The following is a 115,343-nucleotide window of genomic DNA, read 5'->3' on the forward strand; positions in this document are numbered from 1 at the left end:
CAGCCGTATTTATACCGACTACCTGTTGCCGTTTGAGTTGGCGGCGGTATTGCTGCTGTTGGGTATGGTAGCCGCGATTGCGCTGGTTCACCGCAAAACTTTCAATCCGAAACGTATGGACCCTGCAGACCAAGTTAAAGTACGCGCCGACCAAGGCCGTATGCGTCTGGTGAAAATGGAAGCGGTCAAACCGCAAGTCGAATCTGCCGAAGAAAGCGAAGTTTCAGACGGCCTCAAGCCGGAAGGGGAGGGCAAAGCATGATTACCTTGACGCATTATTTGGTATTGGGTGCGCTCCTGTTCGGTATCAGCGCAATGGGTATCTTTATGAACCGCAAAAACGTGCTGGTATTGCTGATGTCTATCGAGCTGATGCTCTTGGCGGTGAACTTCAACTTTATCGCTTTCTCCCAATATTTGGGCGATACTGCCGGACAGATTTTCGTATTCTTCGTACTGACCGTTGCCGCTGCCGAATCCGCCATCGGTTTGGCGATTATGGTATTGGTGTACCGTAACAGAAAAACAATCAACGTTGCCGATTTGGATGAGTTGAAAGGGTAATCATGAACGACATGACTTTATATTTGGTAATTGCCCTTGTGCCTTTGGCAGGCTCGCTGATTGCGGGTTTGTTCGGTAACAAAATCGGACGTGCCGGTGCGCATACGGTTACGATACTCGGTGTGGCGGTGTCTGCCGTGCTGTCAGCTTATGTGCTGTGGGGATTCCTCAATGGCAGCCGTACCAAGTTTGACGAGAACGTTTATACCTGGTTGACAATGGGTGGCTTGGATTTCTCCGTCGGCTTCTTGGTCGATACGATGACGGCGATGATGATGGTCGTAGTAACCGGCGTGTCGTTGATGGTACATATCTACACCATCGGCTATATGCACGATGAAAAAGTCGGCTACCAACGCTTCTTCAGCTATATTTCTTTGTTTACTTTCAGCATGTTGATGCTGATTATGAGCAACAACTTCATCCAGCTCTTCTTCGGCTGGGAGGCTGTGGGCTTGGTGTCGTATCTCTTGATCGGTTTCTATTTCAAACGTCCAAGCGCAACATTTGCCAACCTGAAAGCCTTTTTGATTAACCGTGTCGGCGACTTCGGCTTTTTGCTCGGTATCGGCTTGGTGCTTGCCTATTTCGGCGGTAGCCTGCGTTATCAGGACGTATTCGCCTATCTGCCCAACGTACAAAATTCCACCATCCAGCTTTTCCCCGGCGTGGAATGGTCGTTGATTACCGTAACCTGCCTGCTCCTGTTTGTGGGCGCGATGGGTAAATCGGCGCAATTCCCGCTGCACGTCTGGCTGCCTGATTCGATGGAAGGCCCGACACCGATTTCTGCATTGATTCACGCCGCAACCATGGTTACCGCCGGTCTGTTCATGGTATCGCGTATGTCGCCGATTTATGAGATGAGCAGCACTGCGCTGTCAGTAATCATGGTGATTGGTGCGATTACCGCCCTGTTTATGGGCTTCTTAGGCGTGATTCAAAACGACATCAAACGTGTGGTTGCGTATTCCACCCTGTCGCAACTGGGCTATATGACTGTGGCTCTGGGTGCGTCTGCCTATTCCGTGGCGATGTTCCATGTGATGACCCACGCTTTCTTTAAAGCCTTGTTGTTCTTGGCCGCAGGTAGCGCGATTATCGGTATGCACCACGACCAAGACATGCGCCACATGGGCAACCTGAAAAAATACATGCCGATTACTTGGCTGACCATGCTGATCGGTAACTTGTCGCTGATCGGTACGCCGTTCTTCTCCGGCTTCTATTCCAAAGATTCGATTATCGAAGCGGCGAAATACAGCACCCTGCCGGGCAGTGGCTTTGCCTATTTTGCCGTCCTCGCCAGCGTGTTTGTTACCGCGTTTTACGCATTCCGCCAATACTTTATGGTGTTCCACGGCGAAGAGAAATGGCGCAGCCTGCCTGAACATCATGATAATCATCATGGCGAAGAGCATCACGGCTTGGGCAAAAACGACAATCCGCACGAAAGCCCGCTGGTCGTTACCCTGCCTTTGATTTTGCTTGCCATTCCGTCCGTCATCATCGGCTATGTTGCCATCGAGCCTATGCTTTACGGCGATTTTTTCAAAGACGTGATTTTCGTTAATACCGATGCGCATCCGACCATGCACATCATGAAGGAAGAGTTCCACGGCGCATTGGCAATGGTGTCGCACAGCCTGCATTCGCCTGTACTTTACCTTGCTATCGCAGGCGTGTTGAGCGCATGGCTCTTGTACGTCAAACTGCCGCACCTGCCTGCGAGAATTGCACAGGCGTTCCGTCCGGTTTACGTTTTGTTTGAAAACAAATACTACCTCGACGCCCTGTATTTCAACGTTTTCGCCAAAGGCACGCGCGCATTGGGTACCTTCTTCTGGAAAGTCGGCGATACTGCCATTATCGACAACGGTATTGTCAACGGCTCTGCCAAACTGGTCGGCACGATTGCCGCGCAAGTGCGTAAAGCCCAAACCGGCTTTATCTACACCTATGCCGCCGCTATGGTATTCGGCGTATTGGTACTGCTCGGCATGACCTTCTGGGGATTGTTCCGATAAAAGCGGGATTTCAGACGGCCTGTTCATCGCTGGTGTAGAGGTCGTCTGAAAAAGGAAACTTGAGAAAGAGGGCAGTGTTTGAGGTCATCTGAAAAGAAGGTTTCAGGCGGCAATAGATTAGAGTTTCAGACTGCATCTGACATTTCAGATAATCAGGCTGTCTGAAAAATAGAAGGGCAGATAATATGGATAAACGACTGTTTGACGGTACGGTTCGTTTTGAGCATGTAACCGGTGTCGGCACGATGCAGGTAGATTTCCAACCCAATCAGCGTGTTTATACGATGATTGGCGAGAATGGTGTGGGTAAGACTAAATTTTTGGAATGTTTGTTTACAGTTTTGCTCTTTACCAATTCATCTGCATTGGAAAAAGGTCATTACATTAATGTAAATAAATTACCTTTTAAAAAAGTGGAAAGTCTAATTTTCACTCAAAAATTTGATGAAAATGAAACTTGTCAGATCGGGCGTGAAGGAAGGACGTTTTTTTCAGGCTATACCCACGATTTGCCAATTGTTTATTTGGCTGCGCAGAATCGTGGTGGCATTAAATATACGCATTCTGCTATACCAGAATTGGAGAAGCATGAAAAGCGAATGGAAAAATATTTAGATGGGCTCTTTTATATTTTCTGGTATGACCATACTGAAGAAAATTTCAAAAATCTGAATATGAATACGAATGTTAAAGAGTGGGTTATTCAACGTGCCAACTCTGCTAACCAATTCCAAGCAAAAGAGGATAATCGTCAGATAGAGTTAGAAGTATTGGTTTCGTTATTGAACAAAATAGATAGTCGAATCGATGAAAAATTCTTAGAAAAGTCTGGTTACGAAGTATTTATCAAAGTCGAAGGTGAAAGACGGGAGCTTTCAGATTTATCTAGTGGATTTACATCTATTGTGAAGATTATTCAATCTATTATTGCGGGTTATAGCTATTTTACTAATGAAGAACAAATCGCAGAGGTTAAGGGGGTGGTTCTAATTGACGAAATAGAAAGCCATTTGCATAACGAATGGCAGATCAAAATTGTACCGCTGCTGAAAAAATTGTTTCCGAACACAACGTTTTTTATTACCACGCATTCGTCTTTAGTCATCAGTCAGTTGGAGCAGGGAGAAGCCTACCGTTTGGTACGTAGCAAGGAGGACGGTGTGGTCTATGGCGAGATGATTGACTATCCAAGTAATGCTTCTTTTGTGGATTTGCTCAACGAAGCATTCGGCGTAGATTTGAATAAGAAGAAGATAGAACGCGCCCAAGAACGTAATCAAGAACAGGCAAAAAAAGCCTTATTAAAATTGGTACGTCAGGAATTGGGCGGATTAGGGGATAAATAATGACGGTTTATCTTTTAGATACTAATTACTTGGTTTATTTGGCGGATGATGACAGTGATGAAGAAAAGCGGAAAGCCGTATTGAGCGATATGGCGGAAAAGTTGCAACAGGATGACAATCGTTTTGTGATTACCCCGCTTATCCGTTATGAAGTTTTGCGCGGTGTGGATTGGGGAAAATCTGAAAAATTGTCTCGATTGACCGATGTTTTGACACAGTTTGAATCTTTGGACATTACACAGAATGTTTCTGATTTGGCAAGTAATCTGTACCGCTTTGATAAGTTTGAAGCCGAACGTGATAATACGCCGAAGAATTTAGAAAAACGTAAATTCGATATGTTTCATTATGCGACTGCCAGTGTGAATAATTTAGAAATCTTATCCCACGATACCGATGTTAATAAGATTAAAGATTTACATGAAAGAATGAGGCTAAAAGATTCGGCAGAATTAGCTTGAGACAAATAGCAAAAGCCTGAACAAACCTTTTTCAGACGGCCTCTTAAAACGCTGTCTGAAAGACCAACCCATACAACTATATTTTTTATTTTAACCACAGGTTAACCACTATGTTTTCCAACTACCTACTCAGCTTGGCAATATGGATACCCATCGCCGCAGGTGTGCTGGTTTTGGCGACCGGTAAGGACAGCCGTGCGCCGCTGGCGCGTATGCTTGCCTTCATGGGTGCGCTTGCCGGTTTCTTGGTAACGCTGCCCCTGTTTACCGGTTTCGACCGTTTGAGCGGCGGCTATCAGTTTACCGAGTTCCACGAGTGGATTCCGCTGCTGAAAATCAACTACGCATTGGGCGTGGACGGTATTTCAGTGCTCTTTATTATCTTGAATGCGTTTATTACGCTGTTGGTGGTATTGGCCGGTTGGGAAGTCATTCAGAAACGTCCGGCGCAGTATATGGCGGCATTCCTGATGATGTCGGGTTTGATTAATGGCGCGTTTGCCGCGCAGGATGCGATTCTGTTTTATGTGTTCTTCGAGGGTATGCTGATTCCGCTGTACCTGATTATCGGTGTATGGGGCGGTCCGCGCCGCGTCTATGCGTCGGTCAAGCTGTTCCTCTATACGCTGATGGGTTCACTCTTGATGCTAGTTGCCATGGTTTACCTGTACTATCAAACAGGCAGCTTCTCTATTGTCGATTTCCAAAACATCAAACAGATTCCGTTGGGCGTACAACAGCTTTTGTTTGTGGCGTTCTTCCTGTCATTCGCCGTAAAAGTGCCGATGTTCCCCGTGCACACTTGGTTGCCGGATGCCCACGTTGAAGCGCCGACCGGCGGTTCGATGGTGTTGGCGGCAATTACGCTGAAACTGGGTGCGTATGGTTTCTTGCGCTTCATCCTGCCGATTATGCCGGATGCGGCTCGCTATTTTGCCCCCGTGATCATCGTGTTGAGCCTGATTGCCGTGATTTACATCGGTATGGTAGCTTTGGTGCAAACCGATATGAAAAAACTGGTGGCGTACTCTTCCATCAGCCATATGGGTTTTGTTACTTTGGGTATGTTCCTGTTTGTGAACGGCCAATTGAATGATTGGGCATTGAAAGGTGCAATCATTCAAATGATTTCCCACGGTTTTGTGTCTGCCGCGATGTTTATGTGTATCGGCGTGATGTACGACCGCCTGCATACCCGCAATATTGCCGATTATGGCGGCGTGGTCAATGTGATGCCTAAGTTTGCGGCGTTTATGATGTTGTTCGGTATGGCTAATGCCGGTCTGCCTGCGACTTCAGGCTTCGTGGGCGAGTTTATGGTGATTATGGGCGCGGTTAAAGTGAATTTCTGGGTAGGCGCGTTGGCTGCCATGACCCTGATTTACGGTGCGTCTTATACCCTGTGGATGTATAAACGCGTTATTTTTGGTGCGATCCACAATCCGCACGTTGCCGAAATGAAAGACATCAATTGCCGCGAATTTGCGATTTTGGCGATTTTGGCGATTGCTGTTTTGGGCATGGGTCTGTATCCGCAAGCGTTTATCGAAGTGGTACATCAAGCGGCAAACGATTTGATTGCCCATGTGGCACAAAGCAAGATTTGAGGTGTGTAAATGAACTGGTCTGATTTGAATTTAATGCCCGCCATGCCCGAAATCGTGCTGCTTGCGCTATTGGGTGTCGTATTGCTGGTAGACTTGTGGATTTGCGATAAAAACCGCTATCTGACCCATCTGATGAGTTTGGGAACGGTCATTATCGTGGCCGTCACCCAATTGGCGGTATGGGAGCAGGGCAGTGTCGATGCCTTTCACGGTATGTATATTGCAGACGGCATGTCCCGTTTGGCAAAACTGGTGCTGTATGCACTGACGTTCGGTCTGTTTATTTACAGTAAACCGTACAATCAAGACCGCCAAATTTTTAAAGGCGAGTTTTATACCCTGTCGCTGTTTGCTCTGTTGGGTATGAGCGTCATGGTCAGCTCGGCACATTTCCTGACTGCGTATATTGGTTTGGAATTGTTGTCTTTGTCGCTGTACGCCATGATTGCCCTGCGCCGCGATTCCGGCCGCTCTGCCGAGGCCGCGCTGAAATACTTCGTATTGGGCGCGTTGGCCTCCGGCTTGCTACTCTATGGTATTTCCATGGTTTACGGCGCTACCGGTTCCCTCGATTTTGCTTCCGTCTTGGCTTCTGCTTTCAATGAACAGGCCAATGAATGGTTGTTGAAATTGGGTATGGTGTTTATTGTCGTCGCCATTGCATTTAAATTGGGTGCGGTTCCATTCCATATGTGGGTACCCGATGTGTACGATGGCGCGCCGACCTCTGTTACCGCCTTTGTGGGTACGGCTCCGAAAATTGCCGCCGTTGTCTTTGCGTTCCGTATCCTTGTTACCGGTATGGGTACCATACATTCAGACTGGGCGCCGATGTTGGCCATCCTTGCCGTTGCATCTTTGGTGGTCGGTAACCTTGCCGCCATCATGCAAACCAATATCAAACGTATGCTTGCCTATTCCACCGTATCGCACATGGGCTTTATCTTGTTGGCGTTTATGGCAGGCGCAGTCGGCTTTACCGCAGGTTTGTATTACGCCATTACCTATGCTTTGATGGCGGCAGTCAGCTTCGGCGTTTTGATGGTATTGTCCACCAAAGACATTGAATGTGAAAACATCAAAGACCTCGCAGGCCTTAACCAACGCCATGCATGGTTTGCCTTCCTGATGTTGCTGTCTATGTTCTCCATGGCGGGTATTCCACCGCTGATGGGTTTTTACGCCAAATTCGGAGTGATTATGGCACTCTTGAAACAAGGCCATGTTTGGTTGTCCGTATTTGCCGTCATCATGTCGCTGATTGGCGCGTTCTACTACCTGCGCGTGGTCAAAGTCATCTACTTCGATGCGCCTGATCATGACCAGCCGGTCGGCAGTAACTATGCCGCTAAATTTGTTCTGACGGTCAATGCCTTCTTGCTGCTCCTGTGGGGTATCATGCCGCAAACCGTTATCGACTGGTGTGCCAAAGCATTGGAAAATACCCTGTAAGCTTTAAACAAAACCGACGGCGGCTGTTCCAAAGTCGCCGTTTTTGTTAGGATTCTCATTCGGATGAAATATACCCAAGTTCAGACGGTCTCGAGCCTTTGAACAATCATCAAGCAGGTATCATCAAGATATTGAATATTCCACGGATAATGATGGGTAAGAATGCCCATTTAACATGTTAAAATCACACACAGGCCGTCTGAAAACAGAAAGACCACCATGACTGCATCCATGTACATTCTTTTGCTGTTGGCACTTATCTTTGCCAACGCACCATTTATTACCACCAAATTCTTCGGCATCATCGCCCTGAAACGCAAACATATCGGCCATCACTTGATCGAATTGCTGGCAGGTTTCCTTCTTACCGCGATCCTTGCCTATATCCTCGAATCGCGCGCTGGTGCCGTACATGCTCAAGATTGGGAGTTTTACGCGACCGTTGTCTGCCTCTACCTGATTTTTGCCTTCCCATGCTTCGTATGGCGTTACTTTTGGAATGAGCGAAATAGAGAGTAGGATTTGAATTAGGAAAAGGCCGTCTGAAAGATTTTCAGACGGCCTTTATTTTGTTTGATGTTAAATATCGGTTAGAAAACAAGGCTGTTGGGGCGTAAAGCCTTGTCGTGGGGGCGGTTTAACGGTACTATTCTCGGTTAATCCTGTTTTATTCCTATGAAATTGAAAGTATAAGATGATTAATGATATTCAAAAGACAGCTGAAGGCAAAATGCAGCGTTCTCTGGAAGTGTTGAAAGAAAACTTGGCTAAAGTGCGTACCGGCCGTGCGCATACCGGCCTGCTTGACCAAGTGGAAGTGGAATACTGGGGCAGCATGGTGCCTGTGAGCCAAGTAGCAAACGTAACGCTTTTGGATGCGCGTACGATTGGTGTGAAACCGTTCGAGAGTAATATGGCTTCAAAAGTTGAGAAAGCGATCCGTGATTCCAACTTGGGCCTGAACCCTGCTTCTGTTGGCGATTTGATCCGTGTCCCTATGCCTATGTTGACTGAGGAACGCCGTAAAGATTTGATCAAAGTGGTACGCGGTGAGGCGGAAGAGGGTCGTGTGTCTATCCGTAATGTGCGTCGTGATGCAAACGACCACATCAAAAAATTGTTGAAAGACAAAGAGATTTCTGAAGATGAAGCACGCCGTGGCGAGGAAGCGGTTCAGAAGTTGACCGACAAATATATTGCTGAAGCAGACAAGCTCTTGGCTGCCAAAGAAGAAGATTTGATGGCGATTTAATCCTGTGTGCAAATCGTTCAGACGGCCTTTGGACGGTTTGCTCCCTGAAAGGCAGACATGAAAAGCAGTACGCAGACGATTTTGGAACACTCTGCCATCCCCCGACATATTGCTGTGATTATGGACGGCAACGGACGTTGGGCAAAGAAGCGTTTTCTTCCCCGTGTGATGGGGCATAAGCGCGGCTTGGATGCGCTGGAGAACATGGTGAAGCATTGTGCTGAACTGGGTGTGCGGTATTTGACCGTGTTTGCTTTTTCGACTGAAAACTGGCGACGCCCCGAGGAAGAGGTTTCTTTTCTGATGGGGCTGTTTTTGCAGGCTTTGCAAAAGCAGGTGCGCCGTTTGCACGATAACAATATGCGCTTGAGAGTCATCGGCAGCCGTGAGCGGTTTAACGCTGAAATCCTGAAGGGGATTGAGGCGGCAGAGGCATTGACGGCAAATAATACCGGTTTGACTTTGAGCATTGCCGCCGATTATGGCGGCCGCTGGGATATTTTGCAGGCGGCAAATCAGTTGATTGCCGAGGGTGCAACTGAGATTACGGAAGAGGCGTTGTCGCGCTATTTGATGTTGGGCGATGCACCCGAGCCGGATTTGTTTATCCGAACCGGCGGCGAGACGCGTATCAGCAATTTCCTTCTGTGGCAGATGGCGTACGCTGAATTGTATTTTACGGATACTCTGTGGCCTGATTTTAATGAGAAATCGCTGAATGAGGCGATTACTTCGTTCCAAAAACGGGAACGCCGCTTCGGGCGGACTTCCGAACAGCTGCCGGTTGAGCAGCAACGGGGTTGAGAACTATGTTGAAACAACGGATTTTGACGGCGCTGTGGCTTTTGCCGCTGATGCTGGGTATGCTGTTTTATGCACCTATGTGGCTGTGGGCTGCGTTTTGCGGCCTGATTGCCATGCTGACTTTGTGGGAATATGCCCGCATGAGTGGCTTGGACAAGCTGAAAATCAATCATTATTTGGCTTCAACGCTGGTGTTCGGTGTGATTGCCTATGCCGGCGGTTGGCAGTTGCCTGATTTGGTTTGGTATGTTGTATTGGCGTTTTGGCTGATTGTCATGCCTTGGTGGCTGAAGGCGAAATGGAAGTTGAACGGTGGCTGGCAGGCTTACACGGTCGGTTGGTTGTTGGTGATGCCGTTTTGGTTTGCACTGGTTTACCTGCGCCCTCAGCCTGAAGACGCGCTGTCTTTATTGGCGATTATGGGTTTGGTGTGGGTCGCCGATATTGGCGCGTATTTCTGTGGCAAATCGTTTGGCAAGCGCAAAATTGCGCCGACCATCAGCCCGGGTAAAAGCTGGGAAGGTGCGATCGGCGGTGCATTGTGCGTTGCCGTGTACATGACCATCGTATGGAAAGCCGGTTGGCTGGCTTTTGAAGCCGGTTGGTTAAAAACTATTTTGATCGGCTTGATTCTGACCGTTGTTAGCGTGTGCGGCGATTTGCTGGAAAGCTGGCTCAAACGTGCAGCCGGTATCAAAGACAGCAGCAATCTGTTGCCGGGACACGGCGGCGTGTTCGACCGTGTGGACAGCCTGATTGCCGTTATCAGCATTTATGCCGCCTTTGTATATTTGTTTTAAACCGTCTGTCTGACGTGGTTGAGGGAGCTGATTATGTCCGAACAAAAACAGATTTCATCTTTATCGATCTTGGGCGTATTGTTGGCACTGGGATTGATGGCAGCGGCGTTTATTTTGGGCGTGCAGTTTAAGAATCTGCGTCAACCCGGGACGATTACCGTAAAAGGTTTGGCGGAGAAAAACTTCCAATCCGACAGCTCGACGTGGAATACGGGCGTGAACGCGCACGGCGAAAGCTATCAGGAAGTTTTGGATTTACTGACGGCAAGACGCAAGAAGCTGTCTAAGTTTTTGGGCGAGCAAGGCTTTACGGCGGCTGAAATGAAAGTGGGCCTGCCCGAAGTGTCGCGCGTTTTCAATGAAACCCGAGACGAACTGGGCAACGTAACCCGTACGCCCAACGGCTACGATGGCGATCTCAATATTGTGGTCAACACCAAAAAACTGGACAAAATCCAAGCCGCCCAGCGTGCTATTTTGAATTTCCGTGCGCAAAACGAATTTATCCGCTTCGACAATCCGCAATATTTGTTGGGCAATTTGGAAACCATCAAACGCGATTTGATTACGCAGGCGACTGAGGATGCGCAGAAACGCGCGGCTGAGTTTGCCAAAACCGGCGGCGGCAAAGTGGGTGCCATGCGTTCTGCTTCGCAAGGCTCGTTCAACATCTATGCCGACACCGGCAGCAGCGAGGATGACGAATACGGCGGTTCTTACGATAAAAGCACCGTCGGTAAACAAGTCCGACTGGTTGTTACCATCGAATACGGCATTGAGTAATTCTTTCAGACGGCCTTTCAGCCGGGAGGCAAAAGGCCGTCTGAAAATTGGAAACGGCAAAGAAATCTATTTCAAACACAATGAATACCGTTTGCACAGCACACAAAGAACACACCATGACACAACAAGTTCTGACCATATTAGGCAGTACCGGCAGCATAGGCGAAAGCACCTTAGACGTTGTTTCCCGCCATCCCGAAAAATTCCACGTGTTCGCGCTGGCAGGGCATAGGCAGGTGGACAAGCTGGCGGCGCAATGCAAACAGTTCCGCCCAGAATATGCCGTTGTCGGCGATGCCGGTCATGCGGCAGAGCTGGAAAAGAAACTCAAACAAGAAGGTATCAGTACGCAGGTCTTATGTGGTTCTCAAGCCTTGATTGATGTCGCCTCTGCCGATGAAGTCAGCGGCGTGATGTGTGCCATTGTCGGCGCGGCCGGTTTGCCGTCGGCTTTGGCCGCCGCTCAAAAAGGCAAAACCATTTATCTGGCAAACAAAGAAACACTGGTGGTTTCCGGCGCATTGTTTATGGAAACCGCCCGTCAAAACGGCGCCACCGTCTTGCCGATTGACAGCGAACACAACGCCATCTTCCAAGTATTGCCAAGGGATTACACAGGCCGTCTGAATGAGCACGGTATCAATTCGATTATTCTGACCGCATCGGGCGGCCCCTTCCTTAACACCGATTTAAGTACATTTGACAGCATTACGCCCGAGCAGGCGGTCAAGCATCCGAATTGGAGCATGGGGCGCAAAATTTCCGTCGATTCCGCATCAATGATGAATAAGGGCTTGGAGTTGATTGAGGCGCATTGGCTGTTTAACTGTCCGCCGGAAAAACTGGAAGTCGTCATCCATCCGCAATCCGTGATACACAGCATGGTGCGTTATCGCGATGGTTCAGTATTGGCGCAGTTGGGTAATCCCGATATGCGTACGCCGATTGCTTATTGCTTGGGCCTGCCCGAACGTATCGATTCCGGCGTGGGCGAGCTGGATTTCGGCGCATTGTCCGCATTGACCTTCCAAAAGCCTGACTTTGACCGGTTCCCATGTTTGAAACTTGCCTATCAGGCCATGAATGCAGGCGGTGCCGCGCCTTGCGTGTTGAACGCTGCCAACGAAGTTGCCGTGGCCGCTTTTTTAGATAAACGCATCAAGTTTACCGATATTGCCAAAGTCGTTGCCCACTGCCTTGCACAAGATTTTTCAGACGGCCGTCACGATATCGAAGGCCTGCTGGCGCAAGACGCGCAAACACGCAGACAGGCAGAAGCCTTTATCGACAAACATAAAGCTTCAATGACAGGCCGTCTGAAACGTCAACCGCTTGGCATTTAGGCAGACAAAATGGAACAACTGCCTTTATAATCGGTTTTCAGACGGCCTTATCCGTTGATTATCACATTCCATTCAGGGGATTTTTTTGCAAACCTTTTTAGCCTTTATCGTCGCCATTCTGATTTTGGTCAGCCTGCATGAGTTCGGACACTATATTGTTGCCCGCTGGTGCGGCGTTAAAGTCGTGCGCTTTTCCGTCGGCTTCGGTAAGCCCTTTTTCACCCGAAAACGCGGCGATACCGAGTGGTGTTTTGCCCCGATTCCGCTGGGCGGTTACGTTAAAATGGTCGATACGCGCGAAGGCGAGGTGGCAGAAGCAGATTTGCCCTACGCCTTTGACAAACAGCATCCGGCCAAGCGCATCGCCATTGTCGCCGCCGGCCCTTTGACCAATTTGATTTTGGCCGTTTTGCTTTACGGTTTGAGCTTTTCCTTCGGCGTAACCGAGTTGCGCCCCTATGTTGGCATGGTCGAGCCTGCCAGTATTGCCGCCAAAGCAGGTTTTCAGGCAGGCGATAAAATTGTATCGGTCAACGGAATTGCCGTAAAAGACTGGAGCGATGCGCAAACCGAGATGGTGTTGAACCTTGAAGCCGGTCCTGTAAAAGTCGCCGTTCAGACGGCCTCAAATACCCAAGCCATCCGCATAATTGATGCCGCCGGCACGCCTGAAGCAGGTAAAGTTGCGAAAAACCAAGGCAACATCGGCCTTTTGCCTTTTAGAATTACTAACCGCGTCGGCAAAGTCTTGGCCAACAGTCCGGCCGAAAAAGCAGGCTTGAAGGAAAACGACAAACTGCTGACCGCCGATGGGAAGCCCATCGAGAGCTGGCAGGCATGGACGGAACTCTTCCGCGCCAGCCCCGGTAAACGAATCGAGCTGACTTACGAACGCGACGGTAAAATACTGGCGACCGCTATCCGGCCGGACAGCGTTGAGCAGTCGGCAGGCGTGCTGGTGGGTAGAGCAGGGCTTGCCGCCCAGGCGGATAAAGAGTGGGATAAGACCATCCGCTACCGTTATACGCCTTCCGTTGCCCAAGCCTTTGAATTGGGTTGGAACAAAACCGTCAACTATTCGTGGACGACCCTCAAATTTTTCGGAAAACTGGTTACAGGCAATGCCTCTTTGAACCATATTTCCGGTCCCCTGACCATTGCCGATGTCGCCGGACAATCCGCCAAACTCGGATTGCAGAGCTACCTCGAATTTCTGGCCTTGGTCAGCATCAGCTTAGGCGTGTTGAACCTTTTGCCCGTGCCCGTTTTGGACGGCGGACATTTGGTTTTCTACACCGCCGAATGGATACGCGGAAAGCCTTTGAGCGAGCGCATACAGGCAGTCGGCTTGCGCTTCGGACTGGCAGCCATGCTTTTGATGATGGCTGTGGCTTTCTTTAATGACATCAACCGTTTGTTTGGATAATTTATGAAACTGAACCAGATTGCTTCCGCTTTAATGGTATTGAGCCTGTCTCCACTGGCATTGGCTGACTTTACCATTCAGGACATCCGCGTCGAAGGCCTGCAACGCACCGAGCCGAGTACCGTCTTCAACTACCTGCCCGTTAAAGTCGGTGATAATTTCAATGATGCGCGCAGTGAAGAAATCATCAAAAAACTCTACGCAACCGGTTTCTTTGACGACGTACGCGTCGAGACCATGGACAATCAAGTCCTGCTGACCGTGATTGAGCGTCCGACCATCAGCTCGCTCAATATTACCGGCGCGAAAATGCTGCAAAACGATGCCATCAAGAAAAACCTTGAAGCCTTCGGTTTGGCGCAATCCCAATACTTCAACCAAGCAACGCTGAACCAAGCCGTTGCCGGTTTGAAAGAAGAGTATTTGAGCCGTGGCAAACAGTCTGTCCAAATCACTCCGACTGTAACCAAACTCGCCCGTAACCGCGTATCTATCGATATTGCCATCGAAGAGGGCAAATCTACCAAGATTACCGATATTTCATTTGAAGGCAACGAAGTTTATTCCGACCGCCGCCTGCTGAAACAAATGTCCCTGAGCGAAGGCGGCATGTGGACTTGGATTACCAAGAGCAACCAGTTCAATGAGCAAAAATTTGCTCAGGACATGGAAAAAATCACCAATTACTACCAAAACAACGGTTACTTCAACTTCCGTATTTTGGATACTGACATCCAAACCAACGAAGACAAAACTAAGCAAACCATTAAAGTAACCGTCAGCGAAGGCGACCGCTTCCGTTGGGGCAATGTACGCATCGAAGGCGATACGCTGGAAGTGCCGAAAGAAGATTTGGAAAAACTGCTGACCATGAAGCCGGGCAAATGGTACGAGCGCGCGCAAATGTCCAATTCGCTCGAAGCCATCCAAAACCGCATGGGTCAGGCAGGTTACGCATTCAGCGAAATCAATGTCCAACCGATTCCAAATGCCGAAACGCATACCGTTGATTTTGTGTTGACCGTTCAACCGGGCCGCAAAATCTATGTGAACGAAATCAACATTACCGGCAACAACAAAACCCGTGATGAAGTCATCCGCCGCGAGTTGCGCCAAATGGAATCGGCGCCTTACGACTCTGCCAAACTGCAACGTTCTAAAGAGCGCGTTGAGTTGTTGGGCTACTTCGACAACGTTCAATTTGATGCAGTTCCTGTGGCCAATACGCCTGACCAAGTCGACCTGAACATGAGCCTGACCGAACGTTCTACAGGCTCGCTCGACTTGAGCGCAGGTTGGGTTCAGGATACCGGTTTGGTGATGTCTGCCGGTGTGGCTCAAGACAACCTGTTCGGTACGGGTAAATCCGTTGCACTGCGCGCTTCCCGCAGTAAAACCACAGTAAACGGCTCGTTGTCGTTTACCGACCCATACTTCACACCTGACGGCGTAAGCTTGGGCTACGACCTTTATGGTAAGACTTACGACCCGCGTAAAGCTTCTTCCAGCGCGAAACAATATAAAACCACAACTTTCGGCGGCGGTTTGCGTATCGGTATTCCGGTTACCGAATATGACCGTGTGAACTTCGGTTTGGCCGCAGAGCGTCTGACCGTGAACACCTACAAAGGCGCGCCTAAACGTTATGCCGACTTTATCAATCAATACGGTAAAGGCGACGGTAGCGGCGTGGGTAGCTTCAAAGGCTGGTTGTACAAAGGTACCATCGGCTGGGGCCGCAACAAAACCGACAATGCCTTGTGGCCGACCCGCGGTTACCTGACCGGCGTAAACGGCGAAATCGCCTTGCCGGGCAGCGACCTGCAATACTACACCCTGACCCACAACCAAACTTGGTTCTTCCCATTGAGCAAAGATTTCACGCTGATGCTGGGTGGCGAAGTCGGTTATGGCAACGGCTACGGCAAAACCAAAACCATGCCGTTCTTTGAAAACTTCTACGGCGGCGGCTTAGGTTCTGTTCGCGGCTTTGAAAGCGGTACGCTGGGCCCGAAAGTCTATGACGAATACGGCGAGAAAATCAGCTACGGCGGTAACAAAAAAGCCAACGTTTCCGCAGAGTTGCTCTTCCCGATGCCGGGCATTAAAGACTCTCGTACCGTCCGTCTGAGCCTGTTTGCCGATGCGGGCAGCGTGTGGGATGACAAAACCTACAACGACAGCAGCAGCAATTCTTATTACACCAACGGCGCGCTCCAAAACGTGTATGGCGTAGGCACAACGCACAAATCGACATTCAAAAACGAATTGCGTTACTCTGCCGGTGCTGCCGTGACTTGGCTCTCTCCGCTGGGTCCGATGAAGTTCAGTTATGCTTATCCGATTAAGAAAAAAGAAGGCGACGAAATCCAACGCTTCCAATTCCAACTCGGTACGACATTCTGATGATGTTTAGGCCGTCTGAAACCGGGTTTGTCCGTTTCAGACGGCCTCATGGCAGATTGGCGGCAAGCTTATTGCAAACTGCCCGTTTGTTTTCAAGCAAGGATTTTTATCATGAGTAAAATAGCCGACACCCTCCGTGTCCTCGCCGTAGCCCTGCCGGGTTTCGTGCTTTTGCCGCAAGCGGCGGCGGATGGCGTGCAGAAAATCGGTTTTATCAATACCGAGCGCGTTTATCAGGAATCCAAGCAGGCGCAAAGCATTCAGACGACTTTGGAAAAAGAGTTCAAAAGCCGTCAAACCGCCTTGCAAAAGCTGCAGCAGGAAGGCGAGGCTTTGGAGAAAAAACTGAGTAGCGACAAACTCAGCGACAGCCAAAGGGAAGCGGAAACCCAAAAATGGCGCAATCTGGTACAAAAATTCCGCAAGGAGCAGGCCGAGTTGGCTGAAGACTACAACCTGCGCCGCAATGAAGAATTCGCCGCGCTCCAGCAAAATGCCAACCGCGTTATCGTCGATTTGGCCAAACGCGAAGGTTACGACTTCATTTTGCAGGACGTGATTTACGTCAACGGCCGCTACGATATTACCGACAGCGTTATTAAAGCCCTAAATGCTCACTGACCCTGCTTGGCAGCGAATGTAACCATACAGACAAACCTAAGGCCGTCTGAAACCCAAACCGGCATCTTTCAGACGGCCTGACATCTTGACGGCAGATTATCATGACTTCACAAGCATACACCCTGTCCCAAATCATTTCCCAACTCGGCGGCGAATGGAAAGGCGAAGACATCGCCATTACCGCCGTCCGTCCGTTGGATCAGGCGCAGGCGGAACACATCAGCTTTTTGGCCAACCCGAAATACAAAGCCGAAGTACACGACAGCCGGGCAGGCGCAGTGATTGTGTCGCCGAAAGCCGCAGACGAATTTGCAGGCCGTAACCTGATTGTGGCTGCCGACCCTTATCTTTATTTTGCCAAAGTGGCACGATTGTTCTCGCCGATTGTCAAAGCGCAGGGCGGCGTACATCCGACTGCCGTTGTCGAGGCCAGCGCCAAAGTGCCGGCAAGCTGCGAAATCGGCGCAAATGCCTATATCGGCGCGAATGCCGTATTGGGCGAAGGCTGCCGTATTTTGGCCAATGCCGTTGTCCAACACGATTGCACGTTGGGCGATGAAGTCGTGTTGCATCCCAACGCCGTTATCTATTACGGCTGCACTTTGGGCAACCGTGTCGAAATCCACAGCGGCGCCGTCATCGGCGCGGACGGTTTCGGCTTGGCCTTCGCCGGAGATTCATGGTTTAAAATTCCGCAAACCGGCGCAGTCACGCTGGGCGATGATGTGGAAATCGGTTCGAACACCAATATCGACCGCGGCGCAATGAGCGACACGACCGTCGGCAACGGCACCAAAATCGACAACCAAGTCCAAATCGGCCACAACTGCAAAATTGGTTCGCACACCGTTATCGCCGCCAAAACCGGTATTTCCGGCAGCGTCACCATCGGCAATTATTGCATTATCGGCGGCGGCGTCGGCACGGTCGGACACATCGAAATCGCCGATAAAACCACCATCGGCGGCGGTACATCCGTTACCCACAGCATTACCGAAAGTGGCCAGCATTTGGCCGGTATTTTCCCGATGTCGGACTACAAAGACTGGGCGCGCAATGCCGTTTATATCCACCGTTTGAGCGAAATGAACAAACGCCTCAAAACGCTGGAAAAACAGCTTGCCGACAGCGACGAAGCCTAAAGGCGGCGCAAACAGTCCGCGCCCCCGCATCCGAATACGTTTAAACCCAATACAAACAAGGAAAGACGAACATCATGGACGTACAACTCCCGATCGAAGCCAAAGACATTCAAAAACTTATCCCACACCGTTATCCGTTTTTGCAACTCGACCGCATTACCGCGTTCGAACCGATGAAAACCCTGACTGCGATTAAAAACGTCACCATGAACGAGCCGCAGTTCCAAGGCCACTTTCCCGACCTGCCCGTGATGCCCGGCGTACTGATTATCGAAGCCATGGCGCAAGCGTGCGGCACACTCGCCATCCTCAGCGAAGGCGGCCGTAAAGAAAACGAATTCTTCTTCTTCGCCGGTATCGACGACGCCCGTTTTAAACGCCAAGTCATCCCCGGCGACCAACTGGTTTTTGAAGTTGAGCTGTTGACCAACAAACGCGGTATCGGCAAATTCAATGCCGTTGCCAAAGTCGACGGCCAAGTTGCCGTTGAAGCCGTGATTATGTGCGCCAAACGCGTGGTGTAAGAATGGGACAGGCCGTCTGAAAGTTCAGACGGCATCTTGCAGGCAATACCTGTATCAGACAGCAAGGAGACAGCATGACCCTTATCCATCCGACCGCCGTCATCGACCCTAAAGCCGAACTCGACTCCAGCGTCAAAGTCGGCCCATACAGCATCATCGGCCCCAATGTCCAAATCGGTGCGAATACCGAAATCGGCCCGCACGTCGTCATCAACGGTCATACGACCATCGGTGAAAACAACCGCATTTTCCAATTTGCCAGCCTCGGCGAGATTCCGCAGGACAAAAAATACCGCGACGAGCCGACCAAGCTGATTATCGGCAACGGCAACACCATTCGCGAATTTACGACGTTCAACCTCGGTACGGTTACCGGCATCGGCGAAACCCGTATCGGCGACGACAACTGGATTATGGCCTACTGCCACCTCGCCCATGACTGCGTGGTCGGCAACCATACCATCTTCGCCAACAACGCCTCACTCGCAGGCCACGTTACCATCGGTGACTACGTCGTCTTGGGCGGCTACACGCTGGTGTTCCAATTCTGCCAAATCGGTGACTACGCCATGACCGCGTTTGCCGCCGGCGTACACAAAGACGTACCGCCGTACTTTATGGCTGCAGGCTACCGCGCCGAACCGGCCGGCCTCAACAGCGAAGGTATGCGCCGCAATGGTTTCACTGCCGAGCAAATCGCCTCCGTCAAAGATGCGTATAAGACCATTTACCATCGCGGCATTCCGTTTGAAGAGGCTAAGGCAGAGATTCTGAAACGCGCCGAAACACAAAGCGAATTGGCGGTATTTAAAGACTTTTTTGCACAATCCACACGCGGCATTATCCGTTGATTGATGGATTGAAGGCCGTCTGAAACTTTTTCAGACGGCCTTTGGATTGCAAAAATCCGCGTAGTAGGGCAGGTTTCTGCCCGTTTGCTGTCGATGCCGTCTGAAAACGGGTGGGCAAATGACCGCCCCAAAATCTTTTAGCTTCCGAACCTCAACAGTATGAATTCCAATTCTTCCCCCCTTATCGCCATCAGCGTCGGCGAAGCTTCCGGCGACTTGCTTGGCGCACATTTAATCCGTGCCATTAAGGCGCGTTGCCCGAACGCGCGGTTTACCGGCATCGGCGGCGAACGCATGAAGGCGGAGGGCTTTGAGAGTTTGTACGATCAGGAAAAGCTGGCGGTGCGTGGTTTTGTTGAAGTCATCAAACGCCTGCCGCAGATTTTGAAAATCCGCAAAGGACTGGTGAACGATTTAATCCGCCTCAAGCCGGATGTGTTTATCGGCATCGATGCGCCGGACTTTAATCTCGGCGTGGCGGAAAAACTCAAGCAGGCAGGCATTCATACCATTCATTACGTCAGCCCGTCGGTTTGGGCGTGGCGGCGCGAACGGGTCAATAAAATCGTACATCAGGTCAACCGCGTGTTGTGCCTGTTTCCGATGGAGCCCCAGCTTTATATCGATGCCGGCGGCAAGGCCGAGTTTGTCGGCCATCCGATGGCGCAAACCATGCCCGTGGAAGCGGATAGGGCGGCGGCGCGGCAGAAGCTGGGCATGCCTGCGGACGTACCCGTGTTTGCCATATTGCCCGGCAGCCGCGTGAGTGAAATCGATTACATGGCGGCGGTGTTTTTTCAGACGGCCTTATTGCTGCTGAAACGTTATCCGCAGGCACAGTTTTTGCTGCCTGTAGCGACGGCCGCAACGCGCAAACGCATTAGCGAAATTTTGGCGCAGCCTGAATTTGCCGCTCTTCCCATTACGCTGACTGACAAGCAGTCGGATACGGTTTGCACCGCTGCCGACGTGGTATTGGTCACCAGCGGTACGGCGACTTTGGAAGTGGCCTTGTGTAAACGGCCTATGGTTATCAGCTACAAAATTTCGCCGCTAACTTATGCGTATGTGAAAAACAAAATCAAAGTGCCGCATGTCGGTTTGCCCAATATTCTGTTGGGTAAAGCTGCCGTTCCCGAGCTGCTGCAACACGATGCCGTCCCTGAAAAACTGGCACAGGCCGTGGCAGACTGGTATGACCGCCCTGAAGCCGTGGCCGCGTTGGAACAGGATTTTCACGCCTTGCATCTGCTGTTGAAAAAAGATACGGCGGCATTGGCTGCGGCGGCAGTATTGGAAGAAGCCGGATTTTCAGACGGCCTGAAAGACAAGTAAGGAAAATACATGAATTTATTGGGAGCATTGGCCAAGGTTGGCAGCCTGACGATGGTGTCGCGCATTTTAGGCTTTGTGCGCGATACGATTATCGCCCGTGCGTTTGGTGCAGGCATGGCGACGGATGCGTTTTTTGTCGCGTTTAAACTGCCCAACCTGCTGCGGCGAGTGTTTGCAGAGGGCGCATTTGCCCAAGCCTTCGTACCGATTTTGGCGGAATACAAAGAAACCCGCTCGCCCGAAGCCACGCAGGCGTTTGTGCGTCATGTGGCCGGCATGTTGTCGTTTGTGTTGGTCATTGTTACCGCGCTGGGCATACTTGCCGCGCCGTGGGTGATTTATGTTTCTGCACCCGGTTTTGCCAAAGAAGCTGATAAGTTTCAGCTCTCCATCGACTTGCTGCGGGTAACGTTTCCTTATATCTTTTTGATTTCCTTGTCGTCTTTTGTCGGCTCAATACTCAATTCCTATCATAAATTCGGTATTCCCGCCTTTACGCCGACTTTTTTGAACATCTCCTTTATCGTCTTTTCCCTGTTTTTCGTACCATATTTCGATCCGCCCATAATGGCTTTGGCGTGGGCGGTATTTGTCGGCGGCGTGTTGCAGCTGGTGTTCCAACTGCCTTGGTTGGCGAAACTGGGCTTCTTGAAAATGCCCAAACTCAGCTTTAAAGATGCGGCGGTCAACCGCGTAATGAAACAGATGGGGCCGGCTATTTTGGGTGTGAGCGTGGCGCAGATTTCCTTGGTTATCAACACCATTTTTGCCTCGTTTTTGCAGTCCGGCAGCGTGTCATGGATGTATTACGCCGACCGACTGATGGAATTGCCGACCGGCGTTTTGGGCGTGGCACTTGGTACAATCTTATTGCCTACTTTGTCCAAACACGCCGCCAGTCAGGATACCGAGCAGTTTTCCGGCCTGCTCGACTGGGGTTTGCGCCTGTGCATGCTGCTGACCCTGCCTGCCGCCGTCGGCCTTGCCGTGTTGTCTTTCCCTCTGGTTACGACCTTGTTCATGTACCGTGAATTTACGCTGCACGACGCGCAAATGACCCAATACGCGCTGATTGCCTATTCCTTCGGCTTGATCGGGTTGATTATGATTAAAGTGTTGGCACCCGGCTTCTACGCCCGCCAAAACATCAAAACCCCCGTTAAGGTCGCTATTTTCACGCTGATTTGCACGCAGTTGATGAACCTTGCCTTCATTTCGCCGCTCAAACACGTCGGTCTGTCCCTCGCTATTGGTTTGGGCGCGTGTCTGAATGCAGGCTTGCTGTTTTTCCTTTTGCGCAAACACGGCATCTACCGCCCCGGCAAAGGTTGGGCAGCGTTTTTAGTTAAAATGGCCATCTCTTTGGTCGTCATGGGCGGCGGTTTGTGGCTGGCGCAATATTATCTGCCGTTTGAATGGGTACACGTCGGCGGCTTTAAAAAAGCAGGCCAACTCTGTGTCCTGATTGCCTTGGGCGGCGGCCTCTACTTCGTTTCCCTCGCTGCGCTTGGCTTCCGTCCGCACCATTTCCGCAGAGTAGAAAAATAAGCAGCCGCAGAGCGTATGTGCTTAGCTTAAAGACTATTCGCTAAAAAGGCCGTCTGAAACATTTTCAGACGGCCTTTTCTTGCTTTATGTTTTAACTGTAAAGCTTCGCTCCTTTTTTGACGAACTCAATCGCTTTTTCTTCCATGCCTTGCCGTTGGGCTTTTTGCTTGTCGGCGTAATCGCGCACTTCCTGCGTGATTTTCATCGAGCAGAATTTGGGGCCGCACATTGAGCAGAAGTGGGCGATTTTCGCGCCTTCGGCGGGCAGGGTTTCGTCGTGGAAGCTCTCGGCGCGTTCGGGGTCGAGGCTTAAGCGGAATTGGTCGCGCCAGCGGAATTCGAAACGCGCTTTGCTCAGGGCGTTGTCGCGTAATTGTGCGCCCGGCCAGCCTTTGGCGAGGTCGGCGGCGTGGGCGGCGAGTTTGTAGGTAATGATGCCGGTGCGCACGTCTTCTTTGTCGGGCAGGCCGAGATGCTCTTTCGGGGTCACGTAGCAAAGCATGGCTGTGCCGTACCAGCCGATATTGGTCGCTCCTATGCCCGAGGTGATGTGGTCGTAGCCGGGGGCGATGTCGGTAACGAGCGGGCCGAGGGTGTAGAAAGGCGCTTCAAAGCAGTGTTGCAGCTCTTCGGTCATGTTTTCTTTGACGCGTTGCAACGGTACATGGCCCGGGCCTTCGATCATGACTTGTACGTCGTGTTTCCACGCTTTGGCGGTCAATTCGCCCAAGGTGTGCAGCTCGGCAAATTGGGATTCGTCGTTGGCATCGGCAATGCAGCCGGGGCGCAGGCCGTCGCCGAGGCTGAACGACACGTCATAGGCTTTCATGATTTCGCAGATTTCGTCGAAGTGCGTGTAGAGGAAGTTTTCCTGATGATGGGCGAGACACCATTTCGCCATGATGGAACCGCCGCGCGATACGATGCCTGTGAGGCGGTCGGCCGTCATCGGTACATAACGCAGCAACACGCCTGCGTGCAGGGTGAAATAGTCCACGCCTTGTTCTGCCTGCTCGATTAAGGTGTCGCGCACCAAATCCCAAGTCAGGTCTTCGGCGATGCCGCCGGTTTTTTCCAAAGCTTGGTAAATAGGCACAGTACCGATGGGGACGGGCGCGTTGCGGATAATCCATTCGCGCGTTTCGTGGATGTGCGCGCCTGTGGATAAGTCCATAATCGTGTCCGCTCCCCAACGCAGCGACCACACCATTTTTTCGACTTCTTCGGTCAGGCTGGAAGTGACGGCGGAGTTGCCCAAGTTGCCGTTGATTTTGACGCGGAAGTTGCGGCCGATAATCATCGGTTCGAGTTCGGGGTGGTTGATGTTGGCAGGGATAATCGCGCGTCCGGCGGCGATTTCTTGGCGCACAAATTCGGGCGTGATTTGGTCGGGATGGGTCGGGATATTCGCGCCAAAACTTTGCCCTGCATGTTGTTTCAAGAGCTTGGCGTATTCAGGCCGTCTGAAAAGCTCGTCCAGCTTCATGCGTTCGCGTATGGCGACAAACTCCATTTCCGGCGTGATGATGCCTTGGCGGGCGTAGTGGAGCTGGGTTACGTTGCGGCCTGCTTTGGCGCGGCGAGGGCGGGTGATTTGGTTGAAGCGCAGATGGGCGGTTTTCGGATCGTGTGCGCGTTCGGTGCCGTATTCGCTGGAAAGCTTGGGCAGGATTTCGGTATCGCCGCGTTCGTCCAGCCATGCGGTGCGGACGTGCGGCAGCCCTTGTTTCAAGTCGATGTGTGCCGCCGGATCGCCGTATGCGCCGCTGGTGTCGTACACCGGAATTGGTGGATTAGCTTCCGTACCTTGCGCCGTGTAGGTGTCGTCCTGACGGATTTCACGCAAAGGCACTCGGATGTCGGCGCGGCTGCCTGGGATATAGACGCGGTCGGAATTGGGATATTGGAAGCGGATGCCGATGTCTTCGCTCAAGTCGGAAAGACGGCGCGCATCATCGCCGGTTTTTTTAGCGGTAGTCATAAAAAATTGCTCCTGTTTCTCGGTTATGAAATGGAAACAGGAGCATTGCTTTTTTCAGACGGCCTTGTGGATATCTTCAATCAACCGTCTAAAATCACATTTGCCGAAACTCCCCACGCAGGTATTATCCTGTTCGGGTGTAAAGGGTATTTCTCAGCCGCTCGGTTTGAAAGCAGCACCCCTGTTTCTTTATTAACGAAAAATTAAACCATGCGGATGGTTTTTTGTAAAGCGGCGTTTTTCGCATTTTCTGTCAAAAACGCTTGACAGCGATTACGTCTTTCCGTATAGTTACAACTTCTGACGCGGGATGGAGCAGCATGGTAGCTCGTCGGGCTCATAACCCGAAGGTCGTAGGTTCGAATCCTGCTCCCGCAACCAAATATAAAAATCCCCTGCAATCGCAGGGGATTTTGCTTTATGCGGCATTTATTGTTGATTGGATTGATTGAAAGGCCGTCTGAACCATTAGGTTTCAGACGGCCTTTTTTATTGGCCGATGCCATCGGCGGCTAATTCGCTTTTATTTTGAGTTTGTGTTTTTCAGACGGTCTATTGTTGCTCTGGATCGGTATCGTTGCGCAGGTGTTCTTTCAGGCGTTGCAATTCTTTTTTGTCCAACCATTTATTGCGCGAACGTTGCAACAGGATCACCAAAGCGGCGATTTCGTTACGCATATTGGTGCTGAGCCAGAGGAAGCCTTGCCAGTCGTAATGCAGGCGGGCGGCCGGTTTGCTTAGTTCGGTATTGAGCGAAGTATCGATGCGGATACGGCGGGCGTAGTGGCCTTTGATGAGGCGGACGGTCAGGCGCAGCTCACGTTGGAGTTGGTTGAAATGGCGGTCGAGCAGGCGGATTTCGCTTTCGTTGAGCGTGGGCGCGCGCAGTTTGGCGGCGGTGGTCAGGAGCAGCTCGGTGGTGGTGACGATTTTGCGGTGGGCATGCTGCATGGCTTCCATCATATTGTTGCTGATGTGGCTTTCGCCGGATGTGGCGGCCAGATGGCTGCGGCTTTTGACCATGCGGGCGTTGATTTTGCGCATTTTAATCATGTTTTGTTCCAAACGCTCGCGCGTCATGCGCTTGCCGTTGCTGATTTCGGCAATCATTTTGGCGCAGTCGGTGAGGTTGTCGGCAAGCATGAAGCGCCACATGAGTGTGGAGCGCAGGGGCAGGAGTTTGGCGGCGGCAATGGCGATGGCGGCACCAATCAAAACGTTCATGGCGCGCATCAGGCCGCTGTCGAGCCAATGGTGGCTGCTGTCGCCGATGAGCATGCACATGGTCAAACCGGCAAGCATGGCGACATAGCCGTTTTTGCCGACCGCAGACCAACCGGCCACTGCGCTGGCGGCACCGATAATTAGATAGAAGAAAACGCCATCTTGCAAATAATGTTGGTTCAACCATAAAACAGCCAAACCGACGCCCAAACCGATGGCCGTGCCGAGCATGCGTTCGACTGCTTTGGAGTAAATCGCGCCTTGGAATTGCAGCATGCCGAGGACGACAAAGACGGTCATGCCGATCCACTCGCCATGTTGCAGGTGGAAGACTTTGGCCAACAGGGTGGAAAACACGATCGCCAAGCCGAGGCGGACGGCGTGGATATGGCGGCGATAGCGGTAGCGTTCGTAGGCGTTGAGCCAGCGTTCGGAAAAATGGAGGCGTTCGGATTGGGCAGGCATGTTGTGAAACGTATGGGTATGTGGGGATGTAAATTATAACTGATTGGTAAAGCAGATGAAATTTGAACCGCTCTCAAACGGCTTGTCCTATTGCAGAATTTCTCTACCACAAGCGGATATAATGGCGGCTTTGAATCAGACAGGCGGTGAAGAAATGGCGATGGTTTTAAGCGCAGGCGTGGATGAAGCGGGACGCGGCCCTTTGGTCGGCAGCGTATTTGCGGCGGCAGTGATTTTGCCGGAACATTTTGACCTGCCGGGTTTGACCGACTCAAAAAAACTGAGCGAAAAAAAGCGCGATATGTTGGCGCAGATGATTAAGGAACAGGCGGTCGCGTGGAGCATTGCCTTTGCCGACCCCGACGAAATCCTGCAACTGAACATCCTGCACGCAACCATGGCCGCGATGAAGCGCGCCATCGAGGGGCTGTCGGTTACTCCCGACAAAGTGTGGATAGACGGCAACCGCGTGCCGAAAGATTTGAATGTCCCTGCCGAAGCCGTGGTCAAAGGCGACAGCAAAATCATCGAGATTTCCGCCGCTTCGGTTTTGGCCAAAACCGCACGTGATGCGGAAATGTATGAATTGGCGAAACGCTATCCGCAATACGGGTTTGACCGCCATAAAGGCTACGGCACGGCGCAACATTTGGCCGCGTTGAAACAATACGGCGTATTGCCGGAACACCGCCGCGATTTTGCACCGGTCAAAACCTTATTGGCACAAGGCAATCTGTTTGAAGAATGAAAGCATATCAAAAGGCCGTCTGAAAGATTTCAGACGGCCTTGTTTTTTAGGAAAGTATCATTTCAACGCAGCCAAACACTCTTTAATCAACTCAGGGCCACGATAAATCAAACCGCTGTACACCTGAACCGCACTGGCGCCCAAGCGGATTTTTTCTGCCGCGTCCGCGCCGTTCATAATGCCGCCGACGCCGATAATCGGCAGCTTGCCGTCAATGCGTTCTGCCAAAAGTTTCAACACCTGATTGCTTTTCTCGCGTACGGGCAAGCCGCTCAAGCCGCCTTGTTCGCCTGCGAGCGGATGGCTGCCCAAGCTTGATTTGTCGATGGTTGTGTTGGTGGCGATGATGCCGTCCATTTCCACGGATTTGACCACATGGGCGATGTCGTCGATTTGCGCTTCGTCCAAATCCGGCGCGATTTTGACCGCCAGCGGCACATATTTGCCATGAGCGGCCGCCAGTTGCGCCTGTTTGTTTTTCAAGGCTTCCAACAATGCGCTCAACTCGTCGCCGCCTTGCAAGGCACGCAGGTTTTTCGTATTGGGGGAGGAAATGTTGACCGTGATGTAGCTTGCGTGGGCGTAGGCTTTTTCCAAGCAAATCAGATAATCGTCGGCCGCATTTTCAATCGGCGTAACGGCATTTTTACCGATGTTGATGCCCAAAATGCCTTTAAAGCGGCTGTTTTCAATGTTGCGGATCATCGCATCGATGCCGTGGTTATTGAAACCCATGCGGTTGATGATGCCTTGGTGATCGGGAACGCGGAAAAGGCGCGGCTGCGGATTGCCCGGCTGCGGCTTGGGCGTTACCGTGCCGATTTCGACAAAACCGAAACCCAAAGCGGCAAACGCATCGATACACTCGCCGTTTTTGTCCAAACCCGCCGCCAAGCCGACCGGATTGGGCAGCTGCAAACCCATCAGCTCGGTTGGCCGGGTGTGGCTGTCTACTTTGGGCAGCAGGCCGAGTTTTTCGATAGAACGCAAACTGTTGAGCGTGAAATGATGGGCCTTTTCTGCATCGAAACGGAACAGGATGGGGCGGACGAGTGAATACATGGCAGCGGCTTTCTGAACGGTTGATGAATTTGGCGTTATTTTACCTGAAACCGTCAAACTGCCCCAAATCCTACGCTATGCCTCACTCAGTAATTCTTCGGCTACTTCCTCCGCTTGTTTAATCACATAACTAACAGCTTCTTCCTGTTTATCCGGCGGGTATTTATAACGCTGTAAAGCTCGTTTCACGAGAATACGCATTTTGGCGCGAACGCCTTCTTTATATTGCCAGTCGATGGTAACTGAGCGTCTTAAAGTATCGGTAATTTCTTTGGCAAGTTTGCTCAATACTTCATCGCCCATCAGTTCACGGGCGCTTTGGTTTTGAGCGAGGGCTTCGTAGAAGGCGAGTTCTTCTTTTTTCAGCCCCAGCTTTTCACCTAAAGCTAAGCGTTCTTGGAAGTCTTGGCTCATTTTGAAGAGCTCATCCAAAATTTCTACCACGCTTAAATTGTGGTTGTGGTATTGATTTAGGGCTTCTTTCAAACGTTGCTCGAAGTCTTTTTGCAAGGTGAGGTTCGCGCCTGATTTGGCTTTGATTTCGCTTGCCAAATAACGCTCCACCGCGCTGACCCATAAATTCTTAGTCGGGCTGTTTTTGATGGTTTGTAAAAACTCTTCGGAAAGCAAACTGATTTGTGGCTGCGGTTTTTCCAGTAGGTCAAACAAATCAATCACGCCTTCGGAATAGACGGCTTGATTGACCAATTTTTTCAACAAAATCTGTCTTTCCGTTGGATTTTTCCCTGGGGAGCGTTTAGTTAATATTGCTCGCACCGCATCATAAAAAGCAATTTCTTGGATGTATGGCTCAATTTCAGCCAATGCGCCGCATAGCATATAGCCTTTTTTCACTAAGCCCGCCGCTTTTAAAAAGGCTTTTTTGCGTGGCTCGGTTTCTTTTTTATTAAACCAATGTTGCTCGTGTGCTTTGCCATCAAACGGTAATTGATCGAGGCTTAAAATATGGTTGGCGGCAAAACGAATAGCCATTAAAAGATCATTCGGATTATCTTTTTCTAAGGCCGTCTGAACATCAAAGGTTTTCCCTTCAACCGGCGTTGCAAACAGGTTGCGGATAAATTCCAAATGCTCTTTCATTTTAAAGAACACATCAATCACGTTATCAGTCAGCTTGCCCTTGCCTTGCGAATTGGTGTATTGCTGGGTCGCTTCTTTGAGTTTTTCGGCAATGCCGACATAATCCACAATCAAACCGCCATTTTCTCGGCTTTTATTGCGGAATACACGGTTTACTCGGGCGATGGCTTGCATCAGGTTATGCCCCTGCATCGGTTTGTCGATATACATCGTATTACAACAAGGCGCATCAAAGCCCGTCAGCCACATATCGCGCACAATCACCACTTTCAGCGGATCGTTCGGGTCTTTAAAGCGGCGTTCCAGCGTTTGCTTTTCCTGTTTACTGTAAACGTGTTTCTGCATTTCTGGCGCATCAGAAGCAGAACCCGTCATCACAATTTTAATTGCTCCTTCGTTAATATTGTCCGAATGCCATTCAGGGCGCAGTTTGATGATTTCATTGTACAAATCCACGCAAATCTGACGACTGGAAACCACTATCATTGCTTTACTGTCAACCACTTCATTGCGTTTGGCAAAATGTTGCACAAAATCTGCGGCCAATTCGATAAGACGTGCTTGTGAGCCTAGTAATTTTTCCTGTAAACGCAGGGAAGTCGATGGCTCCTCTTCTAGTAGAGCATCAATTTCTGCAAACAAAGCATCATGATCTTTTTTATTTAAGCGAATTTGGCGAGCATCATCATAAACAATCGGTACGGTTGCGCCATCTTCCACCGCATCTTGCAAGTCGTAAACAGATACATAACGCCCGAACACATCTTGCGTGTCTCTATCTTCTAAGCTGATTGGTGTTCCCGTGAAGCCGATAAACGAAGCATTTGGCAGCGCATCACGCAAATGACGGGCGTAGCCTGCCTGAAACTTGCCATTATGCAATTTTTGCGTAAAGCCATATTGGCTGCGGTGTGCCTCATCGCTGATCACAATAATATTGCTGCGCTCATTTAAAACAGGGAAGCGGCTTTCTTCCTCATTTAGGGCGAATTTTTGAATCGTGGTAAAAAACACGCCGCCCACTTCATTTTGCGCAAGCAGTTGGCGCAGTTGATCGCGGTCTTCTACTTGTTGCGGCGTTTGTTTGATTAAATCTTTGCCTGAAGAAAAGGTTTGGAAAAGCTGACCGTCCAAATCATTGCGGTCGGTGACCACCACAATCGTCGGATTTTTCAATTCAGGCTGCGCAAGCAGTTTGCCGGCATAAAACAACATAGAAATCGACTTGCCCGAACCTTGCGTGTGCCACATCACGCCAATGCGGCGGTCGCCTTTTTCTGAAGTCGCCCAAATGGTGGAATCTACAGCTTCATTTACGCCGTAATATTGATGGTACGCTGCGATTTTTTTAATGGTTTTACCGTTGGAATCCCGCTCAAATAAGACGAAATAGCGGATATAGTCCAATAAATCCTCAGGCTTCATCAAGCCATTGAGCAGGCTTTGTAATTCATCGTCAAAATATAAGCGCGCGCTTTTATTTTTTTCATCGACCACTTTCCACGGCGTAAAGCGTTGGAAATCTGCTGAAAGCGAACCTAAACGCGCGGCAATGCCGTCTGAAATAATCAGGGTTTGGTTGTAAACAAACAGCTCGGCAATCTCATCTTTATAGGTTTCAAACTGATTAAATGCCTGCAACAAATCCGCCGATTCACGCAGCGGATTTTTTAGCTCAAATACCACCAAGGGCAGGCCATTCACAAAGCCGATAATATCAGGAATCCGCTTGCCCCCTTTACGGCTACGGATTTCCAGCTGATTGACGGCAACAAAACGGTTGTTTTCCCAATGCTCAAAATCCACCAGGCGCGCCATCTCGATTTTTTGCTCGCCGTCAGCCTGATATTCCACCCGCACGCCATCACGTAACAGCTTATAAAACGCCTGATTTCGCACCACCAAGTCGCCAATATCGCTTTTTGTCGCAGATTTCACCACAGAATCAACCGCACTTTCAGGCAGCTGCGGATTAAGCTTACGCACCGCCTCACGCAGTTGCTCAATAAAAACTACGCCGCTCAAATCGCCACGGGCAAACTCGCCTTCATGAACAGGCAAGTCTTTACCGTAACGATATTCCCAACCGAGGGATTGCAGGCGTTGAAGGGTGAGTTGTTCGATGTCGTTTTCGTTGAGCATGATAAGCTCCTTAGTGTATTGGTTTTAAATATCCCCTTTACGAAAGAGGAAAATAGTATCGGGCTTAATTTGGATTTATATGTTTTTTATTGGCAAATTTTGCTGTTAATCTGACCGCTTGTAATCAACAAACCTTCCAAATAATCTCCCTCTTTAGCAAAGAGGGGATAGGAGAGATTTGGCAGAAGTGAAATCAGCCTTTTAATTCATACTTCAAATCAAGAGAATCATAGAAATCTAAGAATTCTTGATTTAGATTTGAGTATTCATCTTTGAATACTGGGGCATTATTTCCTTGGGTATCATCAGAAATAACATCACCTAATATTTCTGATAAATTCTTTTTAAGAATAAATTGGTCAACGATTTCTCCCCAAGAGGGATTTTGATGAATTAATTCATAATTATTTAGATCACCAATTAAATCCGATTCTTTGAATTTTTGGCTTTTTATTTCCCGTCTTTTTATTTCCCGTTTCTTAGGTATTAAAATATAAGAACAAGCTTGAGAAAATTTTGCTTTTTCAGAAGGTGGATTAAATTTGCTTGTAGAAACATCATCAGCTACTCCATTAGATTCAATATAAATGCAAGGCGTAGAGTAATTAGGTGATTTTTGAACAAAGAATTTACAGTTATCAATATCATGTTTTGATAGGATTCTTTCTACATCAGAATAAAAATCTTCTAAAAAATCCTTTAAATCTGCAATGTGTTCAGGATTTTTGATATAGCATTTCCCATTAGAAGCATGAGACTTTCTGATTTCTTCCATTCGTTTAAGAAATTTAGTTTTAGTTGAGTATGTAACGTCACGTCTTTTAAAGTAGCAGGGGATACCTTTAGCCATTTAAAATTTCTCCTTTTAATAATCTAGGTAATAACAAGTCCCTTGCTTTCTCAAGGTCTTGATTTTCTTTCGTGTGAGTTGTTATCATTTCATATATCGATTCGCATTGTTTATTAAACATAATTAATATATTTTTTTCAGGAACAATTACAGAGATTCCTCTAAATGTTGTTTTGCTAATTTCTAAAAATGTAGTTCCACTTGCTCTACTTTTTATTTCTTCTAAGTTTTCTTTACACCATTGCAACATATAGAAGTTACTTAAAGTCTTATTGCATTTTATTGCAATATACCCTTGGTTGATTGCAACAGGAATTTTAGTTAATGCCAAGTATCCAACAGGCGCGCGTGAAGATAATAAAACCGTGCCAATGGGTAATAATCCTGAACTGATTTTTTTCAAACCTAATTCAGTAATTTTTCTTTCTGCATTGATTAGAACAGGGCTTGTTGCAGAAGAGAGATCTTTTGGTGTTGTCCAAGCGATTTTTCCATTGTTCCAAAAACTTTCTTCTTTCGTTGATGGTGTAGCTCCTCCAACTGTTTCTACTTCTTCGCCAATCGTAGATAATTCCCACCCCTTCGGCACTTCAACCCCATCAACCTCCACCATCTCACACGGAAACGCTTTGGCGGTTTCGGCTAATTCGGCGTAGTGGTCAGGCTGTGTTTGTGAAAGTGCGGTCAGTTCTTCGGGTGTTTTTCCACTGATTGCCTGCATGGCTGCCAGTTCCGCTTGTTCAAGGCTTAGGCCGTCTGAAAGGGCTTGAACTTTGGCACGCATGGGATCGAAATCGACAAACCAACTTTTAAACAGGGCTTGGGCGATTTGTTCCAAGGTTTGGTTGATTTGGGTGTTGAGATCTATTTTTTGGTCAAAACTAAGCAAAATTTCCCCAACTTTTATTTTGTTGATATTTAAATCAGGAAGAGAAATAGATTTTAAAATAGTTTGATTTAAAAGAGGTTGGCCAGATCCTACACGCATGCTATTTAAATTTAAGGATTTTAAATAATAAAACCAAAAAATACTTTCTTTTAAATTCATACTTCTTGCAGATATTGCATTATCTGTTACCCAACATTTCTTATCTGAAAAATGTACACTTCCACAATATGAGCCAACTCTTCCAATAATAATTGTATTTTCATCAGAGTTATATTCAGATGAATAACCAATTATTCCGTTAGCCCCATAGACAGGATAAAAACCAGTATCAGTTCTGTTTGGTGAAGTTTTTCCATTAGAAAATTTCAGGTGTTGCCCTAAGTTACTCATACCCCAATCCCCCTAAATTCTTCTTAATTTCCGCTTCCAATTCCGCACTTTTAGCAAATTGTTCCTTTAAAAGAGCGGTCAGATTTTGCATTTTTTCTGCAAATGGTTCGCCGTCGTCTTCTTGTTCTGCGGTGCCGACGTAGCGCCCCGGTGTGAGGACGAAGTCGTTGTCTTTAATTTCTTCTAACGTAGCAGATTTACAGTAAGCGGCTTGGTCTTCATAGCCGTCTGATTGTTGCCAATCGTGGAGGGTGTCGGCGATTTTGGCGATGTCGTCAGCGGTGAAATCACGCAATACGCGGTCTTTCATATAGCCGATTTGGCGGGCGTCGATAAACAATACTTTGCCTTTGCGCTTTTTGTTGCGGTTTAAGAACCAAATACAGGCGGGGATTTGGGTGTTGGTGAAGAGTTGGCCGGGTAGGGCGACCATACATTCCACCAAGTCGGCATTGATGATGGCTTTGCGGATTTCGCCTTCGTTGTTGGTTTGGCTGCTCATAGAGCCGTTGGCAAGTAATAATGCCATTTTGCCGTTTGGCGAGAGGTGGTAAATCATGTGTTGCAGCCAAGCGAAGTTGGCGTTGCCTTTAGGCGGCGTGCCGTATGCCCAGCGCGGGTCATCGGCCAGGGATTCGCTCCACCAATCGCTGATGTTGAATGGCGGGTTTGCCATAATGAAATCCATCTTTTTGTCGATGTGTTGCGGCTGGGTGAAGCTGTCGGCGTTGTGTTTGCCGAAGTCGTAATCAATGCCGCGAATCGCCATGTTCATGGCGGCGAGTTTCCAAGTGGTTGGGTTGAATTCTTGCCCGTAGATGGAAACGTTGTTGATGTTGCCTTGATGGGCGGTGATAAAGCGTTCGGTTTGCACGAAAAAGCCGCCGCTGCCCATTGCCGGGTCATACACGCGGCCGGAGTATGGCTCGAGCATTTCGACAATCAGGGAAACGATGGATTTGGGCGTGAAATACTGTCCGCCGCGTTTGCCTTCTGCTTGGGCAAAGCGACCGAGGAAGTATTCGTAAACGTGGCCGAGAATGTCTTTTGCGCCTAAATGTACGGGCTCGCCGTTGTAAGTCGGACGGGTAAAGTTGGTATCGGAGAAGAGGATAATCAGCCCGCGCAGGGTGTCTTCGTTTACGGCATAGCCGCTGATGCGTTGGAGGACGCCTTTGAGTTTTTCGTTGTCTTTTTCAATGGCATCGAAGGCATCGTCAATGAGTTTTGCCACGCCTGAAAATTTCCCACCCCAAGGTAATTCAGCCCCAATGTTTAAGATGGAAACGGCTTTAATTTCGTCCCAACGGGCTTGCTGCGGCACCCAGAATACATTGTCGGCGGTGTAGTAGTCGCGGTTTTCCAGTTCGATGCTTAAGGCTTCTTGATATTCTTCGTCCGTATCGTAGAAAGTGCGGTCAAGATAGAGTGGATTTTCGGGGTCGCCAAGCTCTGCCTGAATTTTTTCCTGCTGATGAGTGAAGCTGTCGGAGATGTATTTAAGGAAAATTAAGCCAAGTACGATGTGTTTGTAATTGGCGGCATCAAGCTGCTGGCGCAGTTTATCGGCAGATGACCAAAGTTTTTCATCTAGGTCGTTGAGGAAGGCTTGTTCAAGCGCATGGTTTGCACCAGTCTGTCTCATATCTTAATCCTTGATATAGTTATTTTGAAAAAACAATAATTTAATTCTGATTGAAAATTTTCGTAATCTTGGGATTATAGTGGTTCTATATAGTAATGTCATTGATTGTTGTGCGGCTTTTGCGTGTAATCGGATAGTTCATTAAAATGGTAAGAGAGAGGTTTTTCAGACGGCCTGATGGATGTATCAAAAGGCCGTCTGAAAAGTTTTGATTTGATTGTTTACCTGATACAGGAAGATTTTTATGAAACAGGCGGTTGATCCTTATGCGAGTTTCCGTGAACTGACGCTGCGGGGGATGATACTCGGCGCGTTGATTACGGTGATTTTTACGGCATCTAATGTGTATTTGGGCTTGAAGGTGGGCCTGACTTTTGCGTCTTCGATTCCGGCTGCGGTAATTTCGATGGCGGTTTTGAAGTTTTTTAAAGGCAGCAATATTCTGGAAAATAATATGGTGCAGACTCAGGCTTCAGCCGCGGGTACGCTCTCCAGTATTATTTTTATTCTGCCGGGTTTGCTGATGGCCGGTTATTGGGCGGGCTTTCCGTTTTGGCAGACTACGCTGCTGTGTATGTCCGGCGGTATTTTGGGCGTGATTTTCACTGTGCCTTTGCGTTATGCGATGGTGGTGAAGAGCGATTTGCCTTATCCGGAAGGCGTGGCGGCGGCTGAGATTTTGAAGGTCGGCGACCATGATGCGGACCAGCAGGAAGGCGGCAGCGGTATCAAGGAATTGGTGTCGGGCGGCGCTCTGGCCGGTTTGATGAGCTTTTGCGCAAGCGGTTTGCGCGTGGTGGCGGACAGCGCGAGCTTTTGGTTTAAAGGCGGCGCGTCGGTGTTTCAAGTGCCGATGGGCTTTTCTTTGGCTTTGCTGGGCGCGGGCTATTTGGTCGGTCTGACCGGCGGTATCGCGATTTTGCTGGGTATTTCGATTGCCTGGGGTGTGGCCGTGCCTTATCTGTCGGCGCATATTCCGCAACCTGCCGATATGGAGATGATTCCTTTTGCGATGTCTTTGTGGAAGGAAAAAGTCCGTTTTATCGGCGCGGGTACGATCGGTATTGCGGCTATTTGGACGCTTTTGACTTTGATGAAACCGATGGTCGAGGGTATGCGCCTGTCTTTCCGCAATTTCGGCGGCGCGCAGATGACTGAGCGCACGGAACAGGATTTGTCGCCTAAGGCGATGATTGCCTGGGTGTTGGCGATGATGCTGGTGTTGGGCGTGTCCTTCTTCCACTTTATCGGCGACTCGCATATTTCCGGCGGTTTGGCTTGGCTGTTGGTGGTTGTATGTACGCTGCTGGCTTCGATTATCGGCTTTTTAGTGGCCGCGGCTTGCGGTTATATGGCCGGTTTGGTCGGTTCGTCTTCCAGCCCGATTTCGGGTGTGGGCATCGTCTCTATCGTCATTATTTCGCTGGTGTTGCTGCTGGTCGGCGAATCCGGTGGCTTGATGGCTGATGAGGCAAACCGCAAATTCTTGCTGGCGTTGACGCTGTTTTGCGGCGCGTCTGTGATTTGTGTGGCTTCGATTTCTAATGACAACTTGCAGGATTTGAAAACGGGTTATCTGGTAAAAGCGACACCTTGGAAACAGCAGGTTGCGCTGATTATCGGCTGCGTTGTCGGTGCATTGGTGATTTCGCCTGTGTTGGAGCTTTTGTATGAAGCCTACGGCTTTACCGGCGCGATGCCGCGTGAAGGCATGGATGCGGCCCAAGCACTTGCCGCGCCTCAGGCAACTTTGATGACCACCATCGCCCAAGGTATTTTCTCGCACAATCTGCAATGGGATTATATTTTCACCGGCGTGGGCATCGGCGTGGCGTTGATTGCGGTCGATTTCACATTGCGCAAATCTTCCGGCGGCAAGCGTGCTTTGCCGGTATTGGCCGTGGGCATGGGCATTTACCTGCCGCCGTCTGTGAATATGCCGATTGTGATCGGCGCGGTATTAGCGGCGGTGTTGAAATCCGTCATCGCCAGCCGTCAAGAAAACCGTGAAGGTCGTCTGAAAAATGCGGAACGTATTGGTACGCTGTTCTCCGCTGGTTTGATTGTCGGCGAGAGTCTGATCGGTGTGATTATGGCGTTTATCATTGCCTTCTCGGTAACTAACGGCGGTTCGGATGCGCCTTTGGCCCTGAACTTGGAAAACTGGGATACAGCCGCCAAATGGCTGGGCTTGGCGTTTTTTGTTTTCGGTATGTTCGTGTTTGCACGCCGCGTGTTGAAAGCAGGACGTTAAGTTTGTAGGTTGAGAAAAGGCCGTCTGAAACCCAAAAAATTGGGGTTTCAGACGGCCTTTTTAGTGGAAATTTGTTTGGAATGATTTTAGGAAGTTTGGGTATAATTATCGCGGGGCTAGGTAGTGAAACAGCCCCATGGCAGTGGGGCTGTTTTATTTGAACCTCCCTAGAAAGGAGAGTTTCAACATGAAACGAACCAAGCCGAAAGGTCGTTCATGGCTGAGACTGCGGACAGTCGTTAGGATTATCTTAACCCTGTTCCTGTTCTTAGTCAATTAAACGGCTGAAAACAAAAAACTGTTTTTCAGTTTCCGCCTGTTTGTCATGAACAGGCGGTTTTTTATTGTTTAACGCTGATTTAAACAATCTGCAATTGCTTTGGCAATTTTGGCACTGGCGCCTTGGTGTTGCGAAATGAATTGCTCGGTGTGGCTGATCAGCTGTTGGCGCAGCGTTTCGTCGTCGAGATATTGGCACGTGGTTCTGTACCAGGCTTCGGCGGTTTCGACGCGGACGGCGGCTTTGGCTTCGACTGCGCCTTTGCAGGCTTGGGCGAAGTTGTAGTTGGAGTAGCCGAAGAGGGTGGGGACGCGGCAGGAGATGGGTTCGATGATGTTTTGGCAGCCGGCATCAACGAGGCTGCCGCCGACGAAGGCAATGTCTGCGCTGAGGTAGTAGGCGGCAAGCTCGCCCATGCTGTCGCCTATCCAAACCTGTGTATCGGGGGAAACGGGTTGTCCGTCGCTACGTTTTTGCACGGCATAACCAAGCGATTTGGCGGTATCGTAGGCCGTCTGAAAGTTTTCAGGGTGGCGCGGTACGATGACCAGCAAGGCATTGCCGCGATAGCACTGCCATGCCTTGAGGAGCAGCTCGGCTTCGTCTGTGCCTTTGTACACGCGCGTGCTGGCGCAGACGACGACGGCTCGTGCGCCGATGCGTTCTTTAAAGGCGGCGGCAAGAGGGCGAGAATCGTCGGGGGGCGCGATGTCGTATTTGGTGTTGCCGCAAACGTGGACGTTGGATGCGCCGATAAGGTGCAGGCGTTCGGCATCGGTGGCGGTTTGGGCAAAGCAGCCGGAGAGGGTCTGCATGGCAGGCTCGACCAGCTTGCGGATTTTGAGGTAGCCGCGTTGGGATTTTTCGGAGAGGCGCGCGTTGGCCAAAAAGAGGGGAATGCCTGCTTCTTGGCAGCCGTGCATCAGGTTGGGCCAGATTTCGGTTTCCATCAAAATGCCGCAGATGGGGCGGTGTTCGGTTAAAAATCGGGCGACCCATTCGGATTTGTCGTAGGGCAGGTAACGACATTGCGCATCGGGGAACAGGGATTGCGCGGTGGCGCGGCCGGTCGGCGTCATTTGGGTAATCAGAAACGGCGAGTCGGGAAAATGGCGGCGCAATGCCTGCACTAAAGGTTCGGCTGCACGCGTTTCGCCGACGGATACGGCGTGTATCCAAATCGGGCGTTGTACGGGATTGGGATACGCCTGCCCGAAACGCTCGTCCCAATGCTCGAGATAGGCTGGGGATTTGAGGGCGCGGCGGCGCAGGTGGCGGCGGATCAGGAAGGGGGCGAGGTACCACAGCGTGGCGTAAAGGCGGCGTATCATGCTTACGGGTCTTGTGTCGGAATAGGCCTATTTTATCGGAAACTGAAACGGAAGATATAGCTTTGATGCGTGTTTTACGCAAAGGAAACAGGCCGTCTGAAAGGTTTCAGACGGCCTTTAATACAGGCATAAACGCGTTTACTTCACTTGCGCCATGTATTTTTTCAGACGGCCTTTGCTTTGCATGGCGCGGTTTTCCATTTCATCGACAACGGCTTGCGCTTTGGCTTTGTTCACCGGTTTGCCGACCTGAATCACGCCGCTCATGTTCATCATGCGGTGCGGCGGGCAGGTATAGACGTATACGCCTTCTTTGTCGAGTTTGAGCGTGAAGTCTTTGCCGTCTTCGGAGAGGAAGTCGGCAACGCCGTCGGGCAGGGCTTTGCTTTGCACCCAGTGGCCACTGTTAGTGGCTTTGAAGGTAACGGTATCGCCGACTTTGGCGTTGACGTAGCCGGGCTCGAACACCATGCTGCCGTCTTTGCCGTTGTCGAGCATTTTGACTTCGTGGTTGGCGGCGTATGCGCTAAGGGAAGCGGTCAGCATCAGGAGGAAGAGGGATTTTTTCATGGAGAAAGTCCTTTCTAAGGATAAAAAAATATGGGGCGGGCTGATGAGTCGGAGAGGCAAGCCTTGGGCTTACCGCCCTCTCCCTAACCCTCTCCCGCAGGAGATGGGATAAGTTGCAGGGAGTTTGCAGGCCGGATGCTCAAATCCGACATTTGCAGGAGCGGTTAAGTTACGCACTCTTCCGCATCGGGCGGATAACGGGCAGGCCTTTGCTGTCGTACAAAAGCTCGATGTCCACTTTGTACAATCTGCCGATCATGTCCGCCTGCAACACATCCTGTGGCGCGCCCTGCGCCTGTACTTTGCCTTCGCCGAGCAGAATCACGCCGTCTGAAAACTGCGCGGCGAGGCTCAAATCGTGCAACACCATCAGCGTAACCAGATTGTGTTCGTGCGTGTATCGCACCACGCGCTCCAAGAGGTTCAACTGGTGGTGCATATCCAGCGCGCTGACCGGTTCGTCCAGCATCAGGATTTCGGGACGGCGCAGCATGACTTGGGCAAACATGACGAGCTGCCGCTGTCCGCCGGAAAGCCGCATGACGTCTCGGTGCGCCAGATGGCCGATGCCCAGCTCCGCCATAATACTTGCGGCTTCGTGCAGCAGTTCGTCGCCGACGTGCATGTGCAGCGCGTCCATGCGGCCGAGCAACACGACTTCCAGCGCGGTCAGCGAGGCTTCGGCGGCGGTGTCCTGCGGCATATAGCCTATGCGTTTGCGCCAGCTTTGCAGGTGGATTTTGCTCAACACTTCGTCGCCGTAGCGGATGGTGCCTTTGTGCGCGACTTCGCCGAAAATCGTTTTCATCAGCGAGGATTTGCCCGTGCCGTTGGGGCCGAGCACGGAATAGACTTTGCCTTGTTCCAGCGTCAAATCGATATTGTCGGCGACCACATAATCGCCGCGCCGGATGTGTACGTTTTCAAGTTTCAACATTTCAGACGGCCTATCGTTTCGTTAATACAATCCAGAAGAAGAACGGCACGCCGACAAACGACGTAACAATCCCCACCGGAAACAGCGCGCCCGGGATAATCACCTTGGACAACACACTGGCGACCGACAAAAACGCCGCCCCCGCCAGCATCGCGCCGGGCAGGAAGAAACGTTGGTCTTCGCCCAAAAGAATCCGCGCCACATGCGGCGCAACCAAGCCGATAAAGCCGATTACGCCGACAAAACTGATGGCCGTCGCCGTCATTACCGCCACCAACACCAGCGTTTTCAGGCGCAAAAATTGCAGATTGATGCCCAGCCCGACGGCGCGTTCTTCGCCCAAGCGCAGCGCGGTCAGCTTCCACACGTCGCGCGAAAGCAGAAACACGCATACCGCCGTAACCGCCGCCGTAACGATGACTGTTTCCCAAGTCGCCTTGGTCAGGCTGCCGAACAGCCAAAACAGAATCTGCTGCGAAATCTCAGGCGCGGCGATAAATTGAATCAGCGACAAAATCGACTGAAACAGGAACAACAGCGCAATCCCCACCAACACCAACATCGCCGAATTGAAGCGGCGCGCTGAGGCAAACAGAAACAAGATGCCCGAAGCCAGCATGGTCATCACAAACGCGCCGATGGGAACGGCGACCGTTTCAGGCAGCCCGAAACCGCCGAACGCAATCACCGCTGACGCGCCCAAACCCGCCGCCGCCGCCAAGCCCAGCGTATAAGGGCTGGCCATCGGGTTGTTCAGGAGCGTTTGAATTTCCGCACCGCCGACACCTAAAGCCGCGCCGACCACCAAGGCCATCACCGCAATCGGCAGGCGCAAATCCATCACAATCAGGCGGTTCATTTCATCGACTTCGGGTTTGCCCAGCAAAACATTGACCACTTCGCCGACGGGCAGCGTGTCCGTCATCGCAGGGCCGGTGGCGATGTCGAATAGGAAACTGACCGCTGCGATGACTAAAAACATCAACACAATCAACCAACGCTTGCCTTCCAACTTGCGCTGGTTTTTCACAATCTCGGCGACAACCGAATCATTCATGTTTCAAACCTTTAAAAAAGAGTGTTGTGAAAGGGGAGAACAGGTTTGCCTTTTTCTTCCGCAAAAATTTCAGACGGCCTTCCGATTTAAAAGGCCGTCTGAAAATCTAAATTACCTTATTGTCCTTTCGGATAGAGGTAGAACGTACCATTTGGTACGACGGGCAGGTTTTGGCGGTAGAAGTCCAAATAGGTTTTTTCAGGGTTGAAATCCTTAAACAACTGCGGATAAATCGCTTTGGCCATAAACTGAATCGATGCGCTGTCGGACAGCGTGCGCGAGTTAGCGTGGTAGGCGGCGTAGAGGCGGTTGTTTTTAATCGCAGGCAGGTTTGCCCAGCCGGCGCGTTTGGCAAAGCCTGCCAAGCGTTTTTCTGCTTCCGCTTTCGGAATGCCCCAGCCCATGACCATGGCGGCAGGATTTTTCTTCAATTCGGTTTCGCGGCCGGTAATCACGATCACGTCGGGTTTGGCGGCGAGGACTTTTTCAGGATTGATCGGGCCGTAGAATTCGACCGAAGAAGCGGCGATATTGTTGCCGCCGACCAGTGTCGCCATCGAACCCCACATGCTCTTGCCGAAGGTAACGCTGTGTTCGGCAGGGCCTTTGTTGCCGAACTCGATATAGACTTTAGGCTTGGGCAGGTTGGCTTTTTGCACGCGCGCTTGGATGGTGTCGGCAACGCGTTTGTAGTCTGCCGCCAGTTTGTCGGCTTTTTGCTGCTGGCCGGTCAGCGTGCCGATAAGCTTGGTCGATTGAATGTGTTTGGCCACCGTTTGCGCGTTGTAGTCCAACACGACGATGGGGATGCCGGCTTTGTTGATGCGGTCGAGATCGGAACCCAAAGCCTTGTATTGCCATTCGGCCAAAACCAGCAAATCGGGTTTCAGCGCCAATACTTTCTCAATCGAGAAAGTGCCGACTTCCACTTCGCCCACGTCGGTCAGCTGATTCAGTTTAGGCACGGCTTTGCTGAAGGCCGCCCAACTTGGCGGCGCCCAGTCGGCCCAAACTGCTTTGGAGAAACCAACGACGTTGTCCAGCGCGGTTTTGCCGCCGATGGCCATGTAGTCTTGGTAGTAGAAGCCCAACACCACGCGCTTGGCAGGCAGGTCGACAGTTACCTTACGGCCGAGGATATCGGTCAGCTGAACGGGTTTGGCAAAAGCGGATACGGAGCCGACTGATAAAGCGGCGGCGGCAATCAAAGCAGAAAGTTGCGTAAATCTCATGAATCATTCCTTTAAAATATGATGATAATTACTATCTTTTTATAAATTTACAAGGTATTGAATCTTTTTTCAAGTGAATGTAGAGATAGACATATTTCGAAATAAAAAGTTTCATCATTAAAACGAAGGGATAGTGTTTATATAGGGCTTGGGTGTACTGAAGACCTAGTAAAAAGGAATGATATGGGGTACCTAAAGCCATAGTGGGCAGTAGCTGGAATGGATAGGTAAAGGGTTTTTTATTGCAAAAAAATAAAAGGTATTCGGTTGAAAACAAGGCCGTCTGAACCTTGCAATCAGGGTTCAGACGGCCTTTGGTGTGGGCATAAAAACTTTTATTTTACTTGCGCCCTATATTTTTCAGACGGCCTGTAAGCAGTGTTTGGGAAAAGTGAAAAAGGTTGGTTTTTGAAATGGCGAAATAGGGAAGAAGGGGGCTTGAGGGAGAATCGGGCATAAACTAAAAATGGGGACAAATAAAAAGGGCGTGTATCGAAACACGCCCTTTTTAGAGATTCAGACGGCCTGTGATTCCGCCTGTTCGCTTTGGTTGAGGATTTTAATCAGTTTTTCGGCTTTTTCCGGGTCTTCGCAGCGCAGGATTTTGGTGGCATCGTTTTCGAGATGGCCGGTGTGGCTGTGCAGGATGATGTTTTTAACCGAAAGCAGGTTGTTGGGGTTCATGGAGAAGCGACGCAAGCCCATGCCGAGCAACAGTCGGGTGAAGACGGTATCGCCGGCCATTTCGCCGCAGATGGACACGCCTTTTTCCATGCGGTTTGCGGTGCGGATAATGTGTTGCAGCGTTTTGAGGACGGCAGGGTGGCCGGGTTGGTAGAGGTGGCTGACGCTGTCGTCACCGCGGTCGACCGATAGGAGGTATTGAATCAGGTCGTTGGTGCCGATGGAAACGAAGTCGACGAGCTTAAGGATGCTGCCGACGGTCATGGCGGCGGACGGGATTTCAATCATGCAGCCGATGCTGACCGGGCCGAAGGTTTCGCCGCGTTCGGTCAGCTGGCGTTGGGCCGTGTCCAGATGGATAAGGCATTGGCGCACTTCGGAAATGGATGTAATCATCGGCCACATCATACGTACGGGGCCGTGGGCGGCGGAGCGGAGGATGGCGCGCATTTGGGTGCGGAACATGACGGGCTCAGCGAGGCACAGGCGGATGCCGGTTAGGCCGAGTGCGGGGTTGAGGCTGCCGTTGGGCGTGCTGTTTTGGCCGAACCAGCGCGGATTTTTATCGACACCCAAATCGACGGTGCGGATAGTGATGTTTTTACCTTTGAGTTTTTTGACGATGCCGGCATAGACTTCGTATTGTTCGTCTTCGGTCGGCATGTTGTCGCGGTTGAGGTAGAGGAATTCGCTGCGGAACAGGCCGACGCCGTCTGCGCCGAAGTTGTGCAGGGCTTTGATGTCTTCGGCGGATTCGATGTTGGCCAAAAGTTCGATGTTGATGCCGTCGGCCGTGGTGGCGGCGGTTTTTTTGATTTTGTTGAGTTCGCGCTTGTGGCTGCGGTATTCGCGGGCGAGGCGGCGGTATTCGTTGAGGACGACTTCGTCGGGATCGATGATGAGGACGCCGTTGATGCCGTCGACGATGACGATTTCGTTTTCGGTAATGAGTTTGCGGGCGTTGTGCAGGCCGATGACGGACGGGATGTCGAGGCTGCGGCCTAAGATGGCGGTGTGGCTGGTCGGGCCGCCGGCATCGGTTACGAAGGCGGTAATGTGCTGCTCTTTGAACAATACGGTATCGGCAGGCGAGAGGTCGTGCGCGATGAGGACGGTGTCGTCAAACAGGTTGCCGGCGAGGTTGATTTCGTTGCTTTGTCCGACAAGGTTGTTGTGGATGCGGCGGACGACTTGGAGCATGTCCTGTTTGCGTTCGCGCAGGTAGTCGTCGTCGATGCTGTCGAACTGGGCGGCGAGCTTGTCGCTTTGCAGTTTTAATGCCCATTCGGCGTTGATTTTCTGTTCGCGCAAAATGTCGATGGGTTCGCGCGAGAGGGTAACGTCGGTTAGCAGCATCAGGTGCAGGGAAATGAACGCGCCCAATTCGGTCGGGGCGTTTTCGGGAATCGCGCCGCGCAGCTGTTCCAGTTCTTTGCGCGTGGCTTTGATGGCGTTGTCGAAACGGGTAACTTCGGCATCGAGCTTGTCGGGATCGATGTCGTATTGGGGAACTTCCGCTGCACCGCGCGTGATGAGGTGGGCGTGGCCGATGGCGATGCCTTTGCCTGCGGCCACACCGTGTAGGACGATGCTCATTATTCGCCCTCGCCGAAGTAGTCGTTGATAAGGTCGGTCAATGCCTGCATGGCGGCGGCTTCGTCTGCGCCGTCTGTTTCCAGCTCAATCACGGTGTCTTTGGCGGCGGCCAGCATCATCAGGCCCATGATGCTTTTGCCGTTGACGCGGTTGCCGTTTTTGGTAACCCAGACTTCGCTTTGGAATTGGGAGGCGGTTTGGGTGAATTTGCTGGAGGCGCGTGCGTGCAGGCCGAGTTTGTTGATGATTTCGATTTCTTGTTTGAGCATGGATTTCCCCTAAATGTTCGTAAAGTGAATGGTTTCAGACGGCCTTAGCCGTTTTCTTTGCACACCAGGTCTTCGGGTGCGGATGTAATGGCGAAAATGCCCCGGATGGCGGCTTCTTTGACGGTTTCGGTGAAGTCGGAGAGGTTTTCAGCTTGTGATGAGTATTGGATGGCTTTAATCATCATCGGGGCGTTGAGGCCGGTCAGGATGGCGGATTTGTTTTCGCGCACCAGCCGGCGTGCGGCGTTGCACGGGGTGGCGCCGAAGATGTCGGTCATGATCAGTACGCCGCGGTTGTCGGGAAATTCCTGCAAGGCGGCGATGGCGTTGTTGATGATGTCGTTTTGGTCTTCATTGGGCTGAACGCCGAGAATACGGACGTTTTCGGGAAAGCCGTTGGGGAAGAAATGGTGGGTCAGCCCTTGGTAGGCTTCGCCTATGGTTTCGTGCGTGATGATAAGCAGGCCGATCATGATGTGTTCCTAAGTGTTGGTTTGAGGCCGTCTGAAAACCTTTCAGACGGCCTTGGTTTTATTTGTTGTTTAAGGCGTAGATTTCGCCGAGGTTGCGCCAGCAGCCGGCGGCGTCCATGCCGTAGCCGAAGACGTAGCGGTTGGGCACGTCCAAACCGATATAGTCAGCTTGGGTCGGTTTTTCTTTATCGATCAGCTTGTTGGCAAATACGGCCGCACGGCAGCTTGCCGCGCCCATTTCCAACAGTTTTTCCTGAATGGCGGCCATGGTGTGGCCTTCGTCCAGGATGTCGTCCAAAACGACGACATGACGGCCTTTGATTTGCTCGGGGTCGGGCATGCGTTTCCAGTTGAACGCGCCGCCTGCGAGTTTGTCGCCGTAGCGGGAAACGTGGACGTAGTCAAAGTCCAGAGGGAAGCGCAACAGCGGCAGCAGCTGTCCTGTAAACACCACCGCGCCACCCATGACAGGCAGCAGCAGGGGGTATTTGTCGGCCAAGTCGCGGGTAATGTCGTCGGCAACTTTTTGCAAGGCCGCGCGGCATTGTTCTTGGTCAAACAGCAAGTCGGCATTGTCCAGCATGGCTTGGGTTTCAAGGCGTTTGGTTTCTAAGTCGGTCATGATAGGTCGTGTTGGGTACGGTTAAAAACAAATTATATAGCGGATTCAATCAATTTTCGATACAGGCCGCAATGGTGCGGGGGAAGGGGAGGATTGAGGCTGAACGCATTCAGACGGCCTTTTGTCCTTCCGCTTCGTCCACCAGCAAAAATGCCGCCAAAGCCAAAGCGGTCAATATCGCCGTCAACACCATCGCCCGTCCGTAATTGTCCGCACCGGCGCGCCCGAGATAATCGTAAATCAAAGTGGTCAGCGTCTGCCATTCGGGGCGCGACAGGAACAATGTGGCTGCAAATTCGCCGATACACGTTGCCGAAGCCAAAGTCAGGCCGCGCCGCAAAGCCGGTTTCAATAAAGGTGCGGTTACATAACAGGCCGTCTGAAAACCGTTTGCGCCCATGGTGCGCGCTGCCGCCGCATAATCTTTGGGCAAACCGTCCCACGCGGCCAATACGTCTTTGGCCACAAACGGATACGCCAACAGCGCATAAGTCGCCGTCAGCAGCCACAGCGAAGCCGTCCATTGCGGATAGAGCAACAATACGCCGAACGCGATGCACACGGGCGACACCATAAACGGCAAAAACATCAGCGCGCGCAACCACGCCATTTGCCGTGCCGCCGCCGCATACAGCACGCCCAAAACCGTCGCCGCCGCCACCGCTGCCGCAGAGAAACGGATCGTGTTCCACGCAGCCGCCCACGTTTGCGCTTCCAGCAAAACCGCCCACGAAGAGCCTGCCGCTGCCGCCTTGAACCACACCGCCGCCAAAGGCAGCAGGCAGCACAGTACCAACATGGCCAATACCGTTGCCGTCAGCCATTTTTCCCAAGCCCGTACCGGCGCGCGCGGAGGCAAAGGCGAGACCGACTTATCCACCGCCACGCGCTTGCTCCAATACGCATATAAACCGCCTGCCGCCGCCGTAGCCGCCAGCACCAACCACACCAACACCGACGCACGCGCCATGTCCAACTCATACGCCACCAGCCGGTAGATTTCCACTTCCACCGTTGCAAAACGCTCGCCGCCGAGCAGCAAGGCCAGTCCGAAGCCTGAAAAGCAATATAAAAACACCAAGCACGCGCCGCCGGCAACCCACGCGCGCACCACCGGCCATTCGACCCAGACAAACCTTCTCCACGCGTCCGCGCCCAAAGATTGCGCCGACAGCAACCGTGCCTGCGGCACACGCACAAATCCCTGATACGCCGAGCGCACCAAAACCGGCAGGTTGAAAAACACATTACCGTAAATCAGCAGCCACGGCGTGTCCTGCCAACCTGCCGCCAGTATGCCGTGTGCGCCGAACAAGGCCAGCACGCCCATGCCCGCCACCAAAGTCGGCATCACAAAAGGCAGCATCAGCAGGCGCAAAACCGTGCGCCGTCCGGCAAAATCCATCCGCGCCAGCACCCACGCCGCAGGCACGCCCAAAGCCGTGACCAAGACGCAGGTCAAAACCGCCTGCGCCACCGTCCAGCCCAAACGCAGGCGCATATAGTCATCAGCCACCACTTCCGCCCAAGCGCCCTCGCCGTCGTAAAACGCCAGCGACAGCAAAGGCGCGGCCACCATGACCGCCAAGAAACCCAAAGGCAGCAGCAACAGCGCACACCGCCGAATCCAAACCTGCATCGATGCGTACCCGAGAATAAAAACGCCTATTTTAGCCCGAGTTCGGCATAGAAGGTGGTATTCCTGCCCATGTTTTCAGACGGCCTAGGCAGCCTGACGGATAAAACTGATGTTTATTCAAAATTTTCAAACATTTACGAAATGTCTTCAAAAAGGCAACATAATTGGTTGGGCATTTTTGATACAATCCGCCGCTTCAAAAAATCAAATAAATCAAAAACAAGGAAACATTATGACCACTACACGCCCCCAAACCTACGATACCGTCTCGCGCGCATTGCACTGGCTGACCGTACTCGGCTTCATCGGCATCCTGACCACCATCGCCATCTGGACCATTTATGACGGCGAAGAATGGGTCGGCGCACTCTTCGGCGTGCACAAATCCATCGGTTTCATCACGCTGCTGGTGATTATCGTGCGCATTGTTTGGGCCTTGATCAATGCGTCCAAACGTCCTGCCGCCGATAGCTTTGCCGCCAAAGCCGGCCACCTTGCCCTTTACGTCCTCATGCTTGCCGTTCCCGTTATCGGCATGATCCGCCAATACGGTAGCGGCCGCGGCCCGTTGAAAGTATTCGGCGTCCAAGTGATGCAGGGTTCGCCTGAAAAAATCGAATGGATGGCCAACCTCGGCAACATGGCGCACGGCAAACTCGGCTGGCTGCTCTTCGCGCTGGTCGCCGGCCACATCGCCATGGTCGTCGTCCACCGCATTCAAGGCCACGACGTTTTGTACCGCATGATCGGCCGTCGTTCTTAAGTATAAAACGGTAAACAGACAAGGCCGTCTGAACACAGTTTGACCAAGCAAAAACTGTTTTCAGACGGCCTTTTTGTATTTGTGTTAATCTGCAAAAGTAGAGTAGGCATTTCGCCTGACTGTTGTCTAAATACTGTAACCATACCGAGAAACACCATGACTGCTTCCATTCTCGCCATCACTTCCGGCGAACCGGCCGGCATCGGCCCCGACATCTGCCTTGATTTGGCTTTCGCCGACCTTCCTTGCCGCCCCGTTGTTTTGTGCGATAAAAATCTGTTGGCGCAAAGGGCCGGACAGCTCGGCAAATCCGTCATCCTGCGCGATTTTCAAGCCCAAGCGGCCGATCCGTTGCCCAAGGGCGAACTCGAAGTCCTGCATATTCCCTTAGATGCCGAGTGTCGGGCGGGCGAACTCAATCCTGCCAATGCCGCGTATGTCCTCCGATTGCTGGATACGGCGTATCAAGGCATTTCAGACGGCCTGTTTGCCGGTATGGTGACCGCGCCGCTGCATAAAGGCATCATCAACGATGCCCACGCAGGCAACGGATTTTTCAGCGGCCATACCGAATACCTCGCCGAAAAAAGCCATACCGAACAAGTCGTCATGATGCTGACCGGCGGCGGCCTGCGAGTTGCATTGGTGACCACTCATCTGCCGCTGAAAGACATTTCCGCCGCCATTACGAAGCCTTTAATCGAGTCGGTTGTCCGCATTCTTGAACACGACCTGCGCCATAAGTTCGGCATAGCCAAACCGGTCATCCTCGTTACCGGCCTCAATCCCCACGCGGGCGAAGGCGGCCATTTGGGACACGAAGAAATCGACACCATTATTCCGGCGCTTCATGCCTTGCAGGCCGAAGGCATAGACGCGCGCGGCCCGTATCCTGCCGATACGGTGTTCCAACCTTTTTTGCTCAAAGACGCCGACGCCGTCCTCGCCATGTATCACGACCAAGGGCTGCCGGTGCTCAAATATGCCGGTTTCGGCGAAGGCGTGAACATCACCCTCGGCTTGCCCTTTATCCGCACCTCTGTCGATCATGGCACGGCCTTGAACTTGGCAGGTACGGGCAAAGCCGATTCCGGCAGCCTGATTACTGCCGTTCAAGCCGCGCTTGATATGGCGCACAATATGCAGCAGGTCGTCTGAAGCGTGAAGGTTTAATCGTTTGTCGGCGTAATGTGTTCCTGTAACAGCATCATCAGGGAGCATCTGCCTGCCGATTTGATGAAGCCGATGGATGTTTGGACAATAATCAGCGTTTTATTTTAAAAATCATATAAAAAAGGCCGTCTGAAGCCCCATGTTTTGGGTTTCAGACGGCCTTTGGGTTTTTTGGCTTACCAAATTTCAGACAAAGTTTCTTTGACTTTGGCCTTCACTTCCGCACCGAAGCGGCGGCTGAGCATTTTGCTGAAATCGTCTTGCGGCGTGTAGTTGACCAGCTCGGGGGCTTTGACAACATCGCGGGCAACGCTGTAAATGCTGCCGAAGTCGTCAATCAGGCCGACCTGTTTGGCTTCTTTGCCGGTGTAAATACGGCCGCTGAAAACGTCGGGATACTGTTTGTCTTTCAACCTTGCGCCACGGCCGAGTTTGACGGCTTTGATAAATTCTTGGTGGATATCACCCAACATGGTTTCCCAAATTTGGGTTTGCGCCGGGGTTTCAGGTGTGAAAGGGTCACCCATGCCTTTGTTGCTGCCGGCGGTTTTCAGACGGCGTTTGACACCGGCTTTGTCCATCAGGCCGGTAAAGTCGAAACCGCCGCCGATCACGCCGATGCTGCCGACAATGCTGGAAGGGTCGGCATAAATTTTGTCGGCTGCGGCGGCAATGTAGTAGCAGCCGGAAGCGCACATGTCTTCGGCAACGAGGTAAACGGGGATGTCTTTGTGTTCAGCTTTGAGGCGGCGGACTTCGTTAAAGGCCGTGTTGGACACGACAGGTGAACCGCCGGGGCTGTTGGCACGGATGATGATGGCTTTGGCGTTGCCGTTCTCGTAGGCGGCTTCCATGCTGTCGCGCAGGATTTGGACTTGGTCGTCGATGTCGTTGCCGATTTCACCGGTCAGGTCGATAACGGCGGTGTGTTCGCTGCGGGCTTGGATGCTCGTGGTTTTTCCTTCTTCTTCCGCAAGGCCGAAGATTAGACTGAGGAAGATGAGGACGGCGACGCCGCGCCAGATATTGCGCCAAATGCGGGCGCGGCGTTGTTCTTGGTAGGCGGCGAGGAGGACTTCGCGCAGGGTATTGCGCTCCCAGTTGTCGACGGGTGTGGAGGCTGAAGAGGGTGTGTTTTGGGCATCGCCTTCACGGTGGATTCGGTATTGCATGATGTGATGTGCTTTCTTGTAGGCCGTCTGAATGTTCAGACGGCCTTATCGGTTTTAGTTGATGGAATAGCCGCGCAGGTATTGCGTACGTTCGCGGGTCATGCGGGTTTCACACTGCAGGCGCAGGTATTCTGCTTGTGCGGCGTTGTCTGCGGACGCGGCGGCTTGTTGGCAGTTGAGTTTTTTGCTTTGAATCCAGGCGCGTTGCTCGCCGAGGATTTGTTGTTTGACGTCACTGTCCATGCCGCCCCAGAGGTCGTTGATCTCGCCGTCCGCCTGACGGTTTTGCGCGCGCGCGTTGTTGAGTTCGCTTTGGCTGAGGCCGGGCGGCTCGTTGCGTTGGGTTTCATGGTCGGGGCGCAGGACTTCGTAATCTGAATCATCGTCATCATCGGTCAAACCGACGGCTTGGCTGGCGGCGTTGTTTTCAAGGATGTCTTGCGGATTGACAGTCGGCGGTTCTTCCGTGTTTTGGTTTTGCAGCAGCTTGATGGCCTGCTCTTTAGATACTGGTTTGCCATCTATCATGACGATGCTTTTCACGCCGTAGGGCAGCAGGGTGGCGGAAAGGGTTTGGGCGGTGGAACTCAGGGTGTTGTCTTCGAAAACCGGTTTGCCGTCTTTATCGGGGGTGTAGAGCAGGGTGGTGCTGAACGTGTTGTTTTCAAAGGTCAGGTTGCTGCCCATCAGTTTTTGTTCGAGCATGTCGGACAACGGGGTGCTGCCGTAAATCAGTGGGCTGTTGTCTATGGCCGTCTTGAGGATGGTGTCGGGAATGCGGATTTTGAGGTTGGCACGGCAGATGGCTTTGCCGTCGTCTTCGGTTTCTTTGGGGTCTTCAAGCAGGGTTTCTAATTCGAGGCCGGCGGCGATGATTTTGTCGGCATCGACGAATTGGCGGTTGTCATTGCGGGCAAATGAGCGCGCTTGTTGTTTGAGGGTGTCTTCGATGGTGGTACGGATGTTTTGCAGTGTGGCCGGTTGGGCGCAATCAAGCGCGGCTTTCGGCTCTTCTTTGCTGCATGCGGCAAGAAGAATCGTGCTTAAAATCAATACGGAAGCGGTTTTTTTGTACATGGGTACTCCTGAAGATGACGGCCTTTCAGACGGCCTGACGTGCTTATCATAACAAAAGCACTTGCAGCAAGTAAATGCGGCAAGTGCTTTTCTATGTCAGACGTATCAGCCTTTGATGACGCTGATGAAGCCGGAGAGGATGGCGGCGTTGAGCAAGTCAACGAAGAACGCACCGACCATAGGCACAATCAAGAAGGCTTTGTGAGACGGGCCGAAAGTTTGGGTAATGGACTGCATGTTGGCAACGGCAGTCGGGGTAGCACCCAAACCGAAACCGCAGTGACCAGCCGCCAATACGGCAGAGTCGTAATCGCGACCCATGAAGACGTAGGTAACGAAAGTGGCGTACAGAATCATCACGACGGTTTGTACGGCCAAGATGATGGTTACAGGGCCTGCCAGACCGGTCAATTCCCACAGTTTCAGGTTCAGAAGAGCCATAGACAGGAAGAGGGACAGGGAGGCGTTACCGAATACGTCGATGGCACGGTCAAACATATTGACTTTGAAAGCGGCAGTCAGGACGTTGCGGATGACCACGCCTGCAAACAGACACCATACGAATTTAGGCAGGTCGAAGAAGGCTTTGTCGTAGCCGTCGACAATTTCGGCAAAAGCCAAACATGCGGCAAACATCGCGAGCGTTTCGACAGCGGAGTCAGCCGTAATCAGGCGGGTGCGCTGTGCTTGTTCGAAGACGTCGTCGGTTTGGTCGTTGTCAACTGGTTTTTTATTTGTTTCCAGAGGTTTGCGACCCATTTTGTTGATCAGGCGACGGGCAACGGGACCGCCGATCAGGCCGCCGAATACCAGGCCGAAGGTGGCGGAAGCCATACCCAAGCCGGTTGCGCCGGTCAGGCCGAATTTGCTTTCAAAGTCAGGACCCCATGCGCCGGCTGTACCGTGACCACCGGTCAGGGTAATCGAACCGGTAATCAGGCCGATCAGCGGATCCAGACCCAATGCGCTTGCCAAGCCGACACCGACGAAGTTTTGGATGATGATGAATGCACCCACCACGGCGGTAAAGATAACCAAAGGCAGGCCGCCCGCTTTCAAACGGGAGAAGTCCGCGCTCAAACCGATGGATGTAAAGAAGATGAGCATGAACGCATCTTGCAGCGGTTTTTCAAATTTGAAGCTGACGCCGTAGGCTTCGTGCAGGGCGAACAGGACGATAGCGGCAACCAAACCGCCGGCGACCGGCTCGGGAATATTGAAGTCTCGTAAGAATTTGATTTTTTGAACCAGAAATTTACCAACCAGCAACACGAGTGTGGCGGCAATCAGTGTGTAATAACTGTTGAATTCCCATTCCATGTTGTTTCACCTCCTAGAAATGTTTTTCCGAGCATCCGTTTTTGTTCCGGATGTAGTGTGTTTCAACGCTTGGCGTTATCCGCCGGGCGCCATGGTATTGATGCGCGGGCAAGGTGTTTTCAGAAAGAAATGAAAACAATGACGTGTCCGTGAAAAATAACTGGCAAATATTAGGGGAATAGTTAAAGATTGTCAAAAAATGCGAGTGTAAATATTTTCAGACTGCCTTTTGACCGATGGCATGGTGCGCTTCGCGGCGCCATTGTTCTAATAGGGATGTTAATGATTCGGCCGAAGTGTGGCCGTTGCTGATGGCGGCTTGCAGCCAGTAGCAGGCGGTCGGAACATGACAGCCGACACCTTGCCCGTGATAGTAAAAACAGGCGAGGTGGTATTGGGCGGAAGGGTGGTTTTGTTCGGCAGCGATGGCGTACCAGTGGGCGGCCGCCCGAGGGTCTTGCGACGTACCGAGACCGTAATGGTAGATGCGGCCTAAGGCTGCCGCCGCGTTTTTATGGTGGAACTCGGCAGCTTCCATGTAATTCTTGCGCGCGGCATTGTAGTCGGCGGGACGGCCGATGGCGTGGGCTTGTGCTTCCGCCAAACGGTAGATGGTTTCGGTTTGTTGTTGTTGCAGGGCAGCAGTTTTGATTTGTTCGTATTGTTGCGGATGGTACAGTGCGGCGTCGCTGATGAGTTTTTGTGCTGCGGTGGCAGAACCCAGCGCGGCGGCACGGTGGTAGTAATCATGCGCGATATGGTTGTCGGCTTTAATGCCGAGGCCGTAGCGGTAGAGGTCGCCCATGATTTTCAGCGCTTCGGGATGGTCTTTCTCGGCGGCGGCTTTGGCATATCGTGCCGCTTGGAACGGATCGCGTTCGGAAAGTTCGCCGGTTAGGGCATATTGGGCCAGCTTGGCCTGTGCTTCCGCTTGCTCCTTATCGGCGGCACGACGATACCATTCTAAGGCTTCGGGTTTGCGTTGGGCGGCAAGAAGGTCAGCCAGCAAGGTTTGTGCGGCGATGTGGCCGGCTTGCGCGGCTTGTTCGAGATAGTGTTCGGCTTGTGCGTGATTGGGGTTGACACCTGTACCGTAGAAGTAGATTTGACCGAGTTGCCAGCAGGCGGCAGTCACGCCGAGCGCGGCCGCTTTTTCGTATTGTTCGATGGCTGTTTCAACGTCGCCTTGGCGTTGATGATGACGTGCCAGATGGTAATACGCAGGCGCAGCATATCGGGCGACGGCAAGCTCCGCCCAGTAGAGGGATTGTGGATCGTTGCGTTGCGCGTGGTAACGCATGAGGATTAATTGGGCTTCGAGGTGACCTTGCTCACCCAGCCAGGCGTAGTCGTTAAGAAGCTGTCCGGTCGGGGTGCCGTTGTGTTCGCGTTGTTGCAGCAGGGTAAAGAGTGCCTTGGGGTGGCGTTGGGCCGCGGCGGCTTCCAACCATGGAAGTGCCTGCTCCGGATGACCGTTTTGCAGCAGATAGTTACCCAATACAAAAGCAGCTTCCGTATATCCCTGCTCTGCGGCCTGTTGCAGCAGGGGCAGGGCTTGGGCGGTATTGGATTGTTCCAAAAGGGCGGCGGCTTGCCGGTAGAGGATATCAGGAGCGGCGGTCATGGTTTGGGGCGGATATAAAGTGGAAGACGGATGCTGCGGCATATGGGCGGCGATACCGGCTGAGGGCTTTGTAAAAATATTGCTTGGCACTGTTTTGTAGAGTGTGTTGCCTTGCTGGCTTATCTTTAGGATGCTTGGCTTGTTATATTGTTTTGCCTAGGGATACATCCATATTTTTTGTGTTACAAAGGGCTCAGGTTGAGTCGGTATGCGCTCATGACAGCTCGGTCATTATACTGTTTTTGTAATTTATTGTTAATGATAAATGCAGGTTTTTGTGTTTGATTTACATGGAAGTAGCCAATGTATTGATTGTTTTAGGCCGTCTGAAATGTTTTCAGACGGCCTGAACTTTTCTTTCGCTAAGTCAGGTTGTCGGTGTAGAAGAGTCGGAGGTGCTTTTGTTGGGGAAAAACACCTGACTATAGAAGTTGCCGTTAATTTGGGTCACGTTGAGGTGGTACATACGGTAGGCATGGAACAGCTCTTTGTCAGGCGGTGTCGGATGATTCCAAAATTCTGCCAAGGTATTTTGGTCAGTAATGCCGGGAATATCATAATAGGCACGGCCGAGGACTTTGACAGGCATGTTGTGGATCAATCCGGACAGGCCGCTGGTGCTGTTGATGGTAACCATGCCAAGGCCGTGACGCAGGAAAACGGGCAGGGGGACATCATGGACGTAAGTGATACGGCCTTTGAGTTTGGGGTGTTTTTTGATAAAACGTTTGATGTCGCGCGAGTAGTCGATAAAGCCGCGGTCCATCGGATGATGCTTGATGATGAGGTTGGTATCGGTAGGCGCGTGCGCGGCAAAGGAGGCCAAAACATGGAGCAGGAAGCTGCGGACGCTGGAAAAGTCGCAATGGATGCGGACTTGGCTATCGTTGAATACCTGTAAGGGAACAATAAAAAACTTGCCGTATTTGCCCGCCTCCACGCGTTTAGCGATTTGGATGTCTTCAATATAGTAGTTCAAACGCTTGAGGATGGAGATCGACCACAGTTTGAGGTAATGGCCGGCATTGGATGCGCGGTGGTGGATGTAGTTCGGGTACTTGTTCGGATTGCGGAACAATTCGATATAGTAACGGACGGCATTTTTGGCCATAGGCGTAAACCCGCCGCGTACCGGCGTTGGCGCTTTGTATTCTTGCTGGGCCAGCTTGGGGAATTGTTCCAAAAAAAAGTCGGCACGGCGCGGTAACGGGGAAAATGCGTTGACGCCGTCTTTTTCTAAGGTGATGTAGTAGGGGCGGAAATAGCCTTCTTCAAACGCCCAGAAACCGACTTGGTTTTCGTTTGCAATGCGTTTTGCAATGACGTGATAAGGGCGTGTGTCGCCAAAGCAGACAACCGCCTGGATGTGATGTTGAGCGATGTATTCTTGCAAAAATTCAGGAAAGGCATCGTAGCTGTCGTTAAAAACAACGGTATGCGCTTGAGTGGGCGGATAAAAATAGTCGTCGCCTGCATTAAAGTTGAATTTATGTACAGTTTTGCCATTTTCAGTCAGCCAATTGGCAAGACGCAGAAAAAAATTGCCGACAGGTCCTTGAAGCAGCAGGATATTTTCTGCGCTTTCAAGCAGGTTTTGCAGGTTGTTTTTGAGGACGGTCTGTTTCATGTCGCAATGTGGTTTTGTTTTTTATGTAATAGTTTTAGGTTGAACTTTCAAGCATACGCCAAGAGAATTAACGATGCAAAAGCAATGATGCCGCAATTGAAGCTGGTTTATGACGAATTGTTAACTTTGATGGTGTTTATTTGAAAGATCGATATAGTTGTTTGATTTTACCTAATTTTTTAGCAAAGTACCCGCGATGTAATCCGTTGTTGTTTTTTTGCATATTTTTTTGTCGTATCAGGATTTGGGCAGCGGTTTCCGCATTGATGGCCTGATGGGTTTCGGGGTGGATATAGTCGGGGTAGTGGATGAGCGTGCCGGCAATCAGCTGCCAAAGCTCAAGCCTGCGGCTGCGGCGCGGAATAGGGAGCAGATCTTGGGTAAGCCCCCAGCCTGCATAGAAAGGCAGGCCGTAGCAGCTGACTTTTTTGCCGCGCAACAAGGCTTCAAAACCGGTCAGCGAAGTCATGGTATGTACTTCGTCTGCGTATTGGAGACAGGTCAGGATATCGGCTTGTTCGGCGGTTTGGTCGGCATATCGTGCAGCATCTTCAGGAGAAATCTGGCCGATACGGTTACCGCTGACTACATCGGGATGCGGTTTGTAGATGATATAGGCATCGGGATTGCGTTCGCGTACGGTACGGAGCAGATCCAGATTGCGGTAGATTTGGGGCGAACCGTAGCGGATAGACGCGTCATCTTCAACCTGACCGGGAACGAGGATTACGGTTTTGTCGGTTGACGGGGCGGTGAAGTCCGAGCTGCCGACGTTGTATTTGCTGATACGGTTTTCGGTCAGCATTTTTTGCAGCTTCAAGGCCGTCTGAAAGTCTTGATCGTCGAAGTTTTGGTTTTGTAGGATGTATTCAAGACGGGACGGGGTTTCGGCGTTGAAATAAATGCCCATATCGTCGGTAACGAGCGACAGCGGCGGCACTAAATTAGAACCAAGCCCGACCGAGCGGATAAAGCCGTCTTCCATGCGCAACAGGGGGATATTGTGTTGTTCGGCAAAACGGACGATGGCCTCTTTGCCGTTGCCCCAAGCAAGGATGCGTGCATCGTCGTACAGTTTGACCCCGGCCAGTTTTTGGGTGGAAGAGATAAATTTCAGACGGCATGAGGGTACGTTAAAGAACGGTTTGGCAACCGCGCGTTTCCATAAAGACATGCCGACGCAATACAACTCGCCACGCAATTTGTCGTTTTTGCGTTTGACCGTCGCCAGATAGTCGATGACATCAAAGAGGCTGCCTGCTTCGCCGGTATTGGGGTTGAGGTAGCGGCTGTATTGCAGATAGGCTGCGGCGAAGAGCTGCAGCAAGTTGCGGGGGGCGCGGCGTTGGGTTTGAACAAGGCGGTTGATTTTTGGATGGCGGTCGTCGCTCACGCCCCATCCGGCATACCACGGCAGGCCGAAGGTGGTCAGTGGTTTGCCGCACAAAAGCGCCTCAAAGCCCATTTGCGAGGTAACGCAATAAACTTTATCGACGTTTTGCAACAAAGAAATCGGATTGATGTCTTCTGCCAAAAGATGGACACGGTGTTGCTGCGCAAGCTGGGTCAGATAGCCTTGTTTTTTGCCGCACAAAACATCGGGATGGGTTTTTACCCAGATATCGGCTTGCGGGTTTTCATTCAAGGCCGTCTGAAACATCAGTTCAAACGTAGAGGCATCTGCACCGCCATATTGGATGGCCATATCGCCGAAGGTTTGGTCGATGATGAGGACGGTTTCGGGTTTGGATAGGGAACGTAAAGGATGATTGTCTGAAAGTTCGGGCGCGTGGTTGTATTTGGACAGGTGGTGTCGCAGGATGAAATCCATCGCCTGTCGCGCCTGAGCCAAGGTTTCAGACGGCATAGTATCGGCGGCAAGAATCAGTTGTTCCAAACGCGAAGGACGGGTGGTGTCGTAGTAGATGCCGATATCGTCATAGACGATGGAATAGGGAGGATAGCCGGCGACACCCAGTCCGAGCGATCGCAAAAAGCTGTCCTCAAGATTGAGCAGGGGCAATCTTAAGATATGTGCTAATTTTCTACGTTTGGGATGTTTCTTGCCCCAAAATAATACGGTCTTATCCGTTGAAATTTTGTCTAAAAATTTGGTTAGCAAGAGACGTTGTTTAAATAGGCCGAATGTTGAAAAAATCATTTTAAATTATTATGTTATCTATCAAATATCATTAATGTAAAAATTTATTCTGCCTCTATTTCAAAGTAAGTATCCATAAAATTACGGAAATGTAGGGCATAGTCTTTTTCAGCATTATTACTGTTTGGATCATTAATGCAGAAGGAGTGGGGCATATGAAGGTATTTCTTCTTGAATAACAATTTCTTATATTGAGTCTGGGCGTGTGAACTGCGTATGTTGAAATAGTAGCAAATTTCACGTTTTGGTGTAGCGTATCCGTCAAGGTACATCAACCAGGGTACCAAGAAACTGGCCATATTAAGTTCAGAATTATGGCGAACCTTGTTATTTAGGAAAGAATTTATTTCATCTTCAAATAATAACCATGCCTTTTCAAAGGATGTCTTTCTTAGTGGAATATAGGTATGTACTAAAGGTGTATCAATATTAATGTTTGGATAATATTTTTTTAAGAGTATAAGAGCATGTTCTGATGCAGTTAACGTTGGCGTAATTAATCCTCGTTGATACATTTTTTGCAGACTTTTATTGGCAACAAATAGGGAAGCCAAGCCATTATTTTCAAAAAAGTGGTTAGGCGTCAGTGGTCTTGCAACAAAAACATCATCATTGAAATAAATAAAATGTTCACTTAAATCTGGAATTTTATATAAGTTTGCTTCAATGACGTGGGAATTGAACGTTGGTAAGTATTTGGCATCAATAATTTGCGAATGATTGATTAATTTAATTTTAGAATGGGTGTTTTCATCTAACCATTTAGGTTTTTGATCCGCCGTTACAATAAAAATATTGCGGACCCACGGCATAAACTTCTGTACGGCCTGTACTGAATAAAAAAGTTCATTATGGTTGGAAAAGCGGGCAGGGTCGGTCGCATACAGGCCGATATCTTCCTGATCGACGGGCTGCAGGGTACGGTAAAACTGTTCTTGCCATGCTTTATCGGTATTGTCGACCCAAGTAAAAACAACATCGATGGGAAAGTTTGGCAAAACGTTTTCTGTGAGTGATGCAAGATTGGCATCTGCATTGATCAGAGTGAATTCTTCAGTTTCAGGAATAGGCTGTTCTACATTATAAGGAGGAAAGCGTTTATTTAGAAAATCCCTAAAGAAGATATGGGGTTCTCTAAAAAATTTTCTAATTTTATTTAAATTCATTTGAAACTTTCTAATACTACAAAATATAAACAGTTGATTCTGTTATGTTTTGAAGTTATTCAAACGTTACCGCTTCGGCCAATACTTTGCCTGCCAAGTCTTTAGGCGACAGGTTTGGCTCGCCTTGCAACGGCCAGTCGATGCCGACGGTCGGATCATTCCAAATCAGCGAGTGTTCAGCTTTGGGGTTGTAATAGTCTGTGCATTTATAGACGAACTCGGCTTCATCGCTCAGTACATAGAATCCATGTGCGAAACCTTCGGGTACCCACAGTTGGCGTTTGTTTTCTGCGGACAGGATCTCGCCTACCCATTTGCCGAAAGTGGGGGAGTCTTTACGCATATCGACGGCCACGTCGAATACTTCGCCGACAACCACGCGTACGAGTTTGCCTTGTGTGTTTTCAGTTTGATAGTGCAGGCCGCGCAATACGCCTTTGCTGGATTTGGAATGGTTTTCCTGCACGAAGGTGCGGTCGCAGACTTGGGTTTTGAACCACTCGTCGCGGAAAGTTTCCATAAAAAAGCCGCGCGAGTCGCCGAAGACTTGGGGCTCAAGCAGTTTTACGTCGGGAATGGCGGTATCAATGATGTTCATCGTTTTATCTTTCATCTAAAGGCCGTCTGAAAAGTTTCAGACGGCCTCAAACATTATTTTTTCAACAGGCGCAGCAAATATTGGCCGTATTGGTTTTTTGCCATCGGGTGCGCCAGCTCTTCCAGTTTTTCATCGGAAAGCCAACCGTTGCGCCAAGCGATTTCTTCCAGGCAGGCGATTTGCAGGTCTTGGATGTTTTGCACGGTTTGGACGAATGAAGCGGCTTCGTGCAGGCTCTCGTGAGTGCCGGTGTCCAACCATGCAAAACCGCGTCCCAAAAGTTGCACTGACAATGAACCGTCTTCCAAATACATTTGGTTGAGGTCGGAAATTTCCAATTCGCCGCGGGCGGACGGTTTGATTTGTTTGGCGAACTCGACGACGCGTTGGTCGTAGAAGTACAAGCCGGTTACCGCCCAATCGGATTTGGGCTGTTGCGGTTTCTCTTCGATAGATAGGGCGTTGAAGTTTTCGTCAAATTCAACCACGCCGAAACGTTCGGGGTCTTTGACTTGATAGCCGAATACGGTTGCGCCGTGGGTCTTGGCGGCGGCCTGTTTCAATGTTTGCGTAAATGATTGGCCGTAGAAAATATTGTCGCCCAAAACCAAGCAAACATTGTCATTGCCGATAAATTCTTCGCCGATGATAAATGCCTGTGCCAAGCCGTCCGGACTGGGTTGTACGGCATAGCTAATGGAAATGCCGAAATCGCTGCCGTTGCCGAGCAGGCGTTTGAAAGAGGCGTTGTCTTCGGGCGTGGTAATGACCAAAATATCGCGGATTCCTGCCAGCATCAATACGGACAGGGGATAGTAAATCATGGGCTTGTCGTACACGGGCAGCAGTTGTTTGGATACGCCGCGCGTGATGGGGTAGAGGCGAGTGCCGCTGCCGCCGGCGAGGATAATGCCTTTCATGGGTTTTCTCCTGAGTAGTTTGTGTTTGCGTGATTTTCAGACGGCCTAATATGGGAACAGGCCGTCTGAAAACTTATTTTCCGGTGCCTAAACGTTCCAAACGGTAGCTACCGTTCAATACGTTTTGCCACCAGGTTTTGTTGTCCAAATACCATTGCACTGTTTTGCGGATGCCGGATTCAAATGTTTCCTGCGGTTTCCAGCCCAGCTCCCTGCCAATTTTGGCGGCGTCGATGGCGTAGCGCACGTCATGGCCGGGGCGGTCTTGTACGAAAGTAATCAAATCTTCATAACGCGCCACACCGGCCGGTTTTTCAGGAACAAGCTCTTCCAGCAGGGCGCAGATGGTTTTGACAACTTCAATATTGGCTTTTTCATTGTGGCCGCCGATATTGTAGGTCTCGCCGACAACACCCTCGGTAACAACCTGATACAGCGCGCGCGCGTGGTCTTCGACAAACAGCCAGTCGCGAATTTGCATTCCGTCGCCGTAAACAGGCAACGGTTTGCCGTCGAGCGCGTTCAGAATTATCAAAGGAATGAGTTTTTCCGGGAAGTGGTAAGGTCCGTAGTTGTTGGAGCAGTTGGTTACGATGGTCGGCAAGCCGTAAGTACGCAGCCATGCGCGGACGAGGTGGTCGCTGGACGCTTTAGAAGCAGAGTAGGGGCTGGACGGCGCGTAGGGCGTGGTTTCGGTAAACAAATCGTCCGTGCCATGCAAATCGCCATAGACTTCGTCGGTGGAAATATGGTGGAAGCGGAAGGCTTCGCGCTTTTCAGACGGCATTTGTTGCCAGTAGGCGCGTGCCGCTTCAAGCAGATTGAATGTGCCGACGATATTGGTTTGGATAAACTCGCCTGCCGAATCGATAGAGCGGTCTACATGACTTTCCGCAGCCAAGTGCATCACGGCATCAGGCTGGTGTTGTGCGAATACGCGGTCGAGTTCTGTGCGGTCGCAAATATCCACTTGCTCAAAAGCATAGCGAGGATTATTGGCTACCTCGGTCAAAGATTCCAAATTGCCGGCATAAGTCAGCTTATCGACATTGACGACAGAGTCTTGGGTGTTTTGGATAATATGACGGACAACGGCAGAACCGATAAAGCCCGCGCCGCCGGTAACAAGGATTTTTTTCATAAATTTCAGAGGATAGCCAAAAAAATATAAACGGATTATAGCAGACAGAAAGTGTGTTTTTCAGATAAAGAGGCCGTCTGAAAACATCTCTTTCAGACGGCCTGTATCAGGTCAACTTAATCGTCGTAGCCATTTGGGTTGTTGCTGACCCAACGCCATGAGTCTTCCATCATCTGCGCCAAATCACGCTTGGTTTCCCAACCGGTCTGCGCTTTGGTGTAGGCAGGGTCGGCGTAGAAACAGGCCAAATCGCCATCGCGACGCGGTTTGATTTGAAACGGAATAGTCAAGCCGGAGGCTGCCTCAAAGGCACGGATGATTTCCAATACCGAATAAGCACGTCCCGAACCCAAATTAAACAGGTGTACGCCCGAAACATCACTTTTCGCCTGCATTGCCGCCACATGGCCTTCCGCCAAATCCATCACATGGATATAGTCGCGCATACCCGTACCATCGGGAGTAGGGTAGTCGTCGCCGAAAACCGACAATTGCGGCAGCTTGCCTGAAGCCACTTGGCAGATATAAGGCAGCAGATTGTTTGGTATACCGTTTGGCTGCTCGCCGATCAAACCGCTTTCATGCGCGCCAATAGGGTTGAAATAGCGCAACAAAATTACGCTCCAACGCGGATCGGCCTTTTGGATATCCGTCAAAATGCGCTCCACCATAGACTTCGACGTGCCGTAAGGGCTGGTCGTATCTCCCGGTTGCATATCTTCCGTATAAGGCACTTTGCCCGGATCGCCGTAAACCGTAGCTGATGAGCTGAACACAATCTTAAATACACCGGCACGCGCCATTTCTTCAGCCAAAACCAAGCTGCCCGACACATTGTTGTCATAGTATTTCATTGGCTCGGCCACGCTTTCACCGACTGCCTTCAAGCCGGCAAAATGAATGACGGCATCAATATCGTGTTCTGTAAAGATTTGACGCAACACTTCACGATCACGGATATCCCCTTGGTAAAAAGGCACAGACTTACCGGTAATCTTTTCCAAGCGCGGGAGGATGTTGGCAGACGAATTGCATAAATTGTCCAAAATCACGGCATTAAAGCCTGATTTCAGCAGGGAAACAACGGTATGGGAACCGATGAAGCCAGTACCGCCGGTGATAAGAATAGTCATTGGTTTTCCTTAATTAAAATTGTGTTTGGAAGTCGTGAAACCGGTTGGCTGAAAATACAAACGCTTTCAGATGACCTGGTGTAAGTGTTGTCAAAGAGGGATTGCTTCATTTGTATATTGTATATTTAGTTACCTGAAAAGTAAAAAAATATGGGATAATCACAGTGTTATGCACAGGGTGCAAAGCGTTATCATTTCAATTTTAATAAAAGGATCTTACCATGTCAGTATCTAATGAAGTTTTGGCGTTGATTTCACAAGTTGCACAAAAACAAGTGTCAGCAAATGAAGAATTGTTGTCTACGGGACTTATTGATTCTGTGAGCGCAATGGATTTGGTTATGGCCATCAAACAAAAATTTGATGTTGATTTGCCGTTTGAGCAACTGGTTGATATTTTGGCAAACTCTGCCAATATTATTCAATATGTTGAGAATAATTATAAAGGCTAATCATGAAACAATTAAATGAGTTCCAAAATCTTGATGATTTTTTGGAATACCGTTTCAACCAAACTTCGGGAAAAGCGTTAGTTAATGATACTCAGGAATGTTCTTGGGAAGAGTTGCGTGTAAAAATAGCCACATTTATCAAGGCTTACAAAAGCATAGCAGATATTACCAAAAACATTCCTCTGGTGTTGCACGGCCATAAAGAAATTGATTTTGCAGTGGCAATTTATGCCTGCTTATTAAACAAAATCCCTTTTATTCCGGTGGATAGTATTTATCCTGAAAGCCGTCTGAACAATATCTGCCAACTGTCGAAAGCACGCTTTGTATACCGTTCGGCAACGCAAACTTTTGAAAAGCAGACTGACGAAGAAGTAGAGCTGGCTGAAAAAGATTTGGCTTACATCATGTTTACTTCAGGAACAACCGGCGCACCTAAGGGTGTGCAAATCGGTCGTGAAGCCGTGTTTAACCTGATGAAATGGATGAAAGAGCAGCTTAATTTAGCCGCACCTAATGTATTCATGAATCAGGCTCCGTTTGCGTTTGATTTGTCAATGTACGAAATCTTTGGCAACTTGGCTTACGGTGGTTGCATTGTCATGAACAGTCGTGATGCTATTTCTAATCCTGCCACCTGGATTGATTTTTTGGCCAAACAACAAATTACTACTTGGGTTTCCACGCCTTCTTTTGCCATGCAGCAGCTGCTTAACCCTAAATGCAGTCAGGCTACTTTACCGAGTTTGAAAGAATTTTTGTTCTGTGGCGAAAAACTTGGCAAACCAGTAGTAAATATGATTTTTCAAAAATTTCCCGGTGTCCGCGTTATCAATACCTATGGTCCGACTGAAGCTACTGTAGCAACAACTTACGTTGATATTACATCTGATATGCTGGCGGCAGAAGAAGAGTTGCCTGTAGGCGTTGCCGTGCTTAATTCCAAATTAGAGATTGTTGACGAAGAGATTTGGATTAGTGGCAATCATGTGATGCGTGGCTATCTGAACAACGAAACTGAAAATGCCAAACGCTTAGTAGTACACAGTGCAGATAACCGCACTTATAAAACAGGTGACTACGGTTTTGAAAGAAATGGATTGTTCTATGTACAAGGCCGTAAAGACGAGCAGATTAAGCTCAATGGCTACCGTATCGAACTTTCAGAAATTGAAGAAAAAATCCTTAACCTTAAGGAATTTGCCTTTGATAATGTGGCAGTAGTGGCTTTGAAACGCAACACAGGCGCAGTATTGCGTTTGGTGTGTTTCTATACAGCCAAGCAAAGTGCCGATACTCAGGCGATCAAAGACGCATTAGTACAAAATTTACCGTCTTACATGATGCCGTCTGAATTTATTTACATTGATGAAATTCCAGTCAGCACCAACCACAAAACCGACAAAAAAGCATTGTTGGAAAAATATCAGCGAGGTTTATAAAAATGGATTTATATCAAATTCAGAAAAATATCTTACAAAAAACCAAGATTAATCCTCAAAAGGTTAACGCTTGGATTTATGAAGATCAAAGTATAGTGTTCGATTTTCTGTTGAATGACTATTTTGTCAGCATCAGCTATTCGACATCAGGACAATCTTTTAACTTTATTGAGCGTAATAAGAGCAAGGTTTCTAAAATTTCTATTTTTCCAAAATTTCTGAAATATATTTCAGAAATTTATGGAAGTTACCCGCAATCGGTTAATCAGGAAAAGACAGTATTGTCTTTTAAATTTGCTGAAGCTGATTGGGTAAAAATTGAGGATAAATTTAGTGAGATTTTAGAAGTTACTTCCATTTATCTTGGCAGCGAACTGTGCTACATCCTGAATGTTGAAAAAAATAAAGGCATTAATTTAGCCGAGTATTTGGATAAGCCGGAAGTTGAATACATTGGTGTCAAAGGCGACAGTAATGAGTTTTTCCTAACCTATGCTCGGAAACATGGTTTAAGTAATTATGTTTATGAGCTAAATAATAAAGGTTTTTTAGCTGTTGAACACAAAATGGGTGTAAGTGTGTTCCGTCGTGTGAACAAGCACAGCTATAAAGATCTTTTAGCCTATTTCTCAGACTCTTTCCATGAGTTGGAAAATGTACTTTATACTGTTGAAGCACCTAAATCTATTAACGCTAATAAGAAGAACTTATTAATATTATTTTCATATACGCATAAAAATAATGAAAATATGCTAGATAGGTATTATAGTCATCCATTTCCATTTATTGCTAACAATATTATGCCTAATACCTATATTATCCGTGTAACTGATATAGCAGGTGCATTTGGTAGTCATGGTTTAAATACTAAGTTTGATGAAAATATTGAAGATAATATTCAGCGGTTTATCAAGAGTCTAATGAATATTTATGGAATAGAAAAGGAAAATGTAATACTCTCAGGATTCTCTTCAGGAGGTACTAGTGCTATCTATCATGGATTGATTGGTGGGTATAAAACTTTTGCTATTGATCCTTTTTTAGGTAATCATAATAATTACTATAATGGGAAGGATCCTGTGTATTTATATTCAATCCGCAAACCGATTATGGAAACATTTAAAGAACTACCTACCAAAATCAATCATAATTTTGAGAATCAAGTGGTTATCTCCTCTGCTAAGGTTTCTGAGTTTTATCAAGATATTAAAGAATTTAAACGATCTTTGCCTGCAATCGTATTATATGAATTTGATTTTGAGAAGATCCAGAAACATACTGATTTCCCAAGTAATGCTTCATTTTTAATACATACCATTATTAATAATTTGCTGTTGGACATCCATATCACTGATTCGGACATTAATCTGAATTAAAATATGAAGTAGATATATGGTAGCTTGATTAGTGTATTAACAGTAAAGGCCGTCTGAAAACATAAAAGTTTTCAGGTGGCCTTTTTTAAGATAACACAAAATTACTTTAAACAAGCCAATTGTTTTTTCAGACATTTAGCCTGCAATACTTTGTCATCTTTAGCTTCAGCTATTTCGGCTGCCAGTTTCCAATATGCTGCTGTGTCTTGTAGAGAGAGGCTGTCAAAATAACGTTGTGCTGCCTGATGGTTTTTCAGACGGCATAAAGCAGTTGTATAAAGATACATTGTTTCCGGTGAGGTTTGTGCAAAATCAGCCAATATTTTGGTGACAGACTCCCAATCTTGGTTTTGGGCAAGTTTTTCAGCTTCATACAAGGCCAAAGACGGATTCTCAGGATATTTTTGGCGCAGTTGAGCCAATAGATATCCTTCGCCGTCAGTGTTGCCGGTAGCGTACATTTTTTTCAGATAATCGACTGTTAAATCTTCAGGAATTAAGAGTAGGTTTTCTTCAAAGGCACGGTTAAGCTGGGTAAATAATTTTTCAGAGTCACCACGTAATTTTGCAAGTCTTGCAATGGCAATACGACAACTTGGGTCGTTTTTTGTGTGCTTTTCAAAAGCAACCAAATACTGATGCGCGCCTTGTAAGTTGCCAAGTTTCATGCAGAGGTAAGAAGCCAACAGCTCGGGTTTTAGATAGCCTTTTTGGCGATCATCCAAGCTATCAATATACATTCTCAGTAAAGCCAATGCTACAAAATAATTCTGCTCCGATAACTTTTGTGCTACGGTCAACAAAGGTTGATATGAGTCGGGTAAGTCTGTACCTATCCGGGCAAACAGTTTTTCATACGGCCTTTTTGCTTGGTGAAATGAGGATGCAAGCAATGAGATAAGTAAATCATTTTGCGTTCCTATATGCTTGTTTTCAGCAAAAAATTCCGCCCCTTTAACAGCATTACCGATATATAAGTCCATTTTCGCATGCCAGTAACCTGCGGTATCGGGATAATCAGGTAACAGGTTTTGCAAAGTATCAAACTGTTTGCTCTCAAATAAAGCGTTCAGATAACGATGGCGATAATCAGCTGTTTCTTCCGCATTCAGACGGCCTGTATCAAGCAGAGTTTGGATACGGGTTGCTGCCAAGTCCCATACTTGATGATTCTCTGCTTGCTCAATCATATTGATTAAAATCGGCAGATTGTCAGCGGTTTCGGCATGGTCAAGAGCAGTAATAGCTTGATACACGCGTTCGCAGTTGCCACCTTCCTGAAAGGGGAAAGTATCGCGGATGCGAGCAAGATATTCGGGTTTGGCATGTCCTGATTTTAAAATGCTTTCTAATTCAGCCAGCGTTTCATGCTGATTGATGGTAATAGGGCCAAATCCGTCAGTTTCGTAAGAAAAATAGCCTTTTTGATAGGTGTGCGTACCTGAAAAGAAGGCTTCTTTATCAAATTGATAGTAAATAATTGCCTTATTCAGATAGGCCATGTCGAATGCTACTGATGAGTAGTCAGTAATCAATACGGCGCAACGTCCGAAAAGATACTGAATACTTTCAGTTTCACGCAGTCCACTCCAGATTTTTATATAGGTAGGGACATTCATTACTTCCAAATAGGGCTCGATATTTGGGTGTGGTGCAAAAATTACTTCGTAGCCGTAGGTTTCTGCCATTTCCTTCAGGCGCTGGTCGTGAAGCAGGGCCTGCCAGTAACGGGCATAGTCAGTTTCCATAAAAGCACTGTTGAGCGTACGAGTATTGCTACCTGTACCGATATTTTGACCGACAATGTTATTGCGCCAAGTTGGCATAATCAGGATCTTGCGACTGTCGGGCTTATTTTTTGATAGTAAGGAGTCGTAGCGTGGAAATCCAGTTAGTGCTACTTCTTTTTCGGTCAGTTTGTAGGTATTGAAATCAGCCTTAATCGAGTGACTTTCTGGCTCAGTGGTGGTGATGAAACAGTGTAGGTTTTGTTTGCTATTTGTCCATGCGGAAAGATTGTCTTTAGTTACTCCGTGCTGGAGAAAGACAAATTTTTTGCTGTGTTCGTATAAATCCCCAAAATAATTGTTAATGTGTTTTTCTAAGTGGCTGGAAATGATTTTTTCAGCTTTACGTAAACGTCGTTTATATTCGCTACCACCAAATTCTATAAGATTGAAGCCTTCCTGTTTGAGACGGTTCCAGTCTGGGGCAGTTCTGTTGAGTACGAAATAGCAAGTTTGTTCGGGGTGGTTCTGCATCATATAACGATAGAAATGCTCGGCATTATCATCGGCTTTGGTTTCCCTGTCCATCAAGAGCCAGCTGCCATCTGAAAGGTATTTCTCAGATGGTGTAAATAAACCAGTAAGTTCATTTAATGAGATACCGCGCATAAAGGTTTTACCTTTAATCGAAATCCGCATTGCTTTTTTGTTGAGTAGGATATTAATTTTGGCGTTGTCTGAAACGTCACCATAGGGAACCCACAAACGTTTTTCGTAAACAAATAATTGTTCATTTAGCTTATTGACCACGTTTTTTGCATAGGCGGGGACAAGATCACGCCCATCAGCCTGTACAGAATATGGCTGGTCGAAATAGGTAAAATAGCTGATAAGAAACTGCTTGCGTTCACGATCAATGTTTTCAATATAGGCGATTTGGAATGGTGGATCGCTCTGTTTGAACATTCCAAGCATACCAACCTTATGGAATAGCCATACTCCTGCTAAGCCAAATTCCATAATATTTTTTTCATCAATATAATTGAAAACCTGCTGCATTAGATCATAAAAATGTGATTTTTGTTTGGCATTCAGCAAATCTAGACGCTCAGGTCTATTAAGCAATTGTTGGATATACCATGCCATATCGTATAATGCGGTTTTTTGTATTGAAGATGGTACATGCCCTAAGCGGTTTTTATAGTTTTGGAGCATAGGCAAGAAGCCATACTCAAAAACATTAGAAAACTTTTCCACTTTTTGCCAAGAAGTATCTAAAGTGGATGTGCCGCTTTCACGTTTGCGATAGAAGTAGACAGCATCTTTATCAAACACAGCTTTTGCGTTCTGTAAATCTAATAAATAGTCTGCAATAAATTTGCCATCTTCGAAGTTTGGCTTGACATTGTGGTCAAACATCAAGTTTTGTTTTTTAATATAACTGACTCTGAAAAAGGTGGAGGCAGCTGACATATTGATAAATTTATCGAGCTTAGCAACATCAATAACATGGGTTTTGTCAAAACGGAATCTTAAAGGATGGCTGTCATTAATAGCATTTTGATTTTCAAGGAAAAACTTCATATTAGTAGCTACGGTTACTGCCGACGGATGTTGGCTAATCTGGGTATCTACTGATTTGAAGTAGTCGGGGTGAAGATAATCGTCAGGGTCAGTAAATACTACCCATTCAGTTTGTGTATGTTGCAACCCCAAATTACGTGCCGAGGCCTGACCACCGTTTTCTTTGTAAAAATAATGGATATTTTTTGGAAACTTGGTTTGCCATCGTTTGATGATTTCTGCCGAATGGTCGGTTGATCCATCATCTACTAGAATAATTTGAATGTGTTTTTTGAAGTTTAAGCTTTGTTTGACGATACTGTCAAAATAGTCATCAAGGTATTTTTCGACGTTATAAACTGCCGAAACAATTGTAAATTGGTTGCTACCTTCGTATTTTAAGGGAAGGTATTTTTTGAGTTTCATTACACGTTTGGCATACATGTCGCGAAAAAAGAGTTTAGGGTCTCGTAAGAGCTTCCGAAATTTTTTATTGTTCATTTTTTGACCTTTTATTTTTATTTGGTTTTGAAGTAATTTTCTAGCATTTGAATCAGTTTGTCCTGGTAGTTTTCAATCTGTTGCTGGCTGTGAAAATCGTTGGCACAAAAAGAGTGTGGCTGCTGCCCAATTTTTTTATTTTCCAAGAGCTTGATATATTGGGTAGGCGCTTTGTTGGAGCGGCTATTAAAATAATAACATATTTCATTACCTACTGTGGATTGCATGTTTAAAAAAACATCTACATAAGGGACGAGGAAGGTGGCAAAATTCAGATCGTGGTTGGAAAAATAGTTGGATAAAAAGGCTTTAATCTCAGTACGGTAGGTAGTGTCACCAAACAAATTCACAGCTGCTTTTAAACAGAAGAATATAAGCGGACAGTCAATATGGTAATTGTAATAGTATAATACAGTTTTTGAAGCAGAATGAGTTGGCGTATCGGTTTCTTTTTTGGACATTTGTTTTAGGCTTTTGTCTGTAATAAAAAGAGAAGCAATTCCGTTGGTGTGAAAGGTTCCTTCGGTAAGGGGGAGAACAGTAAATATATTGTCGTTAAAATAGATGAAGTATTCATTTAGATTGGGAATGTTGTGCAGGTGTGCTTAGATTACATGAGAATTGAAGGTGGGTAGGTATTACGGGTCAATGATTTGACCGTGATCTATTATGCTGACGTTGGGATAGTTGACGGAATTGAGCTGGTCAGACTGTTTTCGATAACAATAAGTTTGTCATGCTCTGTTGCACGCTGTTCAGCGTTGCGGACAGAGCATCTTTTGTTGAGATAGTTGCGGAAGAATACACCTGGTTGTCGAATCAGTTTTTTAAGTTTTCTCATGACGGTATTCGCTGTAATGTGATGTTTTTGATACTTATGTCAGGTTTTCAGACGGCCTAATATTCCATCAGGTGTTATAATGGCTGTGCTTAATTAAAAGTATAGTGAGATTTAATCAATGTTGAAAGCAGAATGTCTTACCCGCAGGGGCATGTTATTGTTGTGTGTCAGCCTGTTGGCCGCATGCTCTTCTCTTCCTAATTCTGGTCCGAGTACGCGAAATGTTGTTGCTTTGGGGCAACAGCCGGCTATGGCCGAAGTGCCGGAGGTGGAATTGATTGATGTGAATGGTGCGGTGGCTCAGTCACTATATCAAGCGCAAGTTAATCAGTCATTTGCTCAGTTGGGTGATGGTACATCATCAATAGGGGCTATCAATATAGGCGATGTGCTGGACATTACGATTTGGGAAGCTCCTCCGGCTGTGTTGTTCGGTGGGGCTTTGTCGTCTACCGGTTCGGGTAATGCGCAGCAAACTAAGCTGCCAGAACAGATGGTCAGCTCTTCAGGTACGATTTCTGTGCCATTTATCGGCGATGTGTCTGTCCTTGGTAAAACACCGGTTCAGGTGCAAAACATTATTAAAGGCCGTCTGAAAAAAATGGCGAACCAGCCGCAGGTAATGGTGCGCATGGTGCAAAACAATGCGGCTAATGTATCGGTTATCCGCGCGGGTAACAGTGTGCGTATGCCTTTGACGGCTGCAGGCGAGCGTGTGTTGGATGCGGTGGCTGCCGTGGGCGGTTCGACTGCGAATGTTCAGGATACGAACGTACAGCTGACACGCGGTAATGTTGTGAGAACGATTGCTTTGGAAGATTTGGTGGCGCATCCGCGTCAAAATATTTTGTTGCGCCGCGGTGACGTAGTCACAATGATTACTAATCCAAGCACGTTTACGTCTATGGGTGCGGTCGGTCATACGCAGCAGATTGGTTTCTCTGTGAAGGGCTTGTCTTTGGCTGAGGCTGTGGGACGTATGGGCGGTTTGCAGGATTATCGTGCAGATGCGCGCGGCGTATTTGTATTCCGCTATGCGCCTTTGTCCGAGCTGCCTCCGGAAAAACAATCCAAATGGGTTGAAAAGGGTTATGGCGATCGTGCGGAGATTCCTGTGGTCTACCGTCTGAACCTGGCAGATGCGAATTCTATGTTTTGGATGCAGCGTTTCCCTGTGAAGGATAAGGACGTGGTGTACGTATCGAATGCGCCGATGGCTGAAGTACGCAAGTTCTTGTCATTTGTGTTCTCGCCTGTGGTTAGCGGTGCGAACAGTATTAATAATTTAGTGAACTAATGGGGAAAATAATGTCTGAGCAAGTTTCTGCAAATGTGGATGTGAAACCGGAACAACCGGCTCCCGAAAAGAAAAAGGCCAAAAAGTCTTGGTTGCGTAAGATTAATCCGTTGCTTTGGGTAACGGTTATCGTGCCGACTTTGTGTTCCGGTGTGTATTACGGACTATTTGCTTCTGATCAGTTCACATCCCAGTCCAGCTTTGTGGTGCGTTCTCCTAAAAGCCAATCGTCTTTGAACGGCTTGGGCGCTATTTTGCAGGGGTCTGGTTTCTCTCGTGCGCAAGACGATATTTATACCGTGCAGGAATATATGCAGTCGCGTTCGGCTTTGGACGCGTTGCGTAAGAAAATGCCCGTTCGTGATTTTTATGAAAAAGAAGGCGATATTTTCAGCCGTTTTAATGGTTTTGGCCTGCGTGGCGAGGATGAGGCGTTTTATCAATACTACCGCGATAAGGTATCTATCCATTTTGACTCTGTCTCAGGCATTTCCAATTTGAGCGTTACATCGTTCAATGCCGGTGAATCTCAAAAGATTAATGATGCTTTGCTCAAACAGGGTGAGGTATTAATTAACCAGCTGAACGAGCGTGCGCGTCAGGATACGATTCGTTATGCTCAGGAAGTGGTCAATTCGGCTGAAGAGCAAGTTAAAGAAGCTTCTGCCCAATTGACAAAATTCCGTGTGTCCAACGGTATTTTCGACTTGAAGGCGCAATCCGATGTGCAAATGGGTTTGGTGTCTAAATTGCAGGACGAGTTGATTGTCATTCAAACCCAGCTTGACCAGGTAAAAGCCGTTACGCCTGAAAACCCGCAAATTCCAGGTTTGATTGCGCGCGAGAAGAGCTTGCGTAAAGAAATCTCGCAACAAATGAAAGCGATTTCCGGCGGTGGCGAGGGTTCGTTGTCCAATCAGGCGGCGGAATATCAGCGCGTGTATTTGGAAAACGAATTGGCCGAGAAACAATTGGCTGCGGCGATGACTTCTTTGGAAAGTGCAAAAGCGGAAGCAGATCGTCAGCAATTGTATTTGGAAGTGATTTCCCAGCCGAACAAACCTGACTTGGCGCATGAGCCAAACCGTCTGTACAACATCGTGGCAACGTTTGTCATCGGTTTGATTGTCTATGGCATAGCTGTGTTGCTGTCTGCAAGTATCCGTGAGCATAAAAACTGATGAAAGAGCTACATAAAACATCGTTTTTGGAGTCGCTGCTTATCCAAAAAAGGGTAATCGGCGCACTCTTAATGCGTGAAATTATTACTCGCTACGGTCGTAATAACATTGGTTTTTTGTGGTTGTTTGTCGAACCTTTGCTGCTGACTTTGGTTATGGTGTTGATGTGGAAATTCTTCCGCATGAACAACGTGTCGGCTTTGAATATCGTGGCTTTCACGCTGACAGGCTATCCGATGATGATGATGTGGCGTAATGCTTCCAATCGTGCCATCGGTTCGATTTCTGCCAACACAAGCCTGCTGTATCACCGAAATGTACGCGTTTTAGATACCATTTTTGCGCGTATGTTGTTGGAGATTGCCGGTGCTACGATTGCGCAGGTCGTGATTATGTTTGCATTGGTCGTCATCGGCTGGATTGATGTACCGGCAGATATTTTCTATATGTTGTTGGCTTGGCTTTTGATGGCAATGTTTGCCGTTGGATTGGGGCTGGTCATCTGTTCGGTGGCGTTTCACTTTGAGCCATTTGGCAAGGTTTGGAGTACCATCAGTTTTGTGATGATGCCTTTGTCCGGCGTGTTTTTCTTCGTACACAACCTGCCTCAGCAGTTGCAACATTATGTATTAATGCTTCCGATGGTGCATGGTACAGAAATGTTCCGTGCCGGATATTTTGGTAACAGCGTCACGACTTACGAAAATCCTTGGTATATTTTGTTGTGTAATTTAGTTTTGCTGCTGCTTGGTTTGGCGATGGTGGCGAGATTCAGCAAAGGGGTTGAGCCGCAATGATTTCAGTTGAACACGTTTCCAAACGGTATCTGACCCGCCAAGGTTGGCGGACAGTCTTGCACGATATCAACTTCAAAATGGAGAAGGGCGAGAAAATCGGTATTCTCGGCCGCAACGGTGCAGGTAAATCGACGCTCATCCGTTTGATCAGTGGCGTTGAGCCGCCGACCACGGGCGAAATCAAGCGGACGATGAGTATTTCTTGGCCTTTGGCATTCTCCGGTGCGTTTCAAGGTAGTCTGACCGGTATGGACAATTTGCGTTTCATCTGTCGGATTTACAATGTCGATATCGATTATGTGAAGAACTTTACCGAAGAGTTTTCCGAGCTGGGTCAGTATCTTTACGAGCCGGTTAAGCGTTATTCTTCAGGTATGAAGGCGCGTTTGGCATTTGCTTTGTCGTTGGCGGTAGAGTTTGACTGCTATCTGATTGACGAAGTGATTGCAGTTGGCGACTCGCGCTTTGCCGATAAATGTAAGTACGAGTTGTTTGAAAAGCGCAAAGACCGTTCCATCATCTTGGTGTCGCACAGCCACAGCGCCATGAAGCAATATTGCGATAATGCGATGGTGCTGGAAAAAGGGCATATGTACCAGTTTGAAGATATGGACAAAGCCTACGAATATTATAATTCGCTGCCTTAAAGCGATTGTTTTTAAATCAGGCCGTCTGAAATTTCAGACGGCCTGTCCGTTGGAATTCTATTGATGAACATTACTCAAATTCTTTCCCAGGAGCTTTCCGCGACTACCGCGCAAATCAATGCCGCTATCGAGCTTTTAGACGACGGCGCGACCGTTCCCTTTATCGCCCGTTACCGTAAAGAAGCCACAGGCGGGCTGGATGATACGCAGCTGCGCCAGCTTGCCGAGCGGTTGCAATATTTGCGCGAATTGGAAGATCGCAAAGCCGTTGTTTTAAAAAGCATTGAAGAGCAAGGCAAGCTTTCAGACGCCCTCATGGCGCAAATCGAAGCCGCCGACAACAAAACCGCGCTGGAAGACCTGTATCTACCCTACAAACCCAAACGCCGCACCAAAGCGCAAATCGCGCGCGAACACGGTTTGCAGCCGCTGGCGGATATGTTGCTTGCCGAGCAGCCGCAGGACGTGGAAGCCGCCGCGCAAGGCTACCTGAACGAAAACGTCCCCGATATCAAAGCCGCGCAGGACGGCGCGCGTGCGATTCTGATGGAGCAGTTTGCCGAAGATGCAGAACTCATCGGCACGCTGCGCGATAAGTTGTGGAACGAAGCCGAAATCCACGCGCAAGTCGTTGAAGGTAAAGAAACCGAAGGCGAAAAATTCAGCGATTATTTCGACCACCGCGAACCCGTGCGCGCCATGCCCAGCCACCGCGCGCTGGCGGTTTTGCGCGGCCGCAACGAAGGCGTGTTGAACATCGCTCTCAAATACCAACCCGACGACACGCCGATTACGCAGCAAAGCGAATACGAGCAACTCATCGCCCGCCGTTTCAAGGTTTCAGACGGCCACAAATGGCTGCGCGATACCGTACGTCTGACTTGGCGCGCAAAAATCTTTTTGTCGTTGGAACTCGAAGCTCTCAATCGTTTGAAAGAAGCTGCCGACACTGACGCGATTACCGTGTTCGCCCGCAATCTCAAAGACTTGTTGCTCGCCGCGCCTGCAGGACGGCTGACGACTTTGGGCCTCGACCCCGGCTACAAGAACGGCGTGAAATGCGCTGTGGTGGACGACACAGGCAAGCTGCTGGATACCGTCATCGTCTATTTGCATCAAGAAAACAATATGTTGGCAACGCTGTCGCGCCTGATTAAACAGCACGGCGTGAAACTTATCGCCATCGGCAACGGCACTGCCAGCCGCGAAACCGACAAAATCGCGGGCGAACTGGTGCGCGGAATGCCGGAAATGGGGCTGCACAAAATTGTCGTGTCCGAAGCCGGCGCGTCGATTTATTCCGCGTCTGAACTGGCGGCACGCGAGTTCCCCGACTTGGACGTTTCCCTGCGCGGCGCAGTGTCCATCGCCCGCAGACTGCAAGACCCGCTCGCCGAGTTGGTGAAAATCGACCCCAAATCCATCGGCGTGGGTCAGTATCAGCACGATGTGAACCAAAGCCAGCTCGCCAAATCGCTGGACGCGGTGGTCGAAGACTGCGTGAACGCCGTCGGCGTGGACGTGAATACCGCCTCCGCCCCGCTCTTGGCGCGGATTTCCGGTTTGAATCAAACCCTTGCCCAAAACATCGTCGCCTACCGCGATGAAAACGGCGCGTTCAACAGCCGCAAAAAATTGCTGAAAGTACCGCGTTTGGGCGAAAAAACCTTCGAGCAGGCGGCGGGCTTTTTGCGGATTAACGGCGGTAAAGAGCCGCTGGACGCGAGCGCCGTCCACCCCGAAGCCTATCCCGTCGTCGCTAAAATGCTGGCGCAACAAGGCATTAGCGCCGCCGAACTCATCGGCAACCGCGAGCGCGTGAAGCAAATCAAAGCATCCGACTTCACCGACGAACGCTTCGGCCTGCCGACCATTTTGGACATCCTGTCCGAGCTGGAAAAACCAGGCCGTGACCCGCGTGGCGAATTTCAGACGGCCTCATTTGCCGAAGGTATCCACGAAATCAGCGACTTGCAAGTTGGCATGATACTCGAAGGCGTGGTTTCCAACGTCGCCAACTTCGGCGCGTTCGTGGACATCGGCGTCCATCAAGACGGTTTGGTGCACATCTCCGCTCTCTCCAATAAATTCGTCCAAGACCCGCGCGAAGTCGTGAAAGCCGGCGACGTGGTGAAAGTGAAAGTGCTGGAAGTCGATGCCGCCAGAAAACGCATCGCGCTGACCATGCGTTTGGATGACGAACCGGGCAGTGCCGCCAAAGGCAACAGGCAGTCTGAAACCCGACATCAAGAACGCCGTGCCCGCAAACCCCAACGCAACGAGCGTGCCCCAACCAATTCAGCAATGGCAGATGCGTTTGCGAAGTTGAAGCGGTAACAGTAGTCGAAGTGCTATTTAAAGTAAAACCGTTTTGAAACAAATAAATAAAATTAAATTGTAAAAAAAATCCCGTTTTTTTATCATATCGAAGCGATATAGCAAAAAAACAGGATTTTTTTATCATTTAACCGAAACCCTAAAATGTACTCGATCGAACAATTCCCTCCCGAAATAGATTTCGAAACTGTCGCCGTCTTGAAAAAACTGGCTTCCGCCCATCGTTATCTGGCCGAATTAAAAGGCATCTGCCGCAGTATTCCCAACCAAGGCATTCTGATTAACACGCTGTCTTTGCAGGAAGCCAAAGACAGTTCCGAAATCGAAAATATCATTACCACCCATGACGAACTGTTCCGCGCAGGAATATCGGCAAGCCCGTCTAGTCCTGCCATTAAAGAAGTGCAGAATTATGCTTCAGCACTGCATTGCGGCTTCGAACTTATCCAAGAACACGGAATGCTAACCAACAATCATATTTTGACAATACAGGCCGAGTTGGAAAAGAACCGTGCCGGGTTCCGCAAACAGTCGGGAACGATGCTGAAAAACGACCGTACCGGCGAAACCGTCTATACGCCGCCGCAACATATGGACGACATCATTCGCCTGATGAGCAGATTGGAAGCATTTATCAATGACGACAACACGGAAAAATCTATCGACCCGCTGATCCGTATGGCGCTGCTCCACCACCAGTTTGAAAGCATTCACCCGTTTTACGACGGCAACGGCAGAACAGGCAGGATTATCAATGTGTTGTATCTGGTTTTAACCGGATTGCTGGATATTCCCGTCTTATACCTCAGCCGCTATCTGGTGCGGAACAAAAGTGAATATTACCGCCTGCTGCAACACGTACGCGATACGGGTGAATGGGAAGATTGGCTGTTGTATATGCTGGAAGCTGTGGAACAAACCGCCAAGGACGGCATCTATACCGTGCAGCACATCCATCAGGCGATGCTGGACTACAAACACCGCATCAGGCAAAACTTCAGCTTCTACAGCCAAGACCTGATTAACCACCTATTCAATCATCCCTACACAAAAATCGATTTCCTGATGAAAACGCTGAACGTTTCTCGCCCTAGTGCCGTCAAATATCTAGACGAACTGACAGAAGGTGGGTTCCTTTACAAAGAAAAGATAGGCAGAAGCAACTATTATATCAATATTGCGCTAATGAGTATCTTAATACCAACTAATTGATAATATTTGAAATTTATACAATATTAAATCAATATATTGTTTGCCATCATGCTTGATGGCTTATCGATATAAACAAGCGTATAGTTCCAAATATCACAAACCCATCATCACAACCTTAGGAGTTCAAACCATGAAACCTGTTTTGTTTGCCGCGCTGATTTCCTGTTTCTCCGTTGCTGCCTATGCCGCCTGTACCGACAGCCAGCAGCAGTGCGTGATTTATAAAAACGGTAATGTCGCGACAGAAGGCGGCTGTACGGTCAGCAAGTGCCAAAGTGCCGATGCGCAAATGTTGAAATGGAAGCTGAAAAACGGCAAAGGCGTAACCGTGGAAATCGGAAAAAACGGTAAGGTTTTGGTGAACAAAAAACCGGGTGCGAAAGCGAACAACAGCAATGCATCAGGCATGGGTTTGACGTGTTATGCCGCCGATGCGGACAAACGTGAGCAGTTCTGCTCGACCAATTATTGATTGGATTGCTGCTTTGATTAAAGGCCGTCTGAAAAGTGTTTCAGACGGCCTTGATGTTTATCCTTCCGATATTTTTTCATTGAGAAAGTCGATAAAGCTGCGTACTTTTGCGCTGAGAAAGGCCCTGTCGACATAAGTGGCGTTCAGTTGATCTGCCCAGATGGTGTAATCGGGCAGGAGTTGGATCAATGTGCCGTCCTTCAATTCCTGCTGGACTGCCCAAAGGGGCTGATAGCCTATGCCTGCACCTGATTTAATCAGCTCGCGGATCATCAGTGTGTTGTCGCTGCGGATAACCGGGGAGAGATGGAGAATGGCTTTTTCTGCGGTAGCGCGGTGGGTAATTTCCTGGTCTTGTTGACTGGTATAGGAAGGCAGAATAGCTTGGTGCTGCATGACGGCTTCGGGTGTATCGGGTGTGCCGTGTCGGGCAAGATAGTTGGGGGCGGCAAGCAGGACGAACTCGATTTTGGCCAGCGGTTTGACGATCAGCGAAGGGGAGGGGGTTTTGGAAACGCGTAAGGCGAGGTCAAAACCTTCGGCAATGAGATCGATATGGCGGTTGTCGAGGACGAGGTCGAGCGTGACTTTGGGATAACGCTGGCGGTATTCTGCTAGCCATGCGCTCATATTGCCGCCTGCAAACCATAGGGGCATGGTAACGCGCAACATACCTTGCGGCGTGTCGGCGCCGCCTGCCGCTTTTTGGGCAGCGGTGTCCAATGTATCCAGCGCGTAGCTGCATTGGCGGTAGTATTCTTCGCCTGCTTCAGTTAGGTGGAGGTTGCGGCTGTTGCGGTGTAAGAGCTTGGCTTGTATGGTGTTTTCTAGATGGCTAACGTGTTTGCTGGCCATGGCGGTGGAGATGTCGAGCTGATCGGCGGCACGGGTAAAACTGCCGCTTTGTACAACTTGGCGGAAAACTTTTAGGCTGAATAGGGTATCCATAATTTCTTATTAGGAAACGTTGTATCAATAATTCGAGTATATATCTCTTACTTGGAATTATCTATACTGCACTTATTGAAATTGCTCCCTACCTCTTCAGGTAGCCATTAAAATAAGGATTATTAAGATGTCAGCCCTCAAATCATTCCAACCTGTTGTATTGTCTGTCTTGCGTATTGTTACGGCGTATCTGTTTTTGCTGCATGGCACGGCCAAGTTTTTCAGTTTCCCAATGTCCATGGGCGGCGCGCCTGAAGGCTTGATGCTGGTGGCCGGTATTTTGGAAATTGTCGGCGGTATCTTATTGATATTGGGCCTGTTCACCCGTCCGGCCGCGTTTGTTTTGTCCGGTCAGATGGCAGCCGCCTACTTTATGGCGCACGCGTCTTCTGGTAATGTTTTGTTCCCATTGGCCAACCATGGCGAATCTGCCGTTTTGTTCTGTTTCGTGTTCCTGTATCTGGCAGTAGCCGGTGGCGGAGCGTGGGCTTTGGATAACGCTTTTGGTAAAGATAAAAATTAATTTAAGGAAAAGATCATGACTTATTCTGTTTTGCAACAAGCTGCTGAAACCCGTCGTTCTATCTATGCATTGAACAACACCCTGCCTCTGTCCAATGAGGAAGTAACCAAAATCATCGAACACGCCGTTTTGCATACGCCGTCTTCTTTCAATTCGCAATCTGCCCGAGTGGTCGTATTATTTGGCGAAGAACATGCCAAAGTGTGGCATTTTGTCGAAGAAGCGTTGCGTGCGGTTGTTCCTGCCGAGCAGTTTGAAGCCACCGCACAAAAACTGAACTTGTTTAAAGCAGGCGCGGCGACCGTTTTGTTCTTTGAAGATCAAAATGTTGTCAAAGGCTTGCAAGAGCAGTTCCCATCTTATGCGGCCAATTTCCCTATCTGGGCAGATCAGGCAAATGCCATGGTTCAATATGCTGTTTGGACAACATTGGCGGCTGCCGGTATCGGCGCCAATCTGCAACACTACAATCCGCTGCCTGATGCGGCCATTGCCAAAGAATGGAACTTGCCGGAAAGCTGGTTGTTGCGTGCGCAAATGGTGATCGGCGGTATCGCGGCTCCAGCCGGAGAAAAAGCCTTCCAACCAATAGAAGGCCGTCTGAAAGTATTCGGCGCATAAATGAAATGATGTTTTAAACAAAGGGCGTGATGTTTGCGCCCTTTTTGAAATAGCAAAATTAAAAAGGCCGTCTGAAAACAGTTTCAGACGGCCTTTTATCTATGCCATGAAATCAACCGCGGCGCCAAGTCGTACCGCCGGCGTTGTCTTCCAGAATGATTTTGTGTTCGTTCAGAAGGTCGCGGATACGGTCGGACTCTGCCCAATTTTTATCGGCACGCGCCTGTTTGCGTCGTGCGATTAAATCTTCGATTTCTTCGTTGGAGAGGCTATTAGGATTGATTTTAAAGTAATCTTTATAAGTCAATTTGATTGGGTTTCCTTGCCGCCAAGTCGTACCGCTGGCGTTATCTTCCAAAATAATGTTATATGTATCCAAGAGCAGGTTGCGGATGCGGTCAGACTCTATCCAGTTTTTATCTGCGCGTGCTTGTTTGTCTTGCTCAATCAAATCTTCGATTTCTTTTTTGAAAAGATTGTCTGAAGCCGCACCACCTTGCAAGAACTTGATTGGATTGCGTTGCAGCAGGCCGATGATGCCGCCCAAGGCTTTCAGACAGCCCGCAAGGTGCGCATCATTAGTCTTGTTTACTTCACTGGCAAGTTTGAACAATACAGCAACGGCTTCGACCGTGCCGAAATCGTCGTTCATGGCGGCGTAGAAGCGGCGGGTGTAGTCGTTAGCGTTTTCAGATAAATCAAACTCAGCCGCTGGTGTGTTTTTCAAGGTTGTGTACAGGCGTGTCAACGCACCTTTTGCGTCGTCCAAATGCGCGTCGGAGTAGTTCAACGGGCTGCGGTAGTGGGCGCGCAGGATGAAGAAGCGCACGACTTCCGGGTCATATTGTTTCAACACTTCGCGGATAGTAAAGAAGTTGCCCAACGATTTGGACATTTTTTCGCCGTCCACACGGATGAAGCCGTTGTGCAGCCAGTATTTGACGTGGCTGGCGATGCTTTGACCGTGGTGGGTTTGCGCGTGGTCGTGGCCGCAGGTATGGCCTGTCGCGCCGACACTTTGGGCGATTTCGTTTTCGTGGTGCGGGAATTGCAAATCCGCGCCGCCACCGTGAATATCGAAAGTATCGCCGAACAGGTTTTCGCTCATGGCAGAGCATTCGATGTGCCAACCCGGACGACCATTGCCCCACGGGCTTTCCCATGCCGGCTCGCCTGCTTTGGCCGCTTTCCACAATACAAAATCAAGCGGATCGCGTTTGAAACCGTCCACTTCTACACGCTCACCTGCGCGCAGGTCGTCCAACGATTTGCCCGACAATTGACCGTAAGCAGAAAACTCGCGCACGGCGTAGTAAACGTCGCCGTTTGCGGCAGGATATGCCTTGCCGTTTTGAATCAGGGTTTCAATCATGGCAATCATTTGCGGAATATTTTCCGTTGCCTTCGGCTCGATGTCGGGACGCAACACACCCAAAGCATCGGCATCTTCGTGCATAGCCTGAATGAAACGCGCGGTCAGTTCGCCGATAGTTTCGCCGTTTTCAGCCGCACGGGCGATGATTTTGTCGTCGATGTCGGTGATGTTGCGCACATAAGTGAGCGGATAACCGCACTCGCGCAGCCAGCGGGCAATCATGTCGAATACCACCATCACTCGGGCATGGCCTAAGTGGCAATAGTCGTAAACAGTCATACCGCAAACGTACATGCGCACGTTTTTAGGGTCGATGGGGGTAAAGGGTTCTTTTTGGCGGGTAAGGGTGTTGTAGATGGTGGTCATGGAATCTTCAAAATTTGTATAAACTGGGGGTAAATTATTTGGATTTTTTGTGCAAGCAAAATTCAAATACGTTTCGTTCTGGGCCATTATTAGTTGTATGTGCTTTTTTAACTATATAAGGCTGATGCTCATCTAATGTAAATTCACCGATGTATCGGACATGAGCATTTAGTGTGTCATTAGCAAAAACACGGATGGCTTTTCCTGTCTGTTTATGTTCCAAGAGAGCTTTATTCCCATTGTTCATACGCTGATCACCACGTTGCCCTTCGCCACAATAAAACAGGGTGGTTCCCTTCTCATCCCAGCGATCATAATAGCCGTGGTCTTCGCCTTTTTCTGGGTGAGTAAAGAGGAAGATATTGGGCGTTTTTGCCGAAGCAGCAATGCCACTTTGTCTATTGCCACCGTATTGGTCATGTAATTCTGAACGTTTAATAATATCGTTTTCTTGTAAAGAAAAAGAGTTGGAAGACATGTGACTCTCCATTTTATTAAAAAGGCCGTCTGAAATTTTTTACTCCGGCTTAAATACGCCTGTATCCGTTTTAGGCTGCTGCTCGGCAATCTCGGTATTTACCGCTGCCTGCTCCGCTTCGGCTTTTTCGGCTTCGATGCGTTTTTTCTCGGTCAGGTATTGGTTGATTTGGTGTACCAATTCCTGTGTGCCTTGGTGGGTCAGGGCGCTGATTTGAAAGAGGCGCGGGGTTTCCATGTCGAATTGGAAGCGGTCGTCTGGTTTCGGGTAGTCCCAGCCGATGGCTTCGAGGAAGGCGGCTGTTCGCGCTTGGGCTTCTTCTTCGTCAAGCATATCGAGTTTGTTCAGCACCAGCCAGCGCGGTTTGTCGTAGAGTTCTTCGTCGTATTTGCGCAATTCGTTGATGATGGCGAGTGCTTCTTCGGCGGGATTGACGGTTTCGTCGAAGGGCGCCAAATCGACAACGTGCAACAGCAGGCCGGTGCGCGATAAGTGTTTGAGGAAGCGGTGGCCGAGGCCTGCACCTTCTGCCGCGCCTTCAATCAGGCCGGGGATATCGGCCATAACAAAGCTGTGGTTTTCGTCGATGCGCACGACGCCTAAATTCGGATGCAGGGTGGTGAAGGGGTAGTTGGCGATTTTTGGGCGTGCGGCGGAGACGGCGGTAATCAGGGTGGATTTACCGGCGTTGGGCATGCCTAACAAGCCGACGTCGGCGAGGACTTTAAGCTCGAGTTGCAGGGAACGGGTTTCGCCTTCTTCGCCGGGCGTGGATTGTTTGGGCGCGCGGTTGACGGACGATTTGAAGTGGATGTTGCCCAAGCCGCCTTTGCCACCTTTGGCGAGGCAGACGCGCTGGCCGTGATAAGTGAGGTCGGCGACGATTTCGTCGGTGTCGAGGTCGCGGATGAGGGTGCCGACGGGCATTTTGAGGACGATGTCGTCCGCACCTGCGCCGTAGCGGTCGGAGCCGTGGCCTTTTTCGCCGTTTTTGGCTTGGTAGCGTTTGACGAAGCGGTATTCGACGAGGGTGTTGGTGTTTTCGTCGGCTTCCGCCCATACGCTGCCGCCTTTGCCACCGTCGCCGCCGTCAGGGCCGCCGCGGGGTACGAATTTTTCGCGGCGGAAACTGGTTGCGCCATTACCGCCTTTGCCTGCGGCGACTTCGATTTTTGCTTCGTCGATAAATTTCATGATGTTCTCTTATGGGTATTCGGTTGTTTCAGACGGCCTTTGTTGATAGAGGAGCTTGGTGTCTGAACGGATAAAATGTTGCTTATTATAAAGGATATTTCGGTTTTAGGCCGTCTGAAATATGGTTTCAGACGGCCTTGGATTTATTGGGCGAGGGCTTGGTCAATTTCTTGATAGAGTTGGGAGAAATTGGGTTCGCCAACGTAGGTTTTAAGGATGTTGCCGTTTTTGTCGATCAGGACGGAAGTCGGGTAAACCTGTGTGCCAAAGGCTTTTGCGGCAGTTTTGTCGGCATCGTACATGACGGTGAAAGGAAGGCCGTATTCTTTGACGTACTGATGGACGCTCTCAATAGGGTCGATGGGCTGGGCAATGCCGAGGACTTGGAAGTTTTTGCCTTGATAGTCTTGGGCGGTTTTGATGATTTTAGGCATCTCGCTCACGCAGCCGGGGCAGGAGGGAAACCAGAAGTTAATGAGGGTAACTTTGTCTTTCAAATCGGCGTTGGTAATGGTTTTGCCTTGCAGGTCGGGCAGGGCGAAATCAGGGGCGGCTTTGCTGCTGGGGATAAGGACAAAGGCAAGAAGCGCGCCAATCGTGGCAACGACAAGGAGTGTGAGTATTTTTTTCATGATTCGAGGTTTTGAATTGCGTGTGCTAAGGTTTGGGGAACGCTGATGCTGCGACCGCTTTCGCTGCTGACGGGCATAAGGGTAACTTCGGCTTCGATGGCGGCTTTGCCGTTGGGCAGGGTCGCGGTTTGGCTGAGGATGATGTGGCGTGTGCCAATGTCTTTCAGACGGCCTGTAAAGGTTAAAACATCGCCTTCAAGCGACGGGCGGCGATAGCGGATATCAACGCGTGCAACAACGAGCATGATGCCTTTGAGTTCGGACAGAAGGTCATGCTCTTGAAAAAACGTCCAGCGCGCTTCTTCGAGAAATTCGAGATAGCGCGCATTGTTGACGTGGCCATAGCCGTCGAGGTGGTAGTTACGGACGGTCAGTTTCATCAGTTGAGATTGATGGGTTGGAACTCTTCGCGTGCGATGGGTTCGTGTTCGAGGTCGGTAATCACGGTGGAGAGTTGGATATCGAACCATTCGTTGAAAATGTCGGCATCCAAATCCGGCCATTCGCTTTCGTCTTCGCACCAGTCGGCCAATTCGGCAGCAAAAATATCTTCAAAACGCGCTTCGATTTCGTCCCATACTTCGTCGGCAGTTTCGCATGGGCGAACGAGGTAGGAATTGGCATCGGCTTGAATGTCTTCCAGTGTCAGGCCGTCTAGGTGATTGCCGGGCAGGGATTTCAGCCAGTTCCAAAATGGATCGAGGGGGATAAGCAGGAAGACGCTGCGGTTGACTTCGTACATGGTGTTTTCCTTGGTTTCTGTATAGTTGAATGATATAGCAAAGGTGGGGGACTGGCTATCTTTTGGGGGATAAAGGCCGTCTGAATTTCAGACGGCCTTTATTTTTGGGAACAATCAGGGGTTTTCTGATGGTGTTTGATACAGGGTTTGGGGATTGGCTGTATCGGGGATTTCTTCCGGAGTGGATTGGGGGGCTGCTACCGGTTCGGAAGTGACATTGCTGTCCACCAAGTCATCGATGTCGATGTTGTCGTCTTCGCTTTGAGGGAGCGTGCCGCCGGTTTGTTGGGTGCGGACTTTCATGTAAAGGTCGCGTGTGTAGCTGTATTTGTCGATGGCTGCGCCTTCGAGGCTGTCGGTCAGGTCGAGGAGCTCTTCACGGGTGTTGATGGCTTGCAGACCGGTTGTGCCCCAGCGTCCTATGCTGGTGTGGAAGACGGAGTTTTTAACCGGATAGACGGTGGTAACGGCGTTGCCGACGGTATCGCGTACGGTAGACGGGCCGAGTAGGGGGACGACGAAGTAGTTGCTGTTTTTCCAGCCCCATGAGGCGAAGGTGTCGCCGAGGGTGTTTTTATTGCTGGGTACGCCGCCTGCACCGGCTACGTCGATTAAACCGCCAAGGCCGAAGGTGGTGTTGATGCCTACACGGACGAGGTCTTCGCTGGCGCGTTTGACGTCAAGGCGCAGAACGTTGCTGCCGAAGCTGACGACATCGCGCAGGTTGTTGAAGAAGTTGCTTACACCGGTACGCACCGGTTTGGGCGTTACTTTGCGATAACCGCGTGCGACAGGGGAAAGGACGTATTTGTCTGCTTTGTCGTTGAACTTGGAAACGGTACGGTTGTAGCCTTCGTAAGGGTCGGCCGGATTGCGTTCGGCAAGTGCGGGTGCGGAGGCTATGCTGATGAGGAGGCAGAGGGAAGCGGTGGTTTTTTTCATAATTGCAACCAGTCTTTGATTTCGTAAAGTTCGGCCAGTGCGCGGACGGAATCGGGAATGTTTTGAATGGTCGGTTTTTTGTCTGTCCGGCGCAGAGCGTTGAGCAGCAGGGAAACGCAGGCGGAATCTGCTTTGCCTACTTGGCTGAAGTCTATGCTGTCTGTTTCTTTCAGACGGCATTGTTGTTCGTAGCGCGCAAAGGCGGAAGCAGTCAGGGTTTTGACGGTAACGTCGCCGCTGATGTAGAGCGTGCCGTTGCGGATTTCTGTTTGCATGGTGTCTTTATGATGTAAGGCACCATGCCGTCTGAACATCAGGCGGCATGGTGCGGGGTGGATTATTTACCGCCGTTTTTGGCTTTCAAGTCGGCAATCAGGCCGTCGATACCTTTGGCTTTGATGGTTTCACCGAATTGGTTGCGGTATACGGTAACCAAGCTTGCGCCTTCGACTGCGACATTGTATGCGCGGTATCTGCTGCCGCTTTGGTAGGTGGTGAAGTCCATGTTGACCGGTTTTTGGCCGGAAACGTTGATTTCGGCGCGGACAACGATTTCTTTACCGCCTTTGTTTACGACAGGGTTGTCTTTGATGTTGACCTTGGCGTTTTTGAATTTCAGCATGGTGCCGGAGTAGGTGCGGATCAGCAGGGTTTGGAACTCTTTGGTCAACGCTTGTTTTTGTGCGTCAGTTGCAGTACGCCATGGGTTGCCGACGGCTAAAGCGGTCATGCGTTGGAAGTCGAAGTAAGGGATGGCGTAAGCCTCGGCTTTTTGGCGTGCAGTGTTGGCGTCGCCGCTGTTGAGGATTTTCAGCACTTGAACGGAGTTTTCACGGACTTGGTTGACTGCGTCGGCAGGAGAGGCAAATGCCATGCTGATGCTCAATACGCCGATGCTCAATGCGCTGATGAAGGAAGTTTTTTTCATGGGAGTGTCCTGAATATTGGGTTGATATGTGTTTATTGTTTGTTTTGACCGGCAGATTCACCATCTGCGTTTTTCTCGGCAAAGCTGGTCATGAATTTGCCGATAAGGTTTTCCAAAACCATGGCGGAGCTGGTAACAGTAATGGTGTCGCCTGCTGCCAAAGAATCGGTATCGCCGCCTTGTTGCAGGCCGATGTATTGTTCGCCCAACAGGCCTGAAGTCAGGATTTGTGCGGAAACGTCGCTGCTGAACTGATATTGGCTGTCGAGATTGAGGGCGACTTTTGCCTGATAGGATTTAGGGTCGAGCTGAATAGAGGCAACGCGGCCCACCAGTACGCCTGCGGATTTGACCGGAGCGTTGGTTTTCAAGCCGCCGATGTCGCTGAAATCGGCATAGACGGTGTAGGTTTGAGAGGATTTGCCGAACGATTGTCCGCCGGCGGCGCGGAAGGCGAGAAAGCCGATAGCGGCCGCGCCCAGTAAGACAAACAGTCCTACCCAAAATTCCAAAGCATTTTTTTTCATGTGCTATTGTCCTTGTTTCATTCTTTTTAAGTGTCGTTTCAGACGGCCTTTAGTCGGTAAACATCCATGCGGTCAACATGAAGTCGACAGCGAGGATGGTCAGGGCGGAAGACACTACTGTGCGTGTACTGGCGCGCAAAATACCTTCAGAAGTAGGTACGCAGTGGAAGCCCTGATGCACGGCAATCAGCGTAACGGCTACGCCGAAAGCGGTGGATTTGATTAAGCCGTTGAGTACGTCGTAATGGAAGGTAATGTTGTTTTGCATTTGCGACCAGAAAATACCGCCGTCCAAACCCAGCCATTCGACGCCGACCAAATACGCGCCGTAAATGCCGGCAACGTTGAAAATCGAAGCCAGCAAAGGCATGGAAAACACGCCCGCCCAAAAGCGCGGCGCAACCACGCGTGCCACGGGGTCGACCGCCATCACGTTCATTGCTTCAAGCTGCTCGGTGGTTTTCATCAAGCCGATTTCGCTGGTCATGGCACCGCCCGCGCTGCTGGCAAACAGAATAGCCGCCAATACGGGACCTAATTCGCGCAACAGGGAAGCGGCAACCATATAGCCCAAAATATCGGCGGATTTGAATTTTGCCAGCTGCGTATAGCCTTGTAAGCCCAATACCATGCCGACAAACAGGCCGGACACGGCAACAATCAGGACAGACAACACGCCTGCAAAGTAAACCTGGCGGATGCTCAGGCGCGGGCGGGTAAACGCCGTACCTGATTTGGCCAGGATCTGCAGGAAAAACAGCGTAATGCTGCCCAGCGATTGGATGAAGCCGAGGGTTTTTGCCCCGACGGAACGGATAAAATTCATAGGTTTCAGTTGATTGGTTAAATGGTTTTCAGACGGCCTTGTTTAAGTTTCAGGCCGTCTGAACATCAGCCCAGCAAGTCTTGTTTTAAAGTCGTTTGCGCCGGATAGCGGTATGCGACGGGGCCGTCTGCCAAACCGCCGACAAACTGGCGCACCCAAGGCGAGTCGAGTTCGCGCATTTCTTTGGGCGAGCCGGAGAACATGATTTCGCCGTGTGCCAAGAAAATCACTTGATCGACGATTTCCAGCGATTTTTCGATGTCGTGCGTTACCATCACGCTGGTTGAGCGCAGGGCTTTGTTGGCACGGCTGATGAGGTGGGCGATGACGCCCAGCGAAATCGGGTCGAGGCCGGTAAAAGGCTCGTCGTACAACATGATTTCAGGGTCGAGCGCAATCGTACGCGCGAGGGCGACGCGGCGCGACATACCGCCGGAAAGCTCCGAAGGCATCAGGTTTTCAACACCGCGCAAACCGACTGCATTCAGTTTCAACACCACCAAATCGCGGATGACCGCTTCGGGCAAATCCGTCAGTTCGCGCATGGGGAAGGCGATGTTGTCGAAGACGGATAAGTCGGTGAACAATGCGCCGTGTTGGAACAAAACGCCCATGCGGCGGCGGTGTTCGTACAGCTCCTGCGCCGAAAATGCGGCCAAATCGCGCCCTTCAATCAGCACTTTTCCCGATTGTGGGTGGATTTGACCCGTAATCAGGCGCATCAGCGTGGTTTTACCGCTGCCCGAACCACCCATTACGGCGGCGAAATTGCCTTGTGGAATGCTGAAGTTGATGTTGTTCAGAATAGGACGGTCGCCATATGCGAAGGCAACGTCTTTCATTTCGATGAAGGGTGTAGAACTCATGCAGGAGAGGGGTGTCAAAAAATGTATTTTAATTACGGGTATTGTAAAGGGTATTGGATATTCGGGCAATTTTCAGACGGCCTGCGCTTAAGAATAACGGGTAAAAACGTGTGAAAGAATGCAGAAGCGTTGGTGGTACGGTCGTTTTGCAGCGTGTTGTGTCAAACATACAGACAGTTGTGTAGGTATATAAAGAGGCGGGCAAATATGCCCGCCTTGTTTTTAATATTTCTGCAAACCTTCTACTTTGATTTCTTTGGCATTGGCATTGATGAAGGCTTGAGTCGCTTTCATCGTGGCTTGGATGCGCGGATCGTTCCAGCGCACGATTTGGTTGTTTTCATCGCGCTTGTCCGACCAGATAATCACGCCGTCGGTGTATTTTTTGCTGATTTCGAGCATTTTGCGCCAGCGGGCGGGGTCGATGAATTGCTTGAAATAAGGGCTGTTGGTGGCCGAATAATATTGCGGCCAAATGTAGCCGATGATTTTTTTGTTGGGAAAGCGTTGATGGATGTCGTCAACGGCGGTTTTCACGTCTTTTTCCCATTGCACCAAATCGGGGGAAGTGATGTAGAACACAGGATTGGCATAGTCGCTGATGACGGCGGTGGGCGCACGGCGTTTGCTGACTTGCCGCCATTTTGCCAAGATGGCTTCGTTGTCAACGTTGGGGCGGTAGTGGCGGATGCCGTGCAGGTGTTCGGAAGGCATGCCGTAGTTGCTGATGACGGCGCGCGGGTTTTCTTCTCTGAAGATTTGGTACATCCGCGCAAAGTCGGTTCTTAATTCGTCAGGAGTCAGCAGCTGGCCGTCTTTTTCGGCAAACCAGCTTTCGATGTCGGTAGAAATAGTGCGGTAGCCTTCGCGGCGCGATTGTTTGGCCAATTCGCGGATACGCGCTTCGTTGAGTACGCCGTGTTTGCGTTTGCCCGTCGGATCGGGTTTGACCAGCTCGCTTTCGTAAACCAAGAACACTTTGGAGAGTTTGTCGGCAGTAAGGTCGGGTTTGCCGACGTAGTCCATGCGGTCGTAGATGATGAAATCTTTGGCATGGGCGGAGAGGGTGGTCAATAAGAGGACGAGGGGCAAAAGGCGGTTGGGTTTCATATTTTTAGGTAGATTAAGGGAAAAGGGCCATTGTACGGGAAGCAGCGTTAAAGTAAGTCAAAGGCCGTCTGAGAGGATAAAAGTTCTTTCAGACGGCCTTTAAGATGAGAGGAAGAAGGGGTTTTGATTGAAACCAATACCTAAATCGTTACGTAGGGTAGGAAAAGATAGGTTTGGTTATATTTTATTAGAAACCCTTAGCAAGTAAAAAACTATTTTCATCTTCAGCATTCAGTAGTAGCGGTCGCTCCCAAATAATATTTTCTCTGATTACTTTTGCTGGAACGCCTGCAGCAATACAATTATTAGGAATTGGTTTTTTCAGCAATGAGAAAGCGCCAATAACCGAACCATCACCAATACGGCTTCCTCCTAATATAGTTGCTCCATATGCAACCCAAACATGGTTACCAATTACAATATCTTTAGAAAAATTAATACGTTTACCAGTATTGGCGTTATAAATCGCATGGGCATCATCTGTCCGAATCTGGTTATTAGTAGCGAACATGCAGTCATCGCCAATAGTTATACTTGTACTTTCGGCACAGGTTACATAAACACTATTGGTACTTGTTGTTCCATTTCCTATTTCAATTTTACAACCAAATCCTAACCGAAACGTACCAAAAATACCTGCTCTTTCTCCTATTACGATAATAGCATTACTTCCTTTAAATTCAATAAAAGTATTTTTGAGGTTTGAGTTTTCATGCAGGATTACACGATTGTTTTTGCCAAAAAAACGAACATGTACATTATTTAAGTTAGACGGAGCTTGAATAAAATTGTTATATTCGTCTTGATAACATCCCATAATTTTTAATTTATCATCACTATATTGGCAATAGACAATATCACCTTTTAAATTTTCTTTTATAATAAATTCATTACCAGTATTGTTGGCTTTAAAAGAAAATAGGGAGTTATCAATATTTATTTCAGTTTCTGTTTGTAAGTTAATAATTTTTTCTATGCTATTTACTATTATTTTTAAGAAAAGTTCATAATTACCTACAGGAATGTCGGAAATGTCAACACCTTCATAATTTAACGTAGCAAACCAACACGTATCATAAGAAATATTTGGATCTTTAGAATATTGTACTGTGAGTTCCTCATGAAGAGCTTTAGCTAATGGCTTTACATAGCTGTTAGTTGCATTTTTAATGATTAATTGGTAGTTAATGTCACTATATTCTTTAGCACTTTGACCTAAGACTATCCCAATGCCTTCTATATAAAGAACACTTCCAAGTAACTTAAACTTTTTTAAGTCTACGATAAATTCTTTGTATTGATTCATTTTATTGTTTCCATAGTTACATAATGTGAATAAATTAAGTATAAGATTATCTGCATAATTATGTAGTTATTCTGTTTAATCAGGATAGAGAAATAAAAATATTAAGATAATCCCTATGTTTTTACTGGTGATAATTACTGTTTCTTTAGAAAGAATATTAACTTAAAGTTTCGCGATTGTCTATAATAGTTTATTGAGTTTTTCAATTAATTCAACGAATTGTAAATATTCAGCTTGTAGTGGGTGTGATTTACTGCGCTGCAGTTTTTCCCAGCAATAGGAAAGTTTCGGCTTTGTTGCGCGGTCTTGCGCCTTGCCACAAGGTTTGCCAACCTGAAGGTGCGCCGATGTTGGCGGCTTGGCGGATGAGGCGGTAGCGGCAGGTCAGGTTGTCGGTCGTGGTTTTGATATGGCTGTATTGAGTCCACGCGATGCGTGTGCGCTGGTCTTGGCTGTCGATGTTGATACATTCGAGGCCGTCTGAAAGCTGCTGTTTCAATTCGGAAGAAAGTGCGGCTTCCATTTGGTGTACCACCGGCGCATGGCTTTTGGCGGCGTTGAGCCACGGTAAAAACAGGGTCATCAGCAAGGCCCAGGCCAAGGTCACGCCGGCTGCCCAGTTGGTCACGGCTTGGCGGCCGCGAATGTTTTTACGCGTAATCGCCCAAAGCCACAACGGGGTAAACAGCAGGGCGACAGTCATCGGAATTGGGTCGATGTCGGGGATGTAATACGGGCTGAAATAGGCGGCGCGTTCGGCCAGCTTGGCAGGCCAGCCGTAGTTCATGGCGAAGAAGCCCAGCCACAGGAAGACGGCAATCAGACCGAATGCCATGATGCCGAACCAGTTGATAAATGCAGCAGCACCGCGGCGCAGTCCGTCCAGTTGTGCCGCGCCGAGCAGGGCGAGCGGCGGCAGCAGCCAAACGAGGTTGTCTTGCAGGCGTTGCGGATTGATGGCAAGCAGGGCTGTCATGATAATCAGCCACGACAGGCTCAGAATGCCCCAGTTTTTATCGTGGATACGCGTGCGGCTGAGTGTCCATGCCGCCAGCGGCCAAGCAGGCAGGGCAAACCACAGCAGGTTTTTCAGATAATAGGGTAGGTTGAAGGCCGTCTGAATCTGATGGAAACCGCCGAATACGCCTAAGGAATAATGGTTGAACCAAATATCAAACCATTCGGGGTTAGTTTTTGATAAAACCAGCGGATACAGAATCAGCAGGGGCAGGGAAACGACGATGGCGCCAATCAGGGTCAGCAGATAGCGTTTGCTCTGCCAAGTGGAATGGAACGACAGGGCAAGTGCCAAAAACATCATGGCCGCGGTCAGCAGATAGCCTGATGAGAGGGAGAGTAAAACCCAACCGCCGCACAACAGCAAAATGGCGATAATGACGCGGCGGCGTGCCAGTGAAAAGCCGCATAGAATCAATCCAAATGCTGCAAAAGCGGCCGACATGGGATTGAGGAAGTGGGCGATGGGCAGCAAACCGATACTGCCGATAAGGATTAAGACAACGCTGCGGCCGTGGTGTCTGCCGAGGAAGTTGAAACCGGCAAATCCGCAGGCCGTCAGTCCGATGGCGGTGAATACCACGCCGGCAAAGCGCGCAGCATCATAGGTATCGGCCGCCCAAGGTGAAAACAGGGTTTGGAATGCAGTTGCTACCCACAAAAAAGCAGGGGAGATGGTGAAATCGGGTTGGCCGAAGATTTGTGCCACCAACAGGCTGCCGCCGTTTTTCATGGATTCGGAGGCGGTAAAGAGGGAGGGTTCGGCAGGGTTCCACAAGTCATGCGAGAACACGCCCGGCCACAGCCAGGCAAAGGCCATCAGCAGCAGAAGCCATGGTTTTTCATGGGTTTTTTGGGGGCGACGCGGATCGGGCGGTGTGTAAGTCAGCATGGAAGGTCAAAAAACGGTTGGTTTGAATAGCAATGGTACAGGGTTTGACGGGTTTGCGCGATATGCCGGACTGGAGGGCTTTGTAAAATAATGCTTACGGCTCGTTTTTATCGGGTGTTTGGAATGATATGGTATTCGGTTGACGACAAAAAGTTCAGGCCGTTTGAAAGAAATATTTCAGACGGCCTGAATGCAAAAAAGACTGCACGAAGCAGTCTTTTTGACAAAGCGGCAATTAGCGTTTGAACAGGTTGCCGAATTTGTTGTTGAATTTGTCCACGCGACCGGTAGTGTCGACGATTTTTTGAGTACCGGTGTAGAAAGGGTGGCACAGAGAGCAAACCTCAACGTTGAAGCTGTCTTTTTCCATTGCGGATTTGGTCACGAATTTGTTGCCGCAAGAGCAGGTAACGTTGATTTCGTGGTAGTTCGGGTGAATACCTTGTTTCATTTGATTTCCTTTCGATTAAGCGGGCACAGGGGTTTTGCCTGTACTTCAGTTAAGCGTGGAATTTTCGCTATTTTTGGCTGTTTCGTCAAGAGGATATTTTGTATGCAGGGCAGTTTCGCAACAGACGAGAACAGTTTAGAATAGAGTCTCGAACCAAATATTATGCGATCAGATTGTAATCTAACTGAAAAGAGGATGTAAAGCCTCCTCTAGATGTGAAACTTTAAGAAGAATAATAGTCTGAATAATATTTACGCTTGTACGAACAGGAGACGGAATCAATGTGGAAAAGGATATTGACGTGCATTTTGCGTGTTTGGGGAGGAATGTTGCCTCCGTCTTATTGCAAACCATTCGGCAGAATTGCGCAAAAATTCCGCGCCGCTTTGGCTGCATGCATTTCTCCAAACATCGGTAAAAACGTCAATATTGAAAAAGGCGGATACGTCTTTCCGGATACGGTAGTCGGCGATAATTCGGGTATCGGCGTAAACTGCGAAATCTGCCACGGTTTGACCCTCGGCAAGAACGTGATGATGGGGCCGGAATGCCTGTTTTATTCGACCAACCACAAATTCAACCCTGAAACCCGCCGCTTTGAAGGATATACGGATATCCGCCCGATTGTGATTGAAGACGATGTCTGGATTGGTCGGCGTGCGATTATCATGGGCGGCGTTACCATCGGTAAGGGCGCGGTAATCGGCGCAGGTTCGGTGGTTACTAAAGATGTGCCGCCTTATTGCGTGGCTGCGGGCAATCCTGCGATTGTTCGGAAAAATCTGCTCGATGAGCAAGAGCTTGCAGCCGAATAGCGTAAACAAAATAGCAAAATAAAAGGCCGTCTGAATTTCAGACGGCCTTTTTTCAATAGTGCTTAAGCGGCAATTTTTTCGCATTCTTTAATGCAAGCCAAGCAAGATTCGTAGCAGGCTTTGCATTCAGCGTGGTGGCCGGCGTGTTCTTTGCAGGCGGCGGAACATTGTTTGCAGGCTTCGATGCATACTTTTGCCAAAGATGGAGTCAGGCGTGAATTTTGGGCAGCGAGGTTTTGCAATGTGCCGCACAGTGCCAACATTTGGTTAACGCCGGTTGCGCAGTCTTTCATGGAGGTATCGCCTTCGCTCAACAGGGCGATGCAGTGTGCCAGACAGATTTGACCGGCTTCAACGCAATGTGCGGCCGCTTTGCGCGCAGCTTCGTAGGCGCGTGGTGCAGAATGTGCGTGACCGGCATGGTGTGCATGGCCGGCATGGTCGTGAGCACGAGCAAAAGAAGCGGCGGCGGTGAGGGAGACAGCAGCAGCGCTGCCGATAAATTGACGACGGTTCATAAGATAGAGTCCTTTTTGCTTTGTAGAAATATCGGACGAATTATTTCATCCATTATTAAAAGGTTATCATGTTATTCGTTTTTAAACAACAGGCCGTCTGAAGGTATCGAGAACACGTTCAGACGGCCTGTCGTCGGATATGATATTTGTTTAAATGAATTACAAATCGGATGTTTGGAATGCGGCCAAGTGACTTTTGCCGAGAAAATAGTCGGTTTATTCCGCCAACAATTCTTCCGGTTTGACTTTCTCTCCATACACGGGCAAGAGGGTTTTTTCATAGGCGGCTTTCAGACGGCCGTCTTTTTTCATGGCGGCGATTTCGCCGTTGACCCAGTTCAGGAGGTCGGTGTTGCCTTTTTGAACAGCCGGGGCGATGAATTCGGCAGGGCCGAGGTTGCCGATGGCGACTTCAAAATTCGGGTTTTCTTTTGCCCATGCCCACAGCAGGGCGTTGTCGTGGGCGAGTGCTACGCCGCGGCCGTCTTTCAGTGCGTCGAAGGTTTCGGTATTTTGGTCGAATTTCAGCAGTTTGACTTCAGGATGGCTTTTGGTGAAGAAGGCGTCGGCGGTGGTGCCTTTGTTGACCAGAAGGGTTTGGTCTTTCAATTGTGCAACGTCGGTAATCGGTTTGTCTTTGGGGGAAACTACGCCCAAGGCCACTTTCATGTAAGGATCGGCGAAATCGACGGCTTCGGCGCGTTCGGGTGTTTTGGTGAAGTTGGCGAGGATGAGGTCGACTTTGCCGGAACGGACGTATTCGACGCGGTTTGCGGCCTCGGTCAGGACGAATTCGACTTTGTCGGGGCTGCCGAGCAGGTCTTTGGCCAGGTCTTTGGCGATTTCAACGTCAAAGCCTTGGTTTTTGCCGTTGGCGTCAACATAGCCGAACGGAGGCTTGTCGCCGAATACACCGATACGGATGACGCCTTTTTCTTTGATGGAGGCAACGGTCGCCGCTCCGCTGCTTTGTGAAGATTGGGCATCGCCGGAGCCGCCTCCGCAAGCAGTCAGGCCGACGGCGATGGCGGCAGAGGCGAGGAGGGCTTTGAATTTGGCATTCAATTGCATGAGTGTTTCCTTTTCAAATGTTTGATTGAAAGTGGAGGTCGTCTGAAAAAGGGTTCGGACGGCCTGAAAATAAAATCAGTAGTCCATGCCTGCCAAGAATTGGCGGGCGCGTTCGCTTTTGGGGGCGGAGAAGAAGGTTTCGGGGTCGGACGATTCAACGATGCCGCCTTTGTCCATGAAAACGATGCGGTCGGCAACTTTGCGGGCAAACCCCATTTCATGGGTTACGATGAGCATGCTCATGCCTTCGCGGGCGAGTTCTAAAACCACTTCCAAGACCTCGCGCACCATTTCGGGGTCGAGTGCGGCGGTGATTTCGTCCAGCAGGATGACTTCCGGATTCAGGCACAGGGCGCGGACAATGGCGATGCGTTGTTTCTGGCCACCGGAGAGTTCGCGCGGATAGGCGTTTTTGCGGTCGAGCAGACCGACGCGTTCCAACAGTTTGTCGGCTTGTGCCTCTGCTTCGGCACGGTTGCGGTTTTGTACTTTCACCGGACCTAAGAGGATGTTTTCGATGACGGTCATGTGGGCAAACAGTTCATAGCTTTGAAAGACCATGCCGACTTTTTGCCGGGCGGTTTGCCAGGAAACGTCTTTGCCGAATTCGCCGACTCCATCCATCACGATGCTGCCGCCTTGGTGCGGCTCCAAACCGTTTACGCAGCGCAGGAGGGTGGATTTGCCGCAGCCGGACGGACCCAGCAGTACGATGACTTCGCCTTTTTCCAAGTCCAAGTCTAAGGATTGAATGGCGGTTACGTTGCCGTATTGTTTGTGCAGGTTGCGGATGCTCAGTAAAGCCATGTCAGTGTTCCCATTTTTGTTCAAGTTTTGCCGCCAGCAGCGACAGCGGCCAGCAACAGAAGAAATACAGCATAAAAATCAGGCCGTAAACCCAAAATGAAGCATTGGGTTGCGTCAGCAGCGAGTTTTCGATGATTTGCTGACCAACTTTGACGACTTCGATGACGCCGATAAGGGAGGCGAGCGAGCTGGTTTTGATCATGCGCGTAAACAGATTGACGGCGCCGGGCAATACGCGGCGGATGCTTTGCGGCAGCTCGATGTAGCGGAATACCTGCCCGCGGCTCAAGCCGAGTGCCAGGCCTGATTCGACCTGGTGTTTTTCAATCGATTCCAATGCACCGCGGACCAAATCGCCCATTTCGGCGATGCCCCACATGGTAAATACCCAGACGCAGACCCAAAATCCATCGATGTGGATGCCTGTCCAGACGGATAGGCCGAAATACAGGCCGAACAGCCACACCAAAATCGGCACGATTCGGATGGTTTCGAGATAAAACCGTCCGATAAAGCGGATGAGCTGGTTGCGCGAACGCAAAACCAAGCCGAACAGCGTACCCAATACGCAGGAGGCGGCAACGGAGGCCAGGGAAATCTGCGCCGTCAGCAACAGACCTTCGCCCAAGCGTGCTGCATTTTGTCCTTCAAACAGCCAGTCAAACACCATATTTTGCACTCCGTACGCGGTTTTCTGCCCAGCGCGCCAGAAGCGAAACGGGCAGAAGGATGATCAGGTAGCTGGCAAACAGCAGGAACAAGGCTTCGTTGGTTTTATAGTCCATGCCGATGATGTCTTTGGTAACGAACAACAATTCTGCAATGCCGACCGCGCTGACGATAGATGTTTCTTTCATCAAAAACAATACGTTTGCGCCGATGGCGGGAACGGCGACCGCCCATGCCTGAGGCAATTCGACATAGCGGAACACTTGAAAGCGGCTCAAACCGATGGCCTTTCCCGCTTCGATCTGCCCTTTTGGGACGGCCAAAATACCGGCGCGGATGGCTTCCGCCATATAGCTTGCGCCCAAGAAAACCAGTGCGATCACGCCGCAGATGAAACCGTCCCATTTAATGCCCATTTTCGGCAGGCCGTAATACAGGAAAAACAATTGGATCAGCAGGGGCGTATTGCGCGACAGCTCGATATAGGCGCGTGCCAATGCGTAGAAGGGGCGGATGCGGTATGCCGTAACCACGGCAACGGGCAGGCCGAACAGCAACGACAAAACGACGCCATATACCGACAATTCCAGCGTCAGCTTTGCCGCATCGACAAATTTAGGGATGGCATCGATCAGATAAGACCAGTTCATCAGAGTCAGACAATCAGCATGATAAAGGCAGTATTTTAACGGGTTTGTAAGAGAGTGTTAAATAATGGATAGGAATATCGATTGTGGATAAAACACAAAAAATGGAATAAGGCAAAGGCCGTCTGAAACGTTTCAGACGGCCTTGAAATGTCAAGGTTTCCGCGTCAGGCGGCAGCCGCTTTCCGTTCATGAATCAGTAAATTCAACAGGGCGGCCGCGCCTGCCAAGACTGCGTCGGCGTACCACATCCAGCCGTAATCGTTGAAGCGCGTGATGACGATGCTGCCGATGTATGAACCCAAAAAGCCGCCGATTTGGTGGCTCAACATGGTCAACCCGAAGAGGGTGGCCAAGTAGCGCGTACCGAAAAGTTTGCCGGTAATGGCGGCGGTGGGAGCGACGGTTGCCAGCCAAGTGAAACCGAGTCCGGCGGCGAAAAGATAGAAGTTCAAATCGGTTTTAGGTGCGGCCAGATAAATCAATATCATGGCGACACGCGAAGCATATAAACCGAAGAGGACGTATTTGCCCAAAAATCTGCCGGTACACCAGCCTGAAAAAATACAGCCGGCGATGTTTGCCAAACCAATAATGGCAATGGAGGTCGAAGCGACCGTAGCGGGGAGGCTGCAAAGTGAAATTTCGGTCGGTAGGTGGGTAACCAAAAAGGCGATGTGGAAACCGCAGGTAAAGAAACCCAAATGCAGCAAGATATAGCTGCGGTTGGCGAAAGCCTTGCAGACGGCCTGCTTCAGGGTTTGGCCGCCGTTGTCGGTATGGACGGTGTGAGAAGCATGTTTGCCGCCGGCCAGCCACCAAGAAATCGGCAAAATCAAGATGGCAATGACTGCCCAAACATAAAATGTCCCCGTCCAGCCGATGTGGGGCAGTGCAATCAAACCTTGAACCAGCGGCGCGAACAAAAATTGCCCTGCGGACCCGCCTGCATTGACCAGGCCGGAAGCCAAGCCGCGCCGATGAGGCGGTGTTTTGGCGGCTACCTGTCCCATAATGATGGAAAATCCGCCCGAACCCGTACCGAATGCCAACAATAAACCGATACCCAGCATCAGCCCCCAATAAGTCGGCATTTGCGGCACCATCAGACAGGCGGCAATCAATAGAACCGTCCCGCCGGCTAAAACCTTAAACGCGCCGAAACGGTCGGCCAACGCGCCGGACAAGGGTTGCGATATGCCCCACATCAATTGGAAAACGGCAATAATCAGGCTGAACTGGGTCATGCTCAATTCGGTCGAGTTGACGACGGGCAGGACAAAAAGCCCTAAAGTCATCCTCATGCCGATGGTAATCAGCAGGATGGAGGCGGCAGCGGCGATCAGCAGCCACAAATTGGGTAATTTGGCAGAAGAATCGGTCATGATGTTTGTGTATGTAAGGGGCAGGGAATAAAAGCTATTCCTGCCACTATATTATTTATTTGATTTCTCGGCGAGCCGATATATAAACGCGCGATTCTAGCATTGGGCGGGAAACGGCATAAATAACCGTTGGTTCTTTGGATATGGTAAAAAGTGATATGGTTTGAGGATGAATTGAGGATGAAGCGGTCAAATATTCTTCGTTTGGTACTGACGGAGCAAGCAAATTGCCGTTGAATTTTCGTTTGAGAAGAAAGGCCGTCTGAAAAGTTTCAGACGGCCTTTGTTTGACTGACTTACATCAGATGATTTCCAGAATGAAATACTGACGCAGTTTTTCGTACACATTATTTTGTACGTTGATACAACCATTGGTTATGATGCGGTCGGCCACATGAGGAGAAGCGATGCGTTCCATGCGTCTTTCCTGCGGCTTGAGCGTCCATACCCTGTGTAACGCAAACAGAAAGTCATTTTCTTCTTTGAAGCCGATAACCTCGCCACCGTAACCCGGTTTGCTGGTCATCATCGGCGTCATATTGAATTTGCCTTTCGGAGTGGTCTTGCCAATCAGTACCGGATGGCACTGACCGTCATCGGCAAAGCAAAGCTCCGCCTTAGCTGTATTGACCACAACTTTTTTACGCTGGATATAGTCACTGACAGCATCGGCAGCGGCCAAAGAATTCAGACCTGCTGCCAAGGCTATACCCAATAGGATCCGTTTCAAATTTGTCCTTATTGACGGATGCGTTTAGGAGCTTCTTTAATGATCTCGCGGATGATCACTTGAGGCTCTTGTTTAGGTGTAGGTGCTGGAGGAGGACATACGGCATCTTTAGGGAATACTGGATTCCAGAAGAAGCTGCGTGCAAATTTGTCTTTGTCGAAGATCACTTTGTATTGGCAAGTAGTGATGCCTTCAACGCCGGAAGTGTTTTCAGGGTCAACGCCTACGCCTGGGGTGTAGAAGTGGAACAGGTAGTCCCATTCACGCACGCCAACCATGCCTTCGTCGTAGTGAGGACGGCCGAGGATTTTGTAGATGTCGTCTTTGGTCAGGCCAGGACGCATTTGATCCAGCTCGTCAAAAGTCGGGAATGTACCGCGGTCTTTGTTGAAGGTCAGGGAGTAAGGTTTAGGGAAGCGTGGCTCGTCTGTAGTGCCTTCAGGAGTGATTTTGCTCTTAGTAGCACAGGCGGCCAGCAGGCCGGTAGCCAGCAGGACGAAGCCCACTTTTGCGATTTTTTTCATTTGATAATCCTTTTATTGATTTTACCAGCCGAACTTTTCAGACGGCCTGTTAGTGCCGGCAGCGAGTTTGCCGGTTTACCCAAATAATGTTGTGCTTCTTAAAGATGTACCCGACGGTTTGACAAACAAGAACATCGGCACATTCCGGCAGGGTATTGCGCCTCATCTCCGTTGTATCCGCCTGAATCGGCAGAACCGTTCAGACGGCCCGACTGACATTTATTGTCACTTTGTAACAATTTCACTGCGAGTAAGGCTTGGAGTTTAGAGATGTCCGGTTTTCGATAAATCAGGTTGTATTGCGTAATACCTTGTTATCTTTGTGCTTTAGTTCATTTTGGCATTTGCCGGAGATTAGGTACTTAATCTTTCGGGTGTTATCCCTGCAAATTGTATGCCAGTTTTCCTTTATACGCATAATCTGTGTATGCCAGAATGTTGGCTTTATACAACATTCATATTAACGAACCAGAAACGGATTGTACCTTTTCTCATGCCCGATGCTGGTCATGCGGCCGTGTCCGGCTATAACTTGCGTGGTTTCGGGCAGGGTTAATAGTTTAGCGCAGATATTGTTTATGAGGTCATCATGATTACCGCGCGGAAAATCTGTGCGACCAACGGTCTCATAAAATAAAACATCGCCTGCGACTAAAAGTCCGTTTTCGGCGTTGTAAAAAACGACTTGGCCGGGAGTGTGGCCGGGAATGTGGAGGACTTGGAAGCTATGGTTGCCGACTTTGAGCGTTTCCCCTTCTTCCAGCCAGCGTGTCGGCGTGAATGACGGAGAAACAGGGAAGCCGTATTGCGCCGTTGTTTGCGGGAGAGCTTGGAGCAGGAATTCATCGTCTTTGTGCGGGCCGAAAACAGGTACGTCGCAGGTTTTTAAAAGCTCAACCACGCCGCCTGCGTGGTCAAGATGGCCGTGGGTCAGCCAAATGGCGGTCAGCTTGAGGCCTTTGCTTTGGACTTGTTGCAATAAATAAGGGACGTCGCCGCCGACATCGGTCAACACGGCTTCTTTGGTTTCATCGTCCCAAATCAGCGTGCAGTTTTGACGGAAGGGGGTAACTGCGTTGATTTCAAATTGGAGTGCCATGGGTGTTCCTAGGAAATGCTTATTTAATGTTGTTTACGTTTCAGACGGTCTTTTGTTATTATGCATATATAATAACAAAAGCAAGTATGGAAAAGTATCTTATGAATATGAATAATGTAATGCGAACCATGATACCGATTTTTGCGGCTTCTTTCATCTCTGCGGCGTTTGGTGCAGATTTGTTGTTGGCGCAGGAATATAAAAATCAAGATATTGCCGGTTGGGCCATGAGTGAAAAGTTGGATGGCGTACGCGCGTATTGGGACGGCAGGCAGCTGGTCAGTCGTCAGGGCTATGCGTTTACACCGCCCAAAGGTTTTACAGCAGGTTTTCCGCCGTTTCCGATGGATGGCGAGTTGTACAGCGGACGAGGGCGGTTTGAGCAAATTTCCGCGACGGTGCGTTCTGCCTCGGGAAATTGGGACGGCATCCGTTTGCATGTTTTTGATGTGCCGCAGGCGCAGGGCAATCTGTATCAGCGGCTGGAAACGGCTTCGAAATGGCTGAAATCACACCCGTCGGCACGGTTTACGGTTATTCCGCAAGTCAAGGTGCGCGACAAACAGCATGCTTTGGATTTTTTGAAACAAGTCGAAGCGCTGGGTGGGGAAGGTGTGATGCTGCGTCAACCTGAAGCCCGTTATGCAAGCGGTAGAAATGGGCAGCTGTTGAAGCTGAAAAGTGAATATGATGATGAATGTACAGTGACGCGTCATTATGAGGGCAAAGGGCGAAATGTCGGGCGTTTGGGTGCGGTAGGATGCAAAAACCAATATGGCGAGTTTCGTATCGGCAGCGGTTTTAAGGATAAAGACCGCGACCATCCGCCGAAAATCGGTGCGCTGATTACTTACCGTTATCGTGGTTTTACGCAAAAGGGAACGCCGAAATTTGCAACATTTGTCAGGGTGCGCTCGGATCGATAAAACAAATTAAAGGCCGTCTGAAAATAGGTTTCAGACGGCCTTTAATATAGATGTTGCATAGTCTTTTATAAGGTTTCCAATACATCGGGCAATTCGGCCAAGCTTTTGAGCATGGCGATATGGGGCAGGGCGGAAAGTTGTTGGGCAGTGTGTGCGCCGGTGGTGACAGCGATGGCGCGGATTTTGGCATTGGCAGCCATTTCTAGGTCGTGGGTGGTGTCGCCGACGACGACGGCCTCTTCCGGCTCAACACCCAGTCGGTCGCAGAGGGCGAGTACCATATCGGGCGCGGGTTTGGACGGATATTCGCTAGCGCAGGCGGTTTCCAGCCAGAAGGCTTGGGTGCCGGTTTGCTCGATGGACCTATCCAGTCCGCTGCGGCCTTTGCCGGTCGCTACGGCAAGCCAATAGCCTTGTTGCTTCAAGCGTTGCAGGCAGGGCAGGGCTTCGGGGAACAGGGTCATGTTGCGGTTGTTGGGATTGAGATAGTGCGCGGCATAGGTCTCAATCAGGGTTTCCTGAACGTGTTCGCTGACGTTGTGGGCAAGGCGGCGGATGATGCCGGAGAGGCTGTATCCGATGAGTGGGCGGATTTGGTCGGCTTCGGGAACAGGCAGGCCGCAATCGGCAAAGCTTTGCTGAAAGGTGTGGATAATGGGGTTGGTGGTGTCGGCAAGCGTGCCGTCCCAGTCGAAAATAATGAGTTTGGGTTTCATGGTTTTCCTTTCAGACGTCCTTGAATAACTTATTATTTTAAAAGTGTATTTTGATGTAGCTGAATTCACCAAAATACGCGAATAGAACTATGAGTTACTTAATATTTTAACTTTTTCTTGATTGAATTCTTGTTCGGAAAGAATACCTTGATCTAATAATTTCTTTAAATTTACTAATTGATCATATTTTTTGTTGTTGCTTGAATTATCAATATCTACTTGTTTTGTCTCTGTGCAGATAAAAATAATTTCAATCCTAGGCCAATTCCCTAAGATGTGAGGAGGAGTAGATGCTCTTTCTCTAATTGCTTTCATACTTTTATTTTTTTGTTTGCAGAAAGCCTGTGCTCTTTTTTCAGCACTGTGTCTCACAGCAGTTGAAGGAGTAAATCCTGATGCTCCTTGGTGGAATATGCGATATTCTTGTTCATTATTTTCATTAACATCTAAAATAGTTTCTTTGCCTTTGTAAATGATTGCTGTATCAAAACCCGAGTTTCCCTTTTCAACGATTTGGATTCCCGATGCAGTTGTACAACCAGCTAAAATTAATGCTAATAGAAGATAAAATTTAGACATGACGTTTCCTTATTTTGGGTTAAGTAAATCTATTTGATTTCAGACGGCCTTTTCCTGATTTTCTAACATTACAACGAATTGCGCCAATTCTTGCGGCAGGGGGGCTTTCAGGATCAGTTTTTCGCCGGTCAGCGGATGGGTGAGGTGCAGCTCGGAAGCATGCAGGAACATTCTTTTCAAACCGAGTTTCTGCAGGCGTTTGTTGGCTTGATAGTCGCCGTAGCGTTCGTCGCCGGCAATGGGGCAGTCTTGCGATTGCAGGTGGACGCGGATTTGGTGGGTGCGGCCGGTTTTCAGGGTGGCTTCGACAAAGGTTAGGTTGGATAGACCGACTTGGTGCAAAAGGCCGTCTGAAAAACGGTTTAACACGCGGAAGATGGTGTGGGCGGATTGGCCGTCTTCGCTGACGCGCACCATTTTTTCGCCTTGCGCGCCGGTGTATTTGAACAGGGGGAGCTTGACATGGAAGCGGTCGTTCGGCAGCCTGCCGACACCCAGTGCGAGATAGATTTTTTTCGGATGGTCGTTGCGGATGGCTTCGTGCAGTTTCACCAAGGCGCTGCGTTTTTTGGCGATCATCAAGAGGCCGCTGGTGTCTTTGTCGAGGCGGTGGACGAGTTCGAGATAACGCGCTTCGGGACGGGCGCGGCGGATTTGTTCGATGACGCCGAAACTCACGCCGCTGCCGCCGTGGACGGCAACGCCGGACGGTTTGTTGATGACCAAAAGCGCATCGTCTTCATAAACGATGTCAAACTCGCGTGCTGGCGCGGCCTGGTTTTCAGACGGCCTTTGTTTTTCTGCGATGCGTATCGGCGGAATACGAATAGTATCGCCTGCCTGAATGCGGTTGTCGGGTTTGCAGCGTTTTTTGTTCAGCCGCACTTCGCCGGCGCGGATAATGCGGTGGATATGGCTTTTCGGGACGCCTTTGAGGATTTTTATCAGATAGTTATCAAGGCGTTGGCCTTCCTCGTGTTCGGCAACGGCAATCAGGCTGACTGAATCTTTGCGTATTGCGTGCATTTTCTCTATAATCCCAAACGTCCGTTTCTGGACCCGAACCTGCCGTTGCAGGCCGTCTGAAACGGATTTATTGTTAAAACGAGATTTTATATTAAAAACGCACTCCGCAAAGCATTTCCTTGTGTTTGTTCAAAGCCGGCAAACGCAATCCCGTAATTAAGTTTGAATTGAACCTGCCGTCCGGCCGGGCGTAAGACGCAGTCTGCGCAGCACCGTCCGAAATTACCGGCGCTACGATAATAAGAAGATGTAGGCTGCCTTATTTTGTCCGAAGCATCAGCATTCGGACGGCAGCGGAACCATCAACCTTTCCGCCGCATCGTTCTTTATTTCCTTCTTTATCTGAATCCGTCCGCACATGGCTTGAGCTCAAGCATGCAACCTTGCGGATTTCAAATCAAATACTGGTTACACGGGGATTTTCCCATCTTGCCTTTGAAGAGTGCCAACCGGACAGACAGGCCGTCTGAAAAAGATATTCACAAATCAAACGGCCGCTGTTCACGAGGTGACTATGAAAAGAATGTTATTCAACGCAACGCAGGCTGAAGAGCTGCGCGTTGCCATTGTCGATGGCCAAAACCTTTTGGACTTGGACATCGAAACGCTGGGCAAAGAACAGCGTAAAGGCAATATCTACAAAGGTATCATTACCCGCATCGAGCCGTCGCTGGAAGCGTGTTTCGTCGATTACGGAACCGACCGCCACGGCTTTTTGCCGTTTAAAGAAGTATCGCGTTCATATTTCCGCGACTACGAAGGCGGCAGGGCGCGTATTCAGGACGTACTCAAAGAGGGCATGGAAGTCATCGTCCAAGTCGAAAAAGACGAGCGCGGCAACAAAGGCGCGGCACTGACTACTTTCATCAGCCTGGCCGGCCGCTATTTGGTATTGATGCCGAACAACCCGCGCGGCGGCGGCGTATCCCGCCGTATCGAAGGCGAAGAGCGTCAAGAGTTGAAAGCCGCCATGGCCGAACTCGACATTCCGAACGGCATGAGCATCATTGCCCGTACTGCCGGCATCGGCCGCAGTGCGGAAGAGTTGGAATGGGACTTGAATTACCTCAAACAACTCTGGCAAGCTATTGAAGAAGCAGGCAAAGCACACCATGACCCTTACCTGCTCTTTATGGAAAGCTCGCTGCTGATTCGTGCGATTCGCGATTATTTCCGTCCCGATATCGGCGAGATTTTGGTGGACAATCAAGAAGTTCACGACCAAGTTGCCGAGTTCATGAGCTACGTCATGCCGAGCAATGTAGGCCGTCTGAAACTCTATCAAGACCACACGCCTCTGTTCTCCCGTTTCCAAATCGAACACCAAATCGAAAGCGCGTTCTCACGCAGCGTCAGCCTGCCTTCCGGCGGCGCGATTGTGATCGACCACACCGAAGCCCTGGTTTCCATCGACGTCAACTCCGCCCGCGCCACACGCGGCTCGGACATCGAAGACACCGCGTTTAAAACCAATATGGAAGCCGCCGAAGAGGTCGCCCGTCAAATGCGCCTGCGCGACTTGGGCGGTTTGGTCGTCATCGACTTCATCGACATGGAAAATCCGAAACACCAACGCGATGTTGAAAACGTCCTGCGCGACGCGCTCAAAAAAGACCGCGCCCGCGTACAAATGGGCAAACTTTCGCGTTTCGGCCTTTTGGAATTGAGCCGCCAACGTTTGAAACCGGCTTTGGGCGAAAGCAGCCATGTTGCGTGTCCGCGTTGTGCCGGTACCGGTGTTATCCGCGGCATCGAATCCACCGCCCTGCACGTTTTGCGCATCATTCAAGAAGAAGCAATGAAAGACAACACCGGCGAAGTACACGCACAAGTGCCTGTCGATGTTGCTACCTTCCTGTTGAACGAAAAACGCGCCGAGCTGTTTGCGATGGAAGAACGTTTGGATGTGAACGTCGTCCTGATTCCAAACATCCACTTGGAAAATCCGCACTACGAAATCAACCGCATCCGCATTGATGACGTAGAAGAAGACGGCGAACCGAGCTACAAACGCGTTGCCGAGCCGGAAGAAGACGAATCCGCCAAACCTTTCGGCAGCGAAAAAGCTAAAGCGGCCCGTCCTGAGCCTGCCGTCAAAGGCGTGCGCCATACCCAGCCTGCACCGACTGTCGCCCCTGAGAAAAAAGCCTCTTGGTGGGACAGCTTCAAAGCTTGGTTGAAACGCATTTTCGGCGGCGAGCCTGCACCTGCGGCAGTTGCTCAAGAGCCTGCCGAAAAACGTACGGCAAACAACCGCGGCCAAAACGGCAACCGCCGTTCGAGCAGCCGCCGTCAAAATCCGCGCCGCAACAACAAACACGACGGCAGCAAAGTCGAAGTGCGCGAAGTGAATGCCGAAGCCGCCGACAGTAAGTTTGAAGAAAGCAAATCAAACGAAAGCCGCAACGACGAGCGTAAAGAAAGCCGCCGCAGCCGCAACCGCAACAACCGCCGCGATGAGCGCAACAACGAGCGCAACCGTGTCGAGGAAACGGTTGAAGACGTAAACGTTCAAGAAGTGGCCGCACTGGCTGAGATGCCGTCTGAAAACCAAGCGGAACAAAACGGCAATAAACGCCGCCGCAACAACGGCCGTAACGAGCGCAACCGTAACCAATATGCGGAAAGCCATGTTGAAGACGCAAACGTTCAAGCCGATAGCGAACAGGCGCAAGCGGAAGCGGACGACAATGCCCGCAGCGAAGAGGGTGTGAAAAACAACGGCCGTCAAGGACGCGACCGCAACAACCGTCAGCGCAACAACCGCAACGACCGCCGTTCAAACAGCAAAAAACGCAATATTCCGTCTTCGGCAAAAATCGAGCAATACCTGAACATTACCGACACCGCTGACAAAGTCCTCTTTGCCGTGGCGCATGTTTTGGGTTTGAATGAAACGGTTGAAGCTGAAAATGTACCTTTGCCGCAGGAAGATGATCATGCCGAGCCGCTGGTGATTGTGGTATCCGAGCCTGAAGTTGCCAGCGCAGAGCCATTCGTATTTGCCATTGAAAGCGAAGACGAGCCTGCCGTCGCGCAAACCGAAAGCGCCGATGCCGAACAAGCCCTGCTTGCTTCTGCCGTCAGCAACGTCAAAGAAGCCATTTCCGCGGTATTGTCTCCGAATGAAACTGCCGTTGCAGAAGTCGCAGAACCGGTTGAAACAGCAACTGAAACTGTGGCAACGCAAACTGAGGCCGTAGCTGAAAAAGCGCCTGTTGCCGCTGTTTTGCCGGAAGGTTTGGGCGATTTGATCTTCGTTGAAACCGATCCGCAAGCCGTTGCCGCTTTTGTCGCGCAGCCGCAACCCGAACCGGTTGCCAAAACACGTCGTTCGGATGTGCCTAAAGTAGAAGTGGAAGACATAGCAGTCGAAATGATTTTGGTGGAAACACGCAAAGACTAAGATTGGTTTTCCAGTTAAAAGCCCGATGTTGAACGCATCGGTCTTTTTTATTGGCAAGGAGGTGCGCTGCTCATTTTCTTTGTGTTTGCTATGAGGGTTGCTACATGGTTGAAAAAGCAGGATTGCTTGCTGAGAAAGGGAAGGGCGTGATTCTTTCAATGAGAAGGACTTAACGAAATAGATTGATATGAGAAAAGGCCGTCTGAAATGGTTTCAGACGGCCTTGGTTTGTGTGTATGTTTAGGTATTGTGATTATTTTTTGTTCAGAGAGTCACGGATTTCGCGCAACAACAGAACTTCTTCGCTAGGCTCTGCTGGTGCTTCTTCAGCAGGAGCTTCGGTTTTTTTCATGGAGTTGATGGCTTTAACCACGCAGAAGATGGCAGCGGCAACGATCAGGAAGCTGATCACAGTGTTGATGAACAGACCGATGTTCAGGGTAACGGCACCGGCTGCTTGAGCGGCTGCCAGGTTGGCGTAACCTTCAGCAGGAGCGGCTTGTGCGCCGTCTTTCAGGGTAATGAACAGGTTGGAGAAATCAACGCCGCCGATCAGCAGACCGATAGGAGGCATGATTACATCATCAACCAATGATTTGACGATGCCGCTGAATGCTGTACCGACAACCATACCGACTGCGAGGTCGACAACGTTGCCACGCATAATAAATTCTTTAAATTCTGAAGCGATTGACATAATTAATCTCCTGTATGTGTTTGAGTCAAAATCAGATGTAGTTCAATAAAACGGCAGGCATATTAACGCTTTATCGGTTAAGAAAAATTCATTAATGTTAAATTTTGTATTTTATGCTAAAAATGCCCGGCTTCTATGCTTTCTGTATGAAAAACAGGCCATCTAAATTTTTTCTGTTACTTTTTTGCACCACTTTTTATCAGCGGTTAAGCATCAGATAACATGAATGTTATCTTTAGAATCAATGCTCTATCAGAATTTCAAATTGAGGTAGAATGATAATATAATAATGTTGAAAACATAATCATTGAAAGCCTGTAAAGTTAATGTTTCGTATCCGTATTTGACTTTCAGACGGCCTTTTTTGTCATGCAGTTATTCAAGCCATAATGTAACGGCCATAAAAAACGCACTTTCATCATGAAAGTGCGTTTGGTGTGAAAACTGTTTAGTTTTCTTCGTCATTCAGCGCGTTGATGCTGTAACCGCCGTCAACATAGGTAATCTCGCCGGTAATGCCGGAAGCGAGGTCGGACAAGAGGAAGGCGGCGGTGTTGCCGACTTCTTCGGTGGTCACGTTGCGGCCCAATGGGTTGTGGGAAGCGACGTGGCCCAAGAGTTTGCTTAAATCGGCGATACCGGAAGCGGCCAGGGTTTTGATCGGGCCTGCGGAGATGCCGTTGCAGCGGATGCCTTCTTTGCCCAGGCAGGCGGCAGTGAAGCGGATGCCGGCTTCGAGGCTGGCTTTGGCCATGCCCATAACGTTGTAGTTAGGAATGGCACGAACGGCGCCCAAGTAGCTCAGGGCAACGATTGCGGCGTTGCGGCCCTGCATCATCGGACGGGCGGCTTTTGCCAGCGCAGGCAGGCTGTATGCGGAGATTTCGTGAGCGGTGTTGAACGCTTCGCGGCTGATGCTGTCGAGGAAGTCGCCGCTCAAAGCTTCTTTAGGGGCGAAGCCGATGGAGTGAACGAGGCCGTCCAAGCCGTCCCAGTGTTTGCCCAAGTCAACGAAGACTTGGTTGATTTCGTCGTCGCTGGCAACGTCGCAGCGGAACACGAGTTCGGAGCCGAGTTCGGCCGCCATTTTACGGACGCGCTCTTCCAGTTTGTCGACAACGTAGGTGAATGCCAATTCCGCGCCTTGTTCGCGGCAGGCTTTGGCGATGCCGTAAGCGATGGAACGCTCGGAGATCATGCCGGTAATCAGAATTTTTTTGCCTTGCAAAAAGCCCATTTTCTTATCCTTTAGCAGTGGTATTGCGGTTGCATTAAACTGCGCATTATAGCAAAAACCGCTGTTTCGGCATAGAAAAAAACGGATAACCCTTTGTCTTGCCTCAAATAGGGATAAGGTTTTCTGTCAAGGCCGTCTGAAACCTGACGGAACAGCGGCAAAACGTTATACTTGATAGTCTTAATGACCGATGTTTCAGGAGTAAACCATGCCCGAGCAAAACCGCATTCTTTGCCGAGAACTCAGCCTGTTGGCGTTTAACCGCCGTGTACTGGCTCAGGCGCAGGATACGAAAGTTCCTTTATTGGAACGTTTGCGTTTTTTGTGCATCGTGTCTTCCAATTTGGACGAATTTTTTGAAGTGCGCATGGCGTGGTTGAAACGCGAAAACAAACTGCGTCCACATCAACTGCTCGACAACGACAAAACCGCAGCCGAAACCATCGAAGCGGTGGCAAAAGAGGCGCAGGCCTTGATTCGCGAGCAGTACGACCTGTTTAACAAAGTATTGCAGCCTGCACTCAGCCGTGCCGGCATTCATTTCTATCGCCGCCACAAATGGACGGCCGCGCAGAAAAAATGGATCGAAAACTATTTTGACAACGAGCTGTTGCCCATTCTCACGCCCATCGGCCTTGATCCGTCACACCCATTCCCGCGCCCGTTAAACAAATCGCTTAATTTCGCCGTCGAACTCGAGGGCACGGATGCGTTCGGCCGTCCGTCCGGAATGGCGATTGTGCAGGCACCGCGCATTTTGCCGCGCGTTGTCCCCATGCCGTCTGAAATTTGCGGAGGCGACGCAGGCTTTGTGTTCTTATCGTCTATTTTGCACGCCCATGTCGGCAAACTTTTCCCCGGCATGAAAGTGAAGGGTTGCCATCAATTCCGTCTCACGCGCGACAGCGATTTGACGGTGGATGAAGAAGATTTGAAAAATCTGCGTGCCGCTATTCAAAACGAATTGCACGACCGCGAATACGGCGACGGCGTGCGCTTGGAAGTGGCGGACACTTGCCCGGCATACATTCACGATTTCTTGCTTGCCCAGTTCAAACTGACTTCTACCGAGTTGTATCAGGTCAAAGGGCCGGTCAATTTGGTGCGCCTCAATGCCGTCCCCGATTTGGTGGACAGGCCGGATTTGAAGTTTCCACCGCGCAACGCAGGCCGTCTGAAAGCCTTGCGCAAAAACGGCTCTGTATTCAAACTGGTCAAACAGTCGCCGATTTTGCTGCACCACCCGTATCAGTCTTTCGATCCGGTTGTCCAAATGATACGCGAAGCCGCTGTCGATCCGGATGTGTTGGCCGTCAAAATGACCATCTACCGCACCGGCAGCAATTCCGAGCTTGTGCGCGCCCTGATGAAAGCCGCCCTTGCCGGCAAACAAGTAACCGTCGTGGTCGAACTGATGGCGCGTTTTGACGAAGCCAACAACGTCAACTGGGCGAAGCAGCTTGAAGAGGCGGGCGCGCACGTCGTGTACGGCGTATTCGGCTACAAAGTCCATGCCAAAATGGCTTTGGTTATCCGTCGTGAAGACGGCGTGCTCAAGCGTTATGCCCACCTCGGTACCGGCAACTACCACCAAGGCACATCGCGCATCTACACCGACTTCGGCATCATTACCGCCGACGAACAAATCACTGTCGATGTGAACACTTTGTTTATGGAAATCACAGGCTTGGGTAAGCCGGGCCGTCTGAACAAGCTCTATCAAAGCCCGTTTACCCTGCACAAAATGGTCATCGACCGCATCAAGCAGGAAACCGAACACGCCAAAGCCGGCAAACCGGCGCGGATTACCGCCAAGATGAACTCCCTCATCGAGCCGAGCGTCATTGATGCGCTGTATCAAGCCAGCGCGGCAGGCGTGCAAATCGATCTGATTGTGCGCGGTATGTGTACTTTGCGCCCGGGTGTAAAAGGCTTGTCCGAAAACATCCGCGTCCGCTCCATCATCGGCCGCCAACTCGAACACTCGCGCGTGTATTGCTTCCATAACAACGGCGCAGACGATACCTTTATCTCCAGCGCCGACTGGATGGGTCGCAACTTCTTCCGCCGCATTGAAGTCGCCACGCCGATTACCACGCCCGAACTCAAAGAACGCGTGATCCGCGAAGGTTTGGAAATGGCTTTGGAAGACAATACCCAGGCTTGGCTGATGCAGCCTGACGGCAGCTATGTCCGCACCCAGCCGCAAGACGGCGAGCCTGCGTTTGGTTTGCAGGAAGGTTTGTGGAAAATATACGGACGTTAAATTGAATAATGTCTCAGGCCGTCTGAAATGCAGGTTTCAGACGGCCTTTTTTGATTTTGCCGTTATAATTCCGTTTCCCAATCTTTCAGACGGCCTTTTCCTATGAAATCTTACCCCGATTCCTATCTCCATTTTGAAAACCTCGAATCTCCCGAAACGCAAAATTTTGCTGCCGCGGCGCATGCCGAAACGCGCGCCCGTTTTTTAGAAAACGACAAAGCGCGCGCATTGTCCGACGGCATTTTGGCGCAGTTGCAGGACACGCGGCAGATTCCGTTTTGTCAGGAACACCGCGCGCGGATGTACCATTTCCATCAGGACGCGGAATATCCGAAGGGCGTGTACCGCGTATGTACCGCGGCGACGTACCGTTCCGGCTATCCCGAGTGGAAAATCCTGTTTTCGGTGGCGGACTTCGACGAATTGCTCGGCGACGATGTGTATTTGGGAGGCGTGTCGCACTTGGTGGAAAAGCCCAACCGTGCACTGTTGACCTTGAGCAAATCGGGCGGCGATACGGCGTACACGCTGGAAGTGGATTTGGAAGCAGGGGAGTTGGTAGAAGGCGGTTTTCACTTTCCGGCAGGCAAAAACCATGTGTCGTGGCGCGATGAAAACAGCGTGTGGGTGTGTCCGGCTTGGGACGAACGCCAGTTGACCGAATCGGGCTATCCACGCGAAGTGTGGCTGGTGGAGCGCGGCAAGAGTTTCGAGGAAAGCCTGCCGGTGTATCAAATTGCCGAAGACGGTATGATGGTGAACGCGTGGCGTTATCTCGATCCGCAGGGTTCGCCGATTGATTTGATTGAAGCGTCGGACGGTTTTTACACCAAAACCTATTTGCAGGTGTCAGCCGAAGGCGAGGCGAAACCGTTAAACCTGCCCAACGATTGCGACGTGGTCGGCTATCTGGCCGGACATCTTTTACTGACGTTGCGCAAAGACTGGAACCGCGCGAACCAAAGCTATCCGAGCGGCGCATTGGTGGCAGTAAAATTAAACCGTGGCGAATTGGGCGCGGCGCAGCT

At 49.8% G+C, this 115,343-nt stretch carries 103 protein-coding genes, 1 tRNA gene and 1 riboswitch (2 of these 105 running past the window's edge); of the genes, 43 read left to right on the forward strand and 61 right to left on the reverse strand.

Annotation, left to right across the window (positions count from 1 at the left end):
* From ACTHR2_RS03525 to murJ, 21 genes are all read left to right on the forward strand, one after another.
* Positions 1-262 carry the 3' end of an NADH-quinone oxidoreductase subunit J gene (locus ACTHR2_RS03525; RefSeq protein WP_003747879.1) on the forward strand. The gene continues 410 nt to the left of window position 1, outside the view, so only the last 262 of its 672 coding nucleotides appear in the window; the start codon falls outside the window, past its left edge; the stop codon is at positions 260-262.
* The gene (nuoK, locus tag ACTHR2_RS03530) at positions 259-564 is read left to right on the forward strand and encodes an NADH-quinone oxidoreductase subunit NuoK (protein WP_003747881.1); all 306 of its coding nucleotides are present in this window, start codon (positions 259-261) and stop codon (positions 562-564) included. Before ACTHR2_RS03525 ends, nuoK begins: the two co-directional genes overlap by 4 nt.
* Positions 565-566: 2 nt before the next feature.
* On the forward strand, positions 567-2,591 hold the full coding sequence (gene nuoL / locus ACTHR2_RS03535; RefSeq protein ID WP_263339680.1) for an NADH-quinone oxidoreductase subunit L: 2,025 nt from the start codon (positions 567-569) through the stop codon (positions 2,589-2,591).
* 185 nt (positions 2,592-2,776) lie between these two features.
* A complete protein-coding gene (locus tag ACTHR2_RS03540) occupies positions 2,777-3,937 on the forward strand; it encodes an AAA family ATPase (RefSeq protein WP_263339682.1) in 1,161 nt (386 codons plus the stop codon).
* Positions 3,937-4,398: a type II toxin-antitoxin system VapC family toxin gene (locus ACTHR2_RS03545; protein ID WP_263339687.1), complete on the forward strand. Its 462-nt coding sequence runs from the start codon at positions 3,937-3,939 to the stop codon at positions 4,396-4,398. Before ACTHR2_RS03540 ends, ACTHR2_RS03545 begins: the two co-directional genes overlap by 1 nt.
* Positions 4,399-4,508: 110 nt before the next feature.
* On the forward strand, positions 4,509-6,005 hold the full coding sequence (locus tag ACTHR2_RS03550) for an NADH-quinone oxidoreductase subunit M (protein ID WP_263339690.1): 1,497 nt from the start codon (positions 4,509-4,511) through the stop codon (positions 6,003-6,005).
* 9 nt (positions 6,006-6,014) lie between these two features.
* Positions 6,015-7,457 carry an NADH-quinone oxidoreductase subunit NuoN gene (gene nuoN, locus ACTHR2_RS03555; RefSeq protein ID WP_263339693.1) on the forward strand — a complete coding sequence of 481 codons (1,443 nt, stop codon included), beginning with the start codon at positions 6,015-6,017 and terminating at the stop codon, positions 7,455-7,457.
* Between the two features lie 219 nt (positions 7,458-7,676).
* Complete coding sequence (locus ACTHR2_RS03560) at positions 7,677-7,976, forward strand: DUF2818 family protein (RefSeq protein WP_003686671.1); 300 nt, start codon at positions 7,677-7,679, stop codon at positions 7,974-7,976.
* 175 nt (positions 7,977-8,151) lie between these two features.
* Positions 8,152-8,709: a ribosome recycling factor gene (frr, locus tag ACTHR2_RS03565; RefSeq protein WP_003747893.1), complete on the forward strand. Its 558-nt coding sequence runs from the start codon at positions 8,152-8,154 to the stop codon at positions 8,707-8,709.
* 57 nt (positions 8,710-8,766) lie between these two features.
* Positions 8,767-9,513, forward strand: a complete 747-nt coding sequence (locus ACTHR2_RS03570) for an isoprenyl transferase (protein ID WP_263339699.1) — start codon at positions 8,767-8,769, stop codon at positions 9,511-9,513.
* A gap of 5 nt (positions 9,514-9,518) precedes the next feature.
* Positions 9,519-10,313 carry a phosphatidate cytidylyltransferase gene (locus tag ACTHR2_RS03575; RefSeq protein WP_049332974.1) on the forward strand — a complete coding sequence of 265 codons (795 nt, stop codon included), beginning with the start codon at positions 9,519-9,521 and terminating at the stop codon, positions 10,311-10,313.
* A gap of 33 nt (positions 10,314-10,346) precedes the next feature.
* The gene (locus ACTHR2_RS03580) at positions 10,347-11,096 is read left to right on the forward strand and encodes an SIMPL domain-containing protein (protein WP_263339719.1); all 750 of its coding nucleotides are present in this window, start codon (positions 10,347-10,349) and stop codon (positions 11,094-11,096) included.
* Between the two features lie 116 nt (positions 11,097-11,212).
* Entirely contained in the window at positions 11,213-12,439 is a 1,227-nt protein-coding gene (ispC, locus tag ACTHR2_RS03585) for a 1-deoxy-D-xylulose-5-phosphate reductoisomerase (protein WP_263339721.1), read from the forward strand.
* A gap of 85 nt (positions 12,440-12,524) precedes the next feature.
* Positions 12,525-13,865, forward strand: a complete 1,341-nt coding sequence (gene rseP / locus ACTHR2_RS03590) for an RIP metalloprotease RseP (protein WP_263339724.1) — start codon at positions 12,525-12,527, stop codon at positions 13,863-13,865.
* Between the two features lie 3 nt (positions 13,866-13,868).
* On the forward strand, positions 13,869-16,271 hold the full coding sequence (bamA, locus tag ACTHR2_RS03595) for an outer membrane protein assembly factor BamA (RefSeq protein ID WP_263339727.1): 2,403 nt from the start codon (positions 13,869-13,871) through the stop codon (positions 16,269-16,271).
* A gap of 111 nt (positions 16,272-16,382) precedes the next feature.
* Complete coding sequence (locus tag ACTHR2_RS03600) at positions 16,383-16,892, forward strand: OmpH family outer membrane protein (protein WP_263339730.1); 510 nt, start codon at positions 16,383-16,385, stop codon at positions 16,890-16,892.
* A 101-nt stretch (positions 16,893-16,993) separates the two neighbouring features.
* Entirely contained in the window at positions 16,994-18,034 is a 1,041-nt protein-coding gene (lpxD, locus tag ACTHR2_RS03605) for a UDP-3-O-(3-hydroxymyristoyl)glucosamine N-acyltransferase (protein ID WP_440375364.1), read from the forward strand.
* 74 nt (positions 18,035-18,108) lie between these two features.
* The gene (fabZ, locus tag ACTHR2_RS03610) at positions 18,109-18,558 is read left to right on the forward strand and encodes a 3-hydroxyacyl-ACP dehydratase FabZ (protein ID WP_003681704.1); all 450 of its coding nucleotides are present in this window, start codon (positions 18,109-18,111) and stop codon (positions 18,556-18,558) included.
* A 74-nt stretch (positions 18,559-18,632) separates the two neighbouring features.
* Positions 18,633-19,409 (forward strand): acyl-ACP--UDP-N-acetylglucosamine O-acyltransferase, encoded by a 777-nt coding sequence (gene lpxA, locus ACTHR2_RS03615; protein ID WP_070606394.1) that lies wholly within the window; start codon positions 18,633-18,635, stop codon positions 19,407-19,409.
* A gap of 159 nt (positions 19,410-19,568) precedes the next feature.
* Positions 19,569-20,744 (forward strand): lipid-A-disaccharide synthase, encoded by a 1,176-nt coding sequence (lpxB, locus tag ACTHR2_RS03620; RefSeq protein WP_263339746.1) that lies wholly within the window; start codon positions 19,569-19,571, stop codon positions 20,742-20,744.
* Positions 20,745-20,753: 9 nt separating this feature from the next.
* The gene (murJ, locus tag ACTHR2_RS03625) at positions 20,754-22,292 is read left to right on the forward strand and encodes a murein biosynthesis integral membrane protein MurJ (RefSeq protein WP_263339750.1); all 1,539 of its coding nucleotides are present in this window, start codon (positions 20,754-20,756) and stop codon (positions 22,290-22,292) included.
* A gap of 91 nt (positions 22,293-22,383) precedes the next feature.
* Here murJ and thiC read toward each other — a convergent pair whose 3' ends face one another.
* Positions 22,384-24,273 carry a phosphomethylpyrimidine synthase ThiC gene (thiC, locus tag ACTHR2_RS03630; RefSeq protein ID WP_263339755.1) on the reverse strand — a complete coding sequence of 630 codons (1,890 nt, stop codon included), beginning with the start codon at positions 24,271-24,273 and terminating at the stop codon, positions 22,384-22,386.
* Between the two features lie 93 nt (positions 24,274-24,366).
* A riboswitch (TPP riboswitch) is annotated at positions 24,367-24,466 on the reverse strand.
* A 111-nt stretch (positions 24,467-24,577) separates the two neighbouring features.
* Between thiC and ACTHR2_RS03635 the strand changes: the two genes are divergently transcribed.
* Positions 24,578-24,654, forward strand: a tRNA-Met gene (locus tag ACTHR2_RS03635).
* Positions 24,655-24,825: 171 nt separating this feature from the next.
* Here the strand turns inward: ACTHR2_RS03635 and ACTHR2_RS03640 are convergent.
* Complete coding sequence (locus ACTHR2_RS03640) at positions 24,826-25,962, reverse strand: FUSC family protein (protein WP_263339758.1); 1,137 nt, start codon at positions 25,960-25,962, stop codon at positions 24,826-24,828.
* Positions 25,963-26,116: 154 nt separating this feature from the next.
* Between ACTHR2_RS03640 and rnhB the strand changes: the two genes are divergently transcribed.
* Positions 26,117-26,710 (forward strand): ribonuclease HII, encoded by a 594-nt coding sequence (gene rnhB / locus ACTHR2_RS03645; protein WP_263341860.1) that lies wholly within the window; start codon positions 26,117-26,119, stop codon positions 26,708-26,710.
* A gap of 57 nt (positions 26,711-26,767) precedes the next feature.
* On the opposite strand, the gene ACTHR2_RS03650 is transcribed toward rnhB, so the two are convergent.
* The 5 genes from ACTHR2_RS03650 to ACTHR2_RS03670 form a co-directional block, all read right to left on the reverse strand.
* Entirely contained in the window at positions 26,768-27,772 is a 1,005-nt protein-coding gene (locus tag ACTHR2_RS03650; protein ID WP_440375365.1) for a quinone-dependent dihydroorotate dehydrogenase, read from the reverse strand.
* 75 nt (positions 27,773-27,847) lie between these two features.
* On the reverse strand, positions 27,848-31,015 hold the full coding sequence (locus tag ACTHR2_RS03655) for a type I restriction endonuclease subunit R (RefSeq protein ID WP_440375366.1): 3,168 nt from the start codon (positions 31,013-31,015) through the stop codon (positions 27,848-27,850).
* A gap of 193 nt (positions 31,016-31,208) precedes the next feature.
* Positions 31,209-31,865 (reverse strand): hypothetical protein, encoded by a 657-nt coding sequence (locus ACTHR2_RS03660; protein WP_440375367.1) that lies wholly within the window; start codon positions 31,863-31,865, stop codon positions 31,209-31,211.
* The gene (locus ACTHR2_RS03665; RefSeq protein WP_440375368.1) at positions 31,858-33,144 is read right to left on the reverse strand and encodes a restriction endonuclease subunit S; all 1,287 of its coding nucleotides are present in this window, start codon (positions 33,142-33,144) and stop codon (positions 31,858-31,860) included. The genes ACTHR2_RS03660 and ACTHR2_RS03665 overlap by 8 nt, the downstream gene beginning before the upstream one ends.
* Complete coding sequence (locus ACTHR2_RS03670) at positions 33,137-34,789, reverse strand: type I restriction-modification system subunit M (protein ID WP_440375369.1); 1,653 nt, start codon at positions 34,787-34,789, stop codon at positions 33,137-33,139. The genes ACTHR2_RS03665 and ACTHR2_RS03670 overlap by 8 nt, the downstream gene beginning before the upstream one ends.
* Positions 34,790-35,033: 244 nt before the next feature.
* On the opposite strand from ACTHR2_RS03670, the gene ACTHR2_RS03675 reads away from it, so the two are divergent.
* Positions 35,034-37,043, forward strand: coding sequence for an OPT family oligopeptide transporter (locus ACTHR2_RS03675; RefSeq protein ID WP_263339763.1), 2,010 nt, complete (start codon positions 35,034-35,036; stop codon positions 37,041-37,043).
* Between the two features lie 348 nt (positions 37,044-37,391).
* Here ACTHR2_RS03675 and waaA read toward each other — a convergent pair whose 3' ends face one another.
* The 10 genes from waaA to ACTHR2_RS03725 all read right to left on the reverse strand — a co-directional run bounded on the left by waaA (position 37,392) and on the right by ACTHR2_RS03725 (position 47,733).
* Positions 37,392-38,654 carry a lipid IV(A) 3-deoxy-D-manno-octulosonic acid transferase gene (gene waaA, locus ACTHR2_RS03680; RefSeq protein WP_440375370.1) on the reverse strand — a complete coding sequence of 421 codons (1,263 nt, stop codon included), beginning with the start codon at positions 38,652-38,654 and terminating at the stop codon, positions 37,392-37,394.
* Positions 38,655-38,792: 138 nt separating this feature from the next.
* Entirely contained in the window at positions 38,793-39,224 is a 432-nt protein-coding gene (locus tag ACTHR2_RS03685; RefSeq protein ID WP_049323637.1) for a plastocyanin/azurin family copper-binding protein, read from the reverse strand.
* A 169-nt stretch (positions 39,225-39,393) separates the two neighbouring features.
* Positions 39,394-40,161: an ABC transporter ATP-binding protein gene (locus ACTHR2_RS03690; RefSeq protein ID WP_070843612.1), complete on the reverse strand. Its 768-nt coding sequence runs from the start codon at positions 40,159-40,161 to the stop codon at positions 39,394-39,396.
* Between the two features lie 10 nt (positions 40,162-40,171).
* Positions 40,172-41,218: a FecCD family ABC transporter permease gene (locus ACTHR2_RS03695; protein WP_049332949.1), complete on the reverse strand. Its 1,047-nt coding sequence runs from the start codon at positions 41,216-41,218 to the stop codon at positions 40,172-40,174.
* 116 nt (positions 41,219-41,334) lie between these two features.
* Positions 41,335-42,450, reverse strand: coding sequence for an ABC transporter substrate-binding protein (locus tag ACTHR2_RS03700; protein WP_263339773.1), 1,116 nt, complete (start codon positions 42,448-42,450; stop codon positions 41,335-41,337).
* Positions 42,451-42,966: 516 nt separating this feature from the next.
* Positions 42,967-44,730, reverse strand: a complete 1,764-nt coding sequence (ptsP, locus tag ACTHR2_RS03705; protein ID WP_263339776.1) for a phosphoenolpyruvate--protein phosphotransferase — start codon at positions 44,728-44,730, stop codon at positions 42,967-42,969.
* The gene (locus tag ACTHR2_RS03710; protein WP_263339779.1) at positions 44,730-44,999 is read right to left on the reverse strand and encodes an HPr family phosphocarrier protein; all 270 of its coding nucleotides are present in this window, start codon (positions 44,997-44,999) and stop codon (positions 44,730-44,732) included. The genes ptsP and ACTHR2_RS03710 overlap by 1 nt, the downstream gene beginning before the upstream one ends.
* Before the next feature lie 44 nt (positions 45,000-45,043).
* Positions 45,044-45,472 carry a PTS sugar transporter subunit IIA gene (locus ACTHR2_RS03715; protein ID WP_003747942.1) on the reverse strand — a complete coding sequence of 143 codons (429 nt, stop codon included), beginning with the start codon at positions 45,470-45,472 and terminating at the stop codon, positions 45,044-45,046.
* A 58-nt stretch (positions 45,473-45,530) separates the two neighbouring features.
* Entirely contained in the window at positions 45,531-46,094 is a 564-nt protein-coding gene (locus ACTHR2_RS03720) for a hypoxanthine-guanine phosphoribosyltransferase (RefSeq protein ID WP_003747943.1), read from the reverse strand.
* A 109-nt stretch (positions 46,095-46,203) separates the two neighbouring features.
* Positions 46,204-47,733, reverse strand: coding sequence for an ABC transporter permease (locus ACTHR2_RS03725; RefSeq protein WP_263339788.1), 1,530 nt, complete (start codon positions 47,731-47,733; stop codon positions 46,204-46,206).
* 232 nt (positions 47,734-47,965) lie between these two features.
* On the opposite strand from ACTHR2_RS03725, the gene ACTHR2_RS03730 reads away from it, so the two are divergent.
* Positions 47,966-48,496, forward strand: a complete 531-nt coding sequence (locus ACTHR2_RS03730) for a cytochrome b (protein ID WP_263339790.1) — start codon at positions 47,966-47,968, stop codon at positions 48,494-48,496.
* A gap of 156 nt (positions 48,497-48,652) precedes the next feature.
* Positions 48,653-49,654, forward strand: a complete 1,002-nt coding sequence (gene pdxA / locus ACTHR2_RS03735; RefSeq protein WP_440375371.1) for a 4-hydroxythreonine-4-phosphate dehydrogenase PdxA — start codon at positions 48,653-48,655, stop codon at positions 49,652-49,654.
* A 191-nt stretch (positions 49,655-49,845) separates the two neighbouring features.
* Here the strand turns inward: pdxA and ACTHR2_RS03740 are convergent, their stop codons facing one another.
* The 11 genes from ACTHR2_RS03740 to galE form a co-directional block, all read right to left on the reverse strand.
* On the reverse strand, positions 49,846-50,841 hold the full coding sequence (locus tag ACTHR2_RS03740; RefSeq protein WP_049332939.1) for a S49 family peptidase: 996 nt from the start codon (positions 50,839-50,841) through the stop codon (positions 49,846-49,848).
* A gap of 54 nt (positions 50,842-50,895) precedes the next feature.
* Positions 50,896-51,918, reverse strand: coding sequence for a lysozyme inhibitor LprI family protein (locus ACTHR2_RS03745; RefSeq protein WP_440375372.1), 1,023 nt, complete (start codon positions 51,916-51,918; stop codon positions 50,896-50,898).
* A 105-nt stretch (positions 51,919-52,023) separates the two neighbouring features.
* Complete coding sequence (gltS, locus tag ACTHR2_RS03750; protein WP_070606314.1) at positions 52,024-53,238, reverse strand: sodium/glutamate symporter; 1,215 nt, start codon at positions 53,236-53,238, stop codon at positions 52,024-52,026.
* Positions 53,239-53,455: 217 nt separating this feature from the next.
* Positions 53,456-54,862 (reverse strand): hypothetical protein, encoded by a 1,407-nt coding sequence (locus ACTHR2_RS03755; RefSeq protein ID WP_440375434.1) that lies wholly within the window; start codon positions 54,860-54,862, stop codon positions 53,456-53,458.
* A 367-nt stretch (positions 54,863-55,229) separates the two neighbouring features.
* Positions 55,230-56,489: a capsule biosynthesis protein gene (locus ACTHR2_RS03760; RefSeq protein WP_263339809.1), complete on the reverse strand. Its 1,260-nt coding sequence runs from the start codon at positions 56,487-56,489 to the stop codon at positions 55,230-55,232.
* A 136-nt stretch (positions 56,490-56,625) separates the two neighbouring features.
* Entirely contained in the window at positions 56,626-58,650 is a 2,025-nt protein-coding gene (locus tag ACTHR2_RS03765) for a capsular polysaccharide biosynthesis protein (protein ID WP_263339814.1), read from the reverse strand.
* Positions 58,651-58,694: 44 nt separating this feature from the next.
* Complete coding sequence (locus ACTHR2_RS03770) at positions 58,695-59,816, reverse strand: stealth family protein (RefSeq protein ID WP_263339817.1); 1,122 nt, start codon at positions 59,814-59,816, stop codon at positions 58,695-58,697.
* Positions 59,817-59,871: 55 nt separating this feature from the next.
* On the reverse strand, positions 59,872-60,414 hold the full coding sequence (gene rfbC, locus ACTHR2_RS03775; protein WP_440375435.1) for a dTDP-4-dehydrorhamnose 3,5-epimerase: 543 nt from the start codon (positions 60,412-60,414) through the stop codon (positions 59,872-59,874).
* A gap of 53 nt (positions 60,415-60,467) precedes the next feature.
* Positions 60,468-61,334, reverse strand: a complete 867-nt coding sequence (gene rfbA / locus ACTHR2_RS03780; protein WP_263339820.1) for a glucose-1-phosphate thymidylyltransferase RfbA — start codon at positions 61,332-61,334, stop codon at positions 60,468-60,470.
* Between the two features lie 73 nt (positions 61,335-61,407).
* Positions 61,408-62,475, reverse strand: a complete 1,068-nt coding sequence (gene rfbB, locus ACTHR2_RS03785; RefSeq protein WP_263339825.1) for a dTDP-glucose 4,6-dehydratase — start codon at positions 62,473-62,475, stop codon at positions 61,408-61,410.
* A gap of 116 nt (positions 62,476-62,591) precedes the next feature.
* Entirely contained in the window at positions 62,592-63,608 is a 1,017-nt protein-coding gene (gene galE, locus ACTHR2_RS03790; protein WP_263339828.1) for a UDP-glucose 4-epimerase GalE, read from the reverse strand.
* A gap of 221 nt (positions 63,609-63,829) precedes the next feature.
* Between galE and ACTHR2_RS03795 the strand changes: the two genes are divergently transcribed.
* Genes ACTHR2_RS03795 through ACTHR2_RS03805 form a run of 3 tightly spaced genes read left to right on the forward strand, consistent with a single transcriptional unit; the run spans position 63,830 to position 66,878 of the window.
* Positions 63,830-64,060 (forward strand): acyl carrier protein, encoded by a 231-nt coding sequence (locus ACTHR2_RS03795; RefSeq protein ID WP_003747973.1) that lies wholly within the window; start codon positions 63,830-63,832, stop codon positions 64,058-64,060.
* Between the two features lie 2 nt (positions 64,061-64,062).
* On the forward strand, positions 64,063-65,502 hold the full coding sequence (locus tag ACTHR2_RS03800) for an AMP-binding protein (RefSeq protein WP_263339834.1): 1,440 nt from the start codon (positions 64,063-64,065) through the stop codon (positions 65,500-65,502).
* A 2-nt stretch (positions 65,503-65,504) separates the two neighbouring features.
* A complete protein-coding gene (locus ACTHR2_RS03805; RefSeq protein ID WP_263339837.1) occupies positions 65,505-66,878 on the forward strand; it encodes an XcbB/CpsF family capsular polysaccharide biosynthesis protein in 1,374 nt (457 codons plus the stop codon).
* A gap of 101 nt (positions 66,879-66,979) precedes the next feature.
* On the opposite strand, the gene ACTHR2_RS03810 is transcribed toward ACTHR2_RS03805, so the two are convergent.
* Complete coding sequence (locus ACTHR2_RS03810; RefSeq protein ID WP_440375373.1) at positions 66,980-70,669, reverse strand: CDP-glycerol glycerophosphotransferase family protein; 3,690 nt, start codon at positions 70,667-70,669, stop codon at positions 66,980-66,982.
* A gap of 17 nt (positions 70,670-70,686) precedes the next feature.
* Positions 70,687-71,130: a hypothetical protein gene (locus ACTHR2_RS03815; RefSeq protein WP_263339846.1), complete on the reverse strand. Its 444-nt coding sequence runs from the start codon at positions 71,128-71,130 to the stop codon at positions 70,687-70,689.
* A 498-nt stretch (positions 71,131-71,628) separates the two neighbouring features.
* Here ACTHR2_RS03815 and ACTHR2_RS03820 point away from each other — a divergent pair, with 498 nt between their 5' ends.
* The 7 genes from ACTHR2_RS03820 to ACTHR2_RS03850 all read left to right on the forward strand — a co-directional run bounded on the left by ACTHR2_RS03820 (position 71,629) and on the right by ACTHR2_RS03850 (position 79,453).
* Positions 71,629-72,807: a polysaccharide biosynthesis/export family protein gene (locus tag ACTHR2_RS03820; RefSeq protein WP_263339849.1), complete on the forward strand. Its 1,179-nt coding sequence runs from the start codon at positions 71,629-71,631 to the stop codon at positions 72,805-72,807.
* An 11-nt stretch (positions 72,808-72,818) separates the two neighbouring features.
* A complete protein-coding gene (locus tag ACTHR2_RS03825) occupies positions 72,819-73,988 on the forward strand; it encodes a capsule biosynthesis protein (protein WP_107857811.1) in 1,170 nt (389 codons plus the stop codon).
* Positions 73,988-74,785, forward strand: a complete 798-nt coding sequence (locus ACTHR2_RS03830; protein WP_263339856.1) for an ABC transporter permease — start codon at positions 73,988-73,990, stop codon at positions 74,783-74,785. Before ACTHR2_RS03825 ends, ACTHR2_RS03830 begins: the two co-directional genes overlap by 1 nt.
* Positions 74,782-75,432: an ABC transporter ATP-binding protein gene (locus ACTHR2_RS03835; RefSeq protein ID WP_003747991.1), complete on the forward strand. Its 651-nt coding sequence runs from the start codon at positions 74,782-74,784 to the stop codon at positions 75,430-75,432. The genes ACTHR2_RS03830 and ACTHR2_RS03835 overlap by 4 nt, the downstream gene beginning before the upstream one ends.
* Before the next feature lie 63 nt (positions 75,433-75,495).
* Positions 75,496-77,769 (forward strand): Tex family protein, encoded by a 2,274-nt coding sequence (locus tag ACTHR2_RS03840; RefSeq protein WP_263339862.1) that lies wholly within the window; start codon positions 75,496-75,498, stop codon positions 77,767-77,769.
* 144 nt (positions 77,770-77,913) lie between these two features.
* Positions 77,914-78,981 (forward strand): Fic family protein, encoded by a 1,068-nt coding sequence (locus tag ACTHR2_RS03845; protein WP_263339866.1) that lies wholly within the window; start codon positions 77,914-77,916, stop codon positions 78,979-78,981.
* 130 nt (positions 78,982-79,111) lie between these two features.
* Positions 79,112-79,453, forward strand: coding sequence for a hypothetical protein (locus tag ACTHR2_RS03850; protein WP_263339870.1), 342 nt, complete (start codon positions 79,112-79,114; stop codon positions 79,451-79,453).
* A gap of 57 nt (positions 79,454-79,510) precedes the next feature.
* Here the strand turns inward: ACTHR2_RS03850 and ACTHR2_RS03855 are convergent, their stop codons facing one another.
* Positions 79,511-80,401 carry a LysR family transcriptional regulator gene (locus ACTHR2_RS03855; protein WP_263339874.1) on the reverse strand — a complete coding sequence of 297 codons (891 nt, stop codon included), beginning with the start codon at positions 80,399-80,401 and terminating at the stop codon, positions 79,511-79,513.
* 127 nt (positions 80,402-80,528) lie between these two features.
* Here ACTHR2_RS03855 and ACTHR2_RS03860 point away from each other — a divergent pair, with 127 nt between their 5' ends.
* Positions 80,529-80,924 (forward strand): DoxX family protein, encoded by a 396-nt coding sequence (locus ACTHR2_RS03860; protein WP_263339877.1) that lies wholly within the window; start codon positions 80,529-80,531, stop codon positions 80,922-80,924.
* Between the two features lie 15 nt (positions 80,925-80,939).
* Positions 80,940-81,545, forward strand: coding sequence for a nitroreductase family protein (locus ACTHR2_RS03865; RefSeq protein WP_070504173.1), 606 nt, complete (start codon positions 80,940-80,942; stop codon positions 81,543-81,545).
* A gap of 112 nt (positions 81,546-81,657) precedes the next feature.
* Here ACTHR2_RS03865 and cysS read toward each other — a convergent pair whose 3' ends face one another.
* The 16 genes from cysS to rpmE all read right to left on the reverse strand — a co-directional run bounded on the left by cysS (position 81,658) and on the right by rpmE (position 95,197).
* On the reverse strand, positions 81,658-83,286 hold the full coding sequence (gene cysS / locus ACTHR2_RS03870) for a cysteine--tRNA ligase (RefSeq protein ID WP_263339883.1): 1,629 nt from the start codon (positions 83,284-83,286) through the stop codon (positions 81,658-81,660).
* 34 nt (positions 83,287-83,320) lie between these two features.
* The gene (locus tag ACTHR2_RS03875) at positions 83,321-83,764 is read right to left on the reverse strand and encodes a YDG/SRA domain-containing protein (protein ID WP_263339886.1); all 444 of its coding nucleotides are present in this window, start codon (positions 83,762-83,764) and stop codon (positions 83,321-83,323) included.
* Between the two features lie 39 nt (positions 83,765-83,803).
* Positions 83,804-84,958 carry a GTPase ObgE gene (gene obgE / locus ACTHR2_RS03880; protein ID WP_263339889.1) on the reverse strand — a complete coding sequence of 385 codons (1,155 nt, stop codon included), beginning with the start codon at positions 84,956-84,958 and terminating at the stop codon, positions 83,804-83,806.
* A gap of 143 nt (positions 84,959-85,101) precedes the next feature.
* Entirely contained in the window at positions 85,102-85,590 is a 489-nt protein-coding gene (locus tag ACTHR2_RS03885) for a peroxiredoxin family protein (protein WP_263339892.1), read from the reverse strand.
* Positions 85,587-85,970: an acyl-CoA thioesterase gene (locus tag ACTHR2_RS03890; RefSeq protein WP_003681810.1), complete on the reverse strand. Its 384-nt coding sequence runs from the start codon at positions 85,968-85,970 to the stop codon at positions 85,587-85,589. The genes ACTHR2_RS03885 and ACTHR2_RS03890 overlap by 4 nt, the downstream gene beginning before the upstream one ends.
* On the reverse strand, positions 85,970-86,332 hold the full coding sequence (locus tag ACTHR2_RS03895; protein ID WP_003681812.1) for a hypothetical protein: 363 nt from the start codon (positions 86,330-86,332) through the stop codon (positions 85,970-85,972). Before ACTHR2_RS03895 ends, ACTHR2_RS03890 begins: the two co-directional genes overlap by 1 nt.
* Positions 86,333-86,446: 114 nt before the next feature.
* Complete coding sequence (locus ACTHR2_RS03900; RefSeq protein ID WP_263339903.1) at positions 86,447-87,274, reverse strand: MlaA family lipoprotein; 828 nt, start codon at positions 87,272-87,274, stop codon at positions 86,447-86,449.
* A complete protein-coding gene (locus ACTHR2_RS03905; protein ID WP_263339942.1) occupies positions 87,271-87,549 on the reverse strand; it encodes an STAS domain-containing protein in 279 nt (92 codons plus the stop codon). The genes ACTHR2_RS03900 and ACTHR2_RS03905 overlap by 4 nt, the downstream gene beginning before the upstream one ends.
* Before the next feature lie 62 nt (positions 87,550-87,611).
* On the reverse strand, positions 87,612-88,202 hold the full coding sequence (locus ACTHR2_RS03910) for an MlaC/ttg2D family ABC transporter substrate-binding protein (RefSeq protein ID WP_049332874.1): 591 nt from the start codon (positions 88,200-88,202) through the stop codon (positions 87,612-87,614).
* 32 nt (positions 88,203-88,234) lie between these two features.
* Positions 88,235-88,729 (reverse strand): outer membrane lipid asymmetry maintenance protein MlaD, encoded by a 495-nt coding sequence (mlaD, locus tag ACTHR2_RS03915; RefSeq protein ID WP_003748012.1) that lies wholly within the window; start codon positions 88,727-88,729, stop codon positions 88,235-88,237.
* Positions 88,730-88,778: 49 nt separating this feature from the next.
* Positions 88,779-89,555: a lipid asymmetry maintenance ABC transporter permease subunit MlaE gene (mlaE, locus tag ACTHR2_RS03920; protein ID WP_263339948.1), complete on the reverse strand. Its 777-nt coding sequence runs from the start codon at positions 89,553-89,555 to the stop codon at positions 88,779-88,781.
* A gap of 65 nt (positions 89,556-89,620) precedes the next feature.
* Positions 89,621-90,421 carry an ABC transporter ATP-binding protein gene (locus ACTHR2_RS03925; RefSeq protein ID WP_070712055.1) on the reverse strand — a complete coding sequence of 267 codons (801 nt, stop codon included), beginning with the start codon at positions 90,419-90,421 and terminating at the stop codon, positions 89,621-89,623.
* A gap of 222 nt (positions 90,422-90,643) precedes the next feature.
* Complete coding sequence (locus tag ACTHR2_RS03930) at positions 90,644-91,531, reverse strand: hypothetical protein (protein ID WP_263339952.1); 888 nt, start codon at positions 91,529-91,531, stop codon at positions 90,644-90,646.
* Between the two features lie 187 nt (positions 91,532-91,718).
* Positions 91,719-92,837, reverse strand: a complete 1,119-nt coding sequence (locus tag ACTHR2_RS03935; protein ID WP_263339954.1) for an acyltransferase — start codon at positions 92,835-92,837, stop codon at positions 91,719-91,721.
* A 250-nt stretch (positions 92,838-93,087) separates the two neighbouring features.
* Positions 93,088-94,746 (reverse strand): ArnT family glycosyltransferase, encoded by a 1,659-nt coding sequence (locus ACTHR2_RS03940; RefSeq protein WP_440375374.1) that lies wholly within the window; start codon positions 94,744-94,746, stop codon positions 93,088-93,090.
* 235 nt (positions 94,747-94,981) lie between these two features.
* Positions 94,982-95,197: a 50S ribosomal protein L31 gene (gene rpmE, locus ACTHR2_RS03945; protein ID WP_003681847.1), complete on the reverse strand. Its 216-nt coding sequence runs from the start codon at positions 95,195-95,197 to the stop codon at positions 94,982-94,984.
* A gap of 281 nt (positions 95,198-95,478) precedes the next feature.
* On the opposite strand from rpmE, the gene ACTHR2_RS03950 reads away from it, so the two are divergent.
* Complete coding sequence (locus ACTHR2_RS03950; protein ID WP_263339960.1) at positions 95,479-96,012, forward strand: acyltransferase; 534 nt, start codon at positions 95,479-95,481, stop codon at positions 96,010-96,012.
* Between the two features lie 62 nt (positions 96,013-96,074).
* Here the strand turns inward: ACTHR2_RS03950 and ACTHR2_RS03955 are convergent, their stop codons facing one another.
* The 9 genes from ACTHR2_RS03955 to ACTHR2_RS03995 form a co-directional block, all read right to left on the reverse strand.
* On the reverse strand, positions 96,075-96,530 hold the full coding sequence (locus ACTHR2_RS03955; protein ID WP_263339962.1) for a four-helix bundle copper-binding protein: 456 nt from the start codon (positions 96,528-96,530) through the stop codon (positions 96,075-96,077).
* A 216-nt stretch (positions 96,531-96,746) separates the two neighbouring features.
* Complete coding sequence (locus ACTHR2_RS03960) at positions 96,747-97,601, reverse strand: amino acid ABC transporter substrate-binding protein (protein ID WP_070606254.1); 855 nt, start codon at positions 97,599-97,601, stop codon at positions 96,747-96,749.
* Positions 97,602-97,676: 75 nt separating this feature from the next.
* Positions 97,677-98,408, reverse strand: a complete 732-nt coding sequence (locus ACTHR2_RS03965; protein ID WP_263339965.1) for an amino acid ABC transporter ATP-binding protein — start codon at positions 98,406-98,408, stop codon at positions 97,677-97,679.
* 1 nt (position 98,409) lies between these two features.
* On the reverse strand, positions 98,410-99,078 hold the full coding sequence (locus tag ACTHR2_RS03970) for an amino acid ABC transporter permease (RefSeq protein WP_263339968.1): 669 nt from the start codon (positions 99,076-99,078) through the stop codon (positions 98,410-98,412).
* Positions 99,068-99,727, reverse strand: coding sequence for an amino acid ABC transporter permease (locus ACTHR2_RS03975; RefSeq protein ID WP_063069095.1), 660 nt, complete (start codon positions 99,725-99,727; stop codon positions 99,068-99,070). Before ACTHR2_RS03975 ends, ACTHR2_RS03970 begins: the two co-directional genes overlap by 11 nt.
* 164 nt (positions 99,728-99,891) lie before the next feature.
* The gene (locus tag ACTHR2_RS03980; RefSeq protein WP_440375375.1) at positions 99,892-101,109 is read right to left on the reverse strand and encodes an MFS transporter; all 1,218 of its coding nucleotides are present in this window, start codon (positions 101,107-101,109) and stop codon (positions 99,892-99,894) included.
* Between the two features lie 301 nt (positions 101,110-101,410).
* Positions 101,411-101,839 carry a hypothetical protein gene (locus tag ACTHR2_RS03985; protein ID WP_049332858.1) on the reverse strand — a complete coding sequence of 143 codons (429 nt, stop codon included), beginning with the start codon at positions 101,837-101,839 and terminating at the stop codon, positions 101,411-101,413.
* Positions 101,840-101,847: 8 nt separating this feature from the next.
* A complete protein-coding gene (locus ACTHR2_RS03990) occupies positions 101,848-102,363 on the reverse strand; it encodes an outer membrane protein assembly factor BamE (RefSeq protein WP_049332857.1) in 516 nt (171 codons plus the stop codon).
* A gap of 460 nt (positions 102,364-102,823) precedes the next feature.
* Positions 102,824-103,462 carry an MBL fold metallo-hydrolase gene (locus ACTHR2_RS03995; protein WP_263339982.1) on the reverse strand — a complete coding sequence of 213 codons (639 nt, stop codon included), beginning with the start codon at positions 103,460-103,462 and terminating at the stop codon, positions 102,824-102,826.
* Between the two features lie 119 nt (positions 103,463-103,581).
* Here ACTHR2_RS03995 and ACTHR2_RS04000 point away from each other — a divergent pair, with 119 nt between their 5' ends.
* Complete coding sequence (locus ACTHR2_RS04000) at positions 103,582-104,388, forward strand: DNA ligase (protein ID WP_070695298.1); 807 nt, start codon at positions 103,582-103,584, stop codon at positions 104,386-104,388.
* 65 nt (positions 104,389-104,453) lie between these two features.
* On the opposite strand, the gene ACTHR2_RS04005 is transcribed toward ACTHR2_RS04000, so the two are convergent.
* From ACTHR2_RS04005 to ACTHR2_RS04015, 3 genes are all read right to left on the reverse strand, one after another.
* A complete protein-coding gene (locus ACTHR2_RS04005; RefSeq protein ID WP_150536982.1) occupies positions 104,454-105,104 on the reverse strand; it encodes an HAD-IA family hydrolase in 651 nt (216 codons plus the stop codon).
* 87 nt (positions 105,105-105,191) lie between these two features.
* Positions 105,192-105,683 carry an SHOCT domain-containing protein gene (locus ACTHR2_RS04010; protein WP_263339987.1) on the reverse strand — a complete coding sequence of 164 codons (492 nt, stop codon included), beginning with the start codon at positions 105,681-105,683 and terminating at the stop codon, positions 105,192-105,194.
* A 39-nt stretch (positions 105,684-105,722) separates the two neighbouring features.
* A complete protein-coding gene (locus tag ACTHR2_RS04015) occupies positions 105,723-106,709 on the reverse strand; it encodes an RluA family pseudouridine synthase (protein ID WP_263339990.1) in 987 nt (328 codons plus the stop codon).
* 514 nt (positions 106,710-107,223) lie between these two features.
* Here ACTHR2_RS04015 and ACTHR2_RS04020 point away from each other — a divergent pair.
* Positions 107,224-110,115: an Rne/Rng family ribonuclease gene (locus tag ACTHR2_RS04020; RefSeq protein ID WP_440375376.1), complete on the forward strand. Its 2,892-nt coding sequence runs from the start codon at positions 107,224-107,226 to the stop codon at positions 110,113-110,115.
* Between the two features lie 253 nt (positions 110,116-110,368).
* Here the strand turns inward: ACTHR2_RS04020 and mscL are convergent, their stop codons facing one another.
* On the reverse strand, positions 110,369-110,812 hold the full coding sequence (gene mscL, locus ACTHR2_RS04025; protein ID WP_049349397.1) for a large conductance mechanosensitive channel protein MscL: 444 nt from the start codon (positions 110,810-110,812) through the stop codon (positions 110,369-110,371).
* 448 nt (positions 110,813-111,260) lie between these two features.
* Positions 111,261-112,049 (reverse strand): enoyl-ACP reductase FabI, encoded by a 789-nt coding sequence (fabI, locus tag ACTHR2_RS04030; protein WP_003748060.1) that lies wholly within the window; start codon positions 112,047-112,049, stop codon positions 111,261-111,263.
* Between the two features lie 208 nt (positions 112,050-112,257).
* Between fabI and ppk1 the strand changes: the two genes are divergently transcribed.
* Together ppk1 and ACTHR2_RS04040 are read left to right on the forward strand one after the other, a co-directional pair.
* Entirely contained in the window at positions 112,258-114,315 is a 2,058-nt protein-coding gene (ppk1, locus tag ACTHR2_RS04035) for a polyphosphate kinase 1 (protein ID WP_440375377.1), read from the forward strand.
* Positions 114,316-114,417: 102 nt separating this feature from the next.
* Positions 114,418-115,343 carry the start of a prolyl oligopeptidase family serine peptidase gene (locus tag ACTHR2_RS04040; RefSeq protein ID WP_263340004.1) on the forward strand. Its footprint extends 1,090 nt past the window's final position, so the window shows 926 of its 2,016 coding nt (coding positions 1-926); the start codon lies at positions 114,418-114,420; its stop codon lies off the right edge, out of view.

Source organism: Neisseria sp. P0006.S004 (assembly GCF_051963015.1).
Taxonomy (GTDB): Bacteria; Pseudomonadota; Gammaproteobacteria; order Burkholderiales; family Neisseriaceae; genus Neisseria.

Bases quoted from the DNA above. Each gene is read 5' to 3' on its own strand.
- nuoK (WP_003747881.1), top strand. From the start codon at position 259: ATGATTACCTTGACGCATTATTTGGTATTGGGTGCGCTCCTGTTCGGT.
- nuoL (WP_263339680.1), top strand. From the start codon at position 567: ATGAACGACATGACTTTATATTTGGTAATTGCCCTTGTGCCTTTGGCA.
- ACTHR2_RS03540 (WP_263339682.1), top strand. From the start codon at position 2,777: ATGGATAAACGACTGTTTGACGGTACGGTTCGTTTTGAGCATGTAACC.
- ACTHR2_RS03545 (WP_263339687.1), top strand. From the start codon at position 3,937: ATGACGGTTTATCTTTTAGATACTAATTACTTGGTTTATTTGGCGGAT.
- ACTHR2_RS03550 (WP_263339690.1), top strand. From the start codon at position 4,509: ATGTTTTCCAACTACCTACTCAGCTTGGCAATATGGATACCCATCGCC.
- nuoN (WP_263339693.1), top strand. From the start codon at position 6,015: ATGAACTGGTCTGATTTGAATTTAATGCCCGCCATGCCCGAAATCGTG.
- ACTHR2_RS03560 (WP_003686671.1), top strand. From the start codon at position 7,677: ATGACTGCATCCATGTACATTCTTTTGCTGTTGGCACTTATCTTTGCC.
- frr (WP_003747893.1), top strand. From the start codon at position 8,152: ATGATTAATGATATTCAAAAGACAGCTGAAGGCAAAATGCAGCGTTCT.
- ACTHR2_RS03570 (WP_263339699.1), top strand. From the start codon at position 8,767: ATGAAAAGCAGTACGCAGACGATTTTGGAACACTCTGCCATCCCCCGA.
- ACTHR2_RS03575 (WP_049332974.1), top strand. From the start codon at position 9,519: ATGTTGAAACAACGGATTTTGACGGCGCTGTGGCTTTTGCCGCTGATG.
- ACTHR2_RS03580 (WP_263339719.1), top strand. From the start codon at position 10,347: ATGTCCGAACAAAAACAGATTTCATCTTTATCGATCTTGGGCGTATTG.
- ispC (WP_263339721.1), top strand. From the start codon at position 11,213: ATGACACAACAAGTTCTGACCATATTAGGCAGTACCGGCAGCATAGGC.
- bamA (WP_263339727.1), top strand. From the start codon at position 13,869: ATGAAACTGAACCAGATTGCTTCCGCTTTAATGGTATTGAGCCTGTCT.
- ACTHR2_RS03600 (WP_263339730.1), top strand. From the start codon at position 16,383: ATGAGTAAAATAGCCGACACCCTCCGTGTCCTCGCCGTAGCCCTGCCG.
- lpxD (WP_440375364.1), top strand. From the start codon at position 16,994: ATGACTTCACAAGCATACACCCTGTCCCAAATCATTTCCCAACTCGGC.
- fabZ (WP_003681704.1), top strand. From the start codon at position 18,109: ATGGACGTACAACTCCCGATCGAAGCCAAAGACATTCAAAAACTTATC.
- lpxA (WP_070606394.1), top strand. From the start codon at position 18,633: ATGACCCTTATCCATCCGACCGCCGTCATCGACCCTAAAGCCGAACTC.
- lpxB (WP_263339746.1), top strand. From the start codon at position 19,569: ATGAATTCCAATTCTTCCCCCCTTATCGCCATCAGCGTCGGCGAAGCT.
- murJ (WP_263339750.1), top strand. From the start codon at position 20,754: ATGAATTTATTGGGAGCATTGGCCAAGGTTGGCAGCCTGACGATGGTG.
- thiC (WP_263339755.1), bottom strand. From the start codon at position 24,273: ATGACTACCGCTAAAAAAACCGGCGATGATGCGCGCCGTCTTTCCGAC.
- ACTHR2_RS03640 (WP_263339758.1), bottom strand. From the start codon at position 25,962: ATGCCTGCCCAATCCGAACGCCTCCATTTTTCCGAACGCTGGCTCAAC.
- rnhB (WP_263341860.1), top strand. From the start codon at position 26,117: ATGGCGATGGTTTTAAGCGCAGGCGTGGATGAAGCGGGACGCGGCCCT.
- ACTHR2_RS03650 (WP_440375365.1), bottom strand. From the start codon at position 27,772: ATGTATTCACTCGTCCGCCCCATCCTGTTCCGTTTCGATGCAGAAAAG.
- ACTHR2_RS03655 (WP_440375366.1), bottom strand. From the start codon at position 31,015: ATGCTCAACGAAAACGACATCGAACAACTCACCCTTCAACGCCTGCAA.
- ACTHR2_RS03660 (WP_440375367.1), bottom strand. From the start codon at position 31,865: ATGGCTAAAGGTATCCCCTGCTACTTTAAAAGACGTGACGTTACATAC.
- ACTHR2_RS03665 (WP_440375368.1), bottom strand. From the start codon at position 33,144: ATGAGTAACTTAGGGCAACACCTGAAATTTTCTAATGGAAAAACTTCA.
- ACTHR2_RS03670 (WP_440375369.1), bottom strand. From the start codon at position 34,789: ATGAGACAGACTGGTGCAAACCATGCGCTTGAACAAGCCTTCCTCAAC.
- ACTHR2_RS03675 (WP_263339763.1), top strand. From the start codon at position 35,034: ATGAAACAGGCGGTTGATCCTTATGCGAGTTTCCGTGAACTGACGCTG.
- waaA (WP_440375370.1), bottom strand. From the start codon at position 38,654: ATGATACGCCGCCTTTACGCCACGCTGTGGTACCTCGCCCCCTTCCTG.
- ACTHR2_RS03685 (WP_049323637.1), bottom strand. From the start codon at position 39,224: ATGAAAAAATCCCTCTTCCTCCTGATGCTGACCGCTTCCCTTAGCGCA.
- ACTHR2_RS03690 (WP_070843612.1), bottom strand. From the start codon at position 40,161: ATGTTGAAACTTGAAAACGTACACATCCGGCGCGGCGATTATGTGGTC.
- ACTHR2_RS03695 (WP_049332949.1), bottom strand. From the start codon at position 41,218: ATGAATGATTCGGTTGTCGCCGAGATTGTGAAAAACCAGCGCAAGTTG.
- ACTHR2_RS03700 (WP_263339773.1), bottom strand. From the start codon at position 42,450: ATGAGATTTACGCAACTTTCTGCTTTGATTGCCGCCGCCGCTTTATCA.
- ptsP (WP_263339776.1), bottom strand. From the start codon at position 44,730: ATGAGCATCGTCCTACACGGTGTGGCCGCAGGCAAAGGCATCGCCATC.
- ACTHR2_RS03710 (WP_263339779.1), bottom strand. From the start codon at position 44,999: ATGCTCAAACAAGAAATCGAAATCATCAACAAACTCGGCCTGCACGCA.
- ACTHR2_RS03715 (WP_003747942.1), bottom strand. From the start codon at position 45,472: ATGATCGGCCTGCTTATCATCACGCACGAAACCATAGGCGAAGCCTAC.
- ACTHR2_RS03720 (WP_003747943.1), bottom strand. From the start codon at position 46,094: ATGACCGACTTAGAAACCAAACGCCTTGAAACCCAAGCCATGCTGGAC.
- ACTHR2_RS03725 (WP_263339788.1), bottom strand. From the start codon at position 47,733: ATGCAGGTTTGGATTCGGCGGTGTGCGCTGTTGCTGCTGCCTTTGGGT.
- ACTHR2_RS03730 (WP_263339790.1), top strand. From the start codon at position 47,966: ATGACCACTACACGCCCCCAAACCTACGATACCGTCTCGCGCGCATTG.
- pdxA (WP_440375371.1), top strand. From the start codon at position 48,653: ATGACTGCTTCCATTCTCGCCATCACTTCCGGCGAACCGGCCGGCATC.
- ACTHR2_RS03740 (WP_049332939.1), bottom strand. From the start codon at position 50,841: ATGCAATACCGAATCCACCGTGAAGGCGATGCCCAAAACACACCCTCT.
- ACTHR2_RS03745 (WP_440375372.1), bottom strand. From the start codon at position 51,918: ATGTACAAAAAAACCGCTTCCGTATTGATTTTAAGCACGATTCTTCTT.
- gltS (WP_070606314.1), bottom strand. From the start codon at position 53,238: ATGGAATGGGAATTCAACAGTTATTACACACTGATTGCCGCCACACTC.
- ACTHR2_RS03755 (WP_440375434.1), bottom strand. From the start codon at position 54,862: ATGACCGCCGCTCCTGATATCCTCTACCGGCAAGCCGCCGCCCTTTTG.
- ACTHR2_RS03760 (WP_263339809.1), bottom strand. From the start codon at position 56,489: ATGAAACAGACCGTCCTCAAAAACAACCTGCAAAACCTGCTTGAAAGC.
- ACTHR2_RS03765 (WP_263339814.1), bottom strand. From the start codon at position 58,650: ATGATTTTTTCAACATTCGGCCTATTTAAACAACGTCTCTTGCTAACC.
- ACTHR2_RS03770 (WP_263339817.1), bottom strand. From the start codon at position 59,816: ATGAATTTAAATAAAATTAGAAAATTTTTTAGAGAACCCCATATCTTC.
- rfbC (WP_440375435.1), bottom strand. From the start codon at position 60,414: ATGAACATCATTGATACCGCCATTCCCGACGTAAAACTGCTTGAGCCC.
- rfbA (WP_263339820.1), bottom strand. From the start codon at position 61,334: ATGAAAGGCATTATCCTCGCCGGCGGCAGCGGCACTCGCCTCTACCCC.
- rfbB (WP_263339825.1), bottom strand. From the start codon at position 62,475: ATGAAAAAAATCCTTGTTACCGGCGGCGCGGGCTTTATCGGTTCTGCC.
- galE (WP_263339828.1), bottom strand. From the start codon at position 63,608: ATGACTATTCTTATCACCGGCGGTACTGGCTTCATCGGTTCCCATACC.
- ACTHR2_RS03795 (WP_003747973.1), top strand. From the start codon at position 63,830: ATGTCAGTATCTAATGAAGTTTTGGCGTTGATTTCACAAGTTGCACAA.
- ACTHR2_RS03800 (WP_263339834.1), top strand. From the start codon at position 64,063: ATGAAACAATTAAATGAGTTCCAAAATCTTGATGATTTTTTGGAATAC.
- ACTHR2_RS03805 (WP_263339837.1), top strand. From the start codon at position 65,505: ATGGATTTATATCAAATTCAGAAAAATATCTTACAAAAAACCAAGATT.
- ACTHR2_RS03810 (WP_440375373.1), bottom strand. From the start codon at position 70,669: ATGAACAATAAAAAATTTCGGAAGCTCTTACGAGACCCTAAACTCTTT.
- ACTHR2_RS03815 (WP_263339846.1), bottom strand. From the start codon at position 71,130: ATGTCCAAAAAAGAAACCGATACGCCAACTCATTCTGCTTCAAAAACT.
- ACTHR2_RS03820 (WP_263339849.1), top strand. From the start codon at position 71,629: ATGTTGAAAGCAGAATGTCTTACCCGCAGGGGCATGTTATTGTTGTGT.
- ACTHR2_RS03825 (WP_107857811.1), top strand. From the start codon at position 72,819: ATGTCTGAGCAAGTTTCTGCAAATGTGGATGTGAAACCGGAACAACCG.
- ACTHR2_RS03830 (WP_263339856.1), top strand. From the start codon at position 73,988: ATGAAAGAGCTACATAAAACATCGTTTTTGGAGTCGCTGCTTATCCAA.
- ACTHR2_RS03835 (WP_003747991.1), top strand. From the start codon at position 74,782: ATGATTTCAGTTGAACACGTTTCCAAACGGTATCTGACCCGCCAAGGT.
- ACTHR2_RS03840 (WP_263339862.1), top strand. From the start codon at position 75,496: ATGAACATTACTCAAATTCTTTCCCAGGAGCTTTCCGCGACTACCGCG.
- ACTHR2_RS03845 (WP_263339866.1), top strand. From the start codon at position 77,914: ATGTACTCGATCGAACAATTCCCTCCCGAAATAGATTTCGAAACTGTC.
- ACTHR2_RS03850 (WP_263339870.1), top strand. From the start codon at position 79,112: ATGAAACCTGTTTTGTTTGCCGCGCTGATTTCCTGTTTCTCCGTTGCT.
- ACTHR2_RS03855 (WP_263339874.1), bottom strand. From the start codon at position 80,401: ATGGATACCCTATTCAGCCTAAAAGTTTTCCGCCAAGTTGTACAAAGC.
- ACTHR2_RS03860 (WP_263339877.1), top strand. From the start codon at position 80,529: ATGTCAGCCCTCAAATCATTCCAACCTGTTGTATTGTCTGTCTTGCGT.
- ACTHR2_RS03865 (WP_070504173.1), top strand. From the start codon at position 80,940: ATGACTTATTCTGTTTTGCAACAAGCTGCTGAAACCCGTCGTTCTATC.
- cysS (WP_263339883.1), bottom strand. From the start codon at position 83,286: ATGACCACCATCTACAACACCCTTACCCGCCAAAAAGAACCCTTTACC.
- ACTHR2_RS03875 (WP_263339886.1), bottom strand. From the start codon at position 83,764: ATGTCTTCCAACTCTTTTTCTTTACAAGAAAACGATATTATTAAACGT.
- obgE (WP_263339889.1), bottom strand. From the start codon at position 84,958: ATGAAATTTATCGACGAAGCAAAAATCGAAGTCGCCGCAGGCAAAGGC.
- ACTHR2_RS03885 (WP_263339892.1), bottom strand. From the start codon at position 85,590: ATGAAAAAAATACTCACACTCCTTGTCGTTGCCACGATTGGCGCGCTT.
- ACTHR2_RS03890 (WP_003681810.1), bottom strand. From the start codon at position 85,970: ATGAAACTGACCGTCCGTAACTACCACCTCGACGGCTATGGCCACGTC.
- ACTHR2_RS03895 (WP_003681812.1), bottom strand. From the start codon at position 86,332: ATGTACGAAGTCAACCGCAGCGTCTTCCTGCTTATCCCCCTCGATCCA.
- ACTHR2_RS03900 (WP_263339903.1), bottom strand. From the start codon at position 87,274: ATGAAAAAAACCACCGCTTCCCTCTGCCTCCTCATCAGCATAGCCTCC.
- ACTHR2_RS03905 (WP_263339942.1), bottom strand. From the start codon at position 87,549: ATGCAAACAGAAATCCGCAACGGCACGCTCTACATCAGCGGCGACGTT.
- ACTHR2_RS03910 (WP_049332874.1), bottom strand. From the start codon at position 88,202: ATGAAAAAAACTTCCTTCATCAGCGCATTGAGCATCGGCGTATTGAGC.
- mlaD (WP_003748012.1), bottom strand. From the start codon at position 88,729: ATGAAAAAAAATGCTTTGGAATTTTGGGTAGGACTGTTTGTCTTACTG.
- mlaE (WP_263339948.1), bottom strand. From the start codon at position 89,555: ATGAATTTTATCCGTTCCGTCGGGGCAAAAACCCTCGGCTTCATCCAA.
- ACTHR2_RS03925 (WP_070712055.1), bottom strand. From the start codon at position 90,421: ATGAGTTCTACACCCTTCATCGAAATGAAAGACGTTGCCTTCGCATAT.
- ACTHR2_RS03930 (WP_263339952.1), bottom strand. From the start codon at position 91,531: ATGAAACCCAACCGCCTTTTGCCCCTCGTCCTCTTATTGACCACCCTC.
- ACTHR2_RS03935 (WP_263339954.1), bottom strand. From the start codon at position 92,837: ATGAATCAATACAAAGAATTTATCGTAGACTTAAAAAAGTTTAAGTTA.
- ACTHR2_RS03940 (WP_440375374.1), bottom strand. From the start codon at position 94,746: ATGCTGACTTACACACCGCCCGATCCGCGTCGCCCCCAAAAAACCCAT.
- rpmE (WP_003681847.1), bottom strand. From the start codon at position 95,197: ATGAAACAAGGTATTCACCCGAACTACCACGAAATCAACGTTACCTGC.
- ACTHR2_RS03950 (WP_263339960.1), top strand. From the start codon at position 95,479: ATGTGGAAAAGGATATTGACGTGCATTTTGCGTGTTTGGGGAGGAATG.
- ACTHR2_RS03955 (WP_263339962.1), bottom strand. From the start codon at position 96,530: ATGAACCGTCGTCAATTTATCGGCAGCGCTGCTGCTGTCTCCCTCACC.
- ACTHR2_RS03960 (WP_070606254.1), bottom strand. From the start codon at position 97,601: ATGCAATTGAATGCCAAATTCAAAGCCCTCCTCGCCTCTGCCGCCATC.
- ACTHR2_RS03965 (WP_263339965.1), bottom strand. From the start codon at position 98,408: ATGGCTTTACTGAGCATCCGCAACCTGCACAAACAATACGGCAACGTA.
- ACTHR2_RS03970 (WP_263339968.1), bottom strand. From the start codon at position 99,078: ATGGTGTTTGACTGGCTGTTTGAAGGACAAAATGCAGCACGCTTGGGC.
- ACTHR2_RS03975 (WP_063069095.1), bottom strand. From the start codon at position 99,727: ATGAACTGGTCTTATCTGATCGATGCCATCCCTAAATTTGTCGATGCG.
- ACTHR2_RS03980 (WP_440375375.1), bottom strand. From the start codon at position 101,109: ATGACCGATTCTTCTGCCAAATTACCCAATTTGTGGCTGCTGATCGCC.
- ACTHR2_RS03990 (WP_049332857.1), bottom strand. From the start codon at position 102,363: ATGAAAAAAATCGCAAAAGTGGGCTTCGTCCTGCTGGCTACCGGCCTG.
- ACTHR2_RS03995 (WP_263339982.1), bottom strand. From the start codon at position 103,462: ATGGCACTCCAATTTGAAATCAACGCAGTTACCCCCTTCCGTCAAAAC.
- ACTHR2_RS04000 (WP_070695298.1), top strand. From the start codon at position 103,582: ATGCGAACCATGATACCGATTTTTGCGGCTTCTTTCATCTCTGCGGCG.
- ACTHR2_RS04005 (WP_150536982.1), bottom strand. From the start codon at position 105,104: ATGAAACCCAAACTCATTATTTTCGACTGGGACGGCACGCTTGCCGAC.
- ACTHR2_RS04010 (WP_263339987.1), bottom strand. From the start codon at position 105,683: ATGTCTAAATTTTATCTTCTATTAGCATTAATTTTAGCTGGTTGTACA.
- ACTHR2_RS04015 (WP_263339990.1), bottom strand. From the start codon at position 106,709: ATGCACGCAATACGCAAAGATTCAGTCAGCCTGATTGCCGTTGCCGAA.
- ACTHR2_RS04020 (WP_440375376.1), top strand. From the start codon at position 107,224: ATGAAAAGAATGTTATTCAACGCAACGCAGGCTGAAGAGCTGCGCGTT.
- mscL (WP_049349397.1), bottom strand. From the start codon at position 110,812: ATGTCAATCGCTTCAGAATTTAAAGAATTTATTATGCGTGGCAACGTT.
- fabI (WP_003748060.1), bottom strand. From the start codon at position 112,049: ATGGGCTTTTTGCAAGGCAAAAAAATTCTGATTACCGGCATGATCTCC.
- ppk1 (WP_440375377.1), top strand. From the start codon at position 112,258: ATGCCCGAGCAAAACCGCATTCTTTGCCGAGAACTCAGCCTGTTGGCG.